Annotated in this window: 101 protein-coding genes, 1 pseudogene, 2 riboswitches and 2 other annotated features (1 of these 106 running past the window's edge); of the genes and pseudogenes, 9 read left to right on the top strand and 93 right to left on the bottom strand. The window is 39.2% G+C overall.

Annotated elements, in window-relative coordinates; translation table 11 throughout:
* The 10 genes from CUS89_RS04735 to gloA2 all read right to left on the bottom strand — a co-directional run.
* On the bottom strand, window positions 1–1,079 hold a 1,079-nt coding region (locus CUS89_RS04735; RefSeq protein WP_146103406.1), incomplete at its 3' end, for a choice-of-anchor A family protein.
* A gap of 425 nt (window positions 1,080–1,504) precedes the next feature.
* Window positions 1,505–2,170: an ABC transporter ATP-binding protein gene (locus CUS89_RS04740; RefSeq protein WP_104871245.1), complete on the bottom strand. Its 666-nt coding sequence runs from the start codon at window positions 2,168–2,170 to the stop codon at window positions 1,505–1,507.
* Complete coding sequence (locus CUS89_RS04745) at window positions 2,163–3,425, bottom strand: hypothetical protein (protein ID WP_104871246.1); 1,263 nt, start codon at window positions 3,423–3,425, stop codon at window positions 2,163–2,165. The genes CUS89_RS04740 and CUS89_RS04745 overlap by 8 nt, the downstream gene beginning before the upstream one ends.
* Window positions 3,412–4,332: an ABC transporter permease gene (locus CUS89_RS04750; RefSeq protein WP_181055310.1), complete on the bottom strand. Its 921-nt coding sequence runs from the start codon at window positions 4,330–4,332 to the stop codon at window positions 3,412–3,414. The genes CUS89_RS04745 and CUS89_RS04750 overlap by 14 nt, the downstream gene beginning before the upstream one ends.
* A 283-nt stretch (window positions 4,333–4,615) precedes the next feature.
* Window positions 4,616–4,864 carry a hypothetical protein gene (locus tag CUS89_RS04755; protein ID WP_104871248.1) on the bottom strand — a complete coding sequence of 83 codons (249 nt, stop codon included), beginning with the start codon at window positions 4,862–4,864 and terminating at the stop codon, window positions 4,616–4,618.
* 43 nt (window positions 4,865–4,907) lie between these two features.
* Entirely contained in the window at window positions 4,908–5,033 is a 126-nt protein-coding gene (locus CUS89_RS16325) for a hypothetical protein (protein ID WP_258082383.1), read from the bottom strand.
* 248 nt (window positions 5,034–5,281) lie between these two features.
* The gene (locus CUS89_RS04760; protein ID WP_104871249.1) at window positions 5,282–5,848 is read right to left on the bottom strand and encodes a GNAT family N-acetyltransferase; all 567 of its coding nucleotides are present in this window, start codon (window positions 5,846–5,848) and stop codon (window positions 5,282–5,284) included.
* A 53-nt stretch (window positions 5,849–5,901) separates the two neighbouring features.
* Entirely contained in the window at window positions 5,902–6,081 is a 180-nt protein-coding gene (locus CUS89_RS04765) for a hypothetical protein (RefSeq protein ID WP_019723704.1), read from the bottom strand.
* Between the two features lie 80 nt (window positions 6,082–6,161).
* On the bottom strand, window positions 6,162–6,671 hold the full coding sequence (locus tag CUS89_RS04770) for a hypothetical protein (protein ID WP_104871250.1): 510 nt from the start codon (window positions 6,669–6,671) through the stop codon (window positions 6,162–6,164).
* A 91-nt stretch (window positions 6,672–6,762) separates the two neighbouring features.
* Window positions 6,763–7,143, bottom strand: coding sequence for an SMU1112c/YaeR family gloxylase I-like metalloprotein (gloA2, locus tag CUS89_RS04775; protein WP_104871251.1), 381 nt, complete (start codon window positions 7,141–7,143; stop codon window positions 6,763–6,765).
* 279 nt (window positions 7,144–7,422) lie between these two features.
* Between gloA2 and pnuC the strand changes: the two genes are divergently transcribed.
* Complete coding sequence (pnuC, locus tag CUS89_RS04780) at window positions 7,423–8,169, top strand: nicotinamide riboside transporter PnuC (protein ID WP_104871252.1); 747 nt, start codon at window positions 7,423–7,425, stop codon at window positions 8,167–8,169.
* Window positions 8,170–8,317: 148 nt separating this feature from the next.
* Here the strand turns inward: pnuC and CUS89_RS04785 are convergent, their stop codons facing one another.
* The 6 genes from CUS89_RS04785 to CUS89_RS04810 all read right to left on the bottom strand — a co-directional run bounded on the left by CUS89_RS04785 (window position 8,318) and on the right by CUS89_RS04810 (window position 15,350).
* Window positions 8,318–9,583, bottom strand: coding sequence for a hypothetical protein (locus tag CUS89_RS04785; RefSeq protein WP_104871253.1), 1,266 nt, complete (start codon window positions 9,581–9,583; stop codon window positions 8,318–8,320).
* A 250-nt stretch (window positions 9,584–9,833) separates the two neighbouring features.
* Window positions 9,834–10,478 carry a pyroglutamyl-peptidase I gene (gene pcp / locus CUS89_RS04790; protein ID WP_104871254.1) on the bottom strand — a complete coding sequence of 215 codons (645 nt, stop codon included), beginning with the start codon at window positions 10,476–10,478 and terminating at the stop codon, window positions 9,834–9,836.
* A gap of 245 nt (window positions 10,479–10,723) precedes the next feature.
* Window positions 10,724–11,668: a DUF979 domain-containing protein gene (locus tag CUS89_RS04795; protein ID WP_181055314.1), complete on the bottom strand. Its 945-nt coding sequence runs from the start codon at window positions 11,666–11,668 to the stop codon at window positions 10,724–10,726.
* 10 nt (window positions 11,669–11,678) lie between these two features.
* A complete protein-coding gene (locus CUS89_RS04800) occupies window positions 11,679–12,365 on the bottom strand; it encodes a DUF969 domain-containing protein (protein ID WP_023520114.1) in 687 nt (228 codons plus the stop codon).
* A gap of 433 nt (window positions 12,366–12,798) precedes the next feature.
* Window positions 12,799–13,590 carry a TraX family protein gene (locus CUS89_RS04805; RefSeq protein ID WP_104871256.1) on the bottom strand — a complete coding sequence of 264 codons (792 nt, stop codon included), beginning with the start codon at window positions 13,588–13,590 and terminating at the stop codon, window positions 12,799–12,801.
* A gap of 335 nt (window positions 13,591–13,925) precedes the next feature.
* Entirely contained in the window at window positions 13,926–15,350 is a 1,425-nt protein-coding gene (locus CUS89_RS04810) for a basic amino acid/polyamine antiporter (protein WP_104871257.1), read from the bottom strand.
* Window positions 15,351–15,558: 208 nt separating this feature from the next.
* On the opposite strand from CUS89_RS04810, the gene nrdI reads away from it, so the two are divergent.
* Entirely contained in the window at window positions 15,559–16,008 is a 450-nt protein-coding gene (gene nrdI, locus CUS89_RS04815; RefSeq protein ID WP_104871258.1) for a class Ib ribonucleoside-diphosphate reductase assembly flavoprotein NrdI, read from the top strand.
* 36 nt (window positions 16,009–16,044) lie between these two features.
* Here nrdI and CUS89_RS04820 read toward each other — a convergent pair whose 3' ends face one another.
* The 12 genes and pseudogenes from CUS89_RS04820 to CUS89_RS04875 form a co-directional block, all read right to left on the bottom strand.
* On the bottom strand, window positions 16,045–18,018 hold the full coding sequence (locus tag CUS89_RS04820) for a glucose PTS transporter subunit IIA (protein ID WP_104871259.1): 1,974 nt from the start codon (window positions 18,016–18,018) through the stop codon (window positions 16,045–16,047).
* A 13-nt stretch (window positions 18,019–18,031) separates the two neighbouring features.
* Complete coding sequence (gene murQ, locus CUS89_RS04825; protein ID WP_104871260.1) at window positions 18,032–18,925, bottom strand: N-acetylmuramic acid 6-phosphate etherase; 894 nt, start codon at window positions 18,923–18,925, stop codon at window positions 18,032–18,034.
* Window positions 18,922–19,989, bottom strand: a complete 1,068-nt coding sequence (locus CUS89_RS04830; RefSeq protein ID WP_104871261.1) for a DUF871 domain-containing protein — start codon at window positions 19,987–19,989, stop codon at window positions 18,922–18,924. Before CUS89_RS04830 ends, murQ begins: the two co-directional genes overlap by 4 nt.
* Before the next feature lie 269 nt (window positions 19,990–20,258).
* Window positions 20,259–20,540, bottom strand: a complete 282-nt coding sequence (locus tag CUS89_RS04835) for a hypothetical protein (protein ID WP_258082384.1) — start codon at window positions 20,538–20,540, stop codon at window positions 20,259–20,261.
* A gap of 19 nt (window positions 20,541–20,559) precedes the next feature.
* Window positions 20,560–20,865, bottom strand: coding sequence for a DUF3958 family protein (locus CUS89_RS04840; RefSeq protein WP_010734739.1), 306 nt, complete (start codon window positions 20,863–20,865; stop codon window positions 20,560–20,562).
* A gap of 16 nt (window positions 20,866–20,881) precedes the next feature.
* Window positions 20,882–22,240, bottom strand: a complete 1,359-nt coding sequence (locus CUS89_RS04845; RefSeq protein WP_104871262.1) for a lipase family protein — start codon at window positions 22,238–22,240, stop codon at window positions 20,882–20,884.
* A gap of 2 nt (window positions 22,241–22,242) precedes the next feature.
* Window positions 22,243–22,758 (bottom strand): hypothetical protein, encoded by a 516-nt coding sequence (locus tag CUS89_RS04850; protein ID WP_181055311.1) that lies wholly within the window; start codon window positions 22,756–22,758, stop codon window positions 22,243–22,245.
* Between the two features lie 222 nt (window positions 22,759–22,980).
* Window positions 22,981–23,562, bottom strand: a complete 582-nt coding sequence (locus CUS89_RS04855; RefSeq protein ID WP_104871264.1) for a polymer-forming cytoskeletal protein — start codon at window positions 23,560–23,562, stop codon at window positions 22,981–22,983.
* A gap of 155 nt (window positions 23,563–23,717) precedes the next feature.
* Window positions 23,718–24,240, bottom strand: a pseudogene (locus CUS89_RS04860) (histidine phosphatase family protein).
* Between the two features lie 117 nt (window positions 24,241–24,357).
* The gene (locus tag CUS89_RS04865) at window positions 24,358–25,863 is read right to left on the bottom strand and encodes an Lsa family ABC-F type ribosomal protection protein (protein WP_104871265.1); all 1,506 of its coding nucleotides are present in this window, start codon (window positions 25,861–25,863) and stop codon (window positions 24,358–24,360) included.
* Between the two features lie 251 nt (window positions 25,864–26,114).
* A complete protein-coding gene (locus CUS89_RS04870) occupies window positions 26,115–27,215 on the bottom strand; it encodes a glycerate kinase family protein (protein ID WP_104871266.1) in 1,101 nt (366 codons plus the stop codon).
* 58 nt (window positions 27,216–27,273) lie between these two features.
* Window positions 27,274–28,164 carry an oligosaccharide biosynthesis protein Alg14 gene (locus CUS89_RS04875; protein WP_104871267.1) on the bottom strand — a complete coding sequence of 297 codons (891 nt, stop codon included), beginning with the start codon at window positions 28,162–28,164 and terminating at the stop codon, window positions 27,274–27,276.
* Window positions 28,165–28,516: 352 nt separating this feature from the next.
* Between CUS89_RS04875 and CUS89_RS04880 the strand changes: the two genes are divergently transcribed.
* A complete protein-coding gene (locus CUS89_RS04880; RefSeq protein ID WP_181055315.1) occupies window positions 28,517–29,824 on the top strand; it encodes an amino acid permease in 1,308 nt (435 codons plus the stop codon).
* A gap of 279 nt (window positions 29,825–30,103) precedes the next feature.
* Here the strand turns inward: CUS89_RS04880 and nhaC are convergent, their stop codons facing one another.
* The 16 genes from nhaC to mgtA all read right to left on the bottom strand — a co-directional run bounded on the left by nhaC (window position 30,104) and on the right by mgtA (window position 52,321).
* A complete protein-coding gene (nhaC, locus tag CUS89_RS04885; RefSeq protein WP_104871268.1) occupies window positions 30,104–31,516 on the bottom strand; it encodes a Na+/H+ antiporter NhaC in 1,413 nt (470 codons plus the stop codon).
* A 408-nt stretch (window positions 31,517–31,924) separates the two neighbouring features.
* Window positions 31,925–33,130 carry a M20 family metallopeptidase gene (locus CUS89_RS04890; protein ID WP_104871269.1) on the bottom strand — a complete coding sequence of 402 codons (1,206 nt, stop codon included), beginning with the start codon at window positions 33,128–33,130 and terminating at the stop codon, window positions 31,925–31,927.
* Window positions 33,131–33,155: 25 nt separating this feature from the next.
* Entirely contained in the window at window positions 33,156–33,995 is an 840-nt protein-coding gene (locus CUS89_RS04895; protein ID WP_104871270.1) for a MetQ/NlpA family ABC transporter substrate-binding protein, read from the bottom strand.
* A 15-nt stretch (window positions 33,996–34,010) separates the two neighbouring features.
* Window positions 34,011–34,691: a methionine ABC transporter permease gene (locus CUS89_RS04900; RefSeq protein WP_019723687.1), complete on the bottom strand. Its 681-nt coding sequence runs from the start codon at window positions 34,689–34,691 to the stop codon at window positions 34,011–34,013.
* A gap of 1 nt (window position 34,692) precedes the next feature.
* Entirely contained in the window at window positions 34,693–35,766 is a 1,074-nt protein-coding gene (locus CUS89_RS04905; RefSeq protein ID WP_104871271.1) for a methionine ABC transporter ATP-binding protein, read from the bottom strand.
* Window positions 35,767–35,828: 62 nt separating this feature from the next.
* Window positions 35,829–36,068: a binding site (T-box leader), on the bottom strand.
* Between the two features lie 39 nt (window positions 36,069–36,107).
* Window positions 36,108–36,342, bottom strand: a binding site (T-box leader).
* A gap of 123 nt (window positions 36,343–36,465) precedes the next feature.
* On the bottom strand, window positions 36,466–37,140 hold the full coding sequence (locus CUS89_RS04915) for an HAD family hydrolase (protein ID WP_104871346.1): 675 nt from the start codon (window positions 37,138–37,140) through the stop codon (window positions 36,466–36,468).
* A 113-nt stretch (window positions 37,141–37,253) separates the two neighbouring features.
* On the bottom strand, window positions 37,254–38,726 hold the full coding sequence (locus tag CUS89_RS04920; RefSeq protein WP_104871272.1) for a helix-turn-helix domain-containing protein: 1,473 nt from the start codon (window positions 38,724–38,726) through the stop codon (window positions 37,254–37,256).
* Window positions 38,704–39,267 carry a hypothetical protein gene (locus CUS89_RS04925; RefSeq protein WP_104871273.1) on the bottom strand — a complete coding sequence of 188 codons (564 nt, stop codon included), beginning with the start codon at window positions 39,265–39,267 and terminating at the stop codon, window positions 38,704–38,706. Before CUS89_RS04925 ends, CUS89_RS04920 begins: the two co-directional genes overlap by 23 nt.
* Window positions 39,268–39,388: 121 nt before the next feature.
* Window positions 39,389–40,480: a DUF916 and DUF3324 domain-containing protein gene (locus CUS89_RS04930; protein WP_104871274.1), complete on the bottom strand. Its 1,092-nt coding sequence runs from the start codon at window positions 40,478–40,480 to the stop codon at window positions 39,389–39,391.
* A 154-nt stretch (window positions 40,481–40,634) separates the two neighbouring features.
* Window positions 40,635–41,372, bottom strand: coding sequence for a WxL domain-containing protein (locus CUS89_RS04935; protein ID WP_104871275.1), 738 nt, complete (start codon window positions 41,370–41,372; stop codon window positions 40,635–40,637).
* Between the two features lie 16 nt (window positions 41,373–41,388).
* Window positions 41,389–42,177 carry a WxL domain-containing protein gene (locus CUS89_RS04940; RefSeq protein WP_104871276.1) on the bottom strand — a complete coding sequence of 263 codons (789 nt, stop codon included), beginning with the start codon at window positions 42,175–42,177 and terminating at the stop codon, window positions 41,389–41,391.
* Between the two features lie 38 nt (window positions 42,178–42,215).
* Window positions 42,216–42,941: a WxL domain-containing protein gene (locus CUS89_RS04945; RefSeq protein ID WP_104871277.1), complete on the bottom strand. Its 726-nt coding sequence runs from the start codon at window positions 42,939–42,941 to the stop codon at window positions 42,216–42,218.
* Window positions 42,938–43,315 (bottom strand): LPXTG cell wall anchor domain-containing protein, encoded by a 378-nt coding sequence (locus CUS89_RS04950; protein ID WP_104871278.1) that lies wholly within the window; start codon window positions 43,313–43,315, stop codon window positions 42,938–42,940. The genes CUS89_RS04945 and CUS89_RS04950 overlap by 4 nt, the downstream gene beginning before the upstream one ends.
* Window positions 43,316–43,346: 31 nt before the next feature.
* Window positions 43,347–48,182: a hypothetical protein gene (locus tag CUS89_RS04955; protein ID WP_104871279.1), complete on the bottom strand. Its 4,836-nt coding sequence runs from the start codon at window positions 48,180–48,182 to the stop codon at window positions 43,347–43,349.
* Between the two features lie 456 nt (window positions 48,183–48,638).
* Window positions 48,639–48,776 (bottom strand): hypothetical protein, encoded by a 138-nt coding sequence (locus CUS89_RS16055; protein ID WP_181055312.1) that lies wholly within the window; start codon window positions 48,774–48,776, stop codon window positions 48,639–48,641.
* An 896-nt stretch (window positions 48,777–49,672) separates the two neighbouring features.
* Complete coding sequence (gene mgtA / locus CUS89_RS04960) at window positions 49,673–52,321, bottom strand: magnesium-translocating P-type ATPase (protein ID WP_104871280.1); 2,649 nt, start codon at window positions 52,319–52,321, stop codon at window positions 49,673–49,675.
* A gap of 341 nt (window positions 52,322–52,662) precedes the next feature.
* Window positions 52,663–52,835: riboswitch (M-box (ykoK) riboswitch) on the bottom strand.
* 144 nt (window positions 52,836–52,979) lie between these two features.
* On the opposite strand from mgtA, the gene ndk reads away from it, so the two are divergent.
* Window positions 52,980–53,414, top strand: a complete 435-nt coding sequence (ndk, locus tag CUS89_RS04965; protein ID WP_019722456.1) for a nucleoside-diphosphate kinase — start codon at window positions 52,980–52,982, stop codon at window positions 53,412–53,414.
* A 179-nt stretch (window positions 53,415–53,593) separates the two neighbouring features.
* On the opposite strand, the gene CUS89_RS04970 is transcribed toward ndk, so the two are convergent.
* The 4 genes from CUS89_RS04970 to CUS89_RS04985 form a co-directional block, all read right to left on the bottom strand.
* Window positions 53,594–54,460 carry a helix-turn-helix domain-containing protein gene (locus tag CUS89_RS04970; RefSeq protein WP_019722457.1) on the bottom strand — a complete coding sequence of 289 codons (867 nt, stop codon included), beginning with the start codon at window positions 54,458–54,460 and terminating at the stop codon, window positions 53,594–53,596.
* Between the two features lie 244 nt (window positions 54,461–54,704).
* Window positions 54,705–56,783, bottom strand: a complete 2,079-nt coding sequence (locus CUS89_RS04975) for an LTA synthase family protein (RefSeq protein ID WP_104871347.1) — start codon at window positions 56,781–56,783, stop codon at window positions 54,705–54,707.
* Window positions 56,784–57,085: 302 nt separating this feature from the next.
* Window positions 57,086–57,643 (bottom strand): hypothetical protein, encoded by a 558-nt coding sequence (locus CUS89_RS04980; protein ID WP_258082385.1) that lies wholly within the window; start codon window positions 57,641–57,643, stop codon window positions 57,086–57,088.
* A gap of 192 nt (window positions 57,644–57,835) precedes the next feature.
* Window positions 57,836–59,230, bottom strand: coding sequence for a glycoside hydrolase family 1 protein (locus tag CUS89_RS04985; RefSeq protein ID WP_104871282.1), 1,395 nt, complete (start codon window positions 59,228–59,230; stop codon window positions 57,836–57,838).
* A gap of 307 nt (window positions 59,231–59,537) precedes the next feature.
* Here CUS89_RS04985 and CUS89_RS04990 point away from each other — a divergent pair, with 307 nt between their 5' ends.
* Together CUS89_RS04990 and CUS89_RS04995 are read left to right on the top strand one after the other, a co-directional pair.
* Entirely contained in the window at window positions 59,538–59,954 is a 417-nt protein-coding gene (locus CUS89_RS04990; protein WP_104871283.1) for a hypothetical protein, read from the top strand.
* Window positions 59,955–60,306: 352 nt separating this feature from the next.
* Window positions 60,307–60,498 carry a hypothetical protein gene (locus CUS89_RS04995; RefSeq protein WP_104871284.1) on the top strand — a complete coding sequence of 64 codons (192 nt, stop codon included), beginning with the start codon at window positions 60,307–60,309 and terminating at the stop codon, window positions 60,496–60,498.
* A gap of 172 nt (window positions 60,499–60,670) precedes the next feature.
* Here the strand turns inward: CUS89_RS04995 and CUS89_RS05000 are convergent, their stop codons facing one another.
* From CUS89_RS05000 to CUS89_RS05075, 16 genes are all read right to left on the bottom strand, one after another.
* The gene (locus CUS89_RS05000; protein WP_104871285.1) at window positions 60,671–61,387 is read right to left on the bottom strand and encodes a deoxynucleoside kinase; all 717 of its coding nucleotides are present in this window, start codon (window positions 61,385–61,387) and stop codon (window positions 60,671–60,673) included.
* Between the two features lie 16 nt (window positions 61,388–61,403).
* Window positions 61,404–61,844 carry a nucleoside 2-deoxyribosyltransferase gene (locus CUS89_RS05005; RefSeq protein WP_019722464.1) on the bottom strand — a complete coding sequence of 147 codons (441 nt, stop codon included), beginning with the start codon at window positions 61,842–61,844 and terminating at the stop codon, window positions 61,404–61,406.
* Window positions 61,844–62,419, bottom strand: coding sequence for an LOG family protein (locus CUS89_RS05010; protein ID WP_104871286.1), 576 nt, complete (start codon window positions 62,417–62,419; stop codon window positions 61,844–61,846). Before CUS89_RS05010 ends, CUS89_RS05005 begins: the two co-directional genes overlap by 1 nt.
* An 833-nt stretch (window positions 62,420–63,252) precedes the next feature.
* Complete coding sequence (locus CUS89_RS05015; protein WP_104871287.1) at window positions 63,253–64,260, bottom strand: sugar kinase; 1,008 nt, start codon at window positions 64,258–64,260, stop codon at window positions 63,253–63,255.
* Window positions 64,261–64,262: 2 nt separating this feature from the next.
* A complete protein-coding gene (gene dagF / locus CUS89_RS05020; protein WP_104871288.1) occupies window positions 64,263–65,012 on the bottom strand; it encodes a 2-dehydro-3-deoxy-phosphogluconate aldolase in 750 nt (249 codons plus the stop codon).
* 17 nt (window positions 65,013–65,029) lie between these two features.
* Window positions 65,030–66,118, bottom strand: a complete 1,089-nt coding sequence (locus tag CUS89_RS05025; RefSeq protein WP_104871289.1) for a DgaE family pyridoxal phosphate-dependent ammonia lyase — start codon at window positions 66,116–66,118, stop codon at window positions 65,030–65,032.
* A complete protein-coding gene (locus tag CUS89_RS05030) occupies window positions 66,102–67,214 on the bottom strand; it encodes an amidohydrolase/deacetylase family metallohydrolase (protein ID WP_104871290.1) in 1,113 nt (370 codons plus the stop codon). Before CUS89_RS05030 ends, CUS89_RS05025 begins: the two co-directional genes overlap by 17 nt.
* Window positions 67,215–67,223: 9 nt before the next feature.
* Window positions 67,224–68,312: a DUF871 domain-containing protein gene (locus CUS89_RS05035; RefSeq protein ID WP_104871291.1), complete on the bottom strand. Its 1,089-nt coding sequence runs from the start codon at window positions 68,310–68,312 to the stop codon at window positions 67,224–67,226.
* Between the two features lie 24 nt (window positions 68,313–68,336).
* A complete protein-coding gene (locus tag CUS89_RS05040) occupies window positions 68,337–69,671 on the bottom strand; it encodes a PTS sugar transporter subunit IIC (RefSeq protein ID WP_104871292.1) in 1,335 nt (444 codons plus the stop codon).
* Between the two features lie 278 nt (window positions 69,672–69,949).
* Entirely contained in the window at window positions 69,950–70,651 is a 702-nt protein-coding gene (locus CUS89_RS05045; RefSeq protein WP_104871293.1) for a GntR family transcriptional regulator, read from the bottom strand.
* Between the two features lie 289 nt (window positions 70,652–70,940).
* Window positions 70,941–72,386, bottom strand: a complete 1,446-nt coding sequence (locus CUS89_RS05050) for a glycoside hydrolase family 1 protein (RefSeq protein ID WP_104871294.1) — start codon at window positions 72,384–72,386, stop codon at window positions 70,941–70,943.
* Window positions 72,387–72,402: 16 nt separating this feature from the next.
* Entirely contained in the window at window positions 72,403–74,283 is a 1,881-nt protein-coding gene (locus CUS89_RS05055; RefSeq protein ID WP_104871295.1) for a beta-glucoside-specific PTS transporter subunit IIABC, read from the bottom strand.
* A gap of 118 nt (window positions 74,284–74,401) precedes the next feature.
* Complete coding sequence (gene licT / locus CUS89_RS05060) at window positions 74,402–75,250, bottom strand: BglG family transcription antiterminator LicT (protein WP_104871296.1); 849 nt, start codon at window positions 75,248–75,250, stop codon at window positions 74,402–74,404.
* Between the two features lie 363 nt (window positions 75,251–75,613).
* Window positions 75,614–76,327 carry a class A sortase gene (locus tag CUS89_RS05065; protein ID WP_104871297.1) on the bottom strand — a complete coding sequence of 238 codons (714 nt, stop codon included), beginning with the start codon at window positions 76,325–76,327 and terminating at the stop codon, window positions 75,614–75,616.
* Window positions 76,328–76,355: 28 nt separating this feature from the next.
* On the bottom strand, window positions 76,356–76,685 hold the full coding sequence (locus CUS89_RS05070; protein WP_104871298.1) for a nucleotide pyrophosphohydrolase: 330 nt from the start codon (window positions 76,683–76,685) through the stop codon (window positions 76,356–76,358).
* A 391-nt stretch (window positions 76,686–77,076) separates the two neighbouring features.
* Entirely contained in the window at window positions 77,077–78,270 is a 1,194-nt protein-coding gene (locus CUS89_RS05075) for an MFS transporter (RefSeq protein ID WP_104871299.1), read from the bottom strand.
* 240 nt (window positions 78,271–78,510) lie between these two features.
* On the opposite strand from CUS89_RS05075, the gene CUS89_RS05080 reads away from it, so the two are divergent.
* Window positions 78,511–79,200 carry an N-acetylmannosamine-6-phosphate 2-epimerase gene (locus tag CUS89_RS05080; RefSeq protein ID WP_104871300.1) on the top strand — a complete coding sequence of 230 codons (690 nt, stop codon included), beginning with the start codon at window positions 78,511–78,513 and terminating at the stop codon, window positions 79,198–79,200.
* A 311-nt stretch (window positions 79,201–79,511) separates the two neighbouring features.
* Here the strand turns inward: CUS89_RS05080 and CUS89_RS05085 are convergent, their stop codons facing one another.
* The 25 genes from CUS89_RS05085 to CUS89_RS05205 form a co-directional block, all read right to left on the bottom strand.
* Entirely contained in the window at window positions 79,512–80,348 is an 837-nt protein-coding gene (locus CUS89_RS05085) for a PHP domain-containing protein (protein WP_104871301.1), read from the bottom strand.
* 41 nt (window positions 80,349–80,389) lie between these two features.
* Window positions 80,390–81,280, bottom strand: coding sequence for a PhnE/PtxC family ABC transporter permease (locus tag CUS89_RS05090; RefSeq protein WP_104871302.1), 891 nt, complete (start codon window positions 81,278–81,280; stop codon window positions 80,390–80,392).
* Between the two features lies 1 nt (window position 81,281).
* Window positions 81,282–82,079, bottom strand: a complete 798-nt coding sequence (locus CUS89_RS05095; RefSeq protein ID WP_104871303.1) for an ABC transporter permease subunit — start codon at window positions 82,077–82,079, stop codon at window positions 81,282–81,284.
* Between the two features lie 10 nt (window positions 82,080–82,089).
* Window positions 82,090–82,842 carry a phosphonate ABC transporter ATP-binding protein gene (phnC, locus tag CUS89_RS05100; protein ID WP_104871304.1) on the bottom strand — a complete coding sequence of 251 codons (753 nt, stop codon included), beginning with the start codon at window positions 82,840–82,842 and terminating at the stop codon, window positions 82,090–82,092.
* Window positions 82,843–82,860: 18 nt separating this feature from the next.
* Window positions 82,861–83,883, bottom strand: coding sequence for a phosphate/phosphite/phosphonate ABC transporter substrate-binding protein (locus tag CUS89_RS05105; protein WP_104871348.1), 1,023 nt, complete (start codon window positions 83,881–83,883; stop codon window positions 82,861–82,863).
* Between the two features lie 348 nt (window positions 83,884–84,231).
* Window positions 84,232–85,116 (bottom strand): diacylglycerol/lipid kinase family protein, encoded by an 885-nt coding sequence (locus tag CUS89_RS05110; protein ID WP_104871305.1) that lies wholly within the window; start codon window positions 85,114–85,116, stop codon window positions 84,232–84,234.
* A 391-nt stretch (window positions 85,117–85,507) separates the two neighbouring features.
* Window positions 85,508–85,951: a cupin domain-containing protein gene (locus CUS89_RS05115; protein ID WP_104871306.1), complete on the bottom strand. Its 444-nt coding sequence runs from the start codon at window positions 85,949–85,951 to the stop codon at window positions 85,508–85,510.
* A 13-nt stretch (window positions 85,952–85,964) separates the two neighbouring features.
* Window positions 85,965–87,107 carry an ethanolamine utilization protein EutH gene (gene eutH, locus CUS89_RS05120; RefSeq protein WP_104871307.1) on the bottom strand — a complete coding sequence of 381 codons (1,143 nt, stop codon included), beginning with the start codon at window positions 87,105–87,107 and terminating at the stop codon, window positions 85,965–85,967.
* A 12-nt stretch (window positions 87,108–87,119) separates the two neighbouring features.
* Window positions 87,120–87,380, bottom strand: a complete 261-nt coding sequence (locus CUS89_RS05125) for a EutN/CcmL family microcompartment protein (protein WP_010734681.1) — start codon at window positions 87,378–87,380, stop codon at window positions 87,120–87,122.
* A gap of 13 nt (window positions 87,381–87,393) precedes the next feature.
* The gene (locus CUS89_RS05130) at window positions 87,394–88,002 is read right to left on the bottom strand and encodes a hypothetical protein (RefSeq protein ID WP_104871308.1); all 609 of its coding nucleotides are present in this window, start codon (window positions 88,000–88,002) and stop codon (window positions 87,394–87,396) included.
* A gap of 12 nt (window positions 88,003–88,014) precedes the next feature.
* The gene (gene eutD, locus CUS89_RS05135) at window positions 88,015–88,647 is read right to left on the bottom strand and encodes an ethanolamine utilization phosphate acetyltransferase EutD (protein WP_104871309.1); all 633 of its coding nucleotides are present in this window, start codon (window positions 88,645–88,647) and stop codon (window positions 88,015–88,017) included.
* Between the two features lie 3 nt (window positions 88,648–88,650).
* Complete coding sequence (locus CUS89_RS05140; RefSeq protein ID WP_104871310.1) at window positions 88,651–89,226, bottom strand: hypothetical protein; 576 nt, start codon at window positions 89,224–89,226, stop codon at window positions 88,651–88,653.
* Window positions 89,227–89,473: 247 nt separating this feature from the next.
* Window positions 89,474–89,758 (bottom strand): BMC domain-containing protein, encoded by a 285-nt coding sequence (locus tag CUS89_RS05145; protein ID WP_010734677.1) that lies wholly within the window; start codon window positions 89,756–89,758, stop codon window positions 89,474–89,476.
* A 50-nt stretch (window positions 89,759–89,808) separates the two neighbouring features.
* Entirely contained in the window at window positions 89,809–91,284 is a 1,476-nt protein-coding gene (locus CUS89_RS05150; RefSeq protein WP_104871311.1) for an acetaldehyde dehydrogenase (acetylating), read from the bottom strand.
* On the bottom strand, window positions 91,274–91,813 hold the full coding sequence (locus CUS89_RS05155) for a BMC domain-containing protein (RefSeq protein WP_104871312.1): 540 nt from the start codon (window positions 91,811–91,813) through the stop codon (window positions 91,274–91,276). Before CUS89_RS05155 ends, CUS89_RS05150 begins: the two co-directional genes overlap by 11 nt.
* 13 nt (window positions 91,814–91,826) lie before the next feature.
* Window positions 91,827–92,480 carry an ethanolamine utilization microcompartment protein EutL gene (gene eutL / locus CUS89_RS05160; protein ID WP_010734672.1) on the bottom strand — a complete coding sequence of 218 codons (654 nt, stop codon included), beginning with the start codon at window positions 92,478–92,480 and terminating at the stop codon, window positions 91,827–91,829.
* A gap of 14 nt (window positions 92,481–92,494) precedes the next feature.
* A complete protein-coding gene (gene eutC / locus CUS89_RS05165) occupies window positions 92,495–93,412 on the bottom strand; it encodes an ethanolamine ammonia-lyase subunit EutC (RefSeq protein ID WP_104871313.1) in 918 nt (305 codons plus the stop codon).
* A gap of 17 nt (window positions 93,413–93,429) precedes the next feature.
* Window positions 93,430–94,794, bottom strand: a complete 1,365-nt coding sequence (locus CUS89_RS05170; RefSeq protein ID WP_104871314.1) for an ethanolamine ammonia-lyase subunit EutB — start codon at window positions 94,792–94,794, stop codon at window positions 93,430–93,432.
* A 16-nt stretch (window positions 94,795–94,810) separates the two neighbouring features.
* Window positions 94,811–96,235 carry an ethanolamine ammonia-lyase reactivating factor EutA gene (gene eutA, locus CUS89_RS05175; protein ID WP_104871315.1) on the bottom strand — a complete coding sequence of 475 codons (1,425 nt, stop codon included), beginning with the start codon at window positions 96,233–96,235 and terminating at the stop codon, window positions 94,811–94,813.
* A gap of 82 nt (window positions 96,236–96,317) precedes the next feature.
* Window positions 96,318–97,745 carry a sensor histidine kinase gene (locus tag CUS89_RS05180; RefSeq protein ID WP_104871316.1) on the bottom strand — a complete coding sequence of 476 codons (1,428 nt, stop codon included), beginning with the start codon at window positions 97,743–97,745 and terminating at the stop codon, window positions 96,318–96,320.
* The gene (locus tag CUS89_RS05185; RefSeq protein ID WP_104775882.1) at window positions 97,745–98,317 is read right to left on the bottom strand and encodes an ANTAR domain-containing response regulator; all 573 of its coding nucleotides are present in this window, start codon (window positions 98,315–98,317) and stop codon (window positions 97,745–97,747) included. Before CUS89_RS05185 ends, CUS89_RS05180 begins: the two co-directional genes overlap by 1 nt.
* A 26-nt stretch (window positions 98,318–98,343) precedes the next feature.
* Entirely contained in the window at window positions 98,344–98,691 is a 348-nt protein-coding gene (eutS, locus tag CUS89_RS05190; RefSeq protein WP_104871317.1) for an ethanolamine utilization microcompartment protein EutS, read from the bottom strand.
* 159 nt (window positions 98,692–98,850) lie between these two features.
* A complete protein-coding gene (locus tag CUS89_RS05195; protein ID WP_104871318.1) occupies window positions 98,851–99,975 on the bottom strand; it encodes a 1-propanol dehydrogenase PduQ in 1,125 nt (374 codons plus the stop codon).
* Between the two features lie 286 nt (window positions 99,976–100,261).
* A riboswitch (adenosylcobalamin (AdoCbl) riboswitch) is annotated at window positions 100,262–100,411 on the bottom strand.
* Between the two features lie 48 nt (window positions 100,412–100,459).
* Window positions 100,460–101,041 carry a cob(I)yrinic acid a,c-diamide adenosyltransferase gene (locus CUS89_RS05200; protein ID WP_104871319.1) on the bottom strand — a complete coding sequence of 194 codons (582 nt, stop codon included), beginning with the start codon at window positions 101,039–101,041 and terminating at the stop codon, window positions 100,460–100,462.
* Window positions 101,038–101,475, bottom strand: coding sequence for a EutP/PduV family microcompartment system protein (locus tag CUS89_RS05205; RefSeq protein WP_104871320.1), 438 nt, complete (start codon window positions 101,473–101,475; stop codon window positions 101,038–101,040). The genes CUS89_RS05200 and CUS89_RS05205 overlap by 4 nt, the downstream gene beginning before the upstream one ends.
* A 339-nt stretch (window positions 101,476–101,814) precedes the next feature.
* On the opposite strand from CUS89_RS05205, the gene CUS89_RS05210 reads away from it, so the two are divergent.
* Window positions 101,815–103,008: an ATP-binding protein gene (locus CUS89_RS05210; RefSeq protein ID WP_104871321.1), complete on the top strand. Its 1,194-nt coding sequence runs from the start codon at window positions 101,815–101,817 to the stop codon at window positions 103,006–103,008.
* Between the two features lie 114 nt (window positions 103,009–103,122).
* On the opposite strand, the gene CUS89_RS05215 is transcribed toward CUS89_RS05210, so the two are convergent.
* Together CUS89_RS05215 and CUS89_RS05220 are read right to left on the bottom strand one after the other, a co-directional pair.
* Window positions 103,123–104,025 carry a DUF7916 family protein gene (locus CUS89_RS05215; RefSeq protein WP_104871322.1) on the bottom strand — a complete coding sequence of 301 codons (903 nt, stop codon included), beginning with the start codon at window positions 104,023–104,025 and terminating at the stop codon, window positions 103,123–103,125.
* 12 nt (window positions 104,026–104,037) lie between these two features.
* Window positions 104,038–105,321 (bottom strand): PTS sugar transporter subunit IIC, encoded by a 1,284-nt coding sequence (locus tag CUS89_RS05220; RefSeq protein ID WP_104871323.1) that lies wholly within the window; start codon window positions 105,319–105,321, stop codon window positions 104,038–104,040.
* 289 nt (window positions 105,322–105,610) lie between these two features.
* On the opposite strand from CUS89_RS05220, the gene CUS89_RS05225 reads away from it, so the two are divergent.
* Window positions 105,611–106,330, top strand: a complete 720-nt coding sequence (locus CUS89_RS05225) for a UTRA domain-containing protein (RefSeq protein WP_104871324.1) — start codon at window positions 105,611–105,613, stop codon at window positions 106,328–106,330.
* A gap of 64 nt (window positions 106,331–106,394) precedes the next feature.
* Here CUS89_RS05225 and CUS89_RS16520 read toward each other — a convergent pair whose 3' ends face one another.
* Together CUS89_RS16520 and CUS89_RS05235 are read right to left on the bottom strand one after the other, a co-directional pair.
* Complete coding sequence (locus tag CUS89_RS16520; protein ID WP_104871325.1) at window positions 106,395–107,879, bottom strand: peptidoglycan DD-metalloendopeptidase family protein; 1,485 nt, start codon at window positions 107,877–107,879, stop codon at window positions 106,395–106,397.
* A gap of 477 nt (window positions 107,880–108,356) precedes the next feature.
* Window positions 108,357–115,343, bottom strand: partial view of an isopeptide-forming domain-containing fimbrial protein gene (locus CUS89_RS05235; protein ID WP_104871326.1) — the 3' portion only. 657 nt of this gene lie beyond the right edge of the window; 6,987 of the gene's 7,644 nt are visible here — the last part of the coding sequence; its start codon lies off the right edge, out of view; it ends in the stop codon at window positions 108,357–108,359.

The raw sequence follows: 115,343 nt of genomic DNA on the forward strand, positions 1-115,343 counted from the left end.
CTCGTGCTTGGTTCTGTACTACTCTCGCTTGTACTTGACTCTGTACTGCTACTTGTTGTATCCGTCGTGTCATCATGCGTATTTGGTACAGTAAAAATTTCATTTGGGTCCCAACGATTTGTTGTGGCATTCAAGATCACATTTTTTCCTATGATCGTTCCATCTTGACTTTGGTTGACTGTAATATCCGCACAAGGTGCAATAATCGTTCCTTGGAAAGGCGCATTGATTTCTAGTTTTTCTGTTAAATTACCGAAATTCCAAGAAATATTGGCATCAGAAAAATCTTCTGTTTGATGATTGGAACGATTGTTATACTGAATTTGGGACTGTACAGAAAAACTAGTTGGTGCATCTACAACATTCATTATAAGTACTTTTCCCTCAGGATTGTTGATCCGTAAGGGGGTGTTCTTTGCCAGAACAGAAGCAGCAACATTGATGACATAGGGCTGATCCCCAACCAGATTTGTACAGTCAATCACACGATTATTCATATCGGGGAAATCATCTGGTGTATAAGTTTTTAATGGATCTAAAGACATCAACATATTTGATGTCAGCATTAAATTTTCAAACTCTTTGTTGAAATCAATGTATTGAGCATCTTCTCGATCTTGATAGAACTCATCTACTGATAAGTGATCTAACCTTGTTCCGTTGACAACTATTTTATCATTTTCCGTCGTGATCACATTGTTTGATCCCACAATAAATTTATTCGATCGTTTATCAAAAGCCGCAGTTTCTGCGGAGCTAATGATCGTCTCAACGGATTGTGCATAATTGATCTCTTTATTTAAATCACCTGTACTGATTGATGTGCCGAAATTATTCGTGGCGGATAACACACCCGTTGCTACATTTCCCTCTGTATGCGCATTGATCGTGGTCTTCTCTTTTGCGAATACATGGAACTGAGAAGCAATCCCCAATATACCATAATCACCTGTTAAATCATCATAAACACTTCCTGGATCTTGCGGAAGAAATGTTTCGGCAATTACTTGGATCGGGAAAAATAAATGGAGTAACAAAACAGAAATTAGGGAAAGATTCACAAACTTACTCTTAAACATTATTTCATCTCTTTTCATCAATATATGAAATTTAATAACATAAAAACATTTGCTATTATAGTCCAAAAAAATAATAAAATAAATAGTTTTCTGAAATTTTTCTAGAAACAAACAAATTATTAAGTTTTCTTTATTGTATATTTTCAATTCATTATCAATTTTCATCTATTATTTATTTTACATGAAGGGCTTGATTTCAATATTTTTAATTAAAATTATACTGTCATGTATACTCTTTTGTAGGGAAATAGTGTAAAGAATTTATATTTATTCCACATTTAAAAAAATGAAAAAAAGAGTCCAATTTTGACATGATCGTCAAAACCAAACTCGTTTTTTATTTACTATTGAACTAGGAGACTCTGATGTTTTAAATTTCAAATATACTAATTTTTGGCATTTTTTGCGAATATCCCAATAGATTTTCAAGAGATATAAAGTTTTTTGTCTTGTAACATATATACTTCATCGCAAATATTCGCTACGGAAACATCGTGTGTTACCATAATAAAACTAGTTCTAGTTAATTCAATTTTTTGAAAAATATTCAAAACCATAGCTTGGGTTTCCGCATCTAAAGAACCTGTAGGCTCATCTGCTAAGATAAGCTTAGGTTCAGTAATAAGCGCTCGAGCAATGCCAACTCTTTGCTTTTCTCCTCCAGATAGATAAATCGGATTCTCTAATAATAAATCATCAACAGCTAGGCTTTTAGAAATATCACGGACTTTTTGATCGATGATTTTCTTTTCGATTCCTAAATATTTTAAGGGTAAAGCAATATTATCAAATACATTTTTACTCTCAATCATAGGATTATTCTGAAAAATAAAGCCAATATTATTTAAGCGATTGGCACTCATTTCGTTAGCGCTCATTTCTCTCAGGTTCTTATCTTCAAAGAATATATTACCTGTATCCGGTTTGATGAGTCCAGCAATCAATTTTAGTAACGTCGTTTTACCACTGCCACTTTTACCCATGATCGCTATTTTTTGTCCCTCGTTTATATTCAAATTCAGATGTTGAAATAATTCTTTCTTATTCCGACCATCTCTTATTTTAAGGGAAATATCCTGTATACTAATCATTTGTAATTCTCCATTTCCTAAGAATGATAGTTGATAAAAAAAAGAATAGAAAAATTAAGACTAAAGACAAGTAAAGTAAACGAATAAAGAGAACAAATGTAATTCCCCCTAAATAGTTGGTTAAAGTCAAACTCACACATAGAACAAAGGATAAAAGCAATGTTTTTTCTACCATGATATAATTACGAATTTCTTTTTTTGTCGCCCCAAACAGCAAATGTAATTGATATATTTTTTTATCACGATACATTTCTAAACAACAAAAAACTATTGTCATCAATACTAAAATAATCATTGAAAAAGAGACAACTAATTTTAGCAATTCATTGTTTTTAGTAATCATAAATAATAGTGCTGATAAATGAAATCCTGATTCACCTATTAAATCGACTGTTCCCAATTCATATGTCGAAGAAATTTCATTTACTAACTTGTAAACTTTTTCTTGTGAAAAAGATTCTGGAACTTGAAAGTAGCCATTGACCCCATTTAGAAAATGTTTTTGAAAAAAAGAAAATTCTTCTTCACTGATTTTTTGAGGAGCATTTTCTATAAATGGCAAAATAATATAATGATCTAGTACATAGTCTTCGTATTCGTTAAAAGTGACCCTTTCACCTTTTTCAACAAAACCAATGACTTCTGCATCAAACTGTTTGAAAAGATAAGATAGCTGTATTTTATCTCCTATGGTGTAATAGTCTGAGTAACTATTCCCTAAGATAACTGGAATTTTATCTCTATTATATTGATAATCACTATGAGAAAAGGATTGTCCACTTGCTATTCTAAGATCGAAGCGTTCCAATGCATGATCGTTCATTTGTAGTGATTTAAAAGGAATCTCTTCTTTACTCCAGTTACTAACAGAACCTGCAATCTGCTCATAATGTTCGATAAACTCAGTTGGTAAATCCTTTTCTTGTAAATAGTTGATGCTTTGACTATTTACTACCTGGTATTTCCCTTTTTGGCTATCTGATAATTCTTTGTACATGGCATTGAGGTAACTGACACTTTGAAGATTCCTCAAAAAAACTTCCTCTTTTTCCCCAATGAGCGTGTCTACAAGTTTATATGTTTTTGTATTACCAACTGACACCCTATGTTCTTCATTACTATTCTCTTGCAACATGACATCTGAAACCGAAAGTGTCAAAAATGAAAACAACAAGAACAGTGTATAAAAGATTAGTAAATATTTTTTCCTTTTTATAGATTCGAAAATCTCTACTGTTAGATTACTTATTTTCATCAATGTTCCTCCAATTTCTAAAAAAAAGAGAACTAAACAGAGCAACAGAACACCCAAGGATAAAACTTTGACTGGTAATATAACTAACAGTAAAATCAGTCACCGATTCAAAAATGGAATGTTTGAAGGGGAGATATACTACACCGAGAACAAGAATACTCTCAAATAACCAAAAAAAGAATAAGTGTTTCACTTCTTCTAGAAGAACCGTATTTCTCGATATTCCTATCGTTTTTTTTAAATACCTTGTCGATTGAGTTAAGGCTAGATAGAACAAGATACACATGCCAATAGCTAACAAACATAGTGCTTGAAATGAATACCTTAACAATTGGTTATTGTTTTCTAAATTTTGTGCATTATATGCTTTTGTATCATCGGAATAAGTAATAGCTGTTATATCATTAATCAACTCACTTTTTAATTTTTCCATCGTTGCCTTGTTTGAATTTACTTGGTAGACACCATTGGTTTGATTTTCTTCTAATGAGTTTATGTTTATCAAAGCCATTTTTGATAAATTTTTTGCATAACGGCTATCTAATATACCAATTATTTTGTAGTTTTTTTCTTCAATACGTATAGTATCTGTATGTGTTTTCGCTAATTCTTCACCAATAATTGCTCTATTTTCCCCATCATAAAAATCGTCACGTGCAAAGTTTCTTCCTTCAACAAGCGGAAGATACCAATCATAATTTGTGTATATAGCTTTAAAATAAAAGTTACTTTCGAGATTTTTCACAACCAAAATATTCTTTTGATCTCCTAATAATTCTCCCCAATTTTCAGAATCTATATTATGATTTGCGATAAGGCGTACTGTGTCTTTGGAAGAAAAATTGTTCGATACAAAATCTAGATTACTTTGATTATAAATATAAAAAAGAGAGAAAGCATTTGTCAAAGTAGCAATCAAAAATATTAGATTTATCATAAAAAAAAGTATTTTTTTTCAATAATTTTCCTCTTCTCACAATTTAAGCATTTATTAAATGCTTAACAATAAGTCGTGGGATCTGTAATCCCATAAAGTTAAAGAAATGTTTTTCAGAATAACTCCTTTGCAAATAAGCGACAAAATCCGAAAAATATGGGGAATTATCTTCGGATTTTGTCGCTTATATCTTGGAAGGATACACTTCTGTCCTTCTTCAATTAAAGAATATTCAGAAATATTTTAGTAAGTATTAGCTACCCCAATAAGTATAAGTAACTAAATCTCTTACACCCGTCGCTTCTGCATACGAATACGAACTGCCATACTTTCTTCCTGAATCTACTCTAACATCTTTGATTATAGCCGTTTTCATTTGAACACGTGAGTAATGATAAACATTACGCCAATAGGTTTCAGCCCAGCCAGTTTTTTGGCGAGTGGTAATATTTTTATTACCAGCATTATGATAAAAATCTTTAGAGGCTCTTGACATGCTCATAACGTTTGCATCACCTAGTGCGTTACCAAATTCACCTTCTCCTTCAATTCCAACCACCAGAAAATTCAGAAACTGATTCAGTCGCTGTTACAACTTCTGTTTGATAAGAAAATATACCTAAAGATATAACATCTAATAAAAATAACGTTTTAAATACACTTTTTATCATATAAAACCCTTCTAGTAAAAACATATTTATTACAAGAATTAAATTAACACATAAACGAAATAATTGATTAGATCAATCACTAAATGTTGTTTTGAGATCATAATCGTTCACCCTATCTATTGAAAATAGTCTTTCAAATCAAAGAGTAGCTAGTCTAAAAAAGAACGCTATCCAATAAAAAAAGCTGTTTACGGATTCCGTATCAGCTTTTCTTTTCTAAATATTCATTTATCTCAAAACAAAATTCACTAGACGATTTTCTTTTGCATATGATCATAAAGATGTCCACTGATCGTTCGTTGCCCTACTACTTTGAATCCATGGCGTTCATACAGTTTTCGAGCTTTCGGGTTTCCTTTATCTACACTTAAGCCGATCACTTGGCGTTTATATTTCTTTACGATTTCTGGTAACGCTTCGAGCAAGGACGAACCGATGCCTTGACCTCTGAACTCTTCTGCAACACAAATCGACTCTAGGTACCATTCGTTAGGAAACGTTTCTTTGTCCGTAAACATTTGAACAGGTTCATGGATACCGTGCTTTTGTAAATATTTTTCAAACGGCTGATCGATGATTGGCTCTTCTTCGTCTGTATAACCGTAAACGATCCCTGCTACTTTGCCTTCTCGCTCATCAACGATCCCTCTTGTATAACTGTAGCGATAGTCTGGGTCTGTAATGGCTTCTTCCAAGATCTCCAATGTTTTTTCTTCACCGTACTTTAAAAGAAACGGTAGTTCCATATCTTTCAATATAACTAAAATAAGCGGAGCGATAGCTACCGCATCTTCTTTTTTTGCATTACGAATCATTTCTGACACTCCTTTTTTTCATTTTAACACAATGAAATCTCAGAGCAAAACAGCTAATTCAAATAATCTTCAATTTTTTGTGTCACGAAATAACCATTCGAAACGATTGTTTTTGCTTCAAAACGACAATAAGGGCAAACGATCGGCATCTCTTTTTTTACGTGTTCGACGATATGGTTAACTTCTTCATAGGTGAATTTTTTTCCACAGTTTGGACAAATCATTTTTTGCATGATTCCCTCAATCCCTTCTTTATTTTACACTTTTAGATTACTCTTAACTAGAAAAAAAGAGAAGTGAAACCACTTCTCTTTCAAGCACTGATCAATACGTCTTCTAAATGATTGGTTCCATCTACGGCTACACAATAATACAACTGACCACTTTTTGTCGTGATTTCCCAACTTTTTGCTTTTCCGTGATGTTTCCCGAATTTATGGACTGCTTCTTTCATTGCTGTCTGTGGATGTTTCACTTGATGGATTGCTTTCAAGTGAAACAATTGCCCTAGTTCTTGTCGGCTTTCCTCAACAACCATCGTCTTTCCTGAGATTGGGTTCACCGTGATCACTCGATTGGGCGTATGAAAAATATATTCATACATCTTTTTATTACTTTGTTCTTCATTTACTTGGTTGAACTGGATACGGCTGACTTTCTCTTCATGGTACTCATCTCGCAAAATAGCTACTGCCTTTTGCAATGAGATTTGATATTCTTGGTCACTGATGTCATCAAAAGAAAAGTTTGCATCCAATAGTCCTAACGAAGCCGCTAAGCTAACAATGATAGCAATCGATGCTGCAATGATTATTTTTTTCATTCCACTCTCTCCTCGTTTTTTTCTAGAATAACAAGAAATAGAAAAGAAAAAAATCGAATGAACGGAAGAAAAAGTGACAAAGTTGTTACTTTTATTCGTGTAATTCTAACGGCAACCCGTCTGGATCAAAAAAGAAAGTCATTTTTTCACCTGTAAAGGTATCAATACGGATCGGTTCAGTTTCAATACCCAATTCTTGTAATTCCGCGACTGTTTCTTCGATTTGTTCCACTTTGAACGCTAAGTGCCTCAAACCACAAGCTTCTGGATAACTCGGTCTTTTAGGTGCATCTTTGATACCGAAAATCTCAAGCTCCATATCCCCTAGTTTTAAATCTAACTTATAATCGTCACGGTCTTCACGATAATTTTCACGGATAACTTCAAAACCTAATAAATCAACATAAAAAGCACGTGACTTTTGATAATCTGACACAATGATCGCAACATGATGAACCGTTGTTAAATTCATTCTCACACTTCCAATCTTTTTGTTTCCTTTATCTTATCAATAGTTTTAGACATAGCAAAGATTTTTCTCCCGCTACACAAAAAAACAGGGACCACATCAAGTGGCCGCCTGCTTTTCGTCGTTTGGAAAGTAAATGTTTTTCAGAAAACAATCAAATCGAATAATAACACATATTTTTTTAAAATGAAAGACTAGAAATATTTTTTTAAAGGAATACAATAATTTGTGTCTCTAAAAATAATCGAACACTATATATTGTGTTTAAAGGAGTTTTTATTTATGCGTAATTATTTCAGATTTTTGTTCCATCAATTAAAAGGCTGGCCTCAACAAAATTATTATCTATTCTATTTTAGTTTAGGCTGCCAAGTCATGACTCTTGTGAATCAGCCGATCACTTGGTTGTCGATCATTACCTTTATCGGGACAAATCTGGGGGTGTTGTGCATTTTATCAATCAATGCCGCCAAATCAGTCAACGGTATTCTAGGAATTCTCTCTGCGATTTGTTTTATCATCGTCGGTTTTTCTGCCAAAAACTACTTGAGTATCGGCGAGCAAATTGCCTATATGGTCACATTGGATATCCCAGTTTTATTAAGTAAAGAATGGAATCATAATATGGCTTCTAAAATTCGAGAATTTAGTGGAAAAAGTTGGTTGATTGCATTGACCGGGACTGTTTTCGTTTACTTGGTCTCAGGTTACTTGATTGGTACGTACACAGATGATCCTCGTCCTTGGATCGATGCCATTGCTTTTTCAATCAGTCTTTCTGCTGGTATCATTAGCTTCCTTCGCTACAACAATCAATATTATTGGTGGCTTGCTTCTGGTCTTGCACAAATGGTCTTATGGTATGTTTCCTATACCCATGGATCTGCTAGTTTAGCTATGTTTATCAATAGCTCTGTTTACTTGATCAATGACTTATTAGCCTTTACTGTCTCCCCTTGGTACAACAAAAAAGAAAGAGCGCGAATGCAACGAATGGAGACAGAATATTTTTCGCACCATGTTTCTTGATGGAAAACAATAAATAAACTTGTACTAGAAATTGGTTTATTTTTCAAACCTCTTACTAAAGCGAGAAAGTCACCCAAAATAGGATGGGACTTTTCTCGCTTATTTCTAGGTATCGTCATACCAAGATTCTCTCAGCGGTTCGAGTCAACTAAATCAAATCCTTGAGCAACATTCTAATGTCTTCATCCATCGTTTGTATCACTGATTCCAATTCTTGGAACTTTTTTAATGCAAGCTGTTGTTCTGAAGTAAATACATAGTCTGCTTGTTCATATTCTTGGATCAAAGAGGCGACTGATTGTTTTTTGATTTTCTTTGCAAGTTCTTGCCATTCAGTTTCTGTCACAGTTTTTGTTGTAGCTTGCTGTTTTTCTTCGCGTTCTTTGCGTAAAATCTTTTTAAAACCATTTCTCATCACACGAGGAATACTATCGAAAAAACCGGTCGTAAATCCATATCGTTGATAGTGTTGCCAGACTAAGTGATAAATTTGCGGTTGGATAAAACGCTGTTCTTTTGCTAGTTGGTCGACGTCTACAGCTTCTTTCTTCGATCCTTCTCGTAGATTAGCGATAAACTCTTCAAAAAAAGCGACAGATGGTTGGCTTGTCTCTGCCAATGAAACAGACGACCAATCTTTTTGGAGAAATAGTTGATAGTTAGTTAAGAACGCTTCAACATCTTTAGTCAACTCTTCTGAAAAATCCTCAAATAATGATTTTTTCTCAAGGATTTTTTTCGGCTTTTCTTTTGCCTGATAGCTAACTTGTTGGATGTACTTTTCCATTGCTTGATAGTCTGCCAGATAAATCGGTAACTGGGCATGACGAAATTCGGCGATTCGTGTAGTTCGCTTTTTATCTGGTAAAATCGGTTGTTTCAGCCGGCGATTATGATACAACATTAGACAATATTCTTGCCAGAGTCGTTCAGGAAAGGCAATATTTTGTTGTTTCAGCCAAAGGATCTCATCCAGCGCTAGATCCACTTTAGTCATTCCCTGATTGATCGACGCGGCAACTGTTGGACTAACGTGCAAGTGTTCTGCAAAATGATTGATTCCTAGTTTTAATTCCTTACCCGTTTTAGGTGAACGAACGATATATTGGACTTTCAGTTCACGGCCACATTCACAATAAAGTTTTTGTTGTCTGCGTGATGTGCGATAAAATGGATTGATCTTAAAGTCAGAAAAAATCCAATCCGTTGCTGCTAAATAGTTTTCTTCCAAAAAACGCGAGTGGATCAAATAACGACGATGTTGATCAATGACGATTCGTTGTTGTTTCGTCAATCGCTCATAGATTTCCCATCGTTGGCTACTTGTATATTGTTTGGAGATTTTTATTGGGTAGTGTTGCTTGATTTCTTTTGGGAACCATTCGTCAAAAATTGCTTGCCAACTTTCATTCATACCTTTCACCTGCCTTTCTAAATAAAGAGAGTAAAAATAAATACGTTCAAAGAGCAACAAAAAAGCCGAAAATAATGTGAGCTATTTTCGGCTTTTCGCTTTTTTCATACGTGAAGCTGCGGCTGTGACAGCAGTGTCTTGATCTTACTGTTGGAGGTTAGCTTCTGGAACACCATTTATCTGTTTGTATGGGCACAAGATGCCTAACGTCCTAGACCTCATCTACCATTTGCTTCGATTCGGCTAACTATCAGTGAGTTGTTCCTGCGTTACCTGAAATATCTTCTTTGTTGTTGACTGCCGCTTCTACCGCATAAGTCAATGAAGCCGCAATATCATCAAGTGACATTGCCGGTGTCCCTACAGGGCGGTCGATGACTTGATCTGGTGAGAATGGCACATGGATAAAGCCTCCACGAATCGTTGGGAACTCTGTTTCGATCAAGTGTAACAATCGATACATGATGTCGTTGCAAACAAACGTACCAGCTGTATAAGAAATATATGCTGGTAAACCATGTTCGTGGACATTTTTTGTCATTGCTTTGATTGGTAATGAAGTAAAGTAAGCAGCTGGGCCGTCTGCTTCTAACGGCGTATCAAATGGTTGGTTACCTTCATTATCTGCAATACGCGCTTCAGCTAGATTGATTGCTACGCGTTCAAAAGAAATTGCTGAACGTCCACCCGCTTGCCCCACACAAATCACGATCTCTGGCTGATGTTCTTGGATCGCTTTTTTTACGACTTGACCACTTTTACCAAAAACAGTGGGAACTTCTAATTTGATGATTTCTGCACCGGCAATTTCAGACGGCATTTTTTTGACTGCTTCATAGGCAGGATTTACTTTATCTCCACCAAATGGATCAAAACCAGTTACGAGTACTTTCATTTTTCATTCCTCCATTATTCTATAAAATGATCGTTCATTTCATCATTCAAAGATTTATTTAAACAACAAAAATTGATTGTTCATCACTATTATATTTAACACGTTAAGTCATTCAAAATAGAGTGACTCAGTGTCTGTCTATTTTAACAAAAAACAGTCAATAATGAAACGCTTAGCTGTTCAGAAAAAGAATCAATCTTCCCCATATCTTATGGAAATCGTTGATTCTTTTTCGATCAATAAACTTATTTAAATAAAATCATATACACGATTTGGAAAACCAGCATGAATATAGCAACGAATAGTTGATTCTTGATCACGCCGTATTTATCTTTCATTTCTAACATCGCCACTGGTACCACGTTGAAGTTAGCAGCCATCGGTGTCAACAACGTTCCACAGAAACCGCATGTCAACGCGACCATACCGATCAATGCTGGGTTAGCCCCTTGACTAAAGACAAAAGGAGCACCGATTCCGACTGTCATGACGGTGATTGCCGCAAAAGCATTCCCCATGATCACTGTAAATAGAACCATTCCTAGCGCATAGATGATGATACCAATATTGACATTTCCTTCTGGAACGATCGTACCGACTGCACTAGAAATCACGGTACCAACGCCTGCACTCGTGAAGACCGCACCCAATGAAGCTAAGAGCATCGGTAACATACTTAAAGGACCGACTGTACCTAACATGTCTGAAGCATCATCCAAGAAAGTCGTTGGTCGATTATCTCTTGAAAAGAACATCAAGATCAACATCGCTACAAATACCCCAACACCTACACCGACTAAAGCACCTAAATCAGTGAATAGTGCGAATAAAATGGCAAAGATCCCAATACTCAATGCCGGTATAAAGATTTTCATCCCTAACTTATCTGACATCTTTTCCATGTATTCTTTTGATGGCAAACGACTTGCACCTTTACTCACTCTTTTGGTGATTGCTGGGATCGTCATCGCGAAAATCAAGATTCCATTGTAAGTTGGAGATATCCAACGTCCAGCAGCAATCACGACTCCTAAAACTGTCCAGAAAAAGGCAGAACCAAATCGATGCGGGTTACTTTTATCAAAGGCATTACGAAGACCCGTATAGATCAAGACTAGTCCCATCAGGATATATAAGATTTCTAATAATTTTTCACTTAGTAATACTTCAGAATTTGTAAAAAAGGTCAAAAAATCCATCTTATTTCTCCTTTCCTGAATAGTATTTCTTCGCTAATTTCTTTTCTTTTAAATAGAAATAGACACTCGCCACGACTAGAGCTGTGATTGCGACTGGTATTTGCACTAATGCCAATTGACCAAGCGTTACCTCGTAGCCCAAGTCTTTTAATGTGGATTGTACTAATAGAGCACCTGCCCCACCGATAAATAGTACTTGACCAAAGAACCAACAAATATTTTCCATCGCTGAAGACATTCCTTTTAATTCCTCTTCATGTTCCGGATTGACGGTTAATCCTTTTGATTCAACGGTACCTAACGCCATTGGCATGATGATTGGACGTACAAAGCCGGCCACCCCACCAAAGCTGACATTGAAAGCTGCAAAGATCATTCGGAAAACACCATAAATATCGATGATCATTCCAGCTGACACTTTCTTGAAACGTTTGATCAACGTTGCAGCAGACTCCTTCAGACCATTGCGTTCTAACGTACCAGTTGCTAACATAATGATAATAAAAATTGCCATTCCTCGGTTATTCACAAAACTTGTACCTAATGTTTCTAGCATACCTTCAAGACCTAATCCACCAGTAAATGCGGTCACGACTAACGCAACCATGACGATCAAGATCGAATCTAACTTGAAAGCAAAACCAAGAATAACAATCAGTACGCCTAAAAGGCTAAGATAATTTTCCATCCGTTTTCCTCCTAAAAATTACATGATATTTTTTCATTATAAAATAAAATTGATTGAAAATATAGAGAATTCTTACAAAAAAAATTATATATTTTAAAAATTCTGTCAATTCCATAACAACAAATGACTTGAAGTCTTATTTATACTGCCAATTTTCTTGAACTACATAACATTTCTTTACATCTAACTAAGGAATCAAAACTGTAATGTTTGAAACAACTCATAAAAATAAATGAGACGTTTCTGGGACATTAGTCCTCTCTCCCCTAAAACCGAATAAACGACAGGAACAGAAGTAACCTCTTCGAAAAAACAAGGCACCATCCACAAGAATTTGAAGAACAATTTTTGTGGATGGCGCCTTATTTCTTGAGGCTGAACATTTCTGTTCCGACCTCGTCTCATTTGTTTAAACAAGCTAGTCATTTGTTTCTTAATGAACAAAAGAAAAAACCAAGTAGATGATCCATAGATGTAGCGGATAAAACAAGTAGAAAAAGTACTTGTCGAATGCGCGTCCTGTCCCACCTAGTCTTCCGTTATAAAGAATGATAAACGGGATCACTGTGACCATCATAAATTCGTTATCAAACGTTAAAAATTGATACAATGATTGATATTCAGGCATTTGTGTGTAGGAAAAAATTGCTAGACAAAATAAAAGCAGCGAATAAACAAAAATACCTAGAACCAATTTCCCTCGTTCTTTTTTCTCGCGGAAGAAATACATTAGTAACAACATTGGAACTAAATACATGCCACCTTCTGAAAAAGCCACTGTAATCATGATCAATAAAAATGCTACTACTAAGAGCATCACTTTTCTCCAAAGCGTTTTTCCTTTTATCGTAGAAAGAAGCCACATCAAGCAAAACAGCAAAAATAATGTCAAAAAAATATTATGTGGACCTAAAAATAAAAAATAGTTCGGCTGATGATTATATTCACTGATGTAACTTCCTGTTAATAACTGATAGACGATATTTCCGATAGCAACGACGAAAGCCGCCAGTCCTAATCGTTTCGCATACTGATATTTACTATGGGTATATTTGAAACCTTCAACTAATAAAAATACAAATAATGGCGCAACAAAACGTCCCAACCATGAGACCCAACTTGGTAATCCTAATTGCATCCCAAAATAACTATTGATATGATCAACAACCATAAAAACAATCGCTATCCATTTCAATTGATAGCTCGTCAACCCTTTTACTCTCATATATTCCCTCCATTTTTATGCCTCAAGAATCAAGTATAGCCAATCACCGCCTACCTCGACCATCTTTCTCTCACCATTTTCTCTTACAAAATTGTTTGTTTGAACAATCATCCAAATCGTAACTACCTCAATGTGTGAGATGTGACAACATAATCATTCTGATTCACTGAAATTGAGTATACGATCGTGTAAAATCATTTTGAGAAAGTCACGTTTTTTTCAATCGAAGGAACAGATAACAGATAGCAAAAAACACCTGAGCAATGACCAGATTTGGTCGATCGCTCAGATGTTTTCGAGTAATATAAATAAATGGTATTAAACTTTCGTAGGTTTTATAGATGTAATACTCCAGTGGCAAATAATGCCAATGCCACTACCCCTAAAATCGCTACTAACGAAAGCAATAGATAATCTAGTTTTGTCTGTGGAACAGCTTGCTGTTTCTCTTTTCTTGCTTTGAGATAAAATAAGATACCTGGTAAAAATAATACAAGAACGAGCATCACTTCATTGAAAGCGACAAACAGCATTGCCCAAATTTGAAAAGCACTTGCTAATGAGCCAACCAAAAATTGGACCCACTCTTTTCTTTGATAAGAAAGTTTCATTTGATAAAGTCCTAAGAACAACCACGTAAAGAAAATCGCTGCAGTTCCTAAAGTATAAGCAAAGTTATAGGCACTATCTGTAAATAGTAACGAAAGCAAAAAGACGTTTGTACATACAGTCGTTAATACGATGGCATATGTCGGTGCGCCCTTTTTATTGACTTTCCCCCAACGCGCTGGCAATAAGCCGTCATCAGCCATATTACGCATCGTTTCAATCGGTAGAATCGTCCAAGACAACCATACACCCACTAAGGAAATGATTAGTCCACCATTGATCACGATAGCTCCCCATTTACCAACCATCATTTCAAACACATAGCCCATTGCTGGTTGTGTTTGGATCGTTTGGAGTTCCTCCATCGTCATCGTACCGTAAGGCAACATCGAAACTAAAACATAGATCACGATCAATCCAAAAATCCCTAAGATCGTAGCTTTTCCGACATCTGATTTTTTCTTTGCTCGTGAACCAACAACAGATGCACCTTCGATCCCAACAAATACCCAGAGCATCACCATGATACAACTTAGGATTTGACTTGAGAAAGGAATCGGTTGTCCATTAACATTCAAGATGATGTCACTTGAAAAATTATCGATGAATTGTTGTAGTGAAAATGTGCTGATAGCAACAATAATAAATAAAAATAGCGGAACTAATTTACAAATTGTCACGATTGCATTGACATAACTGGCATTTTCAACTCCGCGATTGACGAGCCAAGCATACCCCCATAAAAAAATGGTGCTGACAATGATCGAGGCGATATTTTGTCCACCGTCAAAAATCGGAAAGAAATAGCCCAACGCACTCATCAATAACGTAGCAAACGCCACATTTCCTAACCAACAGGTCAGCCAATAGCCCCACCCACTGATGAATCCCGAAAATCGACCAAAGCCCGCTTCGGCATAACTAAAAATACCGCCTTCTAATTCTGGACGTTTCTTATTGATATTATTGATTGACAAAGAGAGCATCATCATGGACGTCCCAACTAATACCCAGCTGAACAATGCCGGGCCACCAGCCGATCCTGAGATGTCGGTCATAATACCGAAAACGCCACCTCCAATCGCTGACCCAATCACTAAGGCCGCTAGTGGGATTAATCCAATACCTTTTTTCTGTCGCTCTGTGTCCATGTACGCATCCTCCAAAATAAACCGCTTTTATGCAAAGTATAGCAAAACTTCGTTTCATTTATTTTTTTCTAAAAAATTCTAATTGAAATTTAATTGTAACTATTTTTTTCTAATTATACAAGGAAAGCGACCGCTTCTCTTCCTCTTCTTCTCTACCCAAAAAACAAAAAAATGCTATACTGGATAAGAATGATTGGAGGACGATATCATGAATATCTTATATATCTCAATTTCTGGTAATACCCGAGGATTCGTCAAAAAATTAGCAGCATTTGCTGCGGAACAACATGAAAAAGATGCTTCACTTCCCTTAGTCCACCTGAAAGAGATCCATGAAAATAGCGACTTTGAAAAAGAAACCAAACCTTTCTTTGTATTTGTGCCAACCTATTTAGAAGGAGGCAATGGCATTGACAGTGGTGACCAAGAGATTTTGACAGAAACCATGCGAGAATACTTGGAGTATCAAGAAAATCAAACGCTTTGTCTTGGTGTTGTCGGTAGCGGAAATAAAAACTTTAACTATCAGTATTGTTTGACAGCGAAACAATATGCTGAACAATTCGGCTTCCCTATGGTAGAAGATTATGAATTACGTGGTACGCCAACAGATGTTGAAAGAATCTACCATGCTTTAGTTCAACGATATAGAGCTTAATAAAAAGCGCAAAATCAAAGGATTTTGCGCTTTTTATTATTTCACACTTTCAACATCCATCACTGGTATTTTTGCTGTTACTTCACCTGTATGTGTCAATACAAACGAATGGACATGTTCCATATTTGTCAGGAGAACCATCATAGCGGTTTCTTTTCCTGCCTCTTTGATCGCAGCTAGATCCACGTCCGCTATCATCGTATCTTTTGTGACAGCTTGTCCTTCACTCACTTTTATATCAAATGGCGTTCCACCTAGTTCCACCGTATTGATACCCATGTGGATCAATAGCTCTAACCCATCAGCTGTTGTCAATCCGATAGCATGTTTCGTTGGAAAAATAGAGCTGATGATCCCTGAAGTTGGCGCATAGATATGACCGTTTGTTGGTTCAACGAAATATCCTTCTCCCATCATCTTTTGAGCAAATACTGGATCATTCGCTTGTTCGATTGATTGTACTGTGCCATCTGCTACTGCATATAATTGAACAGCTTGTGTTTGATTTGTTGAACCGGTACTTGGTGCTGTCTGAATAGGTGCCTCTTCTGCTAATTCTTCTTTCGCTAATTGTTCTTTAGGAATCCCGAAAAAGAAAGTAGCTAAGAATCCGCCCGCATAAGCAGCTAACAATCCAAGGACGTAGCCAAACCATTTGCCATCTGAAATCAAAGGAATCAACGCTGCGCCAGAAGGTCCAATAGCAATGGCACCAATATTCCCAATCAAACCGATCACCGCACCACCGATACCGCCTCCAATACAAGCAGTGATGAATGGACGGCCTAAAGGCAATGTTACACCGTAGATCAATGGTTCACCGATTCCTAAAATCCCTACAGGTAACGCACCTTTGATCATTTCAGTCAATTCTTTGTCTTTCTTACAACGTACCCATAAAGCAAGAGCAGCACCAACTTGTCCAGCTCCTGCCATTGCTAAAATAGGCAATAATAATGTACGTCCTGTTTCATCGATCATTTGCACATGGATCGGGGTCAATATTTGATGCAGACCAAACATGACCATTGGTAAGAACAATGTACCTAATACAAATCCTGAGAAGGCGCCACCCACACTAAGTACCCAATTGATCCCACCTACCATACCATCTGAGATAAAACCAGCTAATGGCATGATCAAGAAAATCTCGATCAGCCCGATGACAATCAATGAAAGTGTTGGTGTCACAATGATGTCTACTGCATCAGGAACGATTTTGTGTAATTTCTTTTCAACGATCGAAAGCAACCAGACCGCAAAAATCACACCGATGATCCCACCTTGTCCGGCAGCAAGTGGCGTTCCAGTAAACAGGTTCGTCAAAGGAGCTTCTGGATTCATCCCCGTCAACATGACAACCGCACCGATAACTCCACCAAGTGTTGGCGTTGCGCCAAATACTTGCGCAGCATTGATCCCAGTATAAATGACAAGATAACTAAACATCCCATTTTTAAGAATGTTCATGATATCAATGTACTGTTGCCATGATGCACCATCAATGGTTCCAGCTGTCACAAGGTTTGTCAATACTGCGGCGATCCCTGCAACGATCCCTGTACCAACAAAAGCTGGAATCATTGGGACAAATATATTCGAGATATCTTTTAAAATAGATTTGATTTTTGACGGTTTCTGCTTTGATTTTTGTGCGTTTTTCATCTCTTGTGCACGTTCATTGACCTTGTCTTTCCCTGATAAACCAGTTGTACCATCAGGGGTTCCAGGAATTTTTTCACCTAGTTTGACACCCGCTTGATCAACCATTTCTTGTGCGACTTTATTTACTTTCCCAGGTCCGATGATGACTTGTAACTGTTCATCCTCTACTACCCCTAATACGCCCGGTATCGCTTTCAATTTCGCTACGTCGACCAACGATTCATCAATGACTTTCATCCGAACCCGTGTCATGCAATGGACAACGCTGTCTACGTTGCCCATGCCACCAGCCCCAGCATAAATTTGTTTTGCCAGTTCTGTCAAAGTCAATTCATTTTTTGCCATTTCCTTTTCCCCCTTACAACGTTCGTTTTACAAAGCCGTCTGCCTCAGCTAGTTTTCTTTTTGCTGTTTCTTTGTCACTATTCGTCAATAACATAACGATGGCTAGTTTAACATTTTGTTCCGCTTCATAAAAGTATTTTTCTGCTGTTTCATAATCCACTTCGGTTGCTTCCATGATGATCCGCTTTGAACGTTCGACTAATTTGTCATTTGTTGGTTTGACATCGACCATTAGATTATTGAATACTTTTCCGATACCGATCATACTGATTGTAGAAATCATATTTAAAATCAATTTCTGTGCAGTTCCTGATTTCAAACGTGTCGAACCTGTTAAAAATTCTGGTCCGGCATCTACCTCAATAGGAAAATCAGCATGTTGACTGATCTCAGCTTCTTTGTTACAAGAAATCGTTGCCGTCTTTGCGCCGATTGAACGAGCATAGTCTAAGCCCCCAATCACATAAGGCGTGCGACCGCTAGCTGCGATACCTACGACCAAATCATTTTCCGTCAAGTTCAACTGGATCAAATCTTCTTTCCCTAACTCAAGGGAATCTTCTGCACCTTCAACTGCGACAGTCATAGCCGCTTCACCACCTGCAATCAAACCAACGACCATTTCAGGCTCTACACCAAATGTAGGGACACATTCGGCTGCATCCAGTACACCCAATCGTCCACTTGTGCCAGCCCCCATGTAGATCAAGCGTCCATTTTTTTTGAAAGAAACAATCGCTGCTTCAATCACTGGTTCAATACTTGACAATTCTTTTGCGACAGCTGCCGCCACTTCATGATCTTCTTGATTCATCAAGCGGGCGGCTTCAGAAACACTCATCTCATCCAAACCAAATGTTTTTTGATTTCTACGTTCCGTTGTTAATTTATCTAAATCGATCGTCATTTCTCAATTCCTTCTTTACATTTAAATTTATAGATCATTCCTGCATGGATTTGTTGGATCAATGGCAAATCAGCCGAGATCACTCGTGCCACACAATTGACTTTTTCATCTGCTGGTAAATCTTCTTTCATTAGTTGGATTTCACCCATATAGCGAAGATACGCTTCATTATCTAACGTGACCGTACCTATTTCCCGTTCATCTGTTAGTCGAGCAGGAATAGGAGGGATTTCTCTAAATCGTGCATCTGCACTACGTACCACAGCTTTAGCTTCATCTTGTCGATTCGTATGTGTGCCTAAAATGATTGGACCAAATGTTGGGTCCAACAATGTCACATGCAATAAGATACCGCCTGTTTCTTTATAATACGAAAATTGTTCCTGCGTGGTCAGCGATAGCCCACCGTCACCAATATAGATCAGATCGGTTCCACATGAAGCTAAGTCTAGCGCTGCTGCCAAAGGATGTTGATAGCGATGTTCTTCCAATGTTGGAAGTCCTTTGTATAAAGGGCCTCTCAACACTTCATCTCCTGGTACAAATCCTTGAATCGTAAATCCTTGTTCTGCTAACCAATGATTTTTTCTTCGGTACCACGATTTGTCTAACCCTGTTTCTGGGCGCGGATAATAATTGTGCCAAGCTTCCATCTGAGTAAAATCAGCACCTGCTTCTTTTAATTCTTGCACATCTTGTTCAGTGATCGTGCTTGCATTCAAACTGATTTTCAATTGATGAGACCACTTCGCAATCTGTTGGTTCGACAGGTGATAATCCATCCTCAGACCTGTCACACCAATCTCTTTTAATGGCTCAAGATTTTCTAAGGAGAACCCTGCCAACTCTAATGCCTTACCCGATATATCTACCATCAACTCTAATCCAGTTGCTTTTGCTTCTTGGCCAAGTTCCGTCAAACGCCTTTTATAAGCTGAAGGATCATCTTCTGGAATATGCATGGATGTAAAGATGCCAATAAATCCCTTCTCTGCCATTTCATGGATATACATTTTCGTTTCTTCGGACAACTCTTGATTCATAAATACAGAAAAACCAAACATGTACTCTCCCCCTTGTCATGTATCCGCATTCATTTATAAATTGATTATACTTCGTATGAAATAATTTTTCAACATAAATATAAAATATATTAAATTTCATTTCTTGGCAGTGTAAAAAAACCTAATCAATGAATTCATCTAAGCAACCAATCCAAAAAAGCCGAAAATAGCCCAACCTATTTTCGGCTTTTATAGATTATTCAGTTGATCAGTTCTGACAGAATCCTTTAATCAATTTATGTAAGAATAAATATTTTGTGTTTCTTTGACTAACCTTTGTCTAAGGCTTTTTCTTGTTCGTCTAAAGCTAGCGACACTTTGTTGCCGAATTGCCCTTTAAGCGTCTCCTTCAATCCTGTACCTGCTGAAGAAATCGTGCGTTTTGCTCTATTTGTCTCATTCTTCCCAGATTGATTTGTCGTTCTTATCTTCAATCCCTTCTCACTTTTCAGCGCGATTCCAAGTGAACGAGTTAAGTATTTCTCCATATCTTTCTGATATTTCTCCCACCATTGATCAATCGTTTCAATCGTTTCAATCATTTCAAACATCTCAAAACCTCCATTCTTTTTAATCCAATTGTGCGAGTTTCTTACGATAGACCTGCTCGTTATCTTCTAGGTCAAGCTGGATTTTCTTTCGTTGATGGCGCAATTCCGTCGACAGATCCTCTTCTAAACGAGAAATCATGATACGTCCATAGTCAAAAGCCTCTTGTGGTTCAGAAAAAGAGCGTAAAATCAATCGGAGATCTTTGTAAGTTGCTTCCGCTAGCTCATGGACTTTTCTTTCTGTTGCAATCAATGCTTCTTCTTGCTCTGATAACCCTCGTTTCGTTGCTTGATATGTTTCATAAAGCTGTATTTCCTGACTCAATTTTCCTCTCCTCCTTTTATACGCCAAACAATTGATTCGCTAATTCTTTGTCACGTGCCACCATTTCATTGATTTTTTGGGTAATTTCATCGGCGAGCGTTTGAAACTGTTCCGACATCTGATCGATCTGCCGGATTTTATCTCTAAATTCCTGTGTCGGTTCATCAACGATCTCCCACTTTGTACAATCCACTTCGGCTAATGTTTCAATCACCTCGTTATAGGTCAAATGTGGCGTATAATTACGTATTCTTCCTAACCAGTCATTCCATAACTCTTCCAACTCCGTGATCCCGTTTTGGTAAATCACCCGAACATTGCCCATCGCCTCATCAAATTTACTGGCTGCGGTCCGTACGACAGCTAATGCTTGGCTATCCTCTAAATAAATTTTTTCTGATTGAGAAAGTCCGCCGCCACTTGCAGTCAGCTTCTTCCCTAACTCTTTTAATGTCAAGAATTCTTTGATTTGAACCTTGAGCCACTCATTTTCTTCTTTCAAACGCTTGATTTCATCTAGCGTATGCTCGCCATTGACTGCTAGTAGTTTGATCATTGCTTCGTTTTCCAAAAGTGTTTGTTGCCACAAAGTTGGGGCTAACAAGATCCCTCCATTGCCATCGACGTATACAATGATCTGACCATGCTTATCGATATAATTTCCCTCTTCATCTGTTCTGAATTGATCCAGCGAATGGCCAAATGTTTCCCAGCCCGAATTATCGATTCCAAAACTATTGATTGGAAGCATCCCTTTCCCACCAGTGAAAAGCCCACTCGTGACGACATCTGAAGTGTCGTAGATATTGATCAGGGTACCGTTGTGATTATCGAATAAGGCTTGCGCAAGTCCTGGGCCTGCCGCAGCGTACGTCACACTGTCATAACCATTGATCGCTGCGACAAAAAGAGCTTTAGCGCCACCTAATGAGTGCCCTGTCGTTGAGATCGTATAGCCATCTGATTTGGGATACTGCTTTTCAATTTCACGGGCATAGTTCAAAGCGGAGACAAATGCGCCATCTGGATGTTTATTACTTCGACCAATTTCCTCAAGGTTCGTATGCCAATCTTTGAGCGAAGTCGTACCAGCATAAGCAATCGTAAGGTTTTTGGTGATGACGGAATCGGGGAAGCCAGGTACTTTTCTTAATTCATTATCACTAAGTTTTTTGAATTCATCTTTAATTTCTGCTACTACCATTGCCTGCGTACTATTTTTCTTTGGCTTAGATTCATTGCCGATTTTGTTTTTATTGGTATCTATGGTATTTATAACTAAATAATCTTGTTTTTCTCCAATTTTAGTGTTCAGTTTAATTTCTCCATGCTCAACTTTATAAACCTCATTGGAAAAATCTCTATTTTGATCCATAATTATACACCTCCGTAATAATATTCAATTATTTCAGTCGGTATATCTATTCCATTAGGAAACTCTCTTACTTCTATAAAATACTTGTTTTCTGTTTTTTTTCTACCTATATCGACATTATAGCGCCATTTATTTGTTTCTGCGGATTTTACTCCCAAAGTTGCGATATGCTTGTTAGAATTATTCAGGTTAAAATGTACTTCTAAAAAATTCATCGGACTAATCGAATATCCAGTAAATTCTATTTTGTTTATATCTATATATTTCCTAACACTTACAACTTTTTCTACATATTCTTCTGTTGTCAAATCCCCATTACTATATTCTTGTGTAAACCTATCAGTTTCCTCATCATTGGTTGTATATAATCGATAGTTATTGTACACATAATTCGCCAAATCTTTCTGTATTTCCAGCAATTCTTGAAGATCTTCTTCTCTTTTATCTATATATATCTTCCCTCCGATTCCTCCTAAGATGATTACTACTAACACACCTAACCAAAGTCGTTTCTTCATATACCCTCCTTTATCAATGAATATCTGTTCCCCCATATTATTTTTTATCATAGGTTTACTCTCTTTTTTGTTATATACGTTTTTTCACTCAATTGTTTTTATGTAAAACTTCTCACTATGCCTATGGGCGTATCGCTAAGGATTGATATCGGATGTTTTTTAATGAAAAAAGACATCTAAAACAGAAGGATTTCTGCTTTAGATGTCTTTATGACTATAAGATTATTCGCTAACTGTTACGTCGCCTGTTACTGATGCGTCGTTTTCGTCAAGTTTTGCTGAATCTTGGTATTCTTGTTTTTCAAATGTTACGTTACCCTCTACTTTTGCTCCGTCTAATACAAAGCCATTCGCTTTTACAAGTACGTCACCTTTGATTCTTCCGTGAACGATATTTGTGTTTTCTGATTCAACGATCAATGTTGGAACAGTGATTGTGTATTCAGCAGTCACGTTACGATCGTCGTCTTGTGAGTATAAAGCGATCTTGCGGTAGATGTCTGCACTTGCATCGTCTTTGTCATGGAATTCGCCTGCGATAGTTACATCATTTGAGAATGTCACATCACCTGTTGCTGCAACGATCCAGTTACCGTCAGCTGACATTGCTTTTTCTAAAACAGCTGGATCATCACTGATTGAAGCTGTTGATACAACATCTGCTGAACTTTCTGTTGTACTTACTTCTGTTGTTGATGAAGCTGAACTAGAATTAGATGAATCATTGTTGTCAGCACCACAAGCTCCTAAAGCCAAAAGTGCTGTTGCTGTTAAACCTAATAAAGATAATTTTTTTGATAACATTAAATTTCTTCCTCTCTTTTTGTATTCCTATGAAATTATACCATGAAAGCGTACTTATGTGAAATAATCTTCATGAAAAGAAAAAATATTTTATATACTAGAAAATTTACGATAACATCCGCTAGTTATTTTTGTTACACCACGAATGAAAACAGCTACTCAAAGGTAACTAATTCCGTATTATCAACAAAAAAGTCAAAGAATGTGTCATTTGGCATCGGATGAAAATACGCATTGATGATTCGGATCAGTGCATTATGACAAACAAGCAAGTAAACATTTCCCTCATCTTCTAAGCACTCTTTCAACAATGGAGTGATCCGTGCATATACATCTAAAACCGATTCCCCATTTGGAAAACGGACCGCAAAGTTTTGGCGTGCTTGTTGAAACCCCTCGTCTTCGCTAGGACGACCATCGTAATCCCCAAAGTCCATCTCGATCAGGCGTTCATCCATTGTCATAGGTAAGTTTTGTTGCTACCGCTTGCGCCGTATCTCTTGCTCGTTGCAAAGGGGAATGAATGATCTTAGTGATCGGTACTTCCAAGTCTGCGACTTTCTCAGCGAGTTTTTCTGCTTGTTGTTTGCCTTTTTCTGTTAATTCGATGTCTGCATGGCCACAAACTAAACCTTGAGCATTCCAAGTCGTTTCGCCATGTCTAGTAATATATAACATTAAGTAACTCTCCTTTATTTCATGCTCTTTCAATTCTATCATACAATCTCATTCAAAACGGAACATCCGCTTGGAATCGACTACAGTTCGATTAGTCTTAGGGATTCAAATTTGTTTTCATCTTATCCTTTTTAAGTCGATTCTTTCCGTTGCGACTTTTTCTAAGAATCGCTGGTCATGGTCGACGATCAACATCGCTGGTTTGACTTGTAATAAAAGCTGCTCGATTTGTTCTTGATTGAATACGTCCAGATAATTCAATGGCTCATCCCAGATATAAAGATCTGCGGATTGTGCAAATGATTTGGCTAATTCCACTTTTTTTCTTTGCCCCATACTCATGTTTTCAATGGCGGTATAAAACACGTCTCTTTCCATTCCTAATTTACGAAGATTATTTAAAAAGAGTTCCAAGTCTAGCTGATTCTTTTGCGCAAAATCTGTTAATGTTCCGGTGTTATCTTCATAGTTTTGGCGAACATAACTGATGCTGATTGTTGCCGGACGTGTGACATCCCCCTTGGATTGACCAGTAAATTCCCCAAGTAAATACTGGATGATCGATGATTTCCCACTACCATTAGGTCCAGTTATTGCCACACACTGATGTTGCTCGATGCTAAAGCTGATAGGATCGAATAGCATCTCATCATAGCCTAATTGTAGGTTTTCTACTGTCAACAAGCGTTTATGATGCGACTGATTGGGGCACATCTTTAATGGATCGATCGACTCCAGATCTTTCAATAATTTCTCTTTTTCACTAATTTGAGTTTCCATCCGATTGACGATTGCTTTTGAACGTTTCATTGTACGAGCGGCATCCGCTCCGATCGCTCCACGATTGACACGCCGTGCTTCGGTATCAATAAAACCAACACGTTTTTTTGTTTTGTCTCCTTCTCGAGAATTAGCCCACTCCGCTTTTTCAGCTGCGGTTTTTTTCAAACGTCCGACTTCTTTTTTGATTTTTTGGTTTTGCGCTAACTCAAATTCATCTTTTCTACGCTTTTGTTCTTCGTAGATGGAATAATTTCCTTGATAGATCACTAATTGACTTTTTTCGATGACCATAAGGTGGTCAACGACTTCATCAATAAACTGACGATCATGACTGACAACGATAAATCCTTGTTTTTTCTTATGCAAGTATTCTGCCACTTGTTGACGACCTATCACATCTAAGTGATTCGTTGGTTCGTCAATCAGTGGAAAATGTTGTTCATCGGTAAATAAGAGAGCAAGCAATACTTTTGTTTTTTCTCCGCCGGAAAGGGAATCGTAAGGGCGCCAGAGAATTTCCGGATCTGCCTGCATCAACATCAGCTCACGCTCGATCTCCCATAACTCACAATCTGAAACTTCTAACAGCACATCATAGGTTAGTCGATTCGTTTCCCTGACCTGTTGTGGAAAATAGACAAATTCTTGTTGATGGGTCACTTGTCCTTGATAAGGTAGTTTGTTTTGCAAAATAGTTAATAACGTCGTTTTGCCACGACCATTTCGACCAATCAGTCCTAATTTCCATGTGGAATCAATATTTAAATTGGCTTGATCGAATAGCAGATTGTCTTGGCTGTCATAGCCAAACGTCAATTGTTTGATTTCGATTTTAGACATTTATCTTCACCTCGTTATAAAAAAGACCAGTCCTATTTTCAGAACTGGTCAAAGAAGATGAGTACAAAAAGAGACCCACTCATTGAAAGCAGCCAATTCTGAAAATCTGCATACTATCCCCTTGAACGAACAAGGTATAGTTAAAATGCAGCTTCAACAAATTGACTTACTTTTTCAATGCGCGGATCCCTCACTTTGTCTTTATTTGCCACTAGGTTACCATAGGTGTTTTAAGACTGTCAACCAATAAATTATCGCAACAAGCCACTGATTGCCTGTGAAAGCAGTCTGACGTTCTCTAGTGTTTCTTGATGATCCAATGCCTTATCAAGAGAAGTTGGGCCAGTTTGGATACTAAATACACTGGGAAGAATCGTCGTTAAATCACCTAAATCTTTTTCCCGACTCCCGCAGATTGCTACAACTTTTTTGTGGTGTTTTTTTGCCAATGATGCGACACCGTAAGGCACCTTTCCGTGGATCGTCTGTTGATCGATCCGTCCTTCTCCTGTGATCACGATATCGGCTGATTTGATTTTATTCTCTAAGTCTACTAACTCAGCCACAGTCATAAATCCTGCTTTCATCGTTGCCCCGACAATGGCTAGAGCGCCTCCGATTCCACCAGCTGCGCCACTGCCAGGGAGTTTATTCAAATCGATTGCTGTGCTTTCTTTGATTTGTTGAGCGACCTTTTCCGCTTGGGCTTCCAAAAATGCTAGTGTTTCTGGTGAACCACCTTTTTGTTTCCCGAATAGCTGAGTCGCACCTTGTTTGCCAGTGTAAGGACTCGTAACATCCGCTGCAATCGTCAATCGTTGCTCGATTCGCTCTAATTGAGAGATGTCGAGTGCCTCAATGGATAACAAAGGATTGCCTTCTGTAACACCATTTAATTTCGCCCCTAAGGACTGCAATAAACCCAAGCCGCCATCAGAACAACCGCTACCACCTAATGTTACGATAACTTCGTCTACCTGCTGATTCAAAGCATCTTTGATCAACTCTCCTAAACCAAAACTTGAAGCTAACCGGATCGTTTGATCTGTCGGTTCGGTCAATAAGTCCAAGCCAATGACTTCCGTCGATTCAATGATGGCTAACTTACGGTTCTTTTTTTGTGTCAGCAAGTAACGACATTCTTTTTTACGAAAGAGCAGATCCGGACAAAAAAGTGTCCGCCATTCACCACCTAAAGTATCGTAAATCACTTCAGCGGTTCCTTCGCCACCATCAGCGATTGGTTGATTGATTTTTTGTTCCGCCTCCCCCCAGCCTTGCAAGGCAGCTTGGTTGAGTTCAATGGAAGATGCGCTACCTTTAAATGAATCGATTGCTGCGAGTAATTTCATTCTCAAACTCCTTTAACTGTGATGATTGAACGAAGTGTTTACTTTTACTCTATCATATCTAATATGCTTCAATACCGCTATATTCATAGATAGAAAATACTTCAGGATCATAATCGATAAACCGTTGTGACCAATTTTCTGCATCAAAAAATTCGATGATCTCACGATCGACGGTTTGATAAGGGCTATTTAAGAATGCAGGAAGTTCATCCAAATTCCTTTCTTCCAACAAGAAAATATTTTGTGGATTGTAGAAACGATACCCGGAAATCGCTTTGTTATCAGTGACTAATTTTTTTTGGAAGAAAATAGATTCAAATGTTCGTAAAGTCACACCACTTTGACCTTCTCGCAACAATTCTAAAATACCGGTCGAACCATTCGTCTTTTGCAAATATTCTGTATAGGTCAGATACCCTTCTTGATCATTTCCACGACTTGGTAAAATAAAAAAATTGGTTGAGATACCTAACTGTTCAAATGCGGCTTGATAATCATCTGCTCGTTGTTTTCTGCCGTTATCAGTTGCTCCAAAGAAGAGATCAGTCGTGACTTCAGCTTTTGGTAATTCCATCTCTTTTGAATAAAAAGAACTGTTGTGTTTGATCCCTAATTCTTTAGCTTCTAAAATATCAAAATGGTAAATGTCATCAATGGCTGTTTCTGCTTCTGCTTTCTTCAATAACTGAAGGTGCTCTTCTTTGAAATGGTTCCAAAAGAAAAGAATGATCTTCGCATTCGTGTACGGTCGAATACGTGAAGCATATGCAACATCAAAACCATAATCTAAAAAGATGATGAGTTTATATTGATCGAGTTGCTGTTGGAACGATGACATAAAGGAATCATCCATCAAATCTTTTGCTGAGATGACGTCCATTGTTTGTACGTATGGGAAAAAATATAACGCCTTATTTTTCGCTATAAGCAATCGTTCGTGTTGGCTCATAGTTATCAACTCCTTATTTTTACTTACTCAAAACAAACCTATTAAGTATGGGTTTCCTCTTATAATAGCCCTGCATGAAAGGAAAAAGCGAATGAAACGCTTTCGTTTCAAGTTATTTTTTATAGAAATATAACAATAATTATCAAAACAGATAAGAGTTCTATGATTGTTTCATTAAAAATTACAAAAAAGTTTTCAGAATAGTTGTAATTGTCAGACAATTTGTTATTATAGAGAATATTATTTTATAACCTATTTGTTTTTTCATTCATGTTTTTAGAAAAGAGGGTTTTTGTTGGAAAGTACAGAACAAACAAAATTAAAAAAACAGCTAAGCTCCAGACACATCACGATGCTTGCTTTGGGTGGTGCAATTGGTGCTGGTTTATTCAAAGGAAGTGGTGAAGCCATTGGAATCGCTGGTCCTGCGGTCTTGCTTGCTTTTTTGATCGGTGGTGGTATTTTATTTATTGTGATGAGTGGTCTAGGTAAGTTAGTTTTAGACGGTGGGGATACACAACATGGATTATCTGGCTTGATTCGCCCTTATTTAGGTAATCATTCTGCGGACTTCGTCGACTGGGTCTATTACTCCATGTGGATGATCAATATCATCGCTGAGGCTGTAGCAGCAGCTTCCTTCTTACAATTATGGTTTCCGCATGTCCCTGCATGGTGTTTCATCTTACTTTTAGCTATTTTAACGACTCTGATCAATCTTTATTCTGTCCGTTTGTTTGCTGAAACCGAATATTGGTTGGCTTTTGCGAAGATCAGTGTCATTATCTTGATGATTCTTTTCGGGTTATATCTCGTCGGACAACAAATGTTAGGAACTGGAATTTTTCCTACATTAAGTCAATTGACTGATCACGGTGGCTTTACTCCCCATGGATTAAAAGGGGTCGTTAGTTCATTACTTGTCGTTATCTATTCATATGGCGGGTCAGAATTGATTGCAATCACTGTCAGTGAAGCGGACGATCCTAAAAAAGCCATACCAAAAGCGATAAAAGGGGTCATGGGCCGAATTGTTTCCTTCTATATTATTCCGCTTTTCTTATTGCTGATTCTTTTCCCTTGGAACACTTTAGCTGGTTCTGCGGTTAGCCCATTCGTCTTGGTGTTTGAACAGATGAATATCCCTTTTGCTAGTGATATCGTGAACTTCGTCATTGTCTTGGCACTCTTTTCATCGATCAATTCTGGCGTTTATGCTTCTTCTCGTCTATTGTTTTTCCGTTTGAAAGACAAAAAAGGCACCGCCAAGAAACTGGCAAAGTTGAACAAACATTATGTGCCACAACGTGCTGTATTATTTTGTACCAGCGTGCTATATCTGGGTGTCATTCTTTCCTATTTCGTAGGTGACAAACTTTTCGGTTACTTAGCCGGTTCCCTTTCTTATACGGTACTCGTGATTTGGCTAATGATCAGTGCTGCCGCTTTTCGTTTAGCATTGAAGAAAGGCACTTGGCAAGCCAAAAGCTTTAATTTATTTGCTTTGATCGCGTTAAGCTTGATCTTGATTGGGATACTCATGACAAATTCAATTGGTGTAACGGTCTTGACAGCTTTGTTATATGCGGTGATTTTCTTTAGCTATCAAAAGAAAAAAGATGTCTTTGCGATAAAAAATGAGCCTTTTTCTTCGATTTGATTGATGATAAAGCTAGATAACTAAAACTTCCCCATGAACCAGCTAGAACATACGAGATCACTTGATGGATCTTTGAGCTTTCTAGCTGGTTTTTATTAGTCTTTTAAGAGATCTTTGAGCCTGAATGAACAATTCGTCCAAAAAGATCACCCTCGTTTTTTTGCAACGACACTTGAACAGATGTTGTTTCACTTCATCGATACGTTCAATTGATGAGGCAATCCATTGATTATCCAAAAAAAATAGCCTCCCGCTGATTGGGTGACTATTTTTTTGAGTTTATATCGTTTCCTTCACAACGTTCAATTGTTCCTGCTTTTCTTTATTTTTTGCAATACCTAAACCAGTAATGGCACTGACCATCGAAAAGACGGGAGAAAGCAAACTGAAAAATACAAATGGTAAGTAGGTCATCGTTGGTATCCCAAACGTGCTGGCAACAAAACTACCGGCAATCCCCCAAGGAATAAGGTAATTGATGACTGTCCCTCCATCTTCTAAGGTACGACTCAAAACAGTTGGATCAAGTCCGGCTTTTTTGTATGTTTCTTTGAACGCATTTCCGGGTAAGATCACAGATAAGAACTGTTCACCGATAAACAGATTGACACCAATACTCGTCATTAGTGTCGTAAAAATCAGTTTAGGTGTCGTCGTCATTTTCTTCGATACCACTTCCATCACTGTAGAGATCAACTCAAATTCGATCAATAAACCGCCTAATGAAAGCGTCAGAATAATCAAGGAAACTGTAGGCATCATACTTTCAATCCCACCGCGGCTAAGTAACGCATCGATTTGCGCGTTTCCTGTTTCAGATAGAAAACCAGATTCGAGGACTGTCGCTAGTCCTGAGAACGAAGTGCTTGGATCTTGGATAAAAATCATTCCAACTGCTACGGCAACATTCAACAGGATCGTTAAGATCGCTGGAACTTTTTTCCAAGCACAAACCAGCATCAAGAATAAAGGGATTAGAGACCAGATCGAAATCGTAAAGTTATTTTCTAAGATGGTTATTACATTTTGGATTTCTGTCAAGCTAGCACCTTTATCTGTATGTCCTAAAAATGCAAACAAAATCAAAGAAACAATAAATGCCGGAAGTGTTGACCACATCATATGTTTGATATGTTTAAATAGATCCGCATCAACAATTGCTGCTGCCAGATTTGTCGATTCAGATAATGGCGACATCTTATCTCCAAAAACTGCCCCAGAAACAATGGCACCGACGACTAATGCGGGGTTCAATCCCAACGTTGTGCCGATACCGAAAAAGGCGATACCGATGGTTGACATGACAGTAAAGGCACTACCGACTGCACTGCCGACAATGGCACATACAACAAAAACGGAAGGCACAAACCAGGGGACACTAATGATTTTAAAGCCATAGACCATCAACGTTGGAATGATGCCAGCTTGGATCCAGACCGCAATCAATGCGCCGACTAAAATAAAGATAAAGATCGGGATGATCCCCGGTTTAAGTCCATTGATGATTCCTTCATGTAATCGATCGGTTGGCTGTTTCTTCACTACTGCGTAGACCATGACCATACCAATAGCAATCAAAATCGCGATATTCGGTGAAATCTTAAAGCCAACTACTCCGGCTGCTATCGTTGCAACGATAATTATTAATACACTCACTGCTTCTATAAAACTAGGTTTTTTTATTTTTTCCATATCCATTCTCCTTTTTTAAGTTTGTTACGTCTTAAAAAAGCTTCGATATCGAATGACTCCGCCACAATTCATCTGCGTTTCCTCCCTAAAAAAAGACAAAAAGATCTGTTTTCAACTAAGGACGAATTTCTCCGCGGTACCACCTTAATTAAAAACAGATCTGTTTTTCACTTTGATTTGAATGATTTAATTGTTAAAACTTTTCCTGTAATTCATAGAAATGGCTTGGTCGGTTCGCAGCAACCACCGACTTTCTGAACAAAACACCAAAACTACTACTGGGTGAAAAGTGAACTTTCATGAAGTTTACCTGCATCTTGACAATTTGTCAATCTAAATGTGTTTTTTCTGAAAACAAATGTTATGATTCACAATCAGCAAGTCCTTTCTTCTATCCATCATTTCCCGTTATTTTTTTGCAAGGATTGCTTGATGCTCCTGCTTTATTTTATCTAGTAGTTCTGGTTTTTCAAATAGATCTAATGCAGTATTTGCCAATAGTTCAGCAGCAATGGCAATCGAAGCTAGTCCTTTTTCACTACGAGCAGCTGCTTTAAATTCTTCCGAATGACCGGCGATATATTCATCCGCAATCGAGACAGTTGGTTGGATCGTCGGAATCACATGACTCACGTTACCAACATCAGAAGAACCTAGACTTGTTTGTTCTTTTGTTTCGATTTCTTCATCAGGTACACCTGCTGCATTCACATGGCTGAAGAACAGCGCATCAAACGAAGGCGTCACGATCACATCATCAACGGAATTTTGGAACAATCCAAATTCATAACTTGTTCCCGTACTCAAAGCCGCACCTTTCACAATATTCTCGACTTTTTGATACACCTCATTCAATGTCTGACGATTTTTTGCTCGTAAGTAAAATCGACCCGCTGCATATTCAGGAATCACATTCGCAGCGACTCCCCCATCCGTGATGATGCCATGGATATTGACGTCTTTTGGCAGTTGCAGGCGCAACGCGTTGATTCCATTAAACACTTGAATCAACGCTTCTAAGGCATTCACTCCTTTTTCTGGTGCGGCTGCCGCATGGGAAGCAACGCCATGAAATTTGATATCTACTGGATCATTGGCTAATGATTCTGTCATTTTACCGTAGCGGTATGCGGGATGGACACAAAGGGCTGCATCCACATCTTCAAAAAAGCCTTCCCGTACAAAACTTCCTTTAGCTGATCCGTTTTCGCCACCTTCTTCTCCAGGTGTGCCATATACGCGGATTTCTCCACCAATCTCAGCAATTCGTTCACGTAAAACACTTGCGGCTAAGACAGAATACGTACCAAACAAGTTGTGTCCACAAGCATGACCGATTCCTGGTAAAGCGTCAAATTCTGCTAAAAAAGCAATCGTTGGTCCTGGTTTTCCTGAAGCGTAACGAGCATCAAATCCTGTTCGATGACCAGCAACATCTTTTGTCACAGAAAATCCTTCTTTTTCTAATTGTTTGATCAAGGCATCTGAAGAATAAAACTCATAGTTACTGACCTCTGGATGGTCATGGATATCGAGTGCTAATGCTTGGTATTCAGTTAATCGTTGCTGGATTGCTTCCTTAAAAGAATGTGTTGTTAAAGTAGATGTTGTCATATCGATTTCCTCCAGTTTGCTTTTTTTATTTTTTACCAAATGTTTCCCAAGCAGGTACGCTTGATCCTTTTGATGTTTCTTCAATCACTTTTGCTGTTTCTGCGGTTTGATACGTATCGACGATTTTTTGGTACGTTTCATTATTTTCATCTTCTTTTCTTGCCACAATAATATTGACATATGGTCTGGCGCTGTCATCGACAGGTTCTAAAAAGATCGCATCACTCGTTGGGTTCAATCCTGCATCGACTGCCACACCACTGTTGATTACTGAAAGATCCACGTCATTCAATGCACGAGCTGTTTGTGAGGCATCCAGTTCAGAAATGTCTAGGTTCTTTGTATTTTCAGTGATATCTGAAGTAGTCGGCGTTTGGCCTTTCGCTGGATCAACTTTGATCAAACCAGCTGTTTGTAGCAATAGCAACGCACGTCCGCCATTTGTGACATCGTTAGGAATAGCTACTTTTGCACCATCCTCGATATCATCAGTGGATTGGATCGTATTGGAATAGATTCCTAACGGTGCATTTACTGTGTTGCCGATCGAGACTAGATCCGTTCCGTGCTCTGTATTGTAGTTATCTAAAAAGAATTGATGTTGAAAAGCGTTGAGGTCGATCGAGCCATCCGCTAATGCGGCATTCGGTTGGTTATAGTCGGTAAATTTCACGTATTCTAATTCAATGTCTTCTTTTGCTAGACGTTCTTTGACATCATCCCAGACATCAGTGTCCTCTCCAATGATCCCAAGTTTTACTGTCGTTTGTTTGCTTGCATCTGTTTCAGCATTTCCTTGGCTACAGCCAGCCAACCAAATAAGTGCAACAAAAGCGAGTACTGTATAACGAATGATTTTTTTCATGATGATTCCTCCAGTTTAATGTGATATTTTTTTGATCAATAAGTTGCTGATCCATTGACTTAAGAAAACAAGGATCAAGATCAACAAAGTGGCGACGATAGTCACGTCTGTTTGAAAACGATTATACCCACGAGAAATAGCTAGGTTTCCTAATCCTCCTGCCCCAACTGCTCCTGCCATGGCAGTCAAGCCAATGACATTGATGATCGTCAATGCAGAAACACGAATGATCCCTGGCAATCCTTCGATCAAATAGACTCTAAAAACGATCCCTAATGGACTGGTTCCCATTGATTCGGCCGCTTCAATCACTCCAGGATCTACTTCTAACAACGCATTTTCTACTTGTCGAGCAAAAAATGGCACAACCCCAAAGATCAAAGGAACCAAAGCGGCTTTCGCGCCAATCGTAGTACCGACTAAAAATCGAGTCGTCAATGCCAGTAAAGAAAGTAAAATGATAAAGGGAATCGAGCGGACAACATTGATGACTTTGTCTAGTACCTCATAAAGCAAGCGATTTTCAAGCAGACCTTTCGGACGAGTCACAACGAGTACGATCCCAAAACCGAGACCGATCACACCTCCGATCAAAGCGGTCCAAAAAGACATATACAACGTTTGTTTCGTCGCTTCAATAAATTCATCGGGTATCAAATAGACATTGGGTAAATAGGTTTCTAAGAAATGTGTCATATCAGCGTCCTCCTTGAATCACTTTCATTTCCTTACTTGCTCCGTTTTTTTGTAAAATCGTTGCTTGTACACCAGATTCAATAAGATAAGCCAAGGCTTTTTCTCTTTGATGGATCTCTCCTGATAAAGTAACGATCAATCGTCCTAATGGGGTTTCTTGTAATAGTTCTACATTGCCGTATAAAATATTCGCACTGACTTGGTATTTGCTATAAAGTTGTGCGATCAACGGTTCATTCGTTTGTGTGCCCACATAACTCAATTCCACTAACCATTTATTCGTCAACTGATCTGCAAAAGCATGGTGCGAGCGAATCGTTTCTAATGCTTGGTCAACGTGGGTGGCTGTTCGGATAAACTCTTGCGTCAAAACTTCTTTTGGTGCACTGAAAATCTGAACGCTACTTCCTTGTTCAATCACTTCTCCGTTTTCCATCACAGCTACTTTGTTACAAATTTCTTTAACGACTTGCATCTCATGTGTGATCAAGACGATCGTCAATCCTAATTGTTGGTTCAATTTTTTCAACAAAGCTAAAATCTGATGCGTCGTTTTTGGATCTAAGGCACTCGTTGCCTCATCACAAAGTAATACTTGTGGATCACTGGCTAATGCACGAGCGATAGCAACTCTTTGCTTTTGTCCTCCTGAAAGTTGTTTTGGATAAGCAGTAGCTTTTTCTTCTAACCCGACTAATGTTAGAAGCTCATTGACTTTTTGACGACGCTCCTGTTTCGATTTTTTCGTATATTTCAACGAGAAATCGACGTTGTCAAAAATCGTGCGACTTTCCATTAGGTGAAAATGTTGAAAAATCATCCCGATCGATTTTCGTTCTTTTCGTAATTCTTTCGGGGATAGTTGCCCTAGCTCTGTTCCATTGATGATTACTTTGCCACTTGTTGGTTTTTGTAACAGGTTCATGACACGTACCAACGTACTTTTCCCAGCACCTGAATAACCAACGATACCGTAAACATCTCCTTTAGCAATCGAAAGATCCACCTGTTTCACTGCCTGGATCGTCTTTTCTTTTTGTTGGAAAGAAACATTTATTGCTTGTAATTCAATCATTTTTACTCCTCCTTCGATTTGACGATAAAAAAGGCATCCTCAAGAAAATGACTCATCACTTTCTTGAGGACGCCTTTTTGCGTGTTACCACCTCATGTTCAAGTTACACTTACATGTAACTCCTCTTCGAGTACAAACATACTCTAGCAAGTTAACGGTTGCGACCGTCACCGTCTCACAATTTTGCTCGGGGTGAATTGCTCAATAGCCATTTTCCAAACATGCCGCCTTGCTTCTTCTCAGCTACCGAAGCTCTCTGTTAAAGGTTTTTGTATTTGTACTTACTATTTCAACGCAAAAAATATATAAAAAAAATCCTTTTATCAGCATAAATCTACTGATAAAAGGACGACGTATCGTGGTACCACCTTTATTCGGAAGTTTCCTTCCCTCGATCCAACATCTCTTGACGAGAGATTGGTTGTCCGTTTTAACGGTCAGACATTTCCGAACTTGCCTACTTATCGACAAGTTATTCTCCAAGGCCATTTTTCAACTTTTCTTACTTGACTCTTTCCACCAACCAGAGCCTCTCTTTGAAGTTTCCAAGTTTACTTTCCTTATCAACGAATCCATATTTGGTTGTTGAGAACACTTTATCTAAGTGAAAACAAAAAGTCAAGCAAGAAATTTAAAAAAATAAGCACTCAGTCGATTGATAAATAAAAAAATCGTTGGTGGCACTGGATTTCCAGCCGCTTATTTTTTTCCTTTTTGTTTTTCTAACATCTCCAACACGATCAAAAGATCGGTACCTTCTGCTAAGATCGATAAATCTGCTTTTTCTCTTTCGGTATAAGCCCGATCAAAGCTTGAATCTGGAATCAAAACAACACCCATTCCTGCTCGTGATGCGGAGGTCGCACCAACCAAAGAATCTTCCACTGCAAAGGCTTCTGACGCTGTCAATCCCGACCGCTCTAGCGCAGTTAGATAAGGAATTGGTGAAGGTTTATTTTCAGACACTTCATCCCCAAAGGTATATGTATGAAAATAAGGCTTCAAAGAAAATTGATCCAAAATATTGGTTGCTCGTTTTGTTACCGTCGTCGTTGCGAGACCAAGAATGAGTTTTTGGTCATGCAATTCTTTCAATACTTCTTTTGCATGAGGTTTTAATTGGATAGCGCCACTATGCAGTTGTTGATAAAAATATTCTTCGCGTTTTTCGCGAACCTTTTGTACCATCTCCGGTGTTCCCGCCATTTCGATCAACAAATCATAGCTTTGTTTCCAATTTTTCCCACCCCATGTATCAACGATTTCTTGAGGTATTTCGATATCGAATTGCTTGAATCCCCATAACCATCCATCACGATAAGTTTTTTCTGTATCAACTAATAGTCCATCTAAATCAAATATTGCACCCTTCATATCCACTGATCCTTTCAAAAAACAATACATCTAGTGTATCATGTTTTCCCCTGCAAACCAATGAAATTTCTAGCATTTTTGTTATGAGTGGTAATTACACTCACCCTCCGTACTTAATTATTCGGATTCATTTTAGTTATTTTATTTCTACGAATCTTTAATAATTGATTCGTAAAATTAGCCCAATCGACTGCCCTTGGAGGAACTAACCAAATGATTTGGAACAAATCTCCAGAAGAACAGATTTCTTTATCTGTTAAGAGTAGATCTGTTTCATCATCTGCCTTCGTTTGGTAGATGATATTCAAGTCTGAGATTTTCTGGATATTATTTTTGATCAGTGCATTGAATTGTGGCCCAAAGGAAAAATCAATACAAATACGAAGCGGTTTCAATTGCTGATCGATGGGTAATACATCCATCATCACTAACACATAATGAAAGAACAAAAATTCTTTTGCGCGCCAAATTTGCTTGTTCTTTTTTTGTTTTTTGATGTAATCTCTGCAAAACAAAAAATATTCTGGATACATTTCATAAAAATAAGTGACATCCAGGTTGTTATTGTCATCAATATTTTCTTCTTTGAAATATTTGATCTTCAAATGCAAGACCGTCAACTGTCTTCTGATTTCCTTTAGCTGATTCTCCGAGAGAATAAATGATCGCTCTAGTTCTTCCAGAAACAAGTCATTCAACGCAAGTATTTCCTTTAGTGTCACTCCCTCAATCAGTTCTGGCTCATTGATTGCTCCTTCGACAACAAGATAAGCAAAGATCTGTTGCGCTTCGCTATATAGCTCTTTTTCCGTATCGATCTTTGCCTCTTTTTCAAGCCAAGAAAAGATGATTCGAAAGAAATCATTTGTTTCTAACATTTTTTTATTGAATGTCAATTGACTTTTTTTATTCTCGGACATTCGCCAACCTTGCTTTATTCGAATCAAGCTGACTGAAAGAAAATGTTGGAGTTTTGTTTCACTAAAACCTGTAAAAGCAGCAGCGAATTTCGGTTCAAGCAACCGGATCAATTCTTCCACTGGTTTCGTGATCTCCGATGGATAAACCGAATAAGCCCGTCCGTATAATTTGGTGAAATAAAACGTCACCAATCCACGTACAGAGCCTTCTTCCCCACTTAGTAAGAATTTTTTTGTGACTGTAAGTTCTTTATCTGCTAATCTCGTACGCATGTCTTTCAGCTTTTGGTAGACGAGGGGATGACTGATATAATTCTTGATCGCATAGTCATTGACAGATTCGAACGTTTCAAAAAATATTTCTTGTAACATCAAAAAACCAAAGGAATGGCGGACATACATTTCTCCTAAAATCGTCGAATTTCCTCGACCACTCTCAATCAGTCGGACGTTATTTCCTTCGAAAAACAGTTGAAATTCATCCGTTAGCCCATAGTCCACAAAATCATGTGACAATTCTTCCATTGACTTATTCAGCAAAAAATAAGAGATATCCAATTCTTCCAGCACTTTTTCATGATTTTCAATTAAAAGTGGCTTTGTTTCCAAATAACGTAGCAACTCTAACTTTCGTTGTGCTGGCTTATCTAAAAATAGTTTGAACATTTTGATTTCCTCTACCTTCTGGTTTTTCTCCATAGAGTATCGTACCTGAAAATAAGTAGCTCATTGCTGCCATTTGACTATTATCTGAACTAGCAGAACCTGAACCACTCGACTGTGGCAACATCACTTGGTTATGAGAGTGATCATCAGAAAAAAATTGATCATCTAAGGTTATTTTACGCGATGTACTAGCAATCTGGCTAATAATATCACCATGGTTATCCAATGATTTGGGTTTGCTTGGTTGCTTTTTTTTAGGAATCGAAGAATCTTGATTAGGCAATTCGACTTGCGCTTGTTCTTCAACTTCTGACTTTTCGTTATTTATAATTGCAGTATCTTGTGATTGTTCAGTGTGTTCAACCTCTGCTTCTTGCTCATCCGCCACAGGCGGTTGGGGAGTAACTGGTTGAATTTGAATTTGCTCTGTTGGATTCAACGGATCATAAATGATCGTCTCTGCATCTATATAAACGGAAGATTCAAAATAGACAACAGCGAACAACAGTGTTCCTAATATGGCGATTTTTTGTTTTTTCATTTCTCTCCCCCTTTTTTGATTAAACATTTTAAATTAGTGAAACCATACGTTTTCAAGCAAAAATTGTCTGACTGATCTTATCTAATTGATCAGTCAGACGTTTTTTTATCAGGGATTGATATTATTTATTTTCAGATTCGTCTTCTTCTTTTTGTTTTTTTCTTTTCCAAAAAATAATTAGAAGTAGAAGAATCAATAATAATAGGATACCGAATAATAGATACATCCAAGTATTGTCTTGTTCGATCGTCACATCTTTTTCGTTTAATTCTCTAGCAACTTCGCCTTTGATTTCAAAGTCTTTTTCAAATTCCCATTTATATTTGTAGGTTTCTTCAGAGCCACTAGAAGTTTTAACTTTGTATTCCCCGTCTTCCGCTTTTTCACCGTAAGCAGTCATCTTCATCGTATATTTGCCGGCTTCCAACTTTTCACCATTTAAAGAAATTGGGTAATCAAAGTGAGAATTAGGCGCCATTTGCATACTTTCCGTTTGACTCTCATAGAGTGTTTCATCTGATCCTTGTTTCGTGATCGTTGTTGCTACATTCAATTGATTCAAGTAAGCCGCTTGAGGATTTTGCAAATGCACATTGATCACATTTCTCGCATTGACCTGGGCTGGTTCCACATTAGTGGCTTTGAGATCAGGCTTGATAGCTGTCCTATTTTGACGGATCAATAATGCAACTACGTAAGAGTACTCATTTTTGATGGCTAATCCTTTATCCTCTGAAGAAGACCCTTGAGTTTCATCCGTTTTTTCTTTAAAAGTGATCCCGCCTGCCATGACACCATCAAATGTTTCTGCTGGCATAGTGACTGTGATTGGTACGGTCACTTCCGCATGTTTAGGTAACGTCACTTCTGGCTCTGCTTTTGCATAATCTTTTAAATTATAAACTAAACTATCATCGGGTTCAATTTTATTTTCACCGTACTCCACCACACCATTCAAATTCGTTGTGGCACTGTTGATCGTGGTTTCGATCGTGATATCGTTGTCTGTGTCATTGCGTAGTTGGACTTCGATTGTTTGTTGCTTGTCAGGTTCCATCATTAGATCGAAATATGTTTTTTCATTATCGATTTGATTTTCGGGAATCACTGGGGTAACCGCAAAATTAAATTCTGAGGCAAACGTTGTTGGAACTGGAAACATACTTAGCATGGCAACAATGAGACTGACAATAAGGATAAATCTTTTTTTCATAATTTTTTAACTCCCTGATAAATTAGATGTTGGGCGTGGATCTGACAGAAATGCACTATCCTAGTAAAGCAACAAATTTTACTGATCCATTCCGAATTTTTAGAGGTCAAGACAAAATTTCTTTCGTTTTTGTCTTGACCACAATTGTTTTTTATTAGTTTCCTGGTGCGTCTGTTAACACCCAAGTGAACGTTGTTTGATAAGCTTTTGCGTATTTTGTCGTTGAACCTGGCACTTCTAATGCAATACTCTTTTTCGCAGTATCCACTGAATTTCCCCAGTCCATCAAATAGGTTCCGGCACCTTCACCATTTTTCGCACTCATCACTAATGATTCACTACCACTTGGATCTAAGCTGAAACTCGCAACCCCTGTTGGTTTGGCTGATTGTGAACCAGTCACGACATTACCATTTGATAATGTGATTTTCGCACCTGTCAATTCTTGATCTTCCGCTGTTTTGAATTGTGCATTTTGTTTTACTTTCAATGTCCAACCTGTTTCAGTTCCGCGGTTGTCAGATACTTGAACAAAGTTTGGTCCTTCTTTTTCAACATCACTTGCATCTTTATATTTTTGTGCTGCCGCATAGTATGTTTGTGTTTTCGACGTGATTTTTTGTTCACCGAAGACTAGGCTTGAAGCAAAGTCGATCGATAACGGGCCATTTGTACCTGGGTTTGGTTTACCATCAGGATTTGTTGGATCAACTGGCGTCACTGGTTGTTCTGGATCAAGTGGATCAACTGGATCAGTCGTCTCTGTATTTGGTACATAATTGATGACACCGTTTGAAGTATACTCTCCACCATCAGCTGCTGCTACGCTAACTGTGCTGAATACTCCACCTAATAACATTGTTGATAATAAGATCATTTGTGATTTTTTCATTTTATTTTCTCCATTCTTAATTTCCTGGGGTATCGGATAGATTCCAAGTTAATATTGTTGAATACGTCACTGCATCTTTCGGTGTTTTACCTGGGATGGTCAATGAAACACTTTTCGAAACCACTGAGGATACGTCTTTATTTTTTTGGTCTTTCATTGTGATTGTCTCCACTTTGTCACCCCATGCTTCGATCCATGTGCCAGAACCTGCATCTTGTTCTGCCCGTAGAACAATCGATTCTGCACCATTTGGATCTAAGGCGATCTCTGTGGTAGCAATCGGTGCAGCCACACCTTCTGCATTTGATTTAACTACTGGATCTTGTAATTCTATTACCGCGCCTGTCAACGTTTTGTTTAATGTATCATTGTTCTGAAATTGACCGTTTTGACATACTTTTAATGTCCAACCAGCGTTGTTGCCTCGGTGATCAGATACTTGGACATAATCTGGAGTGACTAGATCAGAAAGTGTCCCATCATCGTTTACATAAGTTTGCGCTTTGGCATAATAGGTTTCTGTTTTATTCGATATCTTATTCATGCCGAAATCAAAACTTGAAGCAAAGTCGATGGATAGTGGGCCTTTTGTTCCTGGTTCTGGGTCCGTTCCATCTGGATTAGTTGGATGAACCGGTTTGTCTGGATCAGGGTCGATTGGATTGACTGGATCGGTTGGTTCCGTATCAGGTATAAAATTGACCGTACCATTACTTGTATACTTCGCTTGATCGACCGCTTGGACGGTAACCGTTACTCCTGTCAAAAGACTAATGATCATTAAACCACTTACTGTTTTTTTCATACAATCCCCCAAAGTGATTCATTTTCTGCCTTTTTCTTTTATGGTGCTGGAGTGGATTTAAGGCTCCATGTCAATGTGGTACTATATTCTTTCGCTAATTTGACCGTTTTACCTGGCACGTTAAGTTTTACAGCAGTTGCGCCTTCTGTTGCATCTGTACCAAATTTGTAGATCCAAGTTCCCATACCTTTACCCGCATCAGCAGTCATCAAGACTGATTCGCTTCCAGGAGTCAATGTGTTTTGTGTCACTAGATCTGGTTTGTATTGATCATCCATGATCGATGCACTTGCACCGTTACTTAAGGATAGTACTGCACCCGATAACTCTTCCGCTGCGGCAGTTTTGAATTGCGTATCTTGCTTGACAGATAAGCTCCAACCTTCTTGTGTTCCACGTTTGTCTGTTACTTGTACGTAGTTCGGTCCATCTGTACCATTTTCGAATGTTTGGACCTGCGCATAGTAATCTTTTGTGACAGTAGTGATTTTTTGTTTTCCAAATTGGAAGCTTGAAGCAAAATCAATTGATAATGGTCCGTTCGTCCCTGGGTTTGGTCCATTTGGATCAGTTGGATCAACTGGTTTTACCGGACTTGTGGGATCAGTTGGATCAACCGGATTTGTCGGATCGGTATCTGCTTCAAAAGCAATCACACCGTTTGTTTCATAGCTTGCAGTTTCATCTGCAGCAAATACTGTGCTTGTTCCTAGTAATGTACTAAATAAAATAATTCCAGCTGTTAACAACGTTGTCTTTTTCATTTTTCTCTTCTTCTCCTTTTTATAACAATAATTATCAACACGATCAAAAGAAGGAAACTTCCAATAATCGTAAATTGTTTACTCCTGTATTCTCCAGTTTTTGGTAACTGTTTGCTATCTCCTTGTATCGCCTCTTGCTCCACAGTTGTTCCATTTTTTCTAGAGGCCGTTTGATCGTCTTGAGTAGAGCTGGGTGAAGTTGGCTCACCCACTCCTTCTTCAGAACTGCTAGTTTCATCTTCAGGATATTCATAGGTGCCATAAAACCCTGTGACACCTTCACTTTTGATTGATTGCTCTTCTGCTAAACCAATTGGTGCTTGACTAAAAAGAAGACTTAACAAGACAAGGATCTTCCACCTTTTATTCTTCATCTTTCCCACCTATTCTCTATCGTCGTGTTTTCTATGGGTTACCAGGGGCGGCAACCAATGACCATGATAACGTTCCTTGATAACTTCCGACTTTTTGTTTTTCGGGAGGAACAGTTAACTTGATTCCTTTGTTGTTCGCTTGTCCCCACTCTTGATTGACAAGATATTCACCATTTGTCGTTAGTGTCTTTTCTTCCACGATCACTGCATTTGGTCCGAGTACGGTATTCTTTGTACCGTCTGTAAATGAAAGTGCATTAGAAAGTTGGGTTGTCCCAGAAGTCAAAGGTTGTTTTTCAGTGACTGTCAATTGCCAGCTGTCCCGTTCAGAACCTCTTGTATCTTTCACGATCAAATTCCCTTCGATCAATGGCCAATACGTTTGAGTCGTTGTCTTAACTTTTTGTGTCTCGAAATTCATCGCGTTTGGTACTTCTTTTAGCTCTAATGTACCTGTAATTGCTACATTGATTATCTTTTCAGTTGTTATTCCATTTAGTTGATAGCTGTACGTCGTTGAAACATTTTTTAAAACTTCCGCTTCTGTCGTATCCTTGATTGCTGAAAACGTCGCGTCTGTCAACGTTGGTACTTGATTTCCACTGCCATCTGCTAGGATCACTTGTGCCAGTGTTCGTTGATTCAACTCTTGTTGAGACGTCAACGCATTAGCATCAGACAAACTCATCCGAATATCTTTTGCATAGACTGCAAAACTGCGATCTGTCGAAATCGTTGCTTCATTTTTTACAACAATCAAGTTTGCTTGTTGCTCCTTTTCATTCCCCGTCGTACCGACTTTGTAATCAATGACATGTTTTCTGGAAACTTCATCTGCTGCTAGTGGTTGCTTGATTTCATCCATCACATCAGCCGTGATCGAATCCGTAAAGAATGGACGTCCCTCTGCTTCCATCAATGATAAAATCGATTGTTTATCGACTAAATCTTGTGCTTCTTTTTCTGAAATGATCACATTTCTAGCAGAAAGCTCAGCTGCATTCGAGTACTTCACTTTGACTTCATAACTGTATTCGCTATCTGGCGATTGCCAATCGATCGTTGAAGAATCCTTTTGTTCAGCAATCGTTGTAGGCGTGTCTCCATTTTTTGTACTGATGATTTCTGCATGGTACAACCATGAACCAGTTGTTTGTGTTTCTGGTTCAAAGCTCAATTTTGGTGTGATACCTTTTCCTGATGGAATCACCAAGCGTCCTTTTTGAACTTTTGTACCTGCGGTTTCTGTTCCCCACGCATCCAAGACTAACGGCGCGTTCCCTTCTTTCACTTCACTGACATTATGAAAAATACTTCCTTCGCCTTGCGCGATACCAGGATCTTCTACTTCATAATCGATTACTGAACCAGGTATCGCGATACCATAACCACTACCGGATTTTGAGACATCGTTATCCCCGATGAAACTTTTCCCAGTTGCTTTTTCAGTTCCTCTGAAATTCAAAGGCGTTAGCTTTGTAGCATTGGCAATCGTTGGATTGATCGTCAAAACTTGATAGGCTTTATTTGCACCGAACCAGGTACCCGTACTGTCTACTTGCATGGCTGAATCTCCAGTAGTTGACTTGATCCAGACTAGTTCATCTTTTGTAGGATCAGGAAATTCGACATCTGAAATATTGACTTTTCCTGTTCCAGGAATCGTTTCTAAAGTGGCTTCATCTTCTATAGTCAATTTAGCTGCTGAAATTAAGTTACTAGAAGTTGAAACGCCGATCCCAGCATTTTTTGACAGATGGATGTTCCCAAATGAATGATAGGTCGTTGCATGATTGGCAGCAGTCGCAGATAAACCATTTTTGATATTTCCGCCATTTGCCATTAATTTCAATCCATTCGTTACATTTAATTCAGTGAAATTGACGATTCCTAAACCAGTTAGATTGACTGGATCTGTTTGATAGTTGTTTGTACCATCGACATTTTCACCAAAATTGAACACGACTTTGTTTGTACTGGCACTAGCGATCGTATTCGTAAAGTTATCACTGGCTGCACCACCGGATAAACCATTGATGCTGACCGCTCCTTGAACATTAGCAGTAACATTACGCAAAATTTTCCCACTGCTGATATTGGAATACTGTGTAGCATACAGATTACCGATACTAGAACCCTCCGCTTGGATATTCATCTGGATCGAACCATTTTTGGTGTACGCAGCATTGCTACCACCATCCCCATAAATGCTCGCACCATTTAAGGAATCCACACCTGGTTTGGTAAAGATATTCAACGTAATCGTATTGTCCGTATTTGTCCCCAAATTCGTATTTTGTCCATACGGTCGTCCACCTGTGATATACGTGTTACCTGGCAACTTGAATTCACCATCATAGTTTCGTAAATCAATGAGTAAACTAGCATTTCCAAGTAGTGACCCATAGTTTGTGATACCTCCGGAAAAGCCATTAGAACCAGTTCGCGGAGTACCAGAGAAGTTCCCCCCATAAATGCGATTATCTGAATTCCCAGTGACAGTATGTCCAGCACTTGCGCCATAGGATGCACCCATTGAAGCATTAATGACTCCTTCATAAACGGTCACTCCTACGTTTCCGACAATTTTTTTGTCATCCCATCCGCCACCGGACAAGAACCAGTCTACTTGACCATCATTGACGATGGTTTGTCCGTTACCATACACACGTGTACCTGCATAGCCCGTACCTTCTAACGTATCAGCGATTCCACCATTCAATATGTTTGAGCTATTTCCTTCAATAACCCCTGAATAAGAACCACCATAAGTCCATCGTGCTACGGTATTGTTTAATATTGTTTGTGTATCTCCTTTGATATAGATGTCCCATGTATCATTTGAAGCAGGATAGCCACCTCCACCTACAATGTCCCAAACCGAAGCTTCTCCACGATTTTTCTTCGTGGTCGAATAGGCTAAATCGGTTGGCATTGATCCGGAATAGGCAAAGCCAGCTCCGCCGATTGAACCATCTGCATTAGCCGTTCCAACTTCAATCGTTGTGTTGCCTTCGATGTAGCCACCGCGACCTGCTGCTGTTGTCCAAATTGCGCCATTATTGAATGAACCACTGACTAATTTTGAGGTGATGTTACCGAAGACTTTGAACTCTGCCGCAGCTTTGGCTAAATCAGCTCTTTGTTGTGGTGTATACGCATCATAGGTTGTTTCATTTGATGCCCCAATCCCACTTTTATTGAATTTAACAACGTTATTGCCAGCTCCCCCATTGAAGTCATTGATTCCACCGGCAGAGGGGGTTCCTGCTTTGATCGTATTTGTGATATTCCCAGTGACCGTACCGGTATAACGATTGCCGCCTTCAAATTCTGCCCGTCCAGCACTGTATAAACTACTATCCAAATTTGTTTCGATTCCGTCAGTTGAACGATTGGTTCCGATATTTCCTCGAGAGGACCTACCGATGAATCGTTCCCCTGCGCCGTACCAACGACCATAACCGGAAATGTTATTGGTTACTTTTCCACCAATGTTCCCGTAGATGACACCACCATAATAGGTACTTAATTGAAACCCTGTTGCACTATTTGTAATCCCGATAGTTGTAGATACAGTTCCCGTAACATTTGCTGTATTTGTCGCACTGGTTCCATTGCCACCACCGTATAAATTCGTGATTCGTCCGCCAGCATTATTGATGATCGTAGAGACGTTTCCATCAATGGTACCAATATTAGCTCCCCCTGCCAGTGTATTGATCCCACCGTTCGTATTGTTGATGACGATACTCGTGTTCCCTTTCAGTGTGCCACCATTTTGATTACCACCATAGATATTCCATGTATAAGAACCTGTCGTATTGATAGTGATCACCGGATTACCTACGACATCTCCTGAATTTGTTCCACCATAAATCGAAATACCATTACCATTTGCGCCCCCATTTAAATTCAAGCTGTGGCCATTCATATAGAAGTAAGAGCCGGTATAGCTAATATTTCGTAAAGTAATCGTTGAACCAAAGTAAGCATTCGCTGTAAAAGCAAGTGTTTTTGCACCAGATGGTACCGTTAAATCTTGTGTGATTGGATCATCTGAATGGCCAGTGATCACTAGTTTATTTACTTTATCTTTTAATGAAGCAAACGTAGCGTTAGTTGCATCGACCGTACTTGGAATATTGTTAGCTACTGTAGCAGCTGTTAATGTGACGTTTGATCCAATATACAGGACATAATCTTGCATATTGCCAGCATGATACAAATCATTTAATGCCGCTTTTACTCCGGCATCTGATGCAGCATATGTCTGGTAAGCTTGCGTGCTATCTGTGGGATTTGGTACAACAAGTACTTTCGTCTTATCCGCTGTAGCAATCGTATCTTTGATCGACGCATCTGTACTTTTCAAAGCACGTAATACTTGTTGTTTGAATACTGCTTTTAGTTGTAGATCCTTCGTCACTGTTAATTGGCTGAGTTCTTCATTCGTATAAAGTTTGCCTTCAACTTCCCAACCGCTCAATGATTGCTCAACCGCAAAACTCGGGATATCACTGCTTGCTAATTTTTCATTTTCCTTAACTATTGCTTCTTTAACTTCCGCTCCTGATTCGAATAAATGAGTGCTATCTGTCATAAAAGTCAAAGTAAAGCTTTTTTCTTCAGCCGTCGATTCTTGAGTCTCTGACTGTTTCACCTCCTCTTTTACTGCTTCTGTTGTCTGTGTGACTGTCTCTTCACTTTGCACGGCTTGATCAGTCGACTCTTCTGTTTGAGTTGTGGGTGATAGAGTGACTAGGTCATTTTCAGCGTCCACTGCCTGTACGACGGTTGACAATGGAGAAGTTATCCCTGAAAAAAGAAGCATTGCGGCAACACACATAACAATATTTTTTTTCATCTTATCTTCCCTTCTGCTTCATACAACAAAATTAACTGATTGATAATTATTATTGCTTGCTTGATTCTTTTTGTATTGTATAATGTTAAATCCAGTTATTTTTAAAAAAAATTTCTCATTTACTGAAAAAGGATTAATTTTTTTCAGAGCATATCATTTGACTTTTAAAAATAACAAGTGATTTTATAAATTCAATTAAAAGTAAAAAAAGCTGTTATATCAACGTTAATCATGAGGCGCTAATTCGCTTTATCTCCCATTTTCTTCTTATTTAATTTTATAGCATGAAAAACGAATAAAATTTTCATGAATTATAATGTAGTAAAGAACCAGCTATTTTTTTAACAGCTATTTTTTTCAAGTACTTTTTGTTGTTTTTTATTTCGAGATTGACATGATAATCTTACTTCTTTTGGTTTATTCTCATAAAATCACCATACTCGCTTTACTAAGAAGCTAGTGATTTTCTTCAATACGCATAATGATCACAGTCAAATTTCTTTCGTCAACTTTCTTTAATTGATTTTTTTCGCCAATGATCATGCGTAATCTCTTCAAAAATGAATACATACTATTTCCGAACACCATTTTCATAAATAAGCCACCATTCATAAAAATTTGCAAAATACAATTTTTCATGAATGATGGCTTATTTCGTTTGGACACTTCAGCTCCGACCTTATAAGATCAATTTTAGATTCCACTATTTTCTACTCAAACCTCTGTAACAAAAATTTTATCTACATGTCTCAACAAGATTAGCTACCATTCTAAACAAACGTCTATCATTGATAGACGGCAGCGCAACTATGCGTGACCGTAACCCCAACTACACTCACTAATAATCATTTCTTCGATTAAATCTATTTAGAGTAACTGTGACAATCCATCATTCCCGCTTTTATTGAATCAACGATTTCCTGAATACTCTTAAGATCATATCCTCTAAGAGCATCTCCCCCCTGGATTGCTTCAATTTATCCATCCTTCGCCTCCCTATCCCGTTGCAAGTAAAGACATGAGACAAATAATAAAGTTGATTCAATGTTTGATCGTATTTGCTATATCAATGGTTTATGGTTATTTAGCGTTTTTAAATCAAGCATTTTGATCCTTCATTGAATCATAGATTTTCTTCATCCAACATAACAATAGCTGGCAACGGGTAATAATAGATTGCTTTTACACAATCGCTCAAACATATTGTATAACGCTTGTTTCTGTTATATTTAAATATAATTTATCTTTTTTTGAAAAATCATTTAAATATAACTTATGAAAACGCTTGACTTTTGTAGTAGCGCAAATAAAAAAATAGATTAGGCATTTAAAATACCTAATCTATCAGCTTTTGAGTATTGAGGTTACTATGCAATGCTTCGCAAAAATTTTATAGAATAAGCGAGTCAATCAAATGAATAGCGATTTTTTATTGCCCCTACCTAAAAACTTCGCAAACTTTCTGTACAAAATCCATAAAAGACTTTCTTCTATAGTAATTCTCCAAATTTATTGATATAGATTTTTTTCATGAATGTAACTAATCCTAAATAAGCGGTAACTGTCACGATCAACCAAATCCAATAGTTACCTGGTAATGGTAACAAACCTAATTCTTTACCAAAATTAGTAAACGGAAGAACAGAACCTACTAGAATACCTAATGACGTAATTGAAAACATAATAAAAGTGGCATTGCTTTGCAAGAAAGGCACTTTAGGTGTCCGTAACGCATGTAACACTAAGGTTTGCGTCCATAAAGATTCAACAAACCAACCAGCATGGAACAATGCAATAAATAGAACTTGTTGCGAGCCAGTCAACGTATGGTAACTTCCACCAACTACTGCCGGGCAAATCACAAAGTACATCAATAGATAGGTCGTGATGTCAAAAACGGAACTCGTCGGTCCGAAGTACACCATAAATTTGCCAATACTTGATGCTTCCCATTTTTTTGGTTCATGCAAATATTCTTTATCCATTCTATCCCATGGTAATGAAATACAAGACACATCATAAATCAAATTCAAAAATAGGATCTGTAACGGTAGCATAGGTAAAAATGGAAGGAATGTACTAGCTACCAAGACAGAAAACATATTTCCGAAATTTGAACTAGCTGTCGCTTTGATGTATTTCATAATATTCCCGAAAGTCTCTCTACCTGACAGTAATCCTTTTTCTAAAATCATCAAATCTTTTTCTAACAAGATAACATCCGCTGATTCTTTCGCAATATCTACTGCTGTATCTACTGAAATACCGATATCTGCCACTTTCATTGCTGGTGCATCATTGATACCATCGCCTAAGAATCCTACTGTATGGCCATTATTACGTAAAGCTGTGGTTAAACGTGCTTTTTGTTGCGGATTCAATTTGACAAAGACATCATGTGCCTCAGCAACTTTTCCTAATTCCTTATCAGACATCTCAGCGATTTTCTCGCCAGTAATTAGTTCATTGATTTGTAACCCCACTTGTCGACAAACAGAGCGTGTAACTAATTCATTGTCACCGGTCAATACTTTTATGGCAACACCGTGATCTTTCAAAGCTTTCAAGGCTTGTTTCGTTGTTTCTTTTGGTGGATCAAGGAAAGCAAGGTAGCCAATCAAGACCATTTCTGACTCGTCTTTCACTGAAAATTCCCCAACGACACTTGGGTTCGTTTTTTGTGCGACACCAATCACACGCAAGCCATCTTCATTTAATTCTTTCACTTTTGCCAAAACGGTTTCTCTTTGTTCAGCAGTCAATGGTTTGACTTCACCACCAAGGTCGATATAAGAAGAGATACTTAACATTTCTTCGATTGCACCTTTTGTGATCATTTGCGTTTTTCCAGCTGGATCAGCCACCACGACACTCATTCTTCTGCGTTCAAAGTCAAAGGGGATCTCATCTACCTTTTGATAACGGATTTGCTCTGTATCCAATGTCTCAACTGCTTCGTCGATAATGGCAACATCCAAAAGATTTTTTAAGCCAGTTTGGTAGTAACTATTCAAGTAGGCGTGGCGCAGTACTCGGTCATTTTCATTTCCTTCACAATCCATGTGGTATTCTAAAATAATCTTATCTTGAGTCAATGTACCTGTTTTATCTGTACAAAGAACATCGATCGCACCAAAATTTTGAATGGCATTCAGATTTTTGATGACTGTTCCTTTTTTCGCCATGGCACTGGCACCTTTGACAAGATTTGTCGTAACGATCATAGGTAACATTTCTGGTGTCAATCCAACCGCGACTGATAAGCCAAACAAGAATGCTTCTAACCAGTCTCCTTTTGTAAATCCATTGATCACGATGACAGTTGGTGCCATCAATGCCATAAATTTGATCAATAACATTGATGTTTTTTGGATACCTAATTCAAAGCTTGTTTTTATCGGTTTTTGTGACAAGTTTTGTGCCACATGTCCAAACATCGTGTCGTTGCCAACAGAGATGATGATACCTTCTGCACTACCACTGATCACATTACTTCCCATGAATGCAATATTTTCATAACTCGTTTCACTTTGTGTTTTTCCGGAGCACACAGTCGCATGTTTTTCAACGGGATAACTTTCACCAGTCAAAGCTGCTTGTGAGATAAATAAATCTTTAGCAGAAAGCAATCGCATGTCTGCTGGGATCATATCTCCGGCTGACAAACGAACTTGATCGCCACAAACGATCTCTTCCATAGGAATTTCTTTGTATCCACCATCACGTTTAACAGCAGCTGTTACTTTTACCAATGATTTTAACTTTTCAGCAGCTTGGTTCGAACGTACGGATTGGATCAAGGTCATCGTGCCACTGACTAACACCATAGCAAAAATGATGATTACACCAAACAGATCTTTATCTGCTGGAGCGGCTAATAAATACTCGGTGATAAAAGAAATAATTCCTAAAGCAATCAATACTAATGTAAAAGGGGTGATAAACGCCTTGATCACTTCTACAATAAACGGCGTTTTCTTTCCATATGAAATACTGTTATTTCCATAAGCTTCTCTTAAATTTTCAACTTGTTCTGAAGACAAGCCTTTTTGTGTTGTTTGAAATAAGTCAAATAACTGTTGCTTGTTTTTACTAGCAAAACCAGCATAGACTTTTTTTGTTTCTTTCTTTTTTTCCATCTCGTGTTCCTCCTTTGATCTTATCAAGCACACACTATATCTGCTGTGCGCTTGATCGTTTATCTAATCAACGGAGACAGAGTGTTTTAAAGGCGCTGAGAACAGATAGATAATAGTCTCAACAGACCAACGCTTTGTCTCCTTGTACACCGGACTTTCATCCATTTGTTCTCATCTCCTTTCGTTTACTTACATTACTTTCTTGCCCTATTACTGGATACTTCAACTTCCCAACTTGATCACCCTCCAACACTTTTTATTTTGAAAAACAGATCGGTGACAAACAAAAAACCTTTCGCCAAAACTCAGCGAAAGGTCAAAAAAGTGCACAAAAAAAAGCATGGATGATCTACTCGTTGAGTTTTGGCACTATACAACGTAAAAAGCAAAAGAGCTTTTAGCTACCTTATGAAAAGCCTTATCTCGACAATTCCTGTTCTACCCATTGGCGTCTCTCGACATTTTTGGGCAGTAGCCTATGTTTGTATAGGAGCCTCACCTAACAAATCTTATTCAGTTTTTCCTCACCTAATGTAACAACTATTTGCTGGAATGTCAAACATATTTTCAAAAAAAATTGAAAGCACATGAGATTCGTTTGTCATGCCTTCTTTCTCTAGGTATAATAAATATATCACAACAGATCGGAGTGAAAGATATGGAACGTACACTTGTTATTATCAAACCTGATGGGGTAAGACGTCATCTGATTGGCCGAATCATCCAGCGATTTGAAGAAAAAGGATTCGCAATAGCTGAAATGAAATTCGCGACGATGACTGAAAAATTAGCAAAAGAACACTACCAACATTTATCTGGTCGAAGCTTTTTCGATGACTTGATCGACTATATGACTTCTGGTCCAGTCGTCTATCTGGTACTAACAGGTGAAGATGTGATCGATCTCGTACGCAAAATGGTCGGTGCAACAAAAGCAGCAGATGCCGTTCCTGGAACGATCCGAGGCGACTTTGCCTTACCTGGTACAGAAAATATCATCCATGCTTCAGATTCACGAGATGCAGCCAATACTGAGATCAACCGTTTCTTTCCACCATTCGATACGAAAAAAGTAGAAGATGCGAAGAAATGATTTTTTGTCAGTAACTGCTTGATTCCATAAAATCTTAATCATTTTCATTCATTTTCCAGTCCTTCTGATAGAGGTCATACTCCACACGTTTAGTGAGAGTATTGACTTAATACTAGAGGTACTGGTTTTCCTTTTGTATTAAGTCAAATACCCACTAAATAGCCACTCTAACCAAATCTCTAGCGTTGTGCTTGGATAGACAATAGTTTTTCTTCTAACTCATCTCGCTCTTCTTTGCCTAAGGTATACTCGATCACTGCAAATAATGACTCAAACTCCTCTTTTTGGATTGGTTCTCCTAATGCTGTGGCGATCAACCGACGATAATAATCGGACATCAAACTCTCATAAATGACTGCCGTCTTCGACTTCAAACCTAGACAACGATACATATCTTCATTGATACTTCGTGCTTTTTTATATCTTTTTTTGTCAATATAATAGACAGTTAAATTTTTCAAAAAAAGAAATAAACATTGATCATAACCAGATTTCATTGCTTTACGCATTCTTTTTTTGATTTTCAAGTAATTGTTTTCGATAAAGGAATCACTGAAAATAAACGGAAATTCTGCCAACAAGTCTAGTTCATATCGACCAAATTCTTTCATTTTCATAAAGTAATCTTCGATCATTCGTATCTCATATCCTAGAAATTCCAATTGGATATCTGGCTTCACACTTGATTTCCAATACATATGTATATTCAGTACGAGATAATAAAGATCGGACGTTCGCTTGAATTGCTTACGATTGTCGGCGATTTCTTTGTAGGGATCAAAATCCTCCTCCTGTACTTTATTCAAAAGATTTCGTGTTTTTCTCGTTTTTCGTGGTTCTTCCACTTGATTTCGTAGCGATTCGTATTCAGTAAGTGTGATATTCAATCGATCAAGAAATGCCATCAGTGTTAAAAAAGAAATTTTTTTGATCGTACGATTCTCGATCCCCACAAGCGAAGTTTTTGAACAGATCCCCTCTGCCAATTGTGACTGTGTCAACTTGCGACTTACCCTTAATTTTTTGATCAATTCTCCATCGTGCATAATATGCCTCCTTTAGTGTGTGCATTTTCCAATAAGATCCTCTTCGTCAGAGCAACAACCGAAAAAGAGAAATAACTATCGAAATATTTATTGCATTCACTAATTAAGTACGCATAAATAAAAAAAATATTTGAAGAACAATAAAAAAACTTCTAAAAAGTGAAATTACAACTTTTTAGAAGTTTAGTAAGGTTGTGAAAGAAGCGTTCAGCTAGCTTGATCCTTCACCGACATCTAGCCATGTCTATGGTTTGTCCGCCAATCCATCCTCCGCAGGGTATAGATTGGTTGTCGTTTGATCATGATTTTTAGAATAGACGCTTGTTGAGGCTGCACCTTTTTCTTTTTCAATTTGTTGGTTCCGTTGCACTTGGTTCTTATAGTCATATTTTGCAGGATCGATCGTCGTAAATCCGTTTGGCACATAGAACCGTAAGAGATTTTCTTGATTGAGTTTATCAGAAAGACTCAAGGCTGTTTTTACCTGATTTTGTTCTTGTGCGACTTTTTGTTCAGCTGCTTGGTTTTCTTCAAGTAATGCCCCTGTTTTCGTATCATAGATTTTACCGCCTAGTACGGTGTAATCCGGTGCGACAAAATTCCCATTTCTAAAGGCCACGACTTGGTCATGTTGAGGTGAGAGTAAATCTGTACCAAAATGGATATAATTATTGTCTTCAATTCCTAGTAAATGGAGTAAAGTTGGCAAAACATCGATTTCACCACCATACTCATGATTGACGGTTCCTTTTGTATATCCTGGAATATGGAACATCAGCGGTACTCTTTGCATCTGCGCATTATCAAAATCGCCCCACGTTTCCGGATCTTTCCCTAATGCTGAAGCAAGGTCTTTATTGTCCGTATTCGAGATACCGAAATGATCACCGTAAATCACGAACATCGAGTGGTCATAAATCCCAGAAGCTTTTAAATACGTAAAGAACTGTTTGAGGGACTGATCCAAATAATGAGCCGTTCGCACATAATTATCAACGGTGCTATTTCCTGTATTCAACGAAGGAAAGTCAAAGTTTTTGTCATCGGTATAATAAGGTGTGTGATTCGTGACAGAAAGAAACTTCGCATAAAATGGTTGTTGCAAATGTTCGAGATAGTTTGCGGATTCTCGGAATAGGTTTTTATCTAAAATACCATAGCCAAGCATCTCATCCGAATCGTCGAAATACGAACGATCAAAGAAATTATCATACCCAAGATTTTTGTATACATGGTCACGATTCCAGAAACTACCGACATTCCCATGAAAAACCGCACTGGTATAGCCTTGTGTCTGATTCAAGATTGCTGGAGCAGCTTGGAACACATTATCTGAACCTAATTCTGTAAACAACGAACCTTGAGGCAACCCAAACGTTCCAGTTTCCAACATGTTCTCCGCATCACTGGTTTTCCCTTGTCCAACTTCATGGAAAAAGTTGTCAAAACTGATTGTTCCCTGATCGGTAAAGAGACTATTTAAAAAAGGAGTGACTTCTTGTCCATCTACTTTCATATTGATCAAAAATTGTTGAAAACTTTCCAAATGCAATACGATCACATTTCTTCCTTTTGCAAGTCCAAACATCTCTGGATCAGGAGCAGCGTAGTGAGATTTTGTGTAATCGAGGACTTCATCTAAGCCATTGCTACTTGCATGCGCTCTGACACTACTAGTGATCCCTGTTTTTATCCCATCATAGATCGTGTACGCATCCAGACCAAGATACTTCACAATATAGGAACGGTCAAACGTCCGTTGCAATAATTGAGGGCGATTTGCTTCACTCATTGCAAGATTTCCAGAGAAGATCAAAGCAGATAAACAAGTCACCGCAACCGCCACTGGCTTACGTACAGGTGGTGCTTTCAGTGGTACTTTTTTTATAAATACGCGAATCAGCAGAAAAGCAAAGATCGCGATATCGACCCAATAAAGGATATCATGGGGCTTCATCAAGGAAAAAGAGCTACCAGATAATCCTTGGGAAACCTTGGAGAAACCTAGTGCTGATTTAACGGTAATGAAATCTGTGAACTCACGATAGAAAATAATATTCAAATATAGCAATAACGTGTTTAAAAAATCGATGATAAATAAAACGATCAAACTTGTTCTGACTTTCTTAAAATACAAAGAAATCCCGAAAAACAATAGCGTTGTCGCTATTGGATTGATCCATAAAATAAACGTTTGGATGCTTCCTTCTACGCCTAAAGAAAAATCAGTATAGTAGGCAAAAATCGTTTTCATCCAAAAGAAAAAGCCAGCAATCAAAACGATGAGTACTTGATGTTGGCCAATTTTTTTTAGTTGTGTCAAAGTCACCACTTCTCTCTAAATTATTGTTCCTGTCTATTTTGCTCCTAAAAATTTATTTTTTGCTAAAAAAGTCTGATTTTTTACTCTTTTTTATAAAATTAATAACTAGTGTTCTACAGTAGATTTTCTGTTATTCAAAAGTAAATGCTTCGAAAACAAGGCGGAATCTAGGAAATTAAAGCAATTTCCCTAGATTCCGCCTTGTGGATCAGAGCTGAACTTTTCTTCCGCCAACTCTTCGACTAGCTGATCTCAATATTTTTATGATAAGGACTTTGAACTTTTTTCACTTAGTTACGCTCTTATTGCTGCTGCGGTTCAGCTACTATACTAGAATTAGTCGTACTGGACGTCTCTTCAGATGAAGAGGTGGTGGTTTCAGTTATTTCTTGGATTTCTTCTGTCGTCTTCCGCCATTCAGTCAAGCGTTGATTGACCATCTCTGGGTCTACTTTATCAGAATAACTAGAAGAGACCTTTCCATTTTTCAACCGCGCGACTTTCTGTTTATCTTCGGTCAAAAGCAGCACGCTCAAGTGCTTGTCTCCGTGTTGGACTTGCCTGATTGAAATGGCACTTAATACATCATTCACATTGATGAATTGATTTTTTTCCTTGTCTTTTGGCAGATAAATCTCTAATTCTCCCTTTTCGTAGTTCGCTACAACTTCGTAGTCTGCCCACCAATAGGTTGAAAATTCTTTTTTGAATTCATCTACTGAAGCTTTATTTGCAATGGTTGTTTCTGGTTCTTTTTGCGCAAGATCAGCGGTCATTTTACCAGAAAATACTGCGGATAACATAAGTATTATAAAAAAGCCAATTAACCAAAAGAGAAGAAAAGGCCTTTTTTTTCGCATACCTTCTTCCACTCCCATTCAAATTTACCTAATCTATTATATACAAAAAATGAAACATTAAGCGAAGAAATTAAAGAAAAAGATAAAAAATAACATACATCGATAATTTATAAAAGTGAAAATCCCGAGATCATCGTGAATCTCGGGATCATTTTTTAAATTAAAAAATTTCAAAAAAGAACAAATTTCTAATCAAACAGAAAAACTATTTGTATCAGATACTTCTTTGAACCAGTGACCTGATTTTTTTATCGTCCGTTTGCCATCAGCTAGATCGACTGAAATAAAGCCATAACGATTTTTGTATGCATTTGTCCACGACCAATTATCCATACATGTCCACATATGATAACCTAAGCAATTCGCGCCTTCTTCGATTGCTTGATGCACATATTTTAAGTGTTCTTGGACAAATTCGATGCGATAATCATCATGGATCATTCCGTCTGCTTCAATAAAGCGGGCTTCATTTTCAACACCCATACCATTTTCCGAGATGAAACAGTCGATATTGCCGTAATTGTCTCGAACATTGATCAAAATATCGTAAATGCCTTTTTCATAAATTTCCCACCCACGATAAGGATTCATTTTACGTCCCGGCATTTCATAGTTATCAAAGTAATCTTCGGGCATCGGACCATTTGTTGTATCAACTGCTGTTTCTTTGGCTTTGACACGACGTGGCTGATAATAATTGATCCCTAAAAGATCTACTGTATTATTTTTGATGATTGCTAGATCTTCTTCTTGCATGTCCGGAAGAATCTCTAGTTCGGTTACGATCTCGATCAATTCTTGTGGAAATTCTCCTTTAACAGCGGGATCTAAAAATGAACGATTAAAAAAGGCATCGGCGATTTGCGCAGCTTTCACATCGGCAGGATCGTTCTCATTTCTTGGATAACTAGGTGTTAAATTTAAGATGATCCCGATTTTACCGTCCTGCTTTGTTTCATGATAGGCTTTGATGGCTAAAGCAGAAGATAATGCCTCGTGATAACCAACTTGAACTGCTTTTTTCATATCCGATTCTTCAGGATAATGCCAACGATATAAATAACCAGCTTCAACAGGAACAATTGGTTCATTATGCGTGAACCATTTTTTTACCTTTGTTCCAAATAATTCAAAACAAGTTTTGGCATACGTTTCATAAGCTTTGACAGTTTCACGAGCTAACCACCCACCTTTTTCTTGAAGGTACATTGGCATATCGAAATGATACAAGTTAACAAATGGCTCAATACCTTGTGCAATCAGTTCATCAAAATAACTATTGTAAAATGCGACTGCTTGGGGATTGACTTCACCTGTTTCATCTGGAATCAAGCGACTCCATTGGATGGATGTTCGAAATGAATTATGTCCGGTTTGTTTCATCAACTGGACATCTTCCTTATATTTTGTATAGACTTGCGACGCTTTTTCCGGACCGACTTGATCAAAGAATTTTTCTGGCTCTTTGGAAAACCAATAGTCAAAAATATTGTCTCCTTTATGATCGCCAGGTATACGACCTTCTGTTTGTGGTCCACTTGCTGCAGAACCCCACCAAAATTTTTCTGGAAATTGATATGTTGTCATTTTTGCACCTCGTTGTTTCTTTTCATTTATGTTTTTTTATGTCGCACATCCACAATATAGCAAACGTTTTCTCCGCTTACAATCATTATTATAAACCGTTTTCCATAAAAAGACTAGACCAATTAGGACAAATAATAAAATCGGGCTAAGGATACTCAAAAAATGATGACTTTACTCCCCAGCGATCTTCCCATAGCGCCAATCTAAAACACCAATGGCTTCAAAAACTTACTTTTTGTAGCCATTTATTTCATGTTGCTGGATTCAATGGTATAATCACTTTATCCAATCTACTGGGGGCATTATTTTGAAAAAAACATTGATTTACTTTACATTGATTTTTGCCTTACTTACTTTTTCTGGCTGTAATCAATCAAATCACTCAACGGAAGAAACAACGAATACGACCACTTTTCAGGCGGATACATCTGATATAACAAATAGCACCTATACACTGAAGGTCCGAAAAAACATGGACCTTGCCAATGCAGAGATCAAATTTAAAGATGACACGATGGAATGGACACGAACATATGCTGAGTCTGAAACTGATACAGCAAACGCGTCTCCAGAGAAAATCGTGTTAACCGATGTCAAGATCACAACTGAAAATGAGGAGTATACGATCGTTGGGAAAAAAGACGATTCGACTCAGACTTTTCATTTTAGAAAAATCGGTAATTTTCGTATAGAAGATGAAGAAGGTAATATCTATACGTTATAGTGTGAGTGCACAATATAAAAGCAGAAGTCGAGACTGAAATGCTTAAACTCGAAAAATAAGGCGCCATCCACGAAAATTGTTCTTCTAATTTTTGTGGATGGTGCCTTATTCTTCGAAGAGGTTACTTCTATGCCGCCGTTTATTCATTTTTAGAATATGCTGTTCCACTCATGTTTCTTTTCATTAGATCGTGCATATTTTAGCCGTTTCTCACTATGAAAGCTCAAAATGATGAGTCAATTTTCTGACACGTGCTCATCGCTAAAAATTCTAAGTTTTCTTAATTAATTTTGTTTCTATCCTGTGTTTCTGCTATAGTAAAGAAGCACTTGATATACTAAGGAGAAAGAATATGCAGACAGCAAATACTCAAGATTACTGTACCTGTACGACGAACCAAAATGTACATACGGAAATCAACGACCAAGGAAGAGCCAATTTTTGTGATCATTGCCATAAAATGATCGAGGGTTCGAATCAACCTTTTGAGTTTTTTACAAGCCGAGAAGAGTTGAACAAAGAAACAAATAGTAAAAAAATCTAAAAAATAGAGCTTGAAACAGCAGTTTTAGTCTCTAAAAATAAGGCGACAACTACAAAAATCATTCTTCCGTTTTTTGTAGTTGTTGCCTTATTTTTTTAAGAGAGAACTTCTATCTCCAGCGTTTATTCAGTTACAGGTTGAAAATAAAAGCGGATTTTGCTTTTGTCTCGCCTTACATAGTACCTGACGAATCTAATTGTTGCCCTTTAGCATGGTGATTGTCGGTATAATAACTTCCAGACTGCTGTTCTTCTAATTCAGCCAATTTTGCTTGAATCTGCTCAATCACGACTTGTGCATCTTCAGGTCTTTCGACAAAATCAAACACATCACCATCTATTTGGATCTTTGGGCAAACATCAAAGTCTTCGTACCATTGATCATATCGTTCATTTAATGAGCGGTAATACTGATAAAGCGTTTCATCACTGTCCAATTGTTCATAGTCTCGTCCACGTTTTTTGATTCGTTCTAACATCGTATCCAGAGAGACTTTGATATGCACGAGTAGATCGGGTCTTTTTTTAGGTGCAACATCATCTAATTCATGAAGCATCGTATCTAATAGGTTATCGTATTGTTGGACTTCAATATCTGACACACGCCCCAAATCGGCATTTAGATGAAACAATAAACTGTCTTCATAAATCGAACGGTCCAATACGTTATCATCATGGTTCAATGCATTTTTCATAGCTAAAAATCGTTTATTCAAAAAGAAGATTTGTAATAAAAATGCATATTGCTCTGGATTAGAGTAAAACAAAGGTAGTACCTCGTTATCCTCTACATTTTCATAAAATGGTGTTGAATCAATCTTTTTGGCAAGCATATCGGTCAAACTACTCTTTCCTGCGCCAATTGTTCCTGAAATCAATATCACTGACATCTAATCCCTTCTCATTCTATAAATATTCGCCTTTATAAGCACTTTTTGGTAACATCTTGAAATCATATGCTTGGATCGCTTCGATCGTTTTTACATATGAATGTAAACTTTGGGTGATCATCAAATTAGTTGGTACCGTTTCTTCTTGAAAAATGATGATCGGTTTGTCCATCATCGTGGCGACGCCTAATTCATAGGCAGTGCCAGGATCGATCGTCTGATGTTCAAAATCTATGATTGCTACAACTTGCTCTGCTGAGGCAAGTTCTTTCATGTCTCTCTCGTAGACTTCTTGCGCCCATCCACCACTGAACATCTCATAATTACTGTGTTGATGGTGTCTTGGTGAGTAGAAACTATCCACCGTTGGATTGGCAGTCAATGCCGTTTCAACCTGAGCAATTCGCTCGATTTGTTCTTCTGAAAAGAAAGGTCCTGCTAAATAAATATAACTCATTATTTAATCTCCTGCATCATTGATTTCGTTTGTTCTTCTGTTGCACATAATTGGTCGATCAGTTCAAATGGGTCATTTGAAAAATAAAGATGATTGAGCCATTTCTCATCCATAAATCCTTCTCTCGCAAAATTTCCAATCAATTCTTTCAACCCTGAATAATACCCTTGAACATCAAGGATGCCAATGGGTTTTTCTGGTATCAAGCCGATCGCCATCCAGGAAAGTAGCTGTGAAAATTCTTCGAGTGTACCAAGTCCGCCAGGGAAAACCAGCACTGCATCCCCTTTTTCAAATAGTAGTTCCTTACGTTTATCGATCGTTGCCGTTGGTATAAACGTGGTAACATCTGTTTTTGGTAATTCTTCAGAAAACAGCCCCACTGGATAGATTCCCGTTACTCGTCCGCCATTTTTTAAGATCGTGCGACTAAAAACACCCATGATACCAGAATCTGAGCCACCATAAACTAATTCTATTTGTTTTTCTACCATATATTTTCCAATCGTTTCAGCTAACAGAATATACTTCTGATATTGTCCAAAACGTGAACCACAAAAAATAGTCAACTTCAAAAAAACACATCCTTACTAATCGATCTACCTTTATTCTACTCTTGTTTTTTTAAAATAAAAGACTAGATTTAGTTGCATTTTAGTGTTATACAAAACAAAAAACACTATATATAGTGTTTAGTCTTTGGATAGCATTTAATTTGAATATGTTTCAACATCAATTTTTAAATAACTAAAAACTACAAAAACGCAGGGTCTAACTTTGTGATATTCTCTTTCTTTCGACTTTCTTGCGAATAACATTTCACCGTTGTTCAAAAAATAGATCAACTTTGTTTTTTATGTTATTTTTTATTTGTGTCACTCACAAAATTCTCAATGGATGATCCGTTAGAAGATAGAAAACAGCCAAAGCATGGCTGAGGTCAGTACGCATGACTTGCCTTGATCATTGATAAGGGTTCGTAAAAAGCGATAAACGATGTTGTGGATCATTACTTATTCTTTCGATCTTACTTCTGATCAATCGTCCTTGGGTATACGTGTTGGACAAAAAAAGAAGAGGGAACGATTGTCCCTCCTCTTTTTGGCACAGTAAATAAAAGCCCATACATTTTATTCATTTAATCGACAAAAAAGCTAGCAATCTCTTTTAAGATTCGATACAATGAACTCGGTCGATGGTTTCCATTGACTATGGCAAACTTGATTGGTCAATGCGTTGACTACTCAAGCCCTCAATTTTTAGCTGCCACTAAAAATTGGGGGGCCTTTTTTATTTGACTGTTTCTATCTGCCATTTATGATACTGATTCCCAGATAGAGAGTCAAGCGAATCTGAAAAGCTACGAAAAACTGTACCATTTTTCGCCCAGTTTTTTGTATAACTTGTTTTATCGATTCAAATCGATCGTTGGATGCGTCAATAATTGGTCCACTTGCTTTCTAGTCGTCAGTGGCACATCCCCTTGGATCGTGTGGGCTAAGCGTGAATTACCTAATGCAAATTGGACGGTTCGATCCAATGACCAATTTTCGCTATAGCCTAATAAAATCCCCGCAGCAAAGGCATCGCCTGCTCCAATGCGATCTAAACTATCCAGTGTATACGCCTCTGTTTCGATCCATTTTGTTGAAGTCATCAGATAGCCACTTAGTTGTTTTTTCTCAGTTGTGGTGTGCCGTGTTGTACCTGCAAACCAGTCGATTTGGTAATCACTTAAAAATTCTTGGAACGAGCGAATCTTGGCGGAACGACTGGAAAGATCCATCGCTCTCTCTAATAATTCAGACAAATCACGAACAGAACCAAAGATGACATTGCAATAGGGAAGTATTTCTTGATAACGTTCCTTCATCACTCTTTTTTTATCTGGCTCTTGGTTTAGACTCGGACGAAAATTAAAATCAAAACAAACTTTTTTTCCTTTTCTATGCGCTGTTTTTGCTACAGCAAGCGCCACTTCCGCTGAATGCTCATTCAAACTCAAACTGATGCCACAGATGTGGACTAAATCAACTGTTTCGATAAAGTCCTCGATGGCATAATCAGCCACTGTAGCTAAGCCAAAAGAACTGTTTTTACGATTTTGATAGGTGATTTCTGTTGGTCTGACCCCATAGCCCATCTCAGCAAAATAAGTACCGATATGTTGTTCTTTTTGAATGACATAGGAGGTATTGATACCTAAACTCTTCAAATTAGCTAACGCTGCATCTCCCAAACGATTGTCTGGTAACGCCGTCAACAAGTAACTCTCCACCCCGAAATGCGCTAGATTACCGACTAGATTCACACCTGTTCCTGTATAAGCCATACGCAAAGTGTGCGTCTGTTCCAACATCAGGAATTCTGGAGGTGTCAGCCTCAACATCACTTCACCAAATGCACCGATTTTCATGGTCATTCACCTGTTTTCACTAATTTTTTCATCATATCCAACAACTGACGGACTTCCTGAGCTCGAGTATCACCTGTCTCTGGATCAATGATCGAACTGTAGACGTGAGGAATGATTTTTTTGACTCCTGCATCTAATGCGATCTGAACGATTTCTTCAAAATTCGTCAAATCGATCCCACCTGTTGGCTCTAAATAAAAATCGAACGCTGCACATGCTGCTGCAACAGCTTCATATTCTTTCTTGTGCGCCAATCCCTTCATTGGGAAATATTTGATCGAGCTTCCACCCATGTCCTGTAACAAACGAATGGCTGTTTCGATCGGCACCATCGCAGCAGGACCTTGGCTACTTAAAGGACCAGTCGCAAGATTGACGTACCCTTCTTTACCAGTCGGTGAAACTAAACCATTGACGATGGTCTCTGACTGTCCTAATACGGCACGAGAAGCACCGACACCGGTAAAGACTTGGTTGACATGTTGCGGTTGTAATACTTTCGCCAAGCGAGTCACCATCTGGCTTTGCTTTGGATCGCCGGCACCTAAGCCGATCGATAAGGCATTATTTGTTGCTTCTTGGTATTTTTTCATGTCTGTGATAGCTGCATCATCACTCGGGTAATTCTTAGATAAAACACCTAATAAGATATGCCCTTCGGCTGCTTCGTAACATTCCTTCGCATTCTCAACTGAGTTGGCTAACACATTCAAACAGATTTGATCTGCTAGATAATTGGGGGTCAATGACATCATGATTACTCCTTTGATTATAAGATTTCATTTAAACGTTGGACGATCTGTTCCATCTCTTTTTGCGTCACTGAGCGAATATCGAACTCAATGATCCCATTGTTCGCTTGGTACTCCCTTGTATAAATGACTGGGGCTTTTGCTTTTAGTTGCTCAATGATCGTCTTGGCAGAACCTGTAACGACTTGGATACTGGCACGATAGATTTGTCGCCCAGCTGGATCTTGGACGACTTTAGCCTTGATACCTGGCAACTTTTCAAGCGCTTCGACAAATGGCTGAACTCTTTTTTTCATCGATTCTCCTGATTCACTACCATTTACCAAATAATCGTCGACCGCTTGGACAAAGCCCAAAACATTTTCTTTGCCGATCTTCATCGATCGACCAATGCCTTGTGATTGCAGACGGACCCAAGAAACGAACGGTTCTTTACCAATCACCATCCCTGCGCTTGGGCCTTCAATGGCTTTGGCACCTGAATAGATCACTAGATCAGCGCCTAATGCGGTGTATTTCAACAAGTCTTCTTCGGCTGCTGCATCAACGATCAAAGGCAGTTCGTATTTATTAGCCACTGTTACCGCTTCTGCCACATCTAACATACTTTTCTGTACGGTATGATGACTTTTGATGTACAAAATACCGGCGGTTTGTTCGGTGATCATCGCCTCGATATGGTCAGGCGTACATTGGTTGGCATACCCTGCCTCAATGACCCGTCCGCCACCTTGTTGGATCATTAGTTCCACTGGCACACCATAATCGACATTGTGGCCTTTGGGTAAAATGATTTCTCTGCGTTTGATCGTTTCGTCATAAGGGTGATGCACATGGTACATCGATCCTTGACCAATCACCGCAGCAACGGATTGAGCGATTCCGGCAGATGCGGAAGAAACGATTTGAACATCGTCTACTTCTAATTGTTTTGCCAAGTATGCACCGGTTTTCTTCATCAATTCAGCCATTTCAAAAAAATGTTCGCCTCCAAAACGTTGAGCTTCCAACACTGATTCGCTCAAAGTGGACACGCCTAAGATCGTCATTCGACCAGAAGCATTGATCACTTCATTCAAGCCAAATTTTTCATGATTGACAGTCATAACTAACACCTCCAATAATAACGCTTACAGGGATGATTTGCTGCGTGGTCGTTCGCGTATTGCCATTTGAATCTGTCAATTGCTTTTCTTGATCAAGAAAGTTATAAATCGTAAAGTCTGCATCAAAGCCTTCTTTGATGTTTCCTTTTGTCGCTAGATTAAACTGTCTCGCTGGTGCGCTAGTCACTTTTTCGAGGATTTCTTGCCAAGAATAACCGACAACGTATAGTTTCTCCATCGTCGTCGCTAAATCATATACCGGACCGTTTTTACGATTTCTGATATAGATATCTGTGCTGATCGAATCGGCTTTGATCCCTGCATGAAGCGCTGTTTCTGCAACATCAAAATTGAAACTATCAGTTCCATGTCCGATGTCAAACACCACACCATCAGCAATGGCTTTTTTGACGAAGGGTTTGATTTCATTGGTTGCTGGATCGATGATGCCATTGGGCTTTCCATTGAAACAATGGGTCATCACATCGTTTTTTCCCATATGTGCTAAAATTTCATCTAAACGAGGAGGAGCAGAACCGATATGGACCATTAACGGTAATCCAGCATTTTGCTTTTGGATTTTCTTTGCCAATTTTAAAGGCGTGACACCATTTGTTCCCACGACTGTTTTACTCATCCGAGCTTTTAGCCCTACAATAAAATCAGGCAATTCAATTAATTTTTGATGAACCAGATCCGTTTGGATCTTTGATAAATCTGCTAACTCATCTTGTTCAACAATACCCCATTTTGAAATGTTCAGTAAAGCGAAAACATTTGTTTTTGCTTGCTTTGCATGTCCATAAAATGTGTGGATATTTTCCGCACCTGTCGTCCCAGCATCAATGACCGTCGTTACCCCTTTATCCACACCGATTTCATCGGGATAGTCGTAATATAGTGTCATTTCTTCAAAACAATGAACATGATCATCAATCCAGCCTGCGGAGAGATACTGTTCGTCTGAAAGTGTCAGTTCTTGTTTTGCCGTTTCTTCGATATGTTTACTGATCAAGGCGATCTTGCCGTTCTTCACACCGATATCAACAGGGTCTTTGCCTAACTCCTTGCCATTTCTTATAATTAAATCAAACATGACAAACGCCTACTTTTCTATAAATTTGAATTTTGACCAAGGGTGGATGAAGGATAGTAGCAGTTGTTCATCCGCAACAATGGCACCTACTTTATTTTTTCTTGGATCTTGATGTGGCGTTAATACGATCTGTAACTCATTCTTATATTTCCCAAAGCGATCATTTCCAACGACGACATCTCCCACTTGAAACATCTCTTCATTGTCATGAGGAGGATTAGCATCTGCTTGATACGTTTTTCTTACTTCTGTTGAACGGATCACTTGCGACGTGATATCTCCTCTACGAACATGTTGCTCGTTCAAAACGATTCCTCGTTCGACGTCACTGGTCTGGGGAAGAAAATCAATAGCGAAAACAGTCTGATACCGATCGACTGCTCCTAACGCTTGCAACTCTTCTTCTGAAGCATATGCATTGCCGATAATGACATCATCGATAAGATTAGTCGCAAATAAATGCTTAGCCGCTGGAACGACACCCAACTGTCGATGCATTTCTAATGTTGATAAGCCATCGTTCACATCCCAAGGACCGATTGTTCCCGTTTGAGAGGTAATAAAAGCGGCAGTACGGATGCCTTGACGTTTAAACCGGCGACTGCATGTTTCAAAAAATTCATAAGGAAGTCCAGTACCTGCTTGAGGATAAAAATTATGACACCCGTATAAAAAAGGAGTATTCGCTTGATGGCTCAAAATATTTTCTAAATAGGCCACATCATTACTCATATTCAATTCAATTGCTAACTGGTAAGGATTGTAAGTCAGTAGTGCTTCTTTTCTACCATCAAAGCCTAAATCCAAACGAATCCCATCTGCACCTAGTTCATGAAAGAAACTCATGTCATCATATGAAATATTCAACTGTTCGAAAATCGATGGTGCGACATCTAAAATCGTTTCAAAGCCAAGTGATGCAGCATATTCGATCAATTGTTGAAATTTCTGTTTGACTTGTTCTGTTTCCTCAGTCACTTCTAACATGCTCATAAAAATTCGAGTAAACCCATATTTATGTGCCATTTCGAGATAGGCACGATCTTCTTGCGGATTGCTGTGATCAGGATAAAGAGAGATTCCTAGTGAACGTTTCATATTAACTCCTGCTTTCTTTTCTATTTACTCGTTCGTGATACCATCGGTGATCTGGACAGAGGCTTGTTCTGCTTGTTCTTCTTCTTTTTCCTGTGCCAGCTGTTGTTTCTCAAATACTTTGAAGAATGGATAATAGATCGCCAAAGTGATAAAGAAGTTGAACACGACTAAGACACCCGCAGCTACGCTCCAATTGGTACTCATCCAAGCCGCAAATGGCGCTGGTATCGCGAAAGGCAACCGTGCGACCATCATTGGCACTAAACCACTTACCGTAAGGACATAAGAAATCGTTGTCGTTACTAATGGTGCAACAATAAATGGGATGCCCAATACTGGATTCATGACGATCGGTGCCCCAAAAATCATTGGTTCATTGATATTGAACAAACCGGGCAGGATCGACAAACGTCCTAAGCTTTTCAGATACTTGGATTTGGAGAACATGAACAGCACGACTAATGCAAGGGTCGTACCTGCCCCACCGATCCAGACAAACCATTGTAAAAATTGCTCTGTAAAGATATTTGGCATATCATGTGCATTGGTTCCTGCATTGAATGCGTCGATATTTTCAGCAATCGAGATATCCCAAAACGGACGGATCACTGGTCCCATGATAGCTGGTCCATGAATCCCTAACACCCAGAAGAAACAAATCAAGAAAACCGTAAGTAGTCCACCAAATAAACTGTTCCCTGCTAACACGCCTTTAAGCGGCATCAATAATTGGCTCAAGAAGCCATTCAAATCAAAGCCAAGCAAATGACGGATGACCCAAAAGAAAATCAAGATCACGGCTCCTGGGATCAATGCGACAAATGAATTCGTCACTTCTGGCGGTACACCATCTGGCATTTTTATCGTGATTTTCTTTTCAATAAAGAAACGATAGATCTCTACGGACAAAATCGCTGTTACGATTGCCCCAAATAAAGAACCTGAACCAAGATTCGCAATATTGATATAGCGTCCAGCGGTTATTCCTTCAAGATCTTCCAACACTTGAGTTGGTGGTGCAGCTACGATCAAGAAGGACATCAAAGCTAAAATACCGGCAGTCAATGAATCTAAGCGATAGCTCTTTGCTAATGAAGAGGCAATCCCAAATGTGGCATATAAAGCTAAGATCCCCACCGTATATCGAAATGGAATATCTAAAATTGCACGATACGGCTCAATGACTGACGCGACCGACTCGATCGGGATGTTCAATAATATCGTAAAAAATGAGCCAACGATCGTTAATGGCATCGTCGCGATAATCCCTTTTCGAATGGCTGTCATGTGACGTTGCGTACCGATTCGATTCGCAACAGGCATGATTTTTTGTTCGATCAACCCTACAAATTTATCCATTTGTTACTCCCCCTTATTTAAACATTATAATGTTTAAATAAAAGATAACATATTAATGATATAATGTAAACATTTTCATTAAAATATATGATTATTCTGACAAAAAGAGACTGAGGCAATCAGCCTCTCCCACCTCGTGAAACCGAATAAACGGCGGGAACAGAAGTAACCTCTTAGATAAACAAGGCGCCATCCACAAAAATTTGAAGAACAATTTTCATGGATGACGCCTTATTTATCGAGGCTACACACTTCTACCCCGACCTCATTGCGATTGTCTATGTTTCGTAGTTGATATGATAAGGATGTAGATCCGTATGATAAATTGCCTCTGAATACTCAACCACTTCTCGATCTTCGGTCGTTGATCGACGTACTCGTTTGATCCCGATTTCTGAAGATGTCTTTAATAATGCTTTTTCTTCCTCTGTTAAAAACGTAGCAGAAAAGTCATCTGAAAAAGAGTCGATGATGTGATTATTTTGTGTGAGTAACCGGTACAAAGATTCTTTATCAAATTCTTTTTGTTTCATTTTATTCATGTCTTTTGGTAAATAGTGAACAAAATAGATATACGGCTGGTCATTTAAATAGTACAAACGTTTGAAGCATACCGCAGCTGAACCGAACATCGAATATAATGGATGATCTTTTTTGATACTGATTTTTTCTAAACCAATCGTTTCTTTGCGAACTTCATATTGGGAATCCTTTAATATCTGAGTAAAACTTTCGGCTTTAGATAAACGATTGTAAGGACGATTACTTAATACTGTCGTTCCTCGACCACTTTTCTTTTCGACATATTCATCTGTAGCTAATAACTCGATGGCTTTGCGCACAGTGATCTTACTCACTTGAAACAATTCTTCTAACTCATTTTCAGTTGGCAACATACTCCCCACTGGATACTTTCCTGAAAAAATATCCTCTTTGATCTTGTCTGCCACTTCTAAATATAGTACACGCGTTCTTTTCATAGCTTCACCTTTCACCTTTATGTTAGTTAAAGAATAACATAAATAAACAGAAAAAAGAATAGAAATATTGATAATTGGTCTACCTATGTACAAATAATAAGCTTAGACATAACAAAACATCTAAGCTTATTATCATAATTTTTTCGTACCTTTGTTATATCCTTGTTTTAATAACACAATCGCCGATTATAAAAACAAGGAAAATTTTATCAGAAATTTCAAACAATCACTAAATTTGTAAGGATTCTTGTATTGAAAGGCCTTTCTATAAAAATGGCCCAGTCGTTATTTATCCTAATTCTTCGCCGTTCGTTTTAATGACTATCTTGTACCAGTCAAAAGATTTTTTCTTTGTACGTGCCAAAGTCCCATTTCCTTCGTCATCAAGGTCGACATAGATAAATCCGTAACGTTTACTCATTTCCCCTGTGGAGGCGCTAACTAAATCGATACAGCCCCAAGGTGTGTAGCCCATCAAATCGACCCCATCAGCAACTGCCTCAGCCATTGCTTCGATATGACGACGTAAGTAATCGATCCGGTAATCATCATTGATCGATCCATCTTCTTCCACTTTATCGATCGCACCTAAGCCATTCTCAACAATAAACAGTGGTTTTTCATAGCGGTTATATAATTCATTCAATGCCACGCGCAATCCTTCGGGATCGATTTGCCAGCCCCACTCACTTGCTTCAAGGAATGGGTTCTTCACGCCGCCTAGTAGGTTCCCATTTGATGTGTCGGCATCTGGGTTGGTTTCATCAATAGCTGATGACATATAGTAACTAAATCCAATGTAATCAACTGGATACTCTTTTAATAATTGGAAATCTTCTTCCGTTTGTTCTAGTTTTGCTACGTCCACTCCATATTTCTTATACGTACGTGCTGTATAGGCTGGATATTCACCACGAACTTGCACATCTGTACAGAAAAAGTTGAACTCTTGATTTTGGATCAATGTAGCCACTTGATTGATCGGATTAGCATCGATACTATAGGTCGTTGCATAAATGATCATACAACCTACTTGGATATCTGAACGTAACTCATGGGCGATCTTGACCGCTTTACTGCTAGCGACAAACTGATTGTGCCATGCTTGGAAAATATTCTGATAATCACTTGCACCATTACTTTTGACCAATCCTTGACTCAATGCTGGGAAATGGAAAGCTGAATTGATCTCATTGAACGTCATCCAATATTTCACTTTGCTGCTGTAACGTTCTAATACTGTGCGAGCAAAACGTTCATAAAACTCAATCAGTTGGCGGTTTTTCCACCCACCATATTCTTTTGCTAAGTGTAATGGCATTTCATAATGAGAAATCGTAATGACCGGCTCGATATCATAACTCAAGCAAGTATCGATCAATTCATCATAGAAAGCTAAACCAGCTTCATTCGGTGTTTGCTCATCTCCTTGAGGGAAAATCCGAGTCCAGGCAATGGAGAAACGATAACTTTTGAAGCCCATTTCTGCAAATAAAGCAATATCTTCTTTGAAGTGATCGTAATGTTCGATCCCACGATGATTCGGATAAAGGTATTTGTCCTCATCGATCGTCCAATCAAATTCTTCGCTTCCAATGATTGCAAAACGTTGTTTACCACCAGGCATTGCATCGGCGACAGATAAGCCTTTTCCATCGCGGTCGAAAGCACCTTCTAATTGATTTGCGGCTGTTGCGCCACCCCATAAAAAGTCTTTTTTGAATCGTGCTGTCATTGTTGTCTTCCTCCTTTTATTTTACAATTGCCAGAAAATCTTCATTAGCAATAATTTCTTGTTGATCGAGTTCTAACACATCTGCAAAGTGATCGGTATTCGTTACGACTACAGGGGTGATCACGCTATAGCCTGCTGCTTTTATTTTCTCAATATCAAAGCGGACAAGCAAGTCCCCTGCTTTTACTTTGTCTCCTTGTTTGACAAATGTTGCAAATCCTTCACCATTCAACTCGACAGTATCCATCCCGATATGCATCAAAATCTCTACACCATCTGTGGTTGTCAAACCAACTGCATGACCCGTTGGGAAAATCGTCGTGATCTCGCCATCTGCCGGAGCAACTAATTCGCCCTTCTCAGGATCAATCGCAATCCCTTTTCCCATTGCCCCCGAAGAGAAGACTTTATCTGGTACTTCTGTCAGTGGTAAGACTTTACCAGTCAATGGACTTTTCAAATTGTGACGTGCTGTGCTGATCGTATCCCCTGTTGTGGTTTCTGTGGTTTCTGTTGCTTCTAATTTTTCATCTTGCACTTCTTCATCAAAACCGATCAAGTAAGTACCGACAAACCCAAGGACAAAAGCAACTGCTGTACCGATGATCGCCATGGTTACACTTGATTCAAGTGCTGGATCAGTACTGATAAATGTTGGGATCGTAAGTAAACTGATCAAACCACTAGAGAATGCTTTTACGCCAGCAAACCCAATGATTCCTCCACCAATACCACCGGAAATGCAGGCAACGATAAATGGTTTTTTCAAAGGTAAAGTCACACCGTAAACAGTCGGTTCAGTGATCCCAAAGAACGAAGTGATCATTGAAGAGATCCCTAATGAGCGTAATTTTGAATCTTTCGTACGTAAAGCCACACCTAATGCTGCACCACCTTGTGCCAAAATTGCTGGTAAAAGCATTGGCATCAAGACATCAAAGCCATATTGTTCGATATTCAAGAAGATGATTGGCACAAAGCCCCAGTGCATCCCGAACATCACTAACACTTGCCACATACTACCCATGATGACCCCAGCAACTAATGGACTAAAGCTGTAAATCGAATTGAATAATCCACCTAACGCATTACCGATAACGGTTCCAATTGGTCCTAACACTAAGAATGTCAAAGGCACCATGACTAACAAGACGATCATTGGCACAAAAATCATTTGTAAAAATTGTGGAATAACTTTCTTCACAAGTGGCTCAAACTTACTTTGCACCCAAACCGCTAAGATGATTGGAATAACAGAAGAAGTATAGCCTGATTGAGACAAGATCACTGGGAGACCAAAGAAATCAACTGCAACGCCTGATCCTGCTAATTGCGTGATCGTTGGATAAACTAATGCCATCGCGATTGCTACTGACAAAAATTGATTGGTCTTGAATTTCTTCGCGGCTGTAAATGCCAACATCACTGGTAGGAAAGTAAAGACTCCATCTGCTGCTGCAAATAAGATTTGATAAGTGCCACTATCTGCTGCCAACCAACCGAGAACTGTCGCCAGTGATAAGAAACCTTTCAATATCCCAGCAGCTGCCATAGCACCTAAGAACGGGGTGAAAATACTTGAAATAATATCAATCAAGCGGTTCAAAGGATTTTTACTTGTATCCTCACTTTCTGAACTTGCCCCTTCTCCTAAGCCTTGTTCATCAACAATTGCTTGGTAAACATCAGATACATTACTTCCGATCACGACTTGATATTGTCCACCACTTTGAACGACTTGGATGACATCTGGATCATTTTTTAATTTCTGTGTGTCTGCAATCGACTCATCTTTTAATTTGAAACGTAATCTTGTTGCGCAGTGCACCAAACTATTGACATTTTTTTCTCCACCTACGGCTTCCCAGACTCTCCGTCCTACTGCTTGATTATCCATATTCTTTCCTTCTTTCTTTTTGATAAAAATAAAAAACCTAGATTGAAAAAACGGTCACGTGATGAGACGTGTCCATATTTTCAATCTAGGTTTTGCCTGCTTGATCCAGTAACAATCCTTATGATTGGGTTTGTTTTTCAGTTACTACACGTTGGATGTGGATCGTCAGGTAGATTTGCTCTCCTGGACCCATCTCTTTTTGTTGCGTTTGTACAAGATACTCATTGATCCGTTCCACACAGCGAAACGCTTTAGGATACTTTCCTTGGACAAGGGCATAAAGAAATTCATCTTTTTCATCCGAAGTTTCATCTTTTAAGTATCGTTGTGTGAAAAATTGTAAATGTGTGATGATCCGTTGATAATTCAAGGAATCTTCGTCAAAGGCGATGCCGAAAAATTTACTGATGATACTTAAGATATCTCGCACCATTTTCGTTGCCGCCATCGTTACTTGCATGTCGCCATTTCCTTGTTCACTATTGACGAAATGAAAGGCTATGAAACCTGCTTCATCCATTGGTAAAGTCACACCGAGCTTTTCTTCAACAAGTTGAAGGGCTTGTTTGGCAGCTCGATATTCTTTAGGATAAAACTTTTTTGTTTCAAATAATAAAGGATTCGGTAATTCAATGTTTTCCTTTGCTCGGCTGATCGCATAATGGATATGGTCGGTCAGTGTCAAATAGATGTTTGGCGACAATTGGATGTTTAGTTGTTCTTCGGCAAGGTCGACGATCTGCTTCACCAGCTCGACCTCTTCTAATGGGACATCTGCCATCAATTGTTGGAACTGATGCGTAGTAAAAGAATCTTTTAGTACAAATTCTTTTTGGATCGATTCTTCAGAGATCGTATCGCCTGATTTTTTTTGAAAAGCAAGACCTTTTCCCATGCAGATGATTTCTTCGCCTAATTCATTTTTTGAAATGACGACATTATTATTCAAGACTTTTTCTATGACCATCTACATCGACCTCCCAACTAAAAAATAAAAAAACCTAGAATCCGCCCGTAATTACTAGCTGAATTCTGGTTTTGCCTGCCGAACAGTAACAATCCGTTGTTTAACTACATTTACTATACCACTATTACATTCGTTATGCAACCCTTTTCATAGTTTTTATTTTTTCAAAAGGAGAAGAACTTTTAATATCTTGTAACACTGAATCCAATATACATGCGATGAGAGTAACGAAAAAGGATAGAAATGAACGAGCCATTTCTATCCTTTTTCCTCTATTGTGATGTTGATGATCAGAATATGAGAAGCTATTTTTCAATTTCCTATCTTACTGCTCAGATCAAAACGTTTTTCTCACAACCTCTTCTAAAACGTTCTCGTTGGCATGTCAAAGGCGTTTTTCATTTCTTGGGTGGCTTCTTTCATTGGTGTGATGCTTTCGAGTTCTCCTTGGACGACTAGGCGTGTGATGGCATCCATATCGCCACAAGTGATCAAGGTGATCAATTCTTTTCCTTCTTCAATGTTCAATAATTCTGTTGCCGAAGGATCGACTTTTTCTTTGAATGTTGCTTTGTACGTGTAGACATTTTCTAAATCGACGATATAGATCTTGTCACCTAAGTTTAGATTTTCTAATGGGGTAAAAAGTAATTCTGGGTTGTTGGCGCGGTGACTTGCTAAGGCGTAGTTGCCTTTCCCCATTTCTTGCTCGGGGTCTAATGTCCCTGCACCGTACAATAAGTTTGCATTATCTAACCCTCTAAAAATCGGTAAGTTGATTGAAACGGACGGGACGGCGATACTTCCAATGACTGGTAGATCTGGTCGATTCAATTGGGCTCTTAGCACCGCTTCTGAACTCATTGATTCAACTGAATCAAAGTCAAAGTTTGCCTCTTTTTGATTATTTTTGACAATATCGTCACGAGTCACATTCGCGATTGCGTAGGCATCTCCGGTATTTTTAACGAAGAAATCTTTGATCTGTTCATTGAAAATCAAGGCTAGTCCTACTAATAATAGTAGAAATAATAGAAAATTGACTAGCCACTTTTTGACTCTTCCTTTCTTATTCATGTATCTTCCTCCACTCTTGCACTATCTGTCATAGCTCCGTATATTTTTCTTTGTTGTTTTTACTTTTTTCTACTGGGTACTTCTGATTGTTTTTTTCTAATTTTTCCTCAATGATCGTATCAATATCTAAGTTTAGATTATCCGCCATCATATAAGAATATATCAATACGTCGGCTAGCTCTTCTTTGATCCGTTCAAGCTGAGTCGTTGTGACTTCTTCTGGTTGCTTCCATTGAAATAGTTCTAATAATTCTGATGCTTCTAAAGAAATCGAAATTGCTAAATCTTTTTCATTATGAAATTGTCGCCAATTGCGATCATCTCTAAATTGGTTGATTTTTGCCATGCTTTTATCCATTGATCTTCTCCTATTTTTAAATCAAGCTAAATTAATCATACCATGTTTAAAGTAAAAATAGTTTAGACTTATTTTAATAATGTTTTATATTTTTTACCATGCGGAGAAAATATGCGTATTATTTTTTCATCAAGAATAAACGACAACTTGAATTTCCACAATGCCTTGCTATTTCAAATCATAGGTACGTACTTTATGTAATGGGCATAAGACACTAGTCATCTTATGCCCTTTAAAACCGAATAAACGGTGTTCCAGAAGCTGACCTTCCACAATAAGCTAGACAATTGTAAAACATGAAAAACTATTTTTTTCTTACTGCTCAGGTCAAAACGCTTCTGTCACAACCTCAATCTGGTATTTTGATCAAAGTCCCCCTTTGATCTATCTACTATTGCTGTAAACTTGTTTTCAGATCTCTTACTCCTGATAAAGTCATCAAGACAAGTAAACTGATTAAATAAATCCCACTTAGAAAGAGAATAACAGCCGTTAAACTATAATGGTCCATTAGAAACCCGATCACGATCGATGAAAAACCTCCTACTGCTCGTCCTAGGTTCATGATAAAGTTATTCGCTGTCGCACGGATCTCTGTTGGATACAAACTACTGATGATTGCTCCATAACCTCCATACATTCCGTTGATGAAGTAACCTACGACTACTGCTGCTGCGATCAAGCTCCATTGACTGTGTGCAAGTACGAGTAAAAAGACAGACAAAGAGGAACAAATCAGGAACATGCCAAATGCACGGGTTGGACCAACTTTATCCATGATGATCCCAAAGGTCATCATCCCTAATGACATCCCTAAAATTGTGCTGATCATCCATAAAGAAGATCCCGATACTGATAAACCTAGTTGTGCTTGCATGATTGAAGGCAACCAATTCATCAAGCCGAAATAACCAGCGATCTGTACAGTGACCATCAGACTAAGCCCTGTCGTTTGCCATGCCATGTGTTTCGTTTGGAACAAATGACTAAGCTTTGTCTTTTTCCCAGTTTCTTTTGTTTCTTCAAACGCCTCGGGTTCTTTTAGTCCTTTTCGGATAAATAAGACCATCAAGACCGGCAAGACACCGATGACGTAAAGCATTTTCCAGCCAAACAAAGGAATGATCACCGCTGCTAAGATGGCGGCTAAAGCTGCACCAACTTGTGCGCCGATTGCAGCCACAGAAGAAGCACGACCAATTTGTTTCTTTGAGAAGCTTTCAGAAATCAAAGACATGCATGCACCGTATTCCCCGCCAGCACCGATTCCTGCGATAAAACGAAACAGATAGACAAGATAGATATTCGATGCAAAATACATGAGTAAAGAAGCAATCGAGAACAAAATGACCGTTTGTGAAAATACTTTGACTCTCCCATATTTATCCGCCATCAATCCAAAAAAAATACCTCCAACGAGCATCCCTAAATTAGTGATGGTTGCAATCAATCCTGCTTGCGTTCCACTAATATTAAAAGTTGCGATCATTGAAGATAATGAAAAAGCTAAAAACATAATATCCATATTTTCTAGAGCAATACCCGCCGATGTTGATAATAATACCTTTCGTTGATACTTCGTCATTTTTCTTCCCCTTTTCTTTAAATAACCCTAAATTGTTAAAATCATATCCAAAATCCAAGAAAAAATCAAGAACTTTTTCAGTATATGCGAAAAAAGTTTGACACTTCTTTTGTAAACGAATGATTTTTCCAATGGAAGATGCGGTGAATAAAGCCCTTTCTCTTTACACTCATGAAAGCGGATGCTATATTTCTTGGTAGAAATGGCTTACTATTGGTTTCAGATTGGAGTTTTTGACAAATGGACAAACAAGAATTTTTAGAACAGATCAGTCATGGATTGATCGTTTCTTGCCAAGCATTACCTGGCGAAGTTTTTTATTCAGAAGAAGGTGGTTTGATGCCTTATTTTGCACTAGCTGCAAAGAAAGCTGGCGCAGTCGGTATTCGAGCAAATTCAGTCAGAGATATTTTAGAGATCAAAGAAAAAGTTGATTTACCGATGATTGGTATTATCAAACGAGATTATCCACCTGAGAAACCGTTTATTACTGCAACGATGAAAGAAGTCGATGAATTAGTTGCAACTGGCGTAGAAGTGATTGCACTTGATTGTACCCTGCGTAAACGTCATGATGGCTTATCGATCAACGCATTCATTGAACAAATCAAAACGAAATATCCTCATCAATTATTTATGGCAGATATTGCGACCTTTGAAGAAGGAATCAATGCTTATAAAGCCGGGATCGACTTTGTTGGAACGACATTAAGCGGTTATACCGAAGAAAGTGAAGAGACAGAAGGGCCTGATGTGGTGTTGATCAAACGCCTTCTTGAAGCAGATGTGTGCGTGATTGCAGAAGGAAAGATCCACACACCACAACAAGCCAAGGAAATCCAAGCGTTAGGAGTTGCTGGTATCGTGGTTGGCGGCGCCATTACCCGACCACAAGAAATCACTCAACGATTTGTTGCTGCGTTAGATTAAGCGAGAGGTCAGGACAGAGGTTCCTTCTGTCCCCGCCGTTTATTCGGTTTTAGGTGGTGCCAGAAGAGGAATGTCCCTGACACATCATTTTTGATGTTGGTGAAATCTACCAACATCTTTTTTATTTTTGAAGTTTGCTACTTGAACACCATTGATTACACTCTAAGGAAAAAAACTAACTAATACCCTAGATACTTTTTACCTACACAAAAAACGGTCTTCCAAATGTGCAAGGATGAGCGCACGGATGGAATGACCGTCTTTTCAGCCGGGGGGCTAAATAAAATATAGGATAAAAAAGAAAATAACGTTTAGTTTGCTTTCATATGTGCATCTAGTAATAACTCGTCAGGAAATTCACGGACATTAGACATGGCACATTCGCCAAAATAATCCGGTCCGTTCTTCCCTTTAAAATCAGATCCTCCAAAACAGTGGATCTTGAATCGATCAACTAATTCCTGTACTTTTCGTTGGTCTTTCAAACTATGTTCTGGATGATATTTTTCGATACCATCGATACCAAACGAAGCCAGCTCAGGAATCAATTCAAAGCTATTCAGCTTCCCAGGGTGGGCAACGACGGACATCCCACCGCCTAGCTTGATTGCTTGGATCACTTCGTAAACATCGATCATTTCAGTCTCTTCTTGACCGAAGTCATTGTACTTGAATAGTTTACGGTAAAGGTGTCCATCAATGGATGTATCGTAGCCTGCTTTGATCAAGGCAGACATGATGTGTTGCTTGTAAAGAGCCGTCGCCTGTTTCGCAAACTGGCGTACTTGCTCTTCCTTGATACGAAATCCTTCTGTTTGGATACGTTTCAACTGACGTAATGTATTTCTCGTTCGCGCCGCACGCAACGGTTCACATAACTGTTCGATATACTGATAATTCATCAGATTGTATCCCAAGATATGCACCTGTTGCCGGCGTTTGAAATCATAAGCAGTTACTTCGATGCCTTCTATGAAATTGATCGGAGAAGGAGCGAAGACCTGTCGTATGTTTGCTAATCCCGCCGAAGTATCTTGATCTACGACGGACAGGATAGTCATTTGATGCTTTAACGCCAATTTAAGTAATTCTTCTGGTGAACTACTGCCATCTGAAAAACAACTATGGACATGCAAATCTGCTTTCACTTGACGTTCTCCTCTCCTTTTTCCAGTCAATTTCATCTCAATCAAGCGTGAATGATATATTTTTTTCGCAGTCTGATCGCCACGACTTCTAAGATTGCAACCACTGCTAGAATCATATAGACTAATACGCCAATCTCATGGAAATCAAAATAAAAACTACTTGTCATCGCAAGTTGGAAACCCAAGCCACCTGCTCCAGCAGCGGCTCCCACAGCGATCGCATTGGTAAAGTTGATCTCAAAGCGGATAAATAGCCAAGAAAGCAAGGCGGTCATACAAGAAGGTAAAATTGCTTGGAACACCACCTGCCACCAGCTTGCCCCACACGCACGCAATGCTTCGATCACACCAGAATCGATTTCTTCGATACTCTCAGAAAAGACCTTTGTCAGGTAAGCAATCGTGTGGAAAGACATACCAATGATTGCCGCATTCGCGCCCAATCCAATCAAGATCGAGAAAATCATGACCCACAAGATCGTTGGAACCGCACGGATGAAGGACATCACTGTTCGGATCGCGTTTGATAGGCCTGAATGGCTGATATTTCTTGCTGTAAATAACGCCATCAAGAAGGCTGTCACACCTCCAAGCAATGTAGTGATCACCGCTAAACCAACCGTCATACCTAAAGCTTGGAGCAAAGTCTCAAAAGAAAAACGTCCAGAGAGTCTTGGCTGGAGAAAAATCCGTTGCAAGTCTGTAAAAAATTGTCTTGTCGCATCCAGCAATACGACCTCTCCGTAATCCATCGTGAATAAGGTGTAGATCGACACACTGGTCAGTAGAATAAACAAGACCCAAGGGACGATCCGATAGGTTTTCCACACGCGAATACGGATTTTCTTTTTTGAGTTTCGTCTGATTTTTGTCGGCTGGGCTAAGACGGTTTCTGTCACCGCTAATTCAAGTTCACTTTGTCGTTGGACCATATCAATGAATCATCCTCCTAATTTTATTGGACGAAAGTTCCAGTGCGATCACGATGATGACGATCGTCAAGATGACCATTCCTGCCATATCGTAGCGAAATTTCTTATAATAGAGGTCAAATAGAAAACCGATCCCCGTTCCGGTCAATATGCCGACTAATGTTGCATCACGGATGTTGTTTTCGATCATGAACAATATCCAACTGATCAGCTGACCAAAGACCATTGGCAAGACGCCTTGGAAAATAATCGCAAAGTAAGAAGCGCCAGTCGCCGTCATCGCTTCCGTGATACTTCCTGCCACTTCATCGATCGTTTCCATAAACGAGCGCGTCAAGTAGCCGTACGTTGTAAAGGTAATGGCCAAATAGCCGGTAAATTCATTTTGTTTGAAACTCAACAGTAGGACCATCGCCCAAACCACGATTGGGATATTTCTAAAAAAACTAGCAAAGACTCGCGCCACTGTTTTTGTTCCCTTGTTCAGACCAGTTGTCTCTGAACCAATGATTGCCGTGAGCAATGAAAATACTGTGGCAGTCATCGTTGCTGTGATCGACAACAAGACCGTCTCAAGTAATTTAGATAAGATCAATGGCAAGGATTGGATCGAATTTTCCGTTGGGATAAAATTGGTGAACAACCAGACGAAACTCTGGGGGATCGCCGCAACAGCTGCACCAAATTGAAAGCCAACAAATTGTGAAAAGGCAACGTACACCACAACAAAGCTAAAGAGTGTCACAAATAAAAACTGCTTTTTTTTACGAAAGAGATCTTGATTCAGTGTTTTATCCATCCAAGTCCCCCTATACTAACAATTCATCAGACTGATAAATCTGATTGATTTGATTTGTTGTCAGTTCTTCTGGTTTTCCTGAGAAAACAACATTGCCACTGTTCACGCCGATGATCCGATCCGAATAATCGATCGCAACCTCTACTTGGTGAAGATTCACTAAACAAGCAATATCTAATTCTTTCGTCACTTGTTGTAAGTAGTCCATAACGACTTTCGAAGATTTTGGGTCTAAAGATGCGATCGGCTCATCACATAAGATCAACGCAGGACGTTGCATCAATGCTCGGGCAATCCCGACACGTTGCTTCTGTCCACCACTCAATTCATCACAACGTGTATAAGCAAATTCTGATAATCCGACTTTTTCTAGCAAATCGAAGGCTTCCTGTTTTTCCTCTTCATTGTAGACACCGATCGAGCCTTTCACGGCAGACTTGTATCCAAGTCTACCGTGAAGGACATTCTCAACAGCTGTGAGGCGACTGACTAAATTATAATGCTGGAAGATCATACCGATTCTTCTTCTTTTTAAGCGTAAAGGCTTCTTCTTTAGACGTTGCATGTCCTCATCTTCAAAGAGAACAGCCCCTTCATTGGCAGAAATCAACTGATTGATACAACGCAAAATCGTGGATTTTCCTGCGCCAGATGGTCCGATGATCGAAACAAATTCTCCTTTTTCTAGTTGAAAGGAAATGTCTTTTAACGCTTGTTTCCCGTTACTATAGGTTTTTGAAATCGAGTCTACTTGTAATAGCATGGCTCGTCCTTTCTACTTCTAGCGAAGTGGGTCATAGAAACTATCAGTAACTTCAACGAATTGTTCATCCGCTTCTTTCTGATATAGTCCAACAGATTCTGAGTCTTTTGGTGAAAAGATCGCTTCATTATTTGTGACTTCTTCACTCATCATGGCTTGAGTGATTTTATCGACTGTTTCTTCATCCAGATTATCTCTGTTGACAACAAATGGTCCATTTAACACTGGGATCGAATGGATCACACGGACTTTTTCACCTCTTACTGTATCGAATGGTGCCTCTGCATCTGCTTTTACTTGATAAACGACACCAGCTTTATTTTCTTCGCCTTCCACGACATCGAAATATTGAGCCATGTTCATAAATGCTGCTGCATCCGCATCTCCCTTAAGCAAGTTGACGGCAGAGCCTTGATGGGAACCTCCGAAAAGCACTTTATTGAAGAAATCTCCATCGATGATCAATTCATCTGAACTACCAAGTCCAAATTGGTCAACGATTGCTTGACTTGGTACTCTAAACCCAGAAGTCGATGAATTAGAGACAAAGGAAAAAGTTTTGCCTTCGATCGGTTCCAACGTATAGCCATCACCCTCTTGATACTCCGCTGTATCTTCTTCATTGACGACAATAAAACTGTAATAAACAGCATCTTCCAGAGTGCCACTTGCACCCGAATTTGTTAAAATCGCTTGAACATTTTCGTTTTTTCTATTTGCTTCAATATAGCCATCAGGCCCCATATACGCCAAATCTACTTGTCCGTTGGCAATTGATTCGATCACGATATTATAATCAGTACTTATGACGATTTCGACATCTCTGCCTGTTGCTTCTGATACGATCGATTGGATTTCATTTCTTGATTGTTCAAATTCACTTGCTGATTCATTGGGATAAAAAGCAATTTTGATTGGCTCAGAAGAATTTTGACTTTCGCCATCCGCTTGAGCATTAGAATTACACCCAGCTAATAAAAATAAGCCGGTCATGAAAAACATCGCACTAATAAGTTTCAATCGTCTTTTATTCCAAAACATGTGTGGTAAGCTCCCTTGTTTTTTATTTGGTACATCTTTCATTTTATGGACTCAATGTAAATTTCTAATGGACTTCGCGATAGGAGTAGATGAAGATTGTAAATCATTTGTAAAACAAGGGTTCTTTTCTTTGATCAACCAACACCTTGGTACAGCTGCATCTTTTACTGAAATAAATGAAACCCTCAAAAAATCCTCTTAACAAACTCATCCAAAGTTTACAAAAAAGCGCAAAAATAAAGGGTGACTCGACAGATTTGTTTCATCACCGAGTCACCCTTTTCTATTTTCATTCTTTCTCTTCGCTGTTTCAAGTAGTTGGTCTAGTTGATTTTGCTTAAGTTGATTCTAACAATAAACGGATAAATGTGATGGTAATACTTGGATCGTTACTGGAAGTTTTGTTCCTTCATCCCCATCAATATTTGTTGCCAGTTCTTCTTCGTCCACTAAAGAAATCACTAACTTCTCTGCGGTTTGATACGCAAGATTCTCCGTCGTCGCATCAACCCCTTTGATCAAATCAGGTACTGCTTTTAAGGTATCAAAAAATGAGCGGTCTTTTAAATATACAAAATGAAGCTTGCCATCATTGATTTCTGCCTCTGGTAAGAGTGTTTCAAATCCACCGACCGAGTTCGTCAAACCAATCAACAGTGTGCTACTTTCGATTTCTTCCTCTACGCCATCAGCTTCCACCCGGAACGTATAGGATTGGGTATTCGTCAGTTGTTTGAAGCCAGAAATAAAATAAGCCATCTTTCCTAATTTGGTTTTCTTTTCAGGATCAACGTCATTGATTGCTTCTGGGATCGTTCCGATGGCAACGACATTCATAAAGTATTGATCATTGATTTTTCCGATATCTAACGGTTTCGTTTGTTCGATTGAGAATTGTTGGATGGCTTCCTCTGGATCGATCGGCATATTCAACGCTCGTGCTAGATCATTCACCGTTCCTAAAGGGAAGAAGCCAAAATTTGGTCGTTCCTCTTGCTCTGCGAGACCGCTGATTGCCTCATTGACTGTTCCATCCCCGCCCATCGCAAAGACACTATCGACTTTTTCCAGCGCCCCTTCACGAGCAAAATTCGTCGCATCGCCACTTTTTTCAGTGTGCAAGACTTGGACTTCATCAAAAAGCGTACGCAATTTATTTTCTGCCATTTCTTCATATTCTTTTGCTTTTTCTCCTCCAGAACTAGGGTTAACGATCAACAACGCTTTTTTCATACGATTTCTTCCTTTCTAGTTTGTTCTTTCTCTTACAATAACATAAAACAAGAAAATTCTAAGCAATGATGCTACTGGAAAAAGCAACAAAAAAGCGGTAAACTCTGAATCAACAGAATTTACCGCTTCTCTTTTTACACAATTGATTTGACAAAAAAACACTATAACACCAAAATATGCCACTTGCCTCACTAAACTAAAGATATTCGGAAGCACCGGTTATTCGGCTTTAGTACGTTCTTGATCTTCGTTCATGATCCCTTGCATCGATACTTGAAATAAAAAATAAACACTCACTTAAATTGATTATTGCACCTATCCATTTTTACCTGAGACCATGAAGCCCAACCAGCCATAAAACCAAATAACCGGTGCTTCTGAAACACTTCATTTATTGAGATTGCCAGTCTGCTGGATAAGTCACGTAGATAAAGCGTGCTTCACCAGTTACTGAAAACTGGATACTCGTGCTTTTCGGGATCAAGATCAATTCGCCAGCTTTTGCAGAGACTTTCCGTCCATCGATCAATACATCTAACTGACCAGAAATCACATAATCGATTTCATCATATTCTAACGTCCAATCGAAGGTCGTATCGGTCATTTCCATGATGCCGCACCCAAGACGTGGGCTCTCTTGTAATGAAAAGAGATCTTTCGTATACACACGGTCAGCAGGGTTACCTGTATCAAGGCGATCTTCCTCAGAAACGGCCATTTCTGCCAATCTGATCGAAGCAACGCCACTAGGATCGACCTGTTTTGCCGGCATCAATTTTTCCATCACTAATTGTCGTACTAAGTTTTCGATCATTTGACGATCCAATTCTGCCATTTTCGTCACGCTCCTATTCTACGATCGTTTGCTCTTGTTTCGTTGTTGTTTGCTCAGTTGCAGTTACTTCTTTTTCTTTTCCTAATAAACGATTCGCCATGAATACTGCAACAAAGATCGCAGTGATCCCACCAACGATTTTCCCAACCATCATTGGGAAAATCATTTCTTTCGCCACACCCGCAGTAAAACCTAAATGGTCACCTAAAATAAATGAAGCCGATACTGCAAATGCCACGTTGATGATTTTTCCACGACGGTCCATATCTTTTAACATTTGGAACATTGGGATATTGTTTGCTAATGTAGCCACCATGCCGGCAGCTGCAATTTCATTCATACCTAAAACTTTTCCTAATTTCATCAACGGTTTATTGAACACTCGCGTGATGACTGCTACTAAACAGAATGCGCCAGCCAATGTCAACGCAATGTCACCCACTACTTCGATACCTTCTGTCACCGGAGCAATCCCTGGAATCAATGTGATGTCAACTAATTGTTGGATCGCACCAATGACCAAGCCAGCAATTGCGACGATCACTACGCCTTTACCAAAGACATTGAACCCTTTGATCATTCCTTGTGGCGCTAACCATAGACCTACAATGATCAAAGCGGCAACGATCACGATCGGCAATAAGTTTGGTAAGATCATACTCATTGGCATACCAGCGACTAAGCCACCTGCTAACAAACCTAATGGAATCGTAATGATCCCGCTCAGCACACCTGTTGCTAAGTATTGTTGATCTTCTTTTTCAATGATCCCTAAGGCAACAGGGATCGTGAACACTAAAGTTGGTCCCATCATTGCGCCTAATATCGCACCGGCAAACAAGCCAGCTTGTGGATCATGTGCCATTTGTTGTGCTAAGGCGAAGCCACCCATATCGTTGGCTAACAAAGTCGTCGCAAACATCGAAGGATCTGCTCCTAAGAATTCATATACAGGTACAACGATTGGGCTAAGAACTGTTGCAAGAACAGGTGCTAATGTGATGATCCCGACCATTGACAAAGCTAATGAACCCATTGCCATCAAGCCTTCTTCAAATTGTTCCCCTAAACCTAATTTGTTCCCGATACATTTATCGATCCCGCCGATAACCATAAAAAGAACCATGATATACATAATGATTTCATTGATACTCATCGTAAATCTCCTTTATTCTTCAATTGAATCAATCACACCGACAATCATTGCATCAATGGGTGTATCTGGATCACCAGCTGAAATTCTGGCTGCTTGTCCTTTGCTGATCAATACCTTGTCACCAACTCCGGCGCCGGCATTGTCTGCTGCGACAATAAACCCGATTTTTGTTTCTTTCTCGTCTAGTACATCGACCATCAGTAGTTTCCAACCATTTAGTTTTTCATCTTTTCTGGTCGACCATAGACTTCCAGTCACTTCACCTAATAGCATCTGTGATCCCTCCTCATTTGAATAAACGATTTCTTAGCGCATACTCTTCTGCTAAGGGTGTCAATCGTTCCTGATCCATTAAATCTATTCCATTCGTTTGTTGTAGTCGCTGGATCAATTGCTTCTCTGTGACATACTTTCGTTTTGGTAACTCATTTGCTAACACTTTTTTTCGGCAAGCCGTTAAAAATGAGTCATAGCTTGCATTTTCTTCTTCGAAAAAATACATCCCATAGCGTTGGCATTGCACTGTTGATTCAGCGATTTTCTTTTTCAGATGGTACTTCATTTTGTTTGGACTGTTCGCTGACTCTGTTTGCAGAACCAATACGGGCTTTCCTGCGAACAGAAAAGAAAGGATACTCGTCGTTTTTTGATCAGTCGGTAGCAACTGAGCAATCGCGGCCAATTGAGGAAAACTGACATGTTGGACGACTAAGCCATCGCTTTTCGTTGGATCTTGCGTTTCTACCCAATCGACCATCGATCGTTCAGCGAATAACGTTTTAGGATAACTTGCTTTTTCGTCCATCCATGCTAACTGATAGTCAGCTGTGGGCAATCTGGTCATCAGCATTTCTGTGACTTGCTGAATGACTTTTTCAATCTCCGTTACCTTCACGAAATCCCCTCCCTATTTACAAATGTAACCACGATCTCCTTTGTTCAAGCCACAAGCATTTGCTTCATCGTAATCAATGTGCATATACGTCGCAAAATCTGGACTGACACGGACAACCACATCATCAAAGATCAGCGGACGACTTGCTTCCACACGTACTTTTACCGTTTGGCCATTCACTACTTGGTTTTTGTCTGCATCTTCTGGTATCATATGGACATGGCGCTTTGCCACGATCAACCCTTTATCTAATTGAACAGCTGACTCACCGTTCATCAAGACCACACTTGGTGTTCCTTCGATTTTGCCACTTTCTCTGACAGGCACGCGACTGCCTAAAATACGTGTATCCGTCATGGATACTTCGACTTGTGACTCCGCTCGTTCCGGGCCTAAAATAACCACATTTTGGAATAAGCCTTTGGGACCTGCGACAGTGATCCGTTCTTTACAAACATATTGACCAGGTTGAGACAATTCTTTGACTTTGGTCAATTGGTAACCTGGACCAAATAATGCGTCGATATCTTTGCGACTCAAATGCACGTGTCTTCCTGAAGCTTCTACTTCGAAAGAATTTTGTTGTGACTGGATACGTTGTACCACTTCATTGATAATTTCATTTAAATGATCCAATCGGTTCATCTCCTACTCATTTTTCGACAGTTGAATCACACGTTGCAATTCTTCTGCCCATAACATAAAAATAGCTAAATCTGTCGGAAATTCTTCTAACAATTGACTGATTTTATCTATTTGATACTCGATCTCATTGATTGAATAGCGCAAGGTTCTTTTTTGCAAGGAGGAACGATACATCATCCCTGAAAGTCGTTTTGGATGAGTTGAGAGCTTTTCCCCATCAAATCGACTAAAGCTTGCTAACCAATCTTGCTGATACTCTAAATACAACCAACCTTCGGCATAAATATCGATTTCTTCCAATAAATGAAAGAATAATAGATTTTTTAGTTTTTTTATTTCTAAACAGATCGTTCGTTGCGCGCTGGACATCAACGATTCTTGTTCAAACATAGGTTGCTTAGGTTTCTCCATTGGAGAAGAAACGAGATTTTCTCGCATAAGCGGAATATGATGCTCGCGTAAATAGCTAGAAGCTGCGGGAGTCAAAAGACAATCCTTTGGCACAACGAAAGTAATTCCTGTTTGTATTTCTTTCTTCCGAAACATGTGCCGTAACTGGTCTTCTGTAATCACACTCATAGGACGCTCTCCTTTCTCCAATGGATTATTTCCAAGCATTGATCTCGTCTTGGAAACAAGCCTATAACAATGATGTCCACTTTACTTCCAAAACATAGATAAACGGCGTTCCAGAAGCAACTCCTTAAAAAACAAGGGCGAAAAGCCAAAAATATGAGAAAATATTTTCGGCTTTTCGCCCTTATTTCTCGGAGCTGAACCCTTCTGTCACAACCTCTTGTTTCATTTTAGATGTCTATGACGATGATTATTCAGCAACTTTTGGTAAAATCGCATCTACTTCAGTATGTGGGCGTGGGATCACATGTACAGATAATAATTCGCCAACACGTTCAGCAGCTGCTGCCCCTGCATCTGTCGCTGCTTTTACAGCGCCAACATCACCACGAACCATGATTGTTACTAAACCGCCACCTACTTGTTCTTTGCCGATCAATGTTACGTTTGCTGCTTTCACCATTGCATCTGCTGCTTCAACAGCACCTACTAATCCACGAGTTTCGATCATTCCTAAAGCGTTTGTACTTGACATTATAATTTCCTCCTATTGTGTATGTGTTTTCAATTAATATATATTACATATTATTGTAATCGAGCTAATACTTGGGCAACGAGTGTATCGATCAACTCTTCTTTTTTGCCCTCTTGGTTCGTTGTTACTTGGGTTGGTGTTTGATCCCCAGCGCCAAATTCTTGGCGGATGTCTGCTAGATCAGTGACACCGTAAGCGACACGACGAACGTTGAAGAGATTTTCTACTCCGATATTGTCAGATGTAGAACTTCCACCAACGGCTCCACAGCCTAGTGTCAAAGCTGGTACTAAGCCAGTTGAAGCCCCGATTCCTCCTAATGAACCTGCGGTGTTGATCAACAGACGAGAAACTGGTTTTCTTAAGCCGAATTCACGGACGACTTCTTTGTTTTCAGTATGGATACACATCGTGTGTCCTGCACCTTCACCTTTTAAGATCTCTACCGATAGATCACAAGCTTCTTGCCAGTTTTCTACCGTGTAAAAAGCGATGATCGGTGCTAATTTTTCTCTTGAGAATGGATATTTGATGCCAACGTTGCTTTCTTCTGCCACGATCAGACGGCGATCAAATGGAATATTCAATCCAACTAATGAAGCGATATGACGAACCGAACGTCCAACGATTTGTGGGTTCATCGTGCCGTTAGGTCGTAAGATAAAGCGAGATAATTTATCTGCTTCGTCTGGACTCAAGAAGTAAGCACCTTGTTTGATCAATTCAGCTTTGACTGCTTCACGATTGACTTTTTCCACGATGATGGACTGTTCAGATGCACAGATCGTTCCATTATCAAATGTTTTAGAATCCATGATCCGTTTCACCGCCATTGGGATCAATGCGCTACGTTCAATATATGCTGGACCATTTCCTGGACCTACGCCGATCGCCGGTGTTCCTGAAGAATATGCAGCTTTGACCATCGCATTGCCACCAGTGGCTAAGATCAAGTTTGTATCTTTGTGGGTCATCAATTCTTTTGTTGCTTGCATCGTGGGTGTCGTGATCACTGAAACACTCTCTTTTGGTCCGCCCGCAGATTCGATCGCTGAACGAATGATCTCCACTGTCGCTTGGATCGATTGTAATGCGTTTGGATGTGGGGAGAAGACGATGCTATTCGCAGCTTTCAATGCGATCAAGGCTTTGTAGATCACTGTTGAAGTTGGGTTTGTCGATGGGATCAACCCAGCAACTACGCCAACAGGTACGGCAATCTCCGTTACCTTTTTCTGTGGGTCTTCATTGATGACACCCACTGTTTTCGTATGTTTGAATTCTTCATAAACGATTTTTGAAGCAAAAGCATTTTTGATGATTTTGTCTTCATAGATGCCGAAGCCAGTTTCTTCATTCGCCATTTTTGCTAGGCGTTCACGTTGTGAAAATGTAGCGTCTGAAACGGCTTTGACGATTTGATCAATTTGCGTTTGCGAAAATGTTTCTAACACTTTTTGCGCATTCTTTGCAGCTTCGATCAAATCTCGGGTTTCTTGGATCGAGCGTAAATCTTTATCCACGATGGGTCACTCCTTTAATTTCTGCCATGATCGCCTCTACTAATGATTGTTTGCTTGCAGATTTGATTTCTGATGGTTTTAATTGTTTCACATTCAATTTGTAAGCTTCTTTTCGTAACTCTGCGACACGTTTTGCTTGTAACTCTGCACGACGATCGTTTGTTTCACTGATCTGCGTGGCTTCAACCTTCGTTTCGATTTTCGTCGGCTCGGCTGGTTCTTCTAAACGATCAGGTGTTACTTCAGTGACACGTTCTTCTGTTTTCGGTTGTTGAAAAAGGATTTGCGTCTGCTCATCGACACGTGAGATCACATGATGTGAGATCAGACAGTTCAATTCCTTCGCTACGACGACCCCTGCATCGACTGCTGCATTCACAGCAGCAACATCACCACTTAGTTGAACAGTTGTTAGTCCACCTTTGATGATCTCCGCATTCAACAAGGTCACATCTGCGGATTTTAACGCAGCATCGCTGACACTGACAGCGCCTAAAAATCCGCGAACTTCGATCATTCCAATCGCATTCATTCGTGACACTCCCTTAGTAGCTCAACGGATTTTCTGCAATCCGTTGAACGACCTGTTCAAAAGCTGTACAAGCTGCTTTACATGCTGATTGACTACCCGTTAAAAGCGCCCCACCAAAGTTTGTTTCAGATGGCGGTCCAAAGAAACTACAGATCTCAACATCCGCCGCTTTCAATGCTGCATCTAGTGCAACCATCGCTTCTAAAGGTGGCGCGATCAAGTAAGCAATTGCTTCGCCTTCACGAATGTTCGCTTCTTTTGATAAGTATCTTCCAGAACGAGAAACCACATGGGCAAAGTACACGATGCTGTCATCGTCATTTGCACTGATAAAGCTTGCTTCTTGTTCAATGACTTGTGTCACGACAGATAGTCCACTTGTGATCTCAGCCGGACTTGGTCCAGCAATGATCCCGATCACTTCACCCGCAAGTTTCGTAGAGGCATTCGCTGCTCCTGCGTACATACTTTTCGCATAGACAACTTCTACTTCTGCCGCCTTTGTTGCTTCATCTAAAGCCACATAAGTCACATCATCACAATCTGATGTCACGATACCTAATGAGCGCATCCCTGGTGTCAAACCAAATTGCTCCGCTAATGCAGCATCTACATTAGGAATGACTTGAACACTTAAGACGTTTGCGCCTAAACGATCATTTTTCATTGATGTTTCTCCTCCTATTCGGCTTCTTTCAACTCAATACCAGATTTTTTCTTATCTAACATTTTCTTGATCAATTCAGCAATATATGCGCCGGCCTCAACTGCTGGTGTTCCACCTTTATGGATGTTTGAGATCACTGTACGACGAGCTTCTGGCATTCCGACAGTTGGACGGTAAGCAACATACGCACTCATCGATTCTGCTGTTACAAGTCCAGGACGTTCGCCAACTAATAGACATACTACTTCTGCATCAGTGATTTCGCCGATTTGATCCATTGATGGTACACGACAATATTTGACGAATACGACTTGATCAAAATCTAAGCCATACATTTTCAACCCTTGTTTGATTGCTGGTAGTACTTCTTTGATATTTGCTCCGATAGCCGCAGAACTTAATCCATCCCCAACAACGATCTGCACTTTAGCTTTTGCTGTCGTTTGTTGTTTGATTTTTGTGCTATTTTCTTCGTCAAATTGACGACCAAAATCTGGACGAGTCAAGTATTCGTCTTTTGTTTTACAAATTGTTTGTGTTGAAATGAAGCCCATTTCCTCAACCAATTGCGGATCAACATCAGAGAATACGGCATCTTGTGCTGCTGCATGGTCCGCACGGAAACGTAAGGTAGAATCAGTCATATAGCGAGTGCCTGTACGTCCCACTCCGATACGAGCAGGTGTAAATGCCTTCATACGCAAGTATCCTGTTTCGTCTTTAGCATTTTTGACTAAAAGCTGTTTACGTAGATCCACCTCTGTGATGTCGTCGATCATGCCTTCTTCTACTACCGGCATGGTTGTTGTCATCGTATTGGTTGTTGTGGCTGGTGTTTTTGGTAGTTCTGTTGATTGTTCTGTTGGTTTTTCACCGGCTACCATCTCACTTAGCATGGAAGTGATCATTTCTTTCAATTGTTGTTCGTTCATTTTTTCTTGCACCCCACTTATTTGATAAATACTGAAGCATCGCCGGCTAAGCTTGTTAATTTTCCATTTTCCATCAAGCCCATTTTCTCCATCCAACCTTCAAATTCTTTGATTGGACGTAAACCGAACAATTCACGGACTGTCGCTGTTTCATGGAAACCTGTCGTTTGGTAGTTCAACATCACATCATCCCCATGAGGAATACCCATGATATACGTACAACCAGCTGATGTTAGTAACACAGATAAGTTTTCCATATCGTTTTGATCTGCTTTCATGTGGTTTGTATAACATACGTCACAACCCATTGATAAACCTGTTAGTTTACCCATGAAGTGATCTTCTAAACCTGCACGAATGACTTGCTTTGAATCATACAAGTATTCTGGTCCAATAAAGCCGACAACAGTATTCACAAGGAATGGATCAAATTTCTTCGCTAAGCCATAGCAACGTGCTTCCATCGTTACTTGGTCTGCACCAAAATGAGCTTCAGATGATAACTCAGAACCTTGACCAGTTTCAAAATACATCACGTTCGGGCCAGCTGCTTGACCACTGCTCAATGCTAATGCTTGCGCTTCAGCTAACATGTCCGCATTCAAACCAAACGCAGTGTTGCCTTTTTCTGATCCAGCAATGGATTGGAAAACTAAACCAGTCGGTGCACCTTGACGCATAGCTTCCATCTGCGTCGTCACATGAGCCAAGACACAAGTTTGTGTTGGAATCTCCCATTCGCTGCGAAATTCTTCAAATTTATCTAAACAACGTTTCACGCTTTCTGTCGAATCATCCACTGGATTCAATCCAATCAATGCATCGCCGGCTCCGTAAGATAATCCTTCCATCACAGAAGCCATGATCCCGTCTACGTCATCTGTTGGATGATTTGGTTGCAGACGATTGGAGAAAGTACCTGCGCGACCGATTGTTGTGTTGGCTGTTTTTTCAATGTGGATCTTTTTTGCGCCCACGATCAAGTCCATATTTGACATCAATTTGCAGACTGCCGCAATCATTTCCGCAGTCAATCCACGAGAGATATATTTGATTTCAAAATCTCCTGTTTTGTCTGAAAGGATATATTCTCTTAATTCTGCAACTGTCCAATGTTTGATCATGCCGAAAATACGCATGTTGACTTGGTCGATGATGATACGTGTGACTTCATCTTCATCATAATCAACCACTGGATTGTTGAATAAATCGTTTAAAGTCAGATGAGATAACACGACTTTTGCTGCTACTCGTTCTTCCGCAGAAGTTGCTGCCACACCCGCTAATTTATCTCCTGATTTTTCTTCATTTGCTTTAGCCAACACTTCTTTGACTGAAGAAAACTGATAGGTTTTGCCAAATAATTTTGTTTTTAAAATCATTTTTCTTGTCGCTCCCTTAATTAAATACTAATGTTTTGACAACTACCGGTAACACTGCACCTTCGGCAACAGGTTGACCAATATCGATATAATCCCCATTTTCTACTTTGACGGAATCAATGCAGATGAACGGATAATTCCCCGGTAAATACGCATGTAATGCATGACCTAATGCTTTTGCCATGTCCTCGTCCACCATGATGACGAGTGGGATATTTTCATTGATCAAGGCAGATAACCCTCGAACGATGCCTTCGCCATATCGTTGGACGTCCGCAAACGTCGGGTTCACGATCCCCTTCATCGCTAAAGCGATTTGCGGTGTTTCTTCCAAGCGATGCCAAGCCAGCTTTTCATTGATACGCTCACTCATTGCTTCCGCAGGCAAGGACTCATCTTCTTGGGAAACTTTCAAGATCGGAATATTTTTGATTGGCAGGATCTGCTCATGATAAGCGATCGTACTGCCACTAATATCAGCGGTATGCGAACCTGCACCGACCACCGTTGCCCGAATCGTTTCATTACTTTGTAAGACTTCTTTTTCAGCGAATATTTGCGATTTGCGTAAAGCCGTACCTAATAACAGACCGATATCCCCATACTTGAACATATCTGTCACTTCTTCGATCAAGCAATCCGCTACACCACCAGAAAAAGTGACGATTGGTAGTTCGCCATCTAGTCGTAATCCTCGGTTCGTAATGAATAACTCATAAAATGGACTTCGTTCTCCGATACCCACACTATTCGCCAAAACTTTTACTAACTCATCGATCACTGGTTGGATGGCGGGAACAGAAGCTTTTGTTCCAACTTTCAACGGTAATCTCAACTGCTCAATCATTTCTGTGATCTTTGGTGAAATATACGAAATATTCCCTGCATGATCGACCTTGATCAACCGACCACCGATATCAAAACAGGCGGTATCATCGATTTCCCCATCGGTGAAGACGACTAAGTTACTCGTGCCACCGCCGATATCGATGTTGACGACCGAAGCATGACGCTTTGTCGAATACTCTTGCGCGCCTGCTCCTTTTCCGGCAATGATACTTTCAAGATCTGGGCCAGCTGTTGCGACCACAAAATCTCCAGCAAAGCCACTCAGTGCTTGTAATACTTTGCTCGCATTGGCTTTACGAGCTGTTTCACCAGTGATGATCACCGCACCCATTTGGATTTGCTGCTTTTCAATCCCTGCTTGTTGATATTGTCGGGAAACAAACGCTTTGATTGCTTCATCATCAATCATTGTCTGATTGATCAAAGGAGTGAAGATGATCTCACTACGGTAGATCACTTCCTTATCTGAGATCGTGATCCGCGGAACAGAAAACGCAGAGGCGAAATTTTCGATCGTCAACTCAGATAAAACAAGCTGAGTCGTCGAGGTACCTAAATCGATCCCTACAGTAAAAATTTTTTCTTTTGCCATCTTTTTTCTCCTTTCTGCAAACAAAAAATGCTTAAAGACAGCCTAGAATCTCTTCTACGCATCTTTAAGCATCGTTGCTTTTTCACCGAACAACATCTTTGGTGTTCTGTTCAAAATAGAAACAAGTTTTTGTTCCTTTATTGGATGATTCAATTTTTACTTTTCCTTTTAGCTTATCTTTGATATAGCTATTCACGATCATCAAACCTAAACTGGTCTCTTTGTTTCGATTGACATCATAGCCATTGCCATCATCTGTGACAGTGATCGTGATGACTTTATTTTCAATTTCCCCGCTAACTTCAACTACGCCATTTTGGTCTGCCTCAAAGGCATGATCAAAAATATTTTGCAATAACTCGTTAACGACTAAGGAGATGGAAACCATTTGGTCACTAGAAACAGTGATCGTCGGATCAACCGTTAGATTCAATCGCACTTTTTCCGGATTGAAAATATGCCGGAAATTGTACATCACTGCCTCAAGCATTTGTCGCAAGGAAACATTATCTTCCACTTGCTTCGACAATAATTCATGTGTCATCGCGATCGCCATGATCCGGTTCACACTTTCTTTTAGTACTTTACTAGCCTCTTTGCTAGTGGTACGGCGTGCTTGGATCCTCAATAACGAAACGACGGACTGTAAATTATTTTTGACACGGTGATGGATCTCGCGGATCGCCACCGATTTTGAGACGATTTCATCTTCTTTCTTTTTCACTTCTGTATTATCTTGAATAATCATTGCTACTCTCGATCCTGCATCAATCCAAACTTTTCGAATATTAAAGTAATAATTTAAATACGCTGTCTCTAATTCGATCAACCGATTTTCGGTCTGATCATTCATCTGATAAAGAACATATTCGAACGTTGTATAATCAAGAGAGAGATTGTCATAGTGCAAATCATTGATCATTTCACGATAGCCTAATTTCCGATACAATTCTTTTGCACGTTGATTTGCTAAGACCAGATTTCCTGTGGTCGTATCAAAAATCAAGACCGCTTCGGCTAACTGGTCCATGATTAGAGGATCAAATGTCGATTCGATCGCTATTGTTCCTTGCTCGTTTGACTGTAGTTCTTGTCGTTCAACTGCCCCAATCGGTTGCTCGACTCCCTCTTCTACGATGATCACACCAATTGTTCGTTGTTCATTGCGAATCGGAAAAATGTTTTGCTTGATCAAGCGATTCTCTTGCGTGACTGCTAACAAACCAATACTATTCAAGCTTGTTTCCATTGTCCGTAAGACGCCTGGTTCATTTTTTAATAACGCTTCTTTTCCGACAACTTCATGTTTATATAATGAGGGGATATGTTTTGGCTTCTTATGATAGACAACTAATGCTTCTTTCGTCATTTCATTAAAGACATCGATGAACACATCTGCCATCTCATAATGCTTAGACTCTGCTAAATAAGCACTTGTCCGACAAAGTTCTTGAATATCTGACTGGGTTAAGTTGGTATAACGCTGACATAATGTATTGATCCGTTCCATTATTCATCATCCATAATAATCAATTCTGCGATTTCACTCATCCGTGCGCGTTTGTTCATACTTAATGTGCGCAACATCTGATAAGCTTCTTCTTCAGAAATATTATTTTCTTTTGCTAAGATCCCTTTCGCCTTCTCCACAACTTTTCGTTCTTCCAGTTTCAACTGTAGTTTGTCGATCTGCTGTAGCAAGTTTTGGGTTTCTTTTCCTCTAGCGATCCCCATTTCAATGGTTGGGATCAATGATTTTGCATCTAATGGTTTTACCAGATAACCGATTGCTCCTAATTTCTTCGCTTTCTCCGTATTCTCATGATCACTGTAAGCAGAAAGAAATACGATACTCCCTGCTAACTGATCTTGGATGATTTTTTTACCGGATTTTAGACCATCTAAAATCGGCATTTGGATATCCATCAATACGAGATCCGGCTTAGTCTCTTTACAAACTTCGATTGCTTCAAATCCATCTGCGGCTTCCCCAACAACTTCATAACCAGCTTCCAGTAGAATATCTCGAGTGTCCAATCGTGTGATTGGTTCATCGTCTACTATCACAATTCTGCCCTTCATATTCAATACGCTTTGTCTCCCCCGAACTAAGTTCTTGTAATTTCACACGTCACAGAGAATTGCAAAATCTGTTTGAGTCCATCCAATACAGCATGTAATGCTGCTTCAACAGAACTCACGTCGCCAGAAATAACTACTGAACCAGAGAAACGATCGATAAAACCAATGGTAATGTCGCCACTTTTCGTTGCAATATCCACAGCGATGATTGCGGCTTCACTTGGCGTGATCGTCAAAATCCCTAACGCATTGCTTGTGCCTGTCGGTAATCCTAATTTTGTATAGACTTCCTTGTCGGGACTCGCAATGATGTGGGCTAAAGTGACTTGTTTTCCTGGGACGTATTCTTGGATCATTCGTTGTTTTTCTTCCAAACAAGACTCGCTCCTTCATTTTAAGCAATAAAAAATCCTCAATAATAAGCCATAAAGTGTTCACTTTACGCTTGTTATTAAGGGCCCCATTGCTCTTAAATTTTGAAGCACTCCGTTGTGCTCATTCATTATATGTTAACCTTTTCACGATGTCAATCTTTATAAAATGGCTTTTAATATTGCTCTCACGCCTTTTTCATCTGCAGGACGAGGATTCGTTCTCGTACAGCCATCTGCTAAGGCAGAGGTGGCAATTGCTTCTTCTTGTGTTGATACTTCTTTTGAAGACAAGCCGTATTCACTCAATGTCGCTGGCATCTCTAATTTTTCTCGCAGCTGTTTGATCATACGAATCAAATTCTGCACACCTAAACGAGGATTCTTCGTTTGCGTATTGCTTATGCAGTTTGCTAATGCCGCATATCGTTCAGCTACTTTGATCTCGGTCACTTGACCATTTCCTAAACCACTGTTGTAAGCAATCACTTCTGGCAGTAAGATCCCATTGATCCGTCCATGTGGCACATGTAAACGAGCCCCCGCCGCATGAGCAATTCCATGATTTAGTCCTAATGAAGTCGAATTGAACGCCATCCCCGCCATACATGAAGCTAAGTGCATTTGTTCTCTTGCTTCTTTGTCTTGCCCATTTTTGTAAGCTCGCTCTAAATATTCGAAAACCAAAGCAACTACTTTCTCACATAAGGCATCTGCGACTCCATTCGCTTCTGTGGAAACGTAGGATTCAATCACATGGGTCAGCACATCCATTCCTGTATCGGCAGTGATTTTTGGTGGGACACTCATGACTAGTCCAGTGTCTAATATCGCAATATCCGGTTGGATCTCTTCTGTTACTAATGGGATCTTCAAACCTAATTCACTGATCGTGATCACTGAGAAGTTTGTCACCTCAGACCCTGTACCACTGGTTGTTGGGATCGCAATAAATTGTTCAGTCAAAAGATCCATTGTCTTTTGCCCAAAATATTTCATTGCTTTCGCTGCATCGATTGCTGAACCACCACCGATTGCTACGATGACTTCACTTTGAAAACTTTCCATTTCTTTGATGCCTGAAACGATCTTATCAAGTGGTGGATCAGGGACAATATCACTAAATACGTGATACTGGTCTAAATAAGTCGTGACTTTTTCTACCATGCCGTTTTCTACCATAAATGGATCAGTAACGATGAAAACACGCTTTTCTTTGATGTTCTCAAGACTTTGTAATGCATCTTCCCCCACAATGATCTGTGTTGAGAATTGTATATTTTCCACGAACATTCCTCCTTAAAACCAAAATAAAAGAGACTTCAAACCAATGGAAATCAAAAAATCCATTTGTCTGAAGCCCCTTTGCTTCTTTTACAATCCATACAACAGCGTATGGTGTCTATTCTGTAAGTATTAATCAACACATGCGCTGGGAATCAGCAGTACCCCATTGTACTTGAAATCTCTTTCCCCATTGAAAGACCAGCCCAATATTCCCATACACATCATCGTGCTATGTGTGGGATTGAATCAAATATTCTTGGGCTGACTTTCAAAAAACGTCATTTTTTAGCAACACCCTGTTTTGCCTCGAAACAGTTTGCCCAATAATGAAAAATAAGAAAAGACCTGACTTAAAAGCTCGAACGCTTTATCACAGTGGCGGGACCGTGCCAGCATCTCACTGGCTTCCATTCGTATCTCTCATAAACATTTGATTAATCTAACAGCACTTTACCACACTGTTTGTGAAAAATCAAACACTTTTTTATAAACCTTCTTCTTTTATCTTATGGAAGACTTTCTCTCCTCTTGTATAAAAAACATCCTCTTGCCCCATTTGCACATTCATATAACGCGCCAACGCATAAAAATAGTCAGACAAGCGATTCACAAAAACGATCACTTCAGGATTGATCGCCGCAGTCGCACTTAAACGGACAATATGACGTTCCCCGCGACGAGCAATCGTTCGCGCCACATGGATCATGCTCGCACCTTGACAGCCACCTGGTAAAATAAATCGTTCGATATCCGGTGATTGCTGTGTATAAAAATCAATCCGTTCTTCCAACCAAGTAACACTTTCTTTCTGGACTTTAAGCGGTCGTCCATCTTCCAAGACCGTTGATAAATCAGTTCCTACATCGAATAATAGTTGTTGTAGTTCTTCCAACTCTTTCTTAAAAACGTCTTGTTCTTTTGACAATTGACTGATCGTATAGCCCAACCATGAGTTCAATTCATCAATCGTCCCATAACTTTCCACACGATCTGAATCTTTCGATACACTATGACCACCAACTAATTTTGTCATTCCTTTGTCGCCTGTTTTCGTGTAGATTTTCATGATTCTCCTCCTAAGTATTCGATCAATTCTGCTAGTCCTGTTTTTTCGACTGATGAGACTTCAAACAGCTTCGTTGCTCCAGCTGCAAGCAACTGCTCACGTACACGCGCCAACTCTTTTTCATCCTGGACTAAATCAACTTTGGTCATGATCCCGATCACTTCTTTTGGAAAGATATGCCCAAAGCCTGGTGAAAAAATCTGTTCCTGGTCTAATGCACTTTGCACCAAACCAATCACTTCCGCTTCTGCCGCTGTCACAGTCAAAGCAGAGTAGTATTGGCGATGTAGAATAAATTCCCCCGGTGTATCGATCATCTCAGGATGAAATTCTACCGCTTGGGTTTTGTCGTAAACGATTGCTTCTCCTCGTAAAGCTTGACAAAGAGTAGTCTTCCCACAACCGATCGCCCCCATTAAAATGATTCTCTTCATTTACCTCTCCTCCATAAAAAAAGCCTAAAAAAGCAGAAAAAGCTCTACTTTTTTAGGCGTCATTGCCGTATCCATACGCACACATCGTTGTGTGCTTCTTTTCACCAGTGTAATCGCTTATTTCAAGTTTGTCAAAATAAATCTTGCTCTATAATAACGAAAAACAATGAAAAATCTATTATATCATGTACATAAATTTGAAGTTAACTTCTAATTTACGGTAAAAAAAACATTTTTTTGAAGTTAACTTCAAATTTAATGAAAATAATGATTTTTTTGAAGTTAACTTCAAATATGGTATACTTACACCAACAATAGGATATTGGAGGAGGGATACCTTTGTTTCAACGACCTGATTATTTAAATCAATTGATCGATTTACAGAACACTGATTTCATCAAAATCATTACTGGCGTTAGACGGTCTGGTAAATCTGTGTTACTTATGCTCTACCAACGCTATTTATTGGAACAGGGTGTGGAACCAAATCATATTATTTATATCAATTTTGAATCATTCAATTATCAAGTAGTCACAGATGCAGAGAAGTTTAGGGACGTGTTAGCACCATTGATTCCTCAAGATGAAGAAAAAGTATATTTTTTATTTGATGAGATCCAGCTTGTCGATGGATGGCAGCGTGTCGTCAATGGCATAAAAACTAGCTTTAATTGCGAGCTAGTCATCACTGGTTCAAATGCGAATATGTTATCTGGAGAACTTGCCACTTTACTTAGTGGCCGATACATTGAGATTCCTATCTATCCCTTGTCGTTTGATGAATTTTTAGCTGTTAAGGACATTGCAAAAGACTCTCGGTTTGTTGATCAAGCATATCAGGAATATGAACAATATGGTGGTTTTCCCAGTGTAGTATTAGCTGATGAGAGAATCAAAGATACGATTTTATCAGGGATCTTTGATACGATCGTCCTGAACGATGTTGCCTTGCGTGCCGGTGTAAAAGATGCAACAGTGTTAAAAGCACTGATTCGTTTTTTATCAGACAATGTTGGCCAACTCGTCAATGCGTCAAGAATTGCGAACACATTAAAAAGTGAAGGAATCACAACGAGCACGCATACCATCAATCGCTACTTAGACCTATTGGAACATGGTTATCTCTTTTATCGTGCACAACAGTATGATATTAGAGGGCGAGAATATTTAAGAACGAATGGAAAATATTTCATTATTGATTCTGGACTTCGCAGAAATGCGGTAGGAAGAAAAGACGGTAATTATAGTAATCGTTTAGAAAATATCGTTTACGTCGAGTTGCTAAGACGAGGTTATCTAGTAGATGTTGGACGTCTTGACAATCAAGAAATCGATTTTGTTGCAAAAAAACTAGATGAAACACTCTATATCCAAGTGACCTATGAACTTCCCAAAAATAATCGTGAGACTGATAACTTACTTCACATCAAAGATAATCATAAAAAAATAGTGATTACCGGTAAATATTATGAGATCAAACAAGTAGATGGTATTCCGATTCAATACATCGTGGACTGGTTACTTGATAAATAAGCAGCTCAGCTAAATAAACGAACGCCTAGCAAAGCAATCACTAATGACTACTTTGCTAGGCGTATTTACTTACTCATAAACTTTAATCCTTTAGCATCAAACTTCTTTTACTTCCTAACGCACGATCGAGCGTGACATCATCGCGATCGTATGACGATTTCCACGGATCGCACGGCTCATCGCCATGATATTTTCTACCGGAGCGATTCCAGAATAGCCGGCATCGCCGATATGTTGGATATCTACACCACAAATTTTATTTTGGATCGCAATTTGTTTGATCGTGTCTGAATCGGATGATTCTTGGCTAGTACCAATTGCTGACATCACTAGCGCGCCCGCCGCATGGATCACTTTGACCGCCGCTTTTAATTCGACATCATCAAACCCTGGAACCGTTCCTACCGCAGGAACTAAGATCACATCCGCGCCTGCTTCAATGAAAGACTTGATTGCTTCTAGATCTGCTACTGGTTCATCGACTCCCGCACCATGCATTTTTCCAGCGATGATCATGCCACCAAAGTATTCTTTTGCCATTGAGATTGCTTTTGTAATGGCATCATTGGTGACACCACTTCCTGGATTTCCTGTCAAACAGATAAAATCTAATCCCTGTTTTTTGGCTGCTTCCATTGTTTCACGAGTCGCTTGACGCCCCGCTGGGATATCAAGGCGATCTTCTGCCATCTTCGCCTCTAAATCAACCGGTTCAAGGTTCGCACCAATCGGTCTGCCGACTACTTTTCGTAACGTTTGAATGATCGGCTCTTCTTCCTTACCTTTCAAACCTGAAACGACTGGTTCTAATGCATCAAAAGCATTCAATAAAATCAAATCAGCGCCATACGCACGAGCAATTTCAGAGTTGGTCACATCTTCAATATTACTGTCCCGGATGACCACATTTTCTGAACAAATCACACGTCCTTCACTTGCTTTGATCGATTGTTTCAATTCTGCCCCAGTCATTGTCATGATCTCTGATGTTTGAGCGCTAATAAATCGTTTCACCATGTTATTTCCTCCTTAAATTTCTTGCATTTCATTCATGCGGTTTTGTTTTTCCATCACTCCGAAGAATGGTAAATAAATCAAAATATTCAAAATCAAGCAAATGATTTGGATAATTGAACCTGAGATATGCCCCCCTGTAGCTAGAAAACCTGAGATGACAGGAGGCATGGTCCAAGGAACAGCAATTCCTACCGTTCCGTGAACAAAACCAAGGGACATCGCAAAATACGTCACCACAGCATTGACCATCGGTGCCAAAATAAATGGAATCAACAACGTAACATTCAACACGATCGGCATCCCAAACATTGCCGGTTCATTGATATTGAATATACCTGGTGTCAATGTCAAAGGAACCATCGTTTTTGTCATTTTCGACGAATTTTTTCTCAAGCCAACGATTGCTGCCGCAATTACTAAACCTAGCGTAGCTCCTCCGCCACCCATATAAACAAAGTTTTCCATGAAAGGTTGTGTAATGATATGTGGTAATTTCTCACCAGCTTCTACTGCTACACGGTTCGCATCCGTATTCATCAACCAGATCGGCATGATGACAGAATTCACGACATTGGCGCCGTGGATACCCATGAACCAAAACAGGGAAACTAAGAAGATCGATACTAACGTACCACCCAATGTCCCACCAAGTAATCCTAGAGGACCACCAAAGATTTCCATCAACAGTTGGTGAATGTTTCCTGAACCCCAATCAGTCATTTGAAATACTGCATAAATGACCAGCCAAAAAGTAAGAATCGATGCTCCTGGGATCAGAGCAGAGAAACTTTTCGCAACAGCTGGCTGGACAGAATCCGGCAAACGGACTTGGATGTTGTGATCAATAAACCATTTGAAAATCAATGTCGAAATAATTGCAATGACCATTGCCACAAAAAGTCCTTGCGCACCCATAAATGCAGTGGGAATTCCAACACCGTCATCTGATACGAGATTCGGTGTGACTAGTAAAAAAGAAGAAATAGAAATGATGCCCGCAGATACTCCGTCTTTGTCATACTGAACAGCCAATGCATTCGCAATTCCAAAAGCCGCAACGAGACCCATGATCCCAAAACTAGCCGTGACACCTTTATTCAAATAAGCATCAATCCCATTCGCACTTAAGAAATCAGTCCAAGCATCCACTGGAAATGAGGAAATAATCAAAAACAGTGATCCCGTAATGATCAGTGGTAAAGCTAAGGTAATACCATTTCGAATCGCAATCAAAATCTTATTGTTCGAAACTTTTGCAGCAATCGGCAACATCTTATTATTTATAAACTCGTTCATCTTTATCTTCTCCTATCTTATCAATGGTGGCGCTACTTTCGATTTCCCAAAAATAGCATTTCTTACCACGTACTATAGCGGAAAAATAAAGCCCTTACAAACCGCAAAATGAAAGATAATTTAATTTTTATAATCAAATTTTAATTTAAAATAGGTACATGTCGCTGTTGAGCTAAAATTAAGTGCTAAATCCGCCATCTAAGAAGAAACTGGTATGATATAATACATACCAAATAGCAAAGAATAAATTTTTCCTCATGATTATTTATAGAAAGGCAAGGAAGTAAATTTGAGTAAATATGAACAACTATCGAATCTGATTCTCGAACGTATCCATCAAGGAGCGTATCCTCCCGATTCCTTTCTTCCAAGTGAACGAAAATTAATGGCAGAATTCGGTGTGACACGTGACACGATCCGTTCAGCATTAAAAAGTTTAGAATCCACAGGGTATATCGAAAAAATACCTGCACGAGGCAGTAAAGTGCTTGCCCATGACAAAATCGATTTTTTTGTTAGTGATCTGTCAGGAACTTCAGAAAAATATCATTCCGAAAATCATTCCTTCAACACAGAGATCTTGTCATTGAAAAAAATTATCGTGGACGAGCAACTTAGAGAAAACTCCGGTTTTAGTTTAGGTGAATCCGTCTGGTATTTGCTGCGTCGCCGCTTGTTGAATGGTCGTGCGTTGATTCTAGAAGTAGATTATTTGCGCACCACTGTTGTTCCAGATCTAACCAAAGAAATCATCAACCAATCGCTATATCGTTACCTTGAAAATCAGTTGCATTTGAAATTGAACTGTTCAAAAAAAGAAATTTCTGTTGAGAATATCACCACTCCGATCGCACAATATTTAGATTTAGGAAAACATGACAAAAACATCTTTGTTGTTAGGAATTGGGCATATTTGACTGATTATACCCACTTTCAATACACAGAAAGCTGGCATCAAGTCGACTCATTCAAATTCGTTTTGTTGGCTGATCGACCGATGAATCACTAATTAAGTAAAATAAAAATGCCATTGAAAGAGTCCCCTTCCAATGGCATTTTTTCATTATCACTAATTAAAACAAAACAGTTGCTGGATCAATCAATTGCGCTTGTGCTAAGCTGTTATCACGACTGATCTCAAAATGCAGATGACTGCCTGTACTATTTCCGGTAGAACCGACAAACCCAATGATTTGTCCTTGTTCAACTTCATCGCCAACCTTCACGATGTATTCTTGTTGGTGAGCATAAAGTGCTGTCGTACCATCTTCATGTTCAATTGCTACATAGTTCCCCCATGAAGGATGGAATTCTGCTTTGATCACAGTACCTGCTTTACTAGCATAGATTGGCTCCCCTTGAGGTGCTGCAAAATCTAATCCACGGTGGAATTCACCACCACGAGGACCGAATGGGCTAGAAATCGTATAATTTCTCAATGGCACAATATATCCTTCTTTATTCACTTCAGGTCCGGCAACTTCTTTGTCATATTGTTCTAAATCATAAGTTTCGATCAGACCATTCAGTTTTTCGTTATATCTTGTATCCGTTGCGTAACGACCTGTTAAAAATTCAGTTGCTTCTTTATAAGTTTCTGCGTTAGATTTCCATGCACCTGAATAAAACTCACTATTTCCAGTCAAGCCTTCAGTCATTAATTTAGCATAGTCTTCAAGACTTTCTTCATAGTTGGCATATTTTCTGAATGTGGCTTGGATCGTATATAATGTACCATCACCAGCATCTTCTTGTGTGGCAAATGTCACGCCATTGCCCTCGTGTGTACCTTTGATCCCAAAAAGATTGTAGTTAGGTGATTGTGCCAACTGGCTTTGTCCACTAGCTGATTCTAAAATCGCTTGGGCAATCATCACTGATGCGTATAAGTCATTTTCTTGCCCGATTTTTCGAGAAGATTCACCGATTTTGCGAATGAAACTTTCAACTGATTCATCTTTTTCAAAATGGATCGATCCTTCATCCGTTTCTTGACTTGATGGTACAAGATCTTGGATCGGTGTTGTTGCAGAAGGTTGACGTACCTCTTGAGCAACTGGTGCCGCAGGTGCAGGCGTTGGTGCCACAGGTGCAGCAGGTGTTGTCACTGGAGGTGTTGGCTGACTTGGCTGTGGTGTAGTTGGTTGTGTTTCTCCAGTAGAACCGCCAGTTGATGGTGGCGTTGGTTTTTGTGGCTGACTCGGCTGTGTAGGCTCTGTCGGCTTCGTCGGTTCTGTTGGTTTTGTCGGCTCCGTTGGTTTTGTTTCCTCCGGTGTACTAGGTTCTGTCGGTTCTGAAGTATCAGGTGTGGTTGGTTCACTTGAATCACCAGTAGACGGTGGCGTTGATTCTTCTGTACCATCTGTTGTTGTATCTGTTGTGTTATCTTCACCTGTTGTATCAGACGAATCCGTCGTTGTTTCTGTTCGCGCTTCCGCTGTTACTGGTTGATCCGCAGAAAAAACTTGTTCATCTGCTAATACTTGTAAAGGCGTAGTTAGTAACATTTGTGAAAGAAATACAAATGAAACTAATTTATACGTAGACTTTTTTTTCAATTTTCTTACATCCTTTTCTTTAGTTATTTTTAAGATACATGTTAGTTATGAATTTTTTGTTAAAAAAATAATAATTTTTATAAAGTAATAACAATTATTTATCTCATATTTATGCTTCGATCCACTACTAATAACAAACGTTAAGTGAAAATATCTAGTGAACACTGAGATAATACGACAAACTTTTACTTTATTATAGTCCATTTTAACAGGAATAAGAAGGATTAAGCAGTCCATATTTTTTCATATTTTAGTGCAAATTTTGAACTTGACATTACTATTTCACCCTTTTTTTAACAGAGTAGCATCGAACAATCTATAAAAAATAGTCCTCCAAATATTGCTAATCAACTACTCGGAGGACGTTCTCTACTAAATTTGTCATCGATAAAAAAGATAGAGTAATAAATAATCTAAGTTACGTTTACCACAAATTAAATACAGTTTAGTTATTCAGTTTTTTTACATTCTGGCGAATCACTGTTTTCTTTTCTTTACTGCCACGACCAATACGATTACTACTAGAATACCACCTAAAGCGATCAGCGTATAAGAAACTGCTTCGCCTGTTTTAGGAAGAAATGACTTTCTTGCTTCCTTTTCCTTTGGAGCAGGTTTTCTAGGCTCTGGTCGGTTAGGCACTTCTTTTCCTGGTACAACTGGTACGTCTGGCTTATCCGGTTGATCTGGATCTTCCGGAATGACTGGTACTTCCGGTTTATCTGGTGGTGTCACATGGTCATCCACTGTGGCAATGTTCAAGATTTCTTTTCCTGAGACGGCGTCTTTGTTCACTTTCACTTTAAAGACGATCGAACGGACTTTTGTATCATTGATCTTGCCATATTCGGCAGTGATCGTACCATCTTTGTAGTCTAAACTTGTTGGTTGTGGATCATCACCCTTGCTAGTCAAACTACCTTCGACATAGGTCAAGCCTTTTGGTAACTTGTCGGTGACAGTCACTTGATTCAACACACCGTTTTCTACCGTATTGTAGAAACTGATACGGTACTCGATTTCTTCACCGATTTTTACAGTTTTCTGATTGACTGTTTTCTCACTTACTAATTTACCATCTGGAACTTTTGGTTGATCTGGATCTTCCGGAATGACTGGTACTTCCGGTTTATCTGGCGGTGTCACATGATCATCCACTGTGGCAATGTTCAAGATTTCTTTTCCTGAGACGGCGTCTTTGTTCACTTTCACTTTAAAGACGATCGAGCGGACTTTTGTATCATTGATCTTGCCATATTCGGCAGTGATCGTACCGTCTTTGTAGGTTAGACTTGTTGGTTGAGGGTTGTCACCTTCGCTTGTCAGACTGCCTTCAACATAGGTCAAGCCTCTAGGCAAGTTATCCGTGACTGTCACTTGGTTCAACACACCATTCGTCACTTGATTGCGGAAAGTAATTCGGTATTCGAGTTCCTCACCGACTTTTGTTTTTTGCTTATTGACCGTTTTGGTACTTTCTAATTTCCCTGGTTTTTCTTCTGGAATCACGGGTACTTCTGGTTCATCTGGCGGATTTGTGCCATCATCGATTGTGGCTTTATTGATGATTTGTTCGCCGACTTTCGCTTCTTCGTTGACTTTCACTTTAAAGATAATTGAACGAACTTTTGTATCGCTGATCTTGCCATATTCGGCAGTGATCGTGCCAGCTTTGTAGTCTAAACTTGTTGGTTGAGGGTCGTCACCTTCACTCGTCAAACTACCTTCGACATAGGTTAAGCCTCTAGGCAAGTTATCCGTGACTGTCACTTGGTTCAAGACACCATTCGTCACTTGATTGCGGAAGGTGATGCGGTATTCGATTTCTTCCCCAATGTTTGGTGATTGGTTATTGACTGTTTTCGTTGTTTCTAGCTCTCCCGGTGTTTCTTCTGGAGTTACTGGAATTTCTGGTTCTTCTGGCGGATTGATATGGTCATCGATGTTCACTTTATTGACAATCGTTTCGCCGACTTTTGCTTCTTCGTTGACTTTGACTTTAAAGATAATTGAACGAACTTTTGTATCATTAATTTTGCCATATTCGGCAGTGATCGTACCGTCTTTGTAGGTTAGACTTGTTGGTTCCGGCTGCTCACCTTCACTTGTCAAACTACCTTCAACGAACGTCAAGCCTTTAGGCAAGTTATCCGTGACTGTCACTTGGTTCAACACACCATTCGTCACTTGATTGCGGAACGTGATGCGGTATTCGATTTCTTCCCCAAGTTTCGGTGATTGATGATTGACTGTTTTCGTTGTTTCTAGCTCTCCCGGTGTTTCTTCTGGACTTACTGGAATCTCTGGTTCGTCTGGCGGATTTGTACCATCATCGATGGTTGCTTTATTGACGATCGTTTCGCCGACTTTCGCTTCTTCGTTGACTTTCACTTTAAAGATAATTGAACGAACTTTTGTATCGCTGATCTTGCCATATTCGGCAGTGATCGTGCCAGCTTTGTAGTCTAGACTTGTTGGTTGTGGCTCATCCCCTTCACTTGTCAAACTACCTTCAACGAACGTCAAGCCTTTAGGCAAGTTATCCGTGACTGTCACTTGGTTCAACACACCATTCGTCACTTTATTGCGGAACGTGATGCGGTATTCGATTTCTTCCCCAAGTTTCGGCGATTGGTTATTGACTGTTTTCGTTGTTTCCAGTTCTCCCGGTGTTTCTTCTGGGGTTACTGGAATCTCTGGTTCGTCTGGCGGATTCGTGCCATCATCGATGATTGCTTTATTGACGATCGTTTCGCCGACTTTCGCTTCTTCGTTGACTTTGACTTTAAAGACAATCGAGCGGACTTTCGTATCGGCAATCCCTGTGTATTCGGCAACCATTTTGCCATTTTCCATAGTCAAGGTTGTTGGTTGTGGATCATCCCCTTCACTCATCAAGCTACCTTCGACATAGGTCAAGCCTCTAGGCAAATTATCCGTTACTGTCACTTGTTTCAAGACACCATTCGTCACTTTGTTGCGGAAACTGATACGGTATTCGATTTCATCGCCCAGCTTCGGCGATTGATCATTCACTACTTTTGTACTTTCTAATACACCTGGAGTTTCCACTGGGGTCACTGGTGTTTCTGGTTCATCTGGCGGATTCGTGCCATCATCGATGGTTGCTTTATTGATGATCGTTTCACCTGTTTTTGCTTCTTCATTGACTTTCACTCTAAAGACGATTGAGCGAATTTTTGTATCATTGATCTTGCCATATTCTGCGAGGATCGTGCCATCTTTTGCTGTCAGATTTATTGGCTGTGGATCGTCCCCTTCACTTGTCAAACTACCCTCCACATAAGTTAAACCTTTAGGCAACTTGTCAGTTACTGTCACTTGATTTAATACGCCATTAGTGACTTTATTGCGGAAGTTGATACGATACTCGATTTCCTCACCGATTTTTGGTGATTGATGATTGACTGATTTTGTACTTTCTAGCTCTCCCGGTGTTTCCACTGGTGTAACTGGTGTTTCTGGTTCGTCCGGCGGATTGATATGATCATCGATCGTTGCTTTATTGATGATCTGCTCACCCACCTTCGCTTCTTCATTGACTTTCACTTTAAAGACAAGTGAACGCACAGTAGTATCAGTGATCTTACGATATTCCGCGGTTATTTTCCCGTTTTCTATCTCTAAGCTAGTTGGTTGCGGATCAGCACCTTCATTCGTCAAACTGCCTTCGACATACGTCAACCCTTTAGGCAACGTATCGGTAATCGTTACTTGGTCGATGACTCCATTAGTGACTTTATTACGGAAGCTGATACGGTATTCGATTTCGTCACCGATTTTTGGTGATTGATGGTTAACTGTTTTCGTTACTTCTAATTGACCAGGTGTCACTACTGGTGTGACTGGTGTTTCTGGTTCGTCTGGTGGGTTCGTGCCATCGTCGATTGTGGCTTTATTGACGATTGTTTCACCCGCTTTTGCTTCTTGGTTGACGATTACTTTAAAGACGATCGAACGAGTACTGGTATCAGTGATTGAGCCATACTCGGCAGTCAACTTTCCATTTTCCATTGTTAATTTTGTCGGTTGTGGATCGTTTCCTTCACTTGTTAAGCTACCTTCGACATACGTCAACCCTTTAGGCAAGTTGTCAGTCACCATCACTTGTTTCAAGACACCATTTTGGATCTTGTTACGGAACATGATGCGGTACTCGATCTCATCCCCAATTTTTGGTGATTGATTGTTGACCGTTTTCGTACTTTCTAACTCTCCTGGTGTCTCTTCAGGTGTGACAGGTATTTCCGGTTCATCTGGTGGGTTCGTGCCATCGTCGATCGTAGCTTTATTGATGATTTGTTCACCAACCTTTGCTTCTTCATTCACTTTTACTTTGAACATGATCGTACGGGATTTCGTATCAGAAATCGTCCCATACTCGGCTGTCAATTTCCCATTTTCCATCACTAACTTCGTCGGTTGTGGATCGTCCCCTTCGCTGGTCAAACTATCTTCCACATACGTCAAGCCCTTAGGCAAGTTATCGGTCACCGTTACTTGTTTCAAGACACCATTTTGGATCTTGTTACGGAACGTGATCCGGTATTCGATTTCATCACCGATTCTTGGTGATTGATGATTTACTGTTTTTGTACTTTCTAATACTCCTGGTGTTTCTTCTGGTGTCACTGGGGTTTCCGGTTCATCTGGCGGATTCGTCCCATCATCGATGGTTGCTTTATTGACGATCGTTTCGCCGACCTTCGCTTCTTCATTGACTTTCACTTTAAAGATGATCGTACGAGTTTTCGTATCACTGATCTTGCCATATTCGGCCGTGATCGTACCGTCTTTGTAACTTAGATTGGTTGGTTGGGGATCGTCCCCTTCGCTGCTCAAACTACCTTCCACATAGGTTAAGCCTTTTGGTAAGGTATCTTTGATCGTTACTTTTTTCAAGACACCATTTGTGATCTTATTGCGGAAAGTGATACGATATTCGATTTCGTCTCCTAGTTTCGGTGATTGATCATTCACCGATTTATTGCTTTCCAATACTCCTGGTGTTTCTTCTGGTGTCACTGGGGTTTCCGGTTCATCTGGCGGATTCGTTCCATCATCGATAGTTGCTTTATTAATGATCGGTTCGCCGACCTTCGCTTCTTCATTGACTTTCACTTTAAAGATGATCGTGCGTGTTTTCGTATCACTGATCTTGCCATATTCAGCGGTGATCGTACCGTCTTTGTAACTTAGATTGGTCGGTTGGGGATCATCCCCTTCGCTGGTCAAACTACCTTCCACATAGGTCAAGCCTTTTGGTAAATTATCTGTTACTGTCACTTTGCTTAAAATACCATTAGTTATTTTGTTGCGAAAAGTGATATGATATTCAATTTCCTCCCCAAGTTTTGGTGATTGATTATTGACCGTTTTCGTACTTTCCAATTCTCCTGGTGTTTCAACAGGTGTCACAGGAACTTCAGGTTCAATCGGTGGGTTCACGTCATCGTCGACGATGGCTTGATTGATGATTGCTTGTCCTGCGACCGCTTCTTCATTCACTCGGACTTTAAAAGTGATTGATCGCGTAGCTGTATCAGTGATTTTTGGATATACAGCAGTTACTTTTCCATTCACTACAGTCATTGATGTTGGTTTAGGATCATTGCCACTACTTGCGATACTGTTTTCGACATACGTCAAGCCTTTAGGTAAGCTATCCGTGATCGTCACTTGATTCAGTACACCATTTTCTACCGTATTCTTAAAGTTGATCGTATAGTCGATTTCCTCACCGATTTTCGGCGATTGGTTATTGACCGTTTTCGTGCTTTCAATCTTTCCTGGTAACTCTTCTTTTTCTACTTTTACTTCAACCACATTCGATTGATTTTCAAGTGCTGTATTGGTTGCTGCATCTGTCCCTTGCACAGTTGCACGATTGGGGATCAATTGCTCGACTATGGCTGTACCATTGATTTTCGCTTGAAATTCATACACTGTTTCAGCCGTCGTTCCTTTATAACTGCCTCCTGTTGTAGCATTTGCGCCTTCACCGACACGAACAGTCATTGTTCGGTTAGCTGCTGTGTATTCTGCTTGATCATCGCCAGAAGCATCAGTTTTTTTCCCAGCGTTGGGACCAGTCACGACTGATAAAGAACCAGGAACATAATCCAAACGGCTATCTAAGACATCCTTAGACAACGTATTGACGGCTTCTGAATTTTCTTTTGTATTTTTTACGTGCACACGATAGGTGACTGTCTCTCCGATCTTGTAGGTCTCTTTAGGATTCACGATTTCTTTATTGATCTCTAGCTCGGGAATCTCAGCATTGACAGAGAAACCGACAGCATTCGTAGAGAAGTCATCGCCAATACTAGTCGTTCTGAAACTGATTTGATTTTGGCCATTACTGATCAGCCCCTCTGGTAGAGAAAGCCGATCGATATCGATATCCAAAAAGTTGGGATGTCCTGGATTGAACTGTCCAGGATACTTGTCAACCATATGTTGATCGTTATCAGAAACGGTGGCATTCATCACATTTCCTACTGGGTTGATCGTGTTGATGATATTGACAAAAGTTCCTGCACTATTTTTGATTTGCGCATTGTCACCAGTAAACAATTTATCCCCTTGTACAGTGAACCAGGTGACAATAGGTTCTAGTTTTCCTTGTTTGGCTGTAATAAAATCTTTCATGACAAACTCATTATTTGTTCCAGCTTTATTTCCTCTGGCGCCGTAGTAAACATTGAATGCTCGAGAATGTTTTGCTTGATCTTTTGTTACGACAAATAGACTCCAGCCACTGAAATTATAGTATTGAGCTTTCTGGTTTAGCGCTTTTGTCATAGGGATATCAGCTAAGGTATAGCCACCAGTTCCACTGCCATCTCCTTGAATGATCGATGTCACATCTGCATAATTTGAAAAGCCTGTATTGTTATAGCCAAAGTATTGTCCAGGATCAGTTTTATCTTGGTCAATCCGATGATAATACTGAGGGGCAACTCTTTGTGATGTGCCATTTGGCGTAGTAAATTTGACTGGTGCACTGATTTCTTCATCCGAAAGATTTGTGCCAAATGCAGGGCCTTTATAACGAGAAGAACTCCAAAATAACCCCGCCCATGCAATCTCTTTCGCACCATCTAAATCGATATATGCGCGACTAGAATTATATGTTGTCGGGTCGCCATCTACATCAGCAAATTCTAAAACAAAGTTATTGATCGAATAGCCACTACTAGGCGCTTTAGTATTCAAGAAAATATTTGCTCGATACTCTTTTTCATCAAGGATCTTTAGATTAGTATTTCCTGTAGAAAAAAGTTCGCCTTTGTGCACACTATTATAGATTGGCTTTTCGAAGCCTCGTCCTGGTGTCGGCGCAAGTCTAGGGCCTTGAGCCATAGGTGCTTGAGGTAATCCAGGATCGGGGTCCTCTGCTTCTTCACTTGTTGACTGTGATTCTTCTGTTTGTGTTTC

The sequence above is a fragment of the Enterococcus mundtii genome (assembly GCF_002947535.1).
Classification (GTDB): domain Bacteria; phylum Bacillota; class Bacilli; order Lactobacillales; family Enterococcaceae; genus Enterococcus_B; species Enterococcus_B mundtii_B.

Excerpts from the sequence above, each read along its gene's own strand:
- CUS89_RS04740 (WP_104871245.1), bottom strand. The coding sequence starts at position 2,170 with ATGATTAGTATACAGGATATTTCCCTTAAAATAAGAGATGGTCGGAAT.
- CUS89_RS04745 (WP_104871246.1), bottom strand. The coding sequence starts at position 3,425 with ATGAAAATAAGTAATCTAACAGTAGAGATTTTCGAATCTATAAAAAGG.
- CUS89_RS04755 (WP_104871248.1), bottom strand. The coding sequence starts at position 4,864 with ATGAGCATGTCAAGAGCCTCTAAAGATTTTTATCATAATGCTGGTAAT.
- CUS89_RS16325 (WP_258082383.1), bottom strand. The coding sequence starts at position 5,033 with ATGATAAAAAGTGTATTTAAAACGTTATTTTTATTAGATGTTATATCT.
- CUS89_RS04760 (WP_104871249.1), bottom strand. The coding sequence starts at position 5,848 with ATGATTCGTAATGCAAAAAAAGAAGATGCGGTAGCTATCGCTCCGCTT.
- CUS89_RS04765 (WP_019723704.1), bottom strand. The coding sequence starts at position 6,081 with ATGCAAAAAATGATTTGTCCAAACTGTGGAAAAAAATTCACCTATGAA.
- CUS89_RS04770 (WP_104871250.1), bottom strand. The coding sequence starts at position 6,671 with ATGAAAAAAATAATCATTGCAGCATCGATTGCTATCATTGTTAGCTTA.
- gloA2 (WP_104871251.1), bottom strand. The coding sequence starts at position 7,143 with ATGAATTTAACAACGGTTCATCATGTTGCGATCATTGTGTCAGATTAT.
- pnuC (WP_104871252.1), top strand. The coding sequence starts at position 7,423 with ATGCGTAATTATTTCAGATTTTTGTTCCATCAATTAAAAGGCTGGCCT.
- CUS89_RS04785 (WP_104871253.1), bottom strand. The coding sequence starts at position 9,583 with ATGAATGAAAGTTGGCAAGCAATTTTTGACGAATGGTTCCCAAAAGAA.
- pcp (WP_104871254.1), bottom strand. The coding sequence starts at position 10,478 with ATGAAAGTACTCGTAACTGGTTTTGATCCATTTGGTGGAGATAAAGTA.
- CUS89_RS04800 (WP_023520114.1), bottom strand. The coding sequence starts at position 12,365 with ATGGAAAATTATCTTAGCCTTTTAGGCGTACTGATTGTTATTCTTGGT.
- CUS89_RS04805 (WP_104871256.1), bottom strand. The coding sequence starts at position 13,590 with ATGAGAGTAAAAGGGTTGACGAGCTATCAATTGAAATGGATAGCGATT.
- CUS89_RS04810 (WP_104871257.1), bottom strand. The coding sequence starts at position 15,350 with ATGGACACAGAGCGACAGAAAAAAGGTATTGGATTAATCCCACTAGCG.
- nrdI (WP_104871258.1), top strand. The coding sequence starts at position 15,559 with ATGAATATCTTATATATCTCAATTTCTGGTAATACCCGAGGATTCGTC.
- CUS89_RS04820 (WP_104871259.1), bottom strand. The coding sequence starts at position 18,018 with ATGGCAAAAAATGAATTGACTTTGACAGAACTGGCAAAACAAATTTAT.
- murQ (WP_104871260.1), bottom strand. The coding sequence starts at position 18,925 with ATGACGATCGATTTAGATAAATTAACAACGGAACGTAGAAATCAAAAA.
- CUS89_RS04830 (WP_104871261.1), bottom strand. The coding sequence starts at position 19,989 with ATGTTTGGTTTTTCTGTATTTATGAATCAAGAGTTGTCCGAAGAAACG.
- CUS89_RS04835 (WP_258082384.1), bottom strand. The coding sequence starts at position 20,540 with ATGTTTGAAATGATTGAAACGATTGAAACGATTGATCAATGGTGGGAG.
- CUS89_RS04845 (WP_104871262.1), bottom strand. The coding sequence starts at position 22,240 with ATGGATCAAAATAGAGATTTTTCCAATGAGGTTTATAAAGTTGAGCAT.
- CUS89_RS04850 (WP_181055311.1), bottom strand. The coding sequence starts at position 22,758 with ATGAAGAAACGACTTTGGTTAGGTGTGTTAGTAGTAATCATCTTAGGA.
- CUS89_RS04855 (WP_104871264.1), bottom strand. The coding sequence starts at position 23,562 with ATGTTATCAAAAAAATTATCTTTATTAGGTTTAACAGCAACAGCACTT.
- CUS89_RS04865 (WP_104871265.1), bottom strand. The coding sequence starts at position 25,863 with ATGTCTAAAATCGAAATCAAACAATTGACGTTTGGCTATGACAGCCAA.
- CUS89_RS04870 (WP_104871266.1), bottom strand. The coding sequence starts at position 27,215 with ATGAAATTACTCGCAGCAATCGATTCATTTAAAGGTAGCGCATCTTCC.
- CUS89_RS04875 (WP_104871267.1), bottom strand. The coding sequence starts at position 28,164 with ATGAGCCAACACGAACGATTGCTTATAGCGAAAAATAAGGCGTTATAT.
- CUS89_RS04880 (WP_181055315.1), top strand. The coding sequence starts at position 28,517 with ATGCTTGCTTTGGGTGGTGCAATTGGTGCTGGTTTATTCAAAGGAAGT.
- nhaC (WP_104871268.1), bottom strand. The coding sequence starts at position 31,516 with ATGGAAAAAATAAAAAAACCTAGTTTTATAGAAGCAGTGAGTGTATTA.
- CUS89_RS04890 (WP_104871269.1), bottom strand. The coding sequence starts at position 33,130 with ATGACAACATCTACTTTAACAACACATTCTTTTAAGGAAGCAATCCAG.
- CUS89_RS04895 (WP_104871270.1), bottom strand. The coding sequence starts at position 33,995 with ATGAAAAAAATCATTCGTTATACAGTACTCGCTTTTGTTGCACTTATT.
- CUS89_RS04900 (WP_019723687.1), bottom strand. The coding sequence starts at position 34,691 with ATGACACATTTCTTAGAAACCTATTTACCCAATGTCTATTTGATACCC.
- CUS89_RS04905 (WP_104871271.1), bottom strand. The coding sequence starts at position 35,766 with ATGATTGAATTACAAGCAATAAATGTTTCTTTCCAACAAAAAGAAAAG.
- CUS89_RS04915 (WP_104871346.1), bottom strand. The coding sequence starts at position 37,140 with ATGAAGGGTGCAATATTTGATTTAGATGGACTATTAGTTGATACAGAA.
- CUS89_RS04920 (WP_104871272.1), bottom strand. The coding sequence starts at position 38,726 with ATGTTCAAACTATTTTTAGATAAGCCAGCACAACGAAAGTTAGAGTTG.
- CUS89_RS04925 (WP_104871273.1), bottom strand. The coding sequence starts at position 39,267 with ATGAAAAAACAAAAAATCGCCATATTAGGAACACTGTTGTTCGCTGTT.
- CUS89_RS04930 (WP_104871274.1), bottom strand. The coding sequence starts at position 40,480 with ATGAAAAAAAGATTTATCCTTATTGTCAGTCTCATTGTTGCCATGCTA.
- CUS89_RS04935 (WP_104871275.1), bottom strand. The coding sequence starts at position 41,372 with ATGAAAAAATCACAAATGATCTTATTATCAACAATGTTATTAGGTGGA.
- CUS89_RS04940 (WP_104871276.1), bottom strand. The coding sequence starts at position 42,177 with ATGAAAAAAACAGTAAGTGGTTTAATGATCATTAGTCTTTTGACAGGA.
- CUS89_RS04945 (WP_104871277.1), bottom strand. The coding sequence starts at position 42,941 with ATGAAAAAGACAACGTTGTTAACAGCTGGAATTATTTTATTTAGTACA.
- CUS89_RS04950 (WP_104871278.1), bottom strand. The coding sequence starts at position 43,315 with ATGAAGAATAAAAGGTGGAAGATCCTTGTCTTGTTAAGTCTTCTTTTT.
- CUS89_RS04955 (WP_104871279.1), bottom strand. The coding sequence starts at position 48,182 with ATGAAAAAAAATATTGTTATGTGTGTTGCCGCAATGCTTCTTTTTTCA.
- CUS89_RS16055 (WP_181055312.1), bottom strand. The coding sequence starts at position 48,776 with ATGAAAATGGTGTTCGGAAATAGTATGTATTCATTTTTGAAGAGATTA.
- mgtA (WP_104871280.1), bottom strand. The coding sequence starts at position 52,321 with ATGGAAAAAAAGAAAGAAACAAAAAAAGTCTATGCTGGTTTTGCTAGT.
- ndk (WP_019722456.1), top strand. The coding sequence starts at position 52,980 with ATGGAACGTACACTTGTTATTATCAAACCTGATGGGGTAAGACGTCAT.
- CUS89_RS04970 (WP_019722457.1), bottom strand. The coding sequence starts at position 54,460 with ATGCACGATGGAGAATTGATCAAAAAATTAAGGGTAAGTCGCAAGTTG.
- CUS89_RS04980 (WP_258082385.1), bottom strand. The coding sequence starts at position 57,643 with ATGCGAAAAAAAAGGCCTTTTCTTCTCTTTTGGTTAATTGGCTTTTTT.
- CUS89_RS04985 (WP_104871282.1), bottom strand. The coding sequence starts at position 59,230 with ATGACAACATATCAATTTCCAGAAAAATTTTGGTGGGGTTCTGCAGCA.
- CUS89_RS04995 (WP_104871284.1), top strand. The coding sequence starts at position 60,307 with ATGCAGACAGCAAATACTCAAGATTACTGTACCTGTACGACGAACCAA.
- CUS89_RS05000 (WP_104871285.1), bottom strand. The coding sequence starts at position 61,387 with ATGTCAGTGATATTGATTTCAGGAACAATTGGCGCAGGAAAGAGTAGT.
- CUS89_RS05005 (WP_019722464.1), bottom strand. The coding sequence starts at position 61,844 with ATGAGTTATATTTATTTAGCAGGACCTTTCTTTTCAGAAGAACAAATC.
- CUS89_RS05015 (WP_104871287.1), bottom strand. The coding sequence starts at position 64,260 with ATGAAAATCGGTGCATTTGGTGAAGTGATGTTGAGGCTGACACCTCCA.
- dagF (WP_104871288.1), bottom strand. The coding sequence starts at position 65,012 with ATGTCATTGACCCCCAATTATCTAGCAGATCAAATCTGTTTGAATGTG.
- CUS89_RS05025 (WP_104871289.1), bottom strand. The coding sequence starts at position 66,118 with ATGACTGTCAATCATGAAAAATTTGGCTTGAATGAAGTGATCAATGCT.
- CUS89_RS05030 (WP_104871290.1), bottom strand. The coding sequence starts at position 67,214 with ATGTTTGATTTAATTATAAGAAATGGCAAGGAGTTAGGCAAAGACCCT.
- CUS89_RS05035 (WP_104871291.1), bottom strand. The coding sequence starts at position 68,312 with ATGAAACGTTCACTAGGAATCTCTCTTTATCCTGATCACAGCAATCCG.
- CUS89_RS05040 (WP_104871292.1), bottom strand. The coding sequence starts at position 69,671 with ATGGATAAATTTGTAGGGTTGATCGAACAAAAAATCATGCCTGTTGCG.
- CUS89_RS05045 (WP_104871293.1), bottom strand. The coding sequence starts at position 70,651 with ATGAAAAGAACGCGTGTACTATATTTAGAAGTGGCAGACAAGATCAAA.
- CUS89_RS05050 (WP_104871294.1), bottom strand. The coding sequence starts at position 72,386 with ATGACAGCACGATTCAAAAAAGACTTTTTATGGGGTGGCGCAACAGCC.
- CUS89_RS05055 (WP_104871295.1), bottom strand. The coding sequence starts at position 74,283 with ATGGATAATCAAGCAGTAGGACGGAGAGTCTGGGAAGCCGTAGGTGGA.
- licT (WP_104871296.1), bottom strand. The coding sequence starts at position 75,250 with ATGGTCATAGAAAAAGTCTTGAATAATAATGTCGTCATTTCAAAAAAT.
- CUS89_RS05065 (WP_104871297.1), bottom strand. The coding sequence starts at position 76,327 with ATGAATAAGAAAGGAAGAGTCAAAAAGTGGCTAGTCAATTTTCTATTA.
- CUS89_RS05070 (WP_104871298.1), bottom strand. The coding sequence starts at position 76,685 with ATGGATAAAAGCATGGCAAAAATCAACCAATTTAGAGATGATCGCAAT.
- CUS89_RS05075 (WP_104871299.1), bottom strand. The coding sequence starts at position 78,270 with ATGACGAAGTATCAACGAAAGGTATTATTATCAACATCGGCGGGTATT.
- CUS89_RS05080 (WP_104871300.1), top strand. The coding sequence starts at position 78,511 with ATGGACAAACAAGAATTTTTAGAACAGATCAGTCATGGATTGATCGTT.
- CUS89_RS05090 (WP_104871302.1), bottom strand. The coding sequence starts at position 81,280 with ATGGTCCAACGACAAAGTGAACTTGAATTAGCGGTGACAGAAACCGTC.
- CUS89_RS05095 (WP_104871303.1), bottom strand. The coding sequence starts at position 82,079 with ATGGATAAAACACTGAATCAAGATCTCTTTCGTAAAAAAAAGCAGTTT.
- phnC (WP_104871304.1), bottom strand. The coding sequence starts at position 82,842 with ATGCTATTACAAGTAGACTCGATTTCAAAAACCTATAGTAACGGGAAA.
- CUS89_RS05105 (WP_104871348.1), bottom strand. The coding sequence starts at position 83,883 with ATGTTTTGGAATAAAAGACGATTGAAACTTATTAGTGCGATGTTTTTC.
- CUS89_RS05110 (WP_104871305.1), bottom strand. The coding sequence starts at position 85,116 with ATGAAAAAAGCGTTGTTGATCGTTAACCCTAGTTCTGGAGGAGAAAAA.
- CUS89_RS05115 (WP_104871306.1), bottom strand. The coding sequence starts at position 85,951 with ATGGCAGAATTGGATCGTCAAATGATCGAAAACTTAGTACGACAATTA.
- eutH (WP_104871307.1), bottom strand. The coding sequence starts at position 87,107 with ATGAGTATCAATGAAATCATTATGTATATCATGGTTCTTTTTATGGTT.
- CUS89_RS05125 (WP_010734681.1), bottom strand. The coding sequence starts at position 87,380 with ATGCTATTAGGTGAAGTGACTGGAAGTCTATGGTCGACCAGAAAAGAT.
- eutD (WP_104871309.1), bottom strand. The coding sequence starts at position 88,647 with ATGAACCGATTGGATCATTTAAATGAAATTATCAATGAAGTGGTACAA.
- CUS89_RS05140 (WP_104871310.1), bottom strand. The coding sequence starts at position 89,226 with ATGAGTGTGATTACAGAAGACCAGTTACGGCACATGTTTCGGAAGAAA.
- CUS89_RS05145 (WP_010734677.1), bottom strand. The coding sequence starts at position 89,758 with ATGTCAAGTACAAACGCTTTAGGAATGATCGAAACTCGTGGATTAGTA.
- CUS89_RS05155 (WP_104871312.1), bottom strand. The coding sequence starts at position 91,813 with ATGAATGCGATTGGAATGATCGAAGTTCGCGGATTTTTAGGCGCTGTC.
- eutL (WP_010734672.1), bottom strand. The coding sequence starts at position 92,480 with ATGAAAAATGATCGTTTAGGCGCAAACGTCTTAAGTGTTCAAGTCATT.
- eutC (WP_104871313.1), bottom strand. The coding sequence starts at position 93,412 with ATGAACGAACAACAATTGAAAGAAATGATCACTTCCATGCTAAGTGAG.
- CUS89_RS05170 (WP_104871314.1), bottom strand. The coding sequence starts at position 94,794 with ATGATTTTAAAAACAAAATTATTTGGCAAAACCTATCAGTTTTCTTCA.
- eutA (WP_104871315.1), bottom strand. The coding sequence starts at position 96,235 with ATGGCAAAAGAAAAAATTTTTACTGTAGGGATCGATTTAGGTACCTCG.
- CUS89_RS05180 (WP_104871316.1), bottom strand. The coding sequence starts at position 97,745 with ATGGAACGGATCAATACATTATGTCAGCGTTATACCAACTTAACCCAG.
- CUS89_RS05185 (WP_104775882.1), bottom strand. The coding sequence starts at position 98,317 with ATGAAGGGCAGAATTGTGATAGTAGACGATGAACCAATCACACGATTG.
- CUS89_RS05200 (WP_104871319.1), bottom strand. The coding sequence starts at position 101,041 with ATGAAAATCTACACGAAAACAGGCGACAAAGGAATGACAAAATTAGTT.
- CUS89_RS05205 (WP_104871320.1), bottom strand. The coding sequence starts at position 101,475 with ATGAAGAGAATCATTTTAATGGGGGCGATCGGTTGTGGGAAGACTACT.
- CUS89_RS05215 (WP_104871322.1), bottom strand. The coding sequence starts at position 104,025 with ATGGTGAAACGATTTATTAGCGCTCAAACATCAGAGATCATGACAATG.
- CUS89_RS05220 (WP_104871323.1), bottom strand. The coding sequence starts at position 105,321 with ATGAACGAGTTTATAAATAATAAGATGTTGCCGATTGCTGCAAAAGTT.